This window comes from Frigoribacterium sp. CFBP 8754, from assembly GCF_014841815.1.
Classification (GTDB): domain Bacteria; phylum Actinomycetota; class Actinomycetes; order Actinomycetales; family Microbacteriaceae; genus Frigoribacterium; species Frigoribacterium endophyticum.
On record NZ_JACYUO010000001.1, the window covers coordinates 989,692 to 1,105,034 of the forward strand.

General features: G+C 72.7%; 103 protein-coding genes, 5 tRNA genes and 2 pseudogenes (2 of these 110 only partly in view). 87 read left to right on the plus strand and 23 right to left on the minus strand.

Annotated elements, in window-relative coordinates:
• Nucleotides 1–1,525, plus strand: the 3' portion of a protein-coding gene (locus tag IFT72_RS04510; RefSeq protein ID WP_167259114.1) for a type IIA DNA topoisomerase subunit B. It extends 572 nt beyond the left edge of the window; the window shows 1,525 of its 2,097 coding nt (coding positions 573–2,097); its start codon lies off the left edge, out of view; its stop codon occupies nucleotides 1,523–1,525.
• Nucleotides 1,526–1,606: 81 nt separating this feature from the next.
• On the opposite strand, the gene IFT72_RS04515 is transcribed toward IFT72_RS04510, so the two are convergent.
• Nucleotides 1,607–4,120, minus strand: a complete 2,514-nt coding sequence (locus IFT72_RS04515) for a DNA topoisomerase (ATP-hydrolyzing) subunit A (protein ID WP_244634145.1) — start codon at nucleotides 4,118–4,120, stop codon at nucleotides 1,607–1,609.
• 101 nt (nucleotides 4,121–4,221) lie between these two features.
• On the opposite strand from IFT72_RS04515, the gene IFT72_RS04520 reads away from it, so the two are divergent.
• A complete protein-coding gene (locus tag IFT72_RS04520) occupies nucleotides 4,222–5,358 on the plus strand; it encodes an alkaline phosphatase family protein (RefSeq protein WP_192045664.1) in 1,137 nt (378 codons plus the stop codon).
• 1 nt (nucleotide 5,359) lies between these two features.
• On the opposite strand, the gene sepH is transcribed toward IFT72_RS04520, so the two are convergent.
• On the minus strand, nucleotides 5,360–6,532 hold the full coding sequence (gene sepH, locus IFT72_RS04525) for a septation protein SepH (protein WP_192045665.1): 1,173 nt from the start codon (nucleotides 6,530–6,532) through the stop codon (nucleotides 5,360–5,362).
• Between the two features lie 197 nt (nucleotides 6,533–6,729).
• Between sepH and IFT72_RS04530 the strand changes: the two genes are divergently transcribed.
• Nucleotides 6,730–7,020, plus strand: a complete 291-nt coding sequence (locus IFT72_RS04530) for a DUF4193 domain-containing protein (protein ID WP_056055877.1) — start codon at nucleotides 6,730–6,732, stop codon at nucleotides 7,018–7,020.
• Here IFT72_RS04530 and IFT72_RS04535 read toward each other — a convergent pair.
• A complete protein-coding gene (locus tag IFT72_RS04535; protein WP_056054551.1) occupies nucleotides 6,995–7,450 on the minus strand; it encodes a DUF3093 domain-containing protein in 456 nt (151 codons plus the stop codon). The genes IFT72_RS04530 and IFT72_RS04535 overlap by 26 nt on opposite strands.
• A gap of 38 nt (nucleotides 7,451–7,488) precedes the next feature.
• Here IFT72_RS04535 and dut point away from each other — a divergent pair, with 38 nt between their 5' ends.
• The 5 genes from dut to dxs all read left to right on the plus strand — a co-directional run bounded on the left by dut (nucleotide 7,489) and on the right by dxs (nucleotide 14,575).
• Entirely contained in the window at nucleotides 7,489–7,989 is a 501-nt protein-coding gene (gene dut, locus IFT72_RS04540; RefSeq protein ID WP_056054554.1) for a dUTP diphosphatase, read from the plus strand.
• Nucleotides 7,986–8,705, plus strand: coding sequence for a DUF3710 domain-containing protein (locus tag IFT72_RS04545; protein WP_192045666.1), 720 nt, complete (start codon nucleotides 7,986–7,988; stop codon nucleotides 8,703–8,705). Before dut ends, IFT72_RS04545 begins: the two co-directional genes overlap by 4 nt.
• Before the next feature lie 13 nt (nucleotides 8,706–8,718).
• Nucleotides 8,719–9,528: a DUF3159 domain-containing protein gene (locus tag IFT72_RS04550; RefSeq protein ID WP_056054557.1), complete on the plus strand. Its 810-nt coding sequence runs from the start codon at nucleotides 8,719–8,721 to the stop codon at nucleotides 9,526–9,528.
• Between the two features lie 156 nt (nucleotides 9,529–9,684).
• Nucleotides 9,685–12,516 (plus strand): aconitate hydratase AcnA, encoded by a 2,832-nt coding sequence (gene acnA / locus IFT72_RS04555; RefSeq protein ID WP_192045667.1) that lies wholly within the window; start codon nucleotides 9,685–9,687, stop codon nucleotides 12,514–12,516.
• Between the two features lie 118 nt (nucleotides 12,517–12,634).
• Nucleotides 12,635–14,575 (plus strand): 1-deoxy-D-xylulose-5-phosphate synthase, encoded by a 1,941-nt coding sequence (gene dxs / locus IFT72_RS04560; protein ID WP_192045668.1) that lies wholly within the window; start codon nucleotides 12,635–12,637, stop codon nucleotides 14,573–14,575.
• 132 nt (nucleotides 14,576–14,707) lie between these two features.
• Here the strand turns inward: dxs and IFT72_RS04565 are convergent, their stop codons facing one another.
• From IFT72_RS04565 to IFT72_RS04580, 4 genes are all read right to left on the minus strand, one after another.
• Nucleotides 14,708–16,855, minus strand: coding sequence for a 3-hydroxyacyl-CoA dehydrogenase NAD-binding domain-containing protein (locus tag IFT72_RS04565; protein WP_192045669.1), 2,148 nt, complete (start codon nucleotides 16,853–16,855; stop codon nucleotides 14,708–14,710).
• Complete coding sequence (locus IFT72_RS04570; RefSeq protein ID WP_192045670.1) at nucleotides 16,852–18,057, minus strand: thiolase family protein; 1,206 nt, start codon at nucleotides 18,055–18,057, stop codon at nucleotides 16,852–16,854. Before IFT72_RS04570 ends, IFT72_RS04565 begins: the two co-directional genes overlap by 4 nt.
• A 72-nt stretch (nucleotides 18,058–18,129) precedes the next feature.
• Nucleotides 18,130–19,431 (minus strand): HRDC domain-containing protein, encoded by a 1,302-nt coding sequence (locus IFT72_RS04575; protein WP_185232581.1) that lies wholly within the window; start codon nucleotides 19,429–19,431, stop codon nucleotides 18,130–18,132.
• A 49-nt stretch (nucleotides 19,432–19,480) separates the two neighbouring features.
• The gene (locus IFT72_RS04580) at nucleotides 19,481–20,077 is read right to left on the minus strand and encodes a DUF3000 domain-containing protein (RefSeq protein WP_167259123.1); all 597 of its coding nucleotides are present in this window, start codon (nucleotides 20,075–20,077) and stop codon (nucleotides 19,481–19,483) included.
• Nucleotides 20,078–20,157: 80 nt separating this feature from the next.
• Here IFT72_RS04580 and IFT72_RS04585 point away from each other — a divergent pair, with 80 nt between their 5' ends.
• Entirely contained in the window at nucleotides 20,158–21,405 is a 1,248-nt protein-coding gene (locus tag IFT72_RS04585) for an alpha/beta hydrolase family protein (RefSeq protein WP_371741166.1), read from the plus strand.
• Here the strand turns inward: IFT72_RS04585 and IFT72_RS04590 are convergent.
• The 3 genes from IFT72_RS04590 to IFT72_RS04600 are packed head-to-tail and all read right to left on the minus strand — an operon-like array spanning nucleotide 21,326 to nucleotide 23,489.
• Nucleotides 21,326–22,096, minus strand: a complete 771-nt coding sequence (locus IFT72_RS04590; RefSeq protein ID WP_192045671.1) for a dihydrofolate reductase family protein — start codon at nucleotides 22,094–22,096, stop codon at nucleotides 21,326–21,328. The genes IFT72_RS04585 and IFT72_RS04590 overlap by 80 nt on opposite strands.
• On the minus strand, nucleotides 22,093–22,584 hold the full coding sequence (locus tag IFT72_RS04595; RefSeq protein WP_255465402.1) for a SufE family protein: 492 nt from the start codon (nucleotides 22,582–22,584) through the stop codon (nucleotides 22,093–22,095). Before IFT72_RS04595 ends, IFT72_RS04590 begins: the two co-directional genes overlap by 4 nt.
• A 5-nt stretch (nucleotides 22,585–22,589) precedes the next feature.
• Entirely contained in the window at nucleotides 22,590–23,489 is a 900-nt protein-coding gene (locus tag IFT72_RS04600) for a sulfurtransferase (RefSeq protein ID WP_056054586.1), read from the minus strand.
• 265 nt (nucleotides 23,490–23,754) lie between these two features.
• On the opposite strand from IFT72_RS04600, the gene zapE reads away from it, so the two are divergent.
• Both zapE and IFT72_RS04610 read left to right on the plus strand, forming a co-directional pair.
• Nucleotides 23,755–24,774, plus strand: coding sequence for a cell division protein ZapE (gene zapE / locus IFT72_RS04605; RefSeq protein ID WP_192045672.1), 1,020 nt, complete (start codon nucleotides 23,755–23,757; stop codon nucleotides 24,772–24,774).
• Between the two features lie 256 nt (nucleotides 24,775–25,030).
• Nucleotides 25,031–26,314 (plus strand): ammonium transporter, encoded by a 1,284-nt coding sequence (locus tag IFT72_RS04610; RefSeq protein ID WP_056054591.1) that lies wholly within the window; start codon nucleotides 25,031–25,033, stop codon nucleotides 26,312–26,314.
• 325 nt (nucleotides 26,315–26,639) lie between these two features.
• Here the strand turns inward: IFT72_RS04610 and IFT72_RS04615 are convergent.
• The 3 genes from IFT72_RS04615 to IFT72_RS04625 all read right to left on the minus strand — a co-directional run bounded on the left by IFT72_RS04615 (nucleotide 26,640) and on the right by IFT72_RS04625 (nucleotide 26,987).
• Nucleotides 26,640–26,711: transfer RNA gene (locus IFT72_RS04615), tRNA-Val, on the minus strand.
• Between the two features lie 64 nt (nucleotides 26,712–26,775).
• Nucleotides 26,776–26,849 (minus strand) — tRNA-Cys (locus IFT72_RS04620).
• A gap of 66 nt (nucleotides 26,850–26,915) precedes the next feature.
• Nucleotides 26,916–26,987, minus strand: a tRNA-Gly gene (locus IFT72_RS04625).
• 173 nt (nucleotides 26,988–27,160) lie between these two features.
• Between IFT72_RS04625 and IFT72_RS04630 the strand changes: the two genes are divergently transcribed.
• Nucleotides 27,161–27,233: transfer RNA gene (locus tag IFT72_RS04630), tRNA-Val, on the plus strand.
• Nucleotides 27,234–27,324: 91 nt separating this feature from the next.
• Here IFT72_RS04630 and IFT72_RS04635 read toward each other — a convergent pair.
• Both IFT72_RS04635 and IFT72_RS04640 read right to left on the minus strand, forming a co-directional pair.
• Entirely contained in the window at nucleotides 27,325–28,353 is a 1,029-nt protein-coding gene (locus tag IFT72_RS04635) for a carboxypeptidase-like regulatory domain-containing protein (protein WP_192045673.1), read from the minus strand.
• 154 nt (nucleotides 28,354–28,507) lie between these two features.
• Nucleotides 28,508–28,717, minus strand: a complete 210-nt coding sequence (locus IFT72_RS04640; RefSeq protein ID WP_192045674.1) for a hypothetical protein — start codon at nucleotides 28,715–28,717, stop codon at nucleotides 28,508–28,510.
• A 45-nt stretch (nucleotides 28,718–28,762) separates the two neighbouring features.
• Between IFT72_RS04640 and IFT72_RS04645 the strand changes: the two genes are divergently transcribed.
• From IFT72_RS04645 to IFT72_RS04665, 5 genes are all read left to right on the plus strand, one after another.
• The gene (locus tag IFT72_RS04645; protein WP_192045675.1) at nucleotides 28,763–29,473 is read left to right on the plus strand and encodes a YqjF family protein; all 711 of its coding nucleotides are present in this window, start codon (nucleotides 28,763–28,765) and stop codon (nucleotides 29,471–29,473) included.
• Nucleotides 29,474–29,627: 154 nt separating this feature from the next.
• Complete coding sequence (locus tag IFT72_RS04650; protein WP_056054604.1) at nucleotides 29,628–30,755, plus strand: ABC transporter substrate-binding protein; 1,128 nt, start codon at nucleotides 29,628–29,630, stop codon at nucleotides 30,753–30,755.
• A 2-nt stretch (nucleotides 30,756–30,757) separates the two neighbouring features.
• On the plus strand, nucleotides 30,758–31,681 hold the full coding sequence (locus tag IFT72_RS04655; protein WP_370543610.1) for an ABC transporter permease: 924 nt from the start codon (nucleotides 30,758–30,760) through the stop codon (nucleotides 31,679–31,681).
• Nucleotides 31,678–32,538, plus strand: coding sequence for an ABC transporter permease subunit (locus tag IFT72_RS04660; RefSeq protein WP_371741167.1), 861 nt, complete (start codon nucleotides 31,678–31,680; stop codon nucleotides 32,536–32,538). Before IFT72_RS04655 ends, IFT72_RS04660 begins: the two co-directional genes overlap by 4 nt.
• Nucleotides 32,535–33,659 (plus strand): ABC transporter ATP-binding protein, encoded by a 1,125-nt coding sequence (locus IFT72_RS04665; RefSeq protein ID WP_185232588.1) that lies wholly within the window; start codon nucleotides 32,535–32,537, stop codon nucleotides 33,657–33,659. The genes IFT72_RS04660 and IFT72_RS04665 overlap by 4 nt, the downstream gene beginning before the upstream one ends.
• A 21-nt stretch (nucleotides 33,660–33,680) precedes the next feature.
• On the opposite strand, the gene IFT72_RS04670 is transcribed toward IFT72_RS04665, so the two are convergent.
• On the minus strand, nucleotides 33,681–33,968 hold the full coding sequence (locus IFT72_RS04670) for a hypothetical protein (RefSeq protein WP_056054607.1): 288 nt from the start codon (nucleotides 33,966–33,968) through the stop codon (nucleotides 33,681–33,683).
• A gap of 127 nt (nucleotides 33,969–34,095) precedes the next feature.
• On the opposite strand from IFT72_RS04670, the pseudogene IFT72_RS15905 reads away from it, so the two are divergent.
• Nucleotides 34,096–34,875, plus strand: a pseudogene (locus tag IFT72_RS15905) (DUF817 domain-containing protein); the annotation flags it as partial.
• Nucleotides 34,876–34,947: 72 nt separating this feature from the next.
• Here the strand turns inward: IFT72_RS15905 and coaBC are convergent.
• Nucleotides 34,948–36,198, minus strand: a complete 1,251-nt coding sequence (coaBC, locus tag IFT72_RS04680; protein WP_371741199.1) for a bifunctional phosphopantothenoylcysteine decarboxylase/phosphopantothenate--cysteine ligase CoaBC — start codon at nucleotides 36,196–36,198, stop codon at nucleotides 34,948–34,950.
• Nucleotides 36,199–36,386: 188 nt separating this feature from the next.
• Between coaBC and IFT72_RS15910 the strand changes: the two genes are divergently transcribed.
• The 19 genes from IFT72_RS15910 to IFT72_RS04775 all read left to right on the plus strand — a co-directional run bounded on the left by IFT72_RS15910 (nucleotide 36,387) and on the right by IFT72_RS04775 (nucleotide 54,991).
• Complete coding sequence (locus tag IFT72_RS15910) at nucleotides 36,387–37,178, plus strand: NRDE family protein (RefSeq protein WP_192045677.1); 792 nt, start codon at nucleotides 36,387–36,389, stop codon at nucleotides 37,176–37,178.
• A 56-nt stretch (nucleotides 37,179–37,234) separates the two neighbouring features.
• On the plus strand, nucleotides 37,235–38,113 hold the full coding sequence (locus IFT72_RS04690) for an amino acid ABC transporter substrate-binding protein (protein ID WP_235491171.1): 879 nt from the start codon (nucleotides 37,235–37,237) through the stop codon (nucleotides 38,111–38,113).
• Between the two features lie 3 nt (nucleotides 38,114–38,116).
• Nucleotides 38,117–38,779 (plus strand): amino acid ABC transporter permease, encoded by a 663-nt coding sequence (locus IFT72_RS04695; RefSeq protein ID WP_056054613.1) that lies wholly within the window; start codon nucleotides 38,117–38,119, stop codon nucleotides 38,777–38,779.
• Nucleotides 38,766–39,578, plus strand: coding sequence for an amino acid ABC transporter ATP-binding protein (locus IFT72_RS04700; protein WP_167259136.1), 813 nt, complete (start codon nucleotides 38,766–38,768; stop codon nucleotides 39,576–39,578). Before IFT72_RS04695 ends, IFT72_RS04700 begins: the two co-directional genes overlap by 14 nt.
• 114 nt (nucleotides 39,579–39,692) lie before the next feature.
• Nucleotides 39,693–41,060, plus strand: a complete 1,368-nt coding sequence (locus IFT72_RS04705) for a SufS family cysteine desulfurase (protein WP_192045678.1) — start codon at nucleotides 39,693–39,695, stop codon at nucleotides 41,058–41,060.
• Nucleotides 41,057–41,503: a Fe-S cluster assembly sulfur transfer protein SufU gene (gene sufU, locus IFT72_RS04710; RefSeq protein ID WP_167259138.1), complete on the plus strand. Its 447-nt coding sequence runs from the start codon at nucleotides 41,057–41,059 to the stop codon at nucleotides 41,501–41,503. The genes IFT72_RS04705 and sufU overlap by 4 nt, the downstream gene beginning before the upstream one ends.
• 140 nt (nucleotides 41,504–41,643) lie before the next feature.
• Nucleotides 41,644–43,605 (plus strand): threonine--tRNA ligase, encoded by a 1,962-nt coding sequence (gene thrS / locus IFT72_RS04715; protein WP_056055891.1) that lies wholly within the window; start codon nucleotides 41,644–41,646, stop codon nucleotides 43,603–43,605.
• A gap of 2 nt (nucleotides 43,606–43,607) precedes the next feature.
• Nucleotides 43,608–44,234, plus strand: a complete 627-nt coding sequence (locus IFT72_RS04720) for an HIT domain-containing protein (protein WP_192045679.1) — start codon at nucleotides 43,608–43,610, stop codon at nucleotides 44,232–44,234.
• 25 nt (nucleotides 44,235–44,259) lie between these two features.
• Nucleotides 44,260–45,198, plus strand: coding sequence for a pyridoxal 5'-phosphate synthase lyase subunit PdxS (gene pdxS, locus IFT72_RS04725; RefSeq protein ID WP_056054631.1), 939 nt, complete (start codon nucleotides 44,260–44,262; stop codon nucleotides 45,196–45,198).
• A complete protein-coding gene (pdxT, locus tag IFT72_RS04730) occupies nucleotides 45,188–45,811 on the plus strand; it encodes a pyridoxal 5'-phosphate synthase glutaminase subunit PdxT (protein WP_056054635.1) in 624 nt (207 codons plus the stop codon). The genes pdxS and pdxT overlap by 11 nt, the downstream gene beginning before the upstream one ends.
• Nucleotides 45,812–45,872: 61 nt before the next feature.
• On the plus strand, nucleotides 45,873–46,640 hold the full coding sequence (locus tag IFT72_RS04735; protein WP_185232602.1) for a YebC/PmpR family DNA-binding transcriptional regulator: 768 nt from the start codon (nucleotides 45,873–45,875) through the stop codon (nucleotides 46,638–46,640).
• A 13-nt stretch (nucleotides 46,641–46,653) separates the two neighbouring features.
• Entirely contained in the window at nucleotides 46,654–47,259 is a 606-nt protein-coding gene (gene ruvC / locus IFT72_RS04740) for a crossover junction endodeoxyribonuclease RuvC (RefSeq protein ID WP_192045901.1), read from the plus strand.
• Complete coding sequence (ruvA, locus tag IFT72_RS04745) at nucleotides 47,256–47,870, plus strand: Holliday junction branch migration protein RuvA (RefSeq protein ID WP_056054645.1); 615 nt, start codon at nucleotides 47,256–47,258, stop codon at nucleotides 47,868–47,870. Before ruvC ends, ruvA begins: the two co-directional genes overlap by 4 nt.
• Entirely contained in the window at nucleotides 47,867–48,892 is a 1,026-nt protein-coding gene (gene ruvB / locus IFT72_RS04750; RefSeq protein ID WP_056054648.1) for a Holliday junction branch migration DNA helicase RuvB, read from the plus strand. The genes ruvA and ruvB overlap by 4 nt, the downstream gene beginning before the upstream one ends.
• Before the next feature lie 80 nt (nucleotides 48,893–48,972).
• Entirely contained in the window at nucleotides 48,973–49,395 is a 423-nt protein-coding gene (gene yajC, locus IFT72_RS04755) for a preprotein translocase subunit YajC (RefSeq protein ID WP_185232604.1), read from the plus strand.
• 93 nt (nucleotides 49,396–49,488) lie between these two features.
• Nucleotides 49,489–51,249: a protein translocase subunit SecD gene (secD, locus tag IFT72_RS04760; RefSeq protein WP_192045680.1), complete on the plus strand. Its 1,761-nt coding sequence runs from the start codon at nucleotides 49,489–49,491 to the stop codon at nucleotides 51,247–51,249.
• Nucleotides 51,249–52,259 (plus strand): protein translocase subunit SecF, encoded by a 1,011-nt coding sequence (gene secF / locus IFT72_RS04765; protein ID WP_185232608.1) that lies wholly within the window; start codon nucleotides 51,249–51,251, stop codon nucleotides 52,257–52,259. The genes secD and secF overlap by 1 nt, the downstream gene beginning before the upstream one ends.
• Nucleotides 52,256–52,612: a rhodanese-like domain-containing protein gene (locus IFT72_RS04770; protein WP_082514349.1), complete on the plus strand. Its 357-nt coding sequence runs from the start codon at nucleotides 52,256–52,258 to the stop codon at nucleotides 52,610–52,612. The genes secF and IFT72_RS04770 overlap by 4 nt, the downstream gene beginning before the upstream one ends.
• A gap of 96 nt (nucleotides 52,613–52,708) precedes the next feature.
• Nucleotides 52,709–54,991, plus strand: coding sequence for a bifunctional (p)ppGpp synthetase/guanosine-3',5'-bis(diphosphate) 3'-pyrophosphohydrolase (locus IFT72_RS04775; protein WP_082514350.1), 2,283 nt, complete (start codon nucleotides 52,709–52,711; stop codon nucleotides 54,989–54,991).
• Between the two features lie 28 nt (nucleotides 54,992–55,019).
• On the opposite strand, the gene IFT72_RS04780 is transcribed toward IFT72_RS04775, so the two are convergent.
• The 3 genes from IFT72_RS04780 to IFT72_RS04790 all read right to left on the minus strand — a co-directional run bounded on the left by IFT72_RS04780 (nucleotide 55,020) and on the right by IFT72_RS04790 (nucleotide 57,780).
• Nucleotides 55,020–55,574 (minus strand): hypothetical protein, encoded by a 555-nt coding sequence (locus tag IFT72_RS04780; RefSeq protein WP_192045681.1) that lies wholly within the window; start codon nucleotides 55,572–55,574, stop codon nucleotides 55,020–55,022.
• Between the two features lie 103 nt (nucleotides 55,575–55,677).
• On the minus strand, nucleotides 55,678–56,916 hold the full coding sequence (locus IFT72_RS04785; RefSeq protein WP_197981074.1) for a DUF349 domain-containing protein: 1,239 nt from the start codon (nucleotides 56,914–56,916) through the stop codon (nucleotides 55,678–55,680).
• Nucleotides 56,917–57,000: 84 nt separating this feature from the next.
• Nucleotides 57,001–57,780 (minus strand): peptidylprolyl isomerase, encoded by a 780-nt coding sequence (locus IFT72_RS04790; RefSeq protein WP_056054662.1) that lies wholly within the window; start codon nucleotides 57,778–57,780, stop codon nucleotides 57,001–57,003.
• A 132-nt stretch (nucleotides 57,781–57,912) separates the two neighbouring features.
• Between IFT72_RS04790 and IFT72_RS04795 the strand changes: the two genes are divergently transcribed.
• The 40 genes from IFT72_RS04795 to IFT72_RS04990 all read left to right on the plus strand — a co-directional run bounded on the left by IFT72_RS04795 (nucleotide 57,913) and on the right by IFT72_RS04990 (nucleotide 103,407).
• Nucleotides 57,913–59,325 (plus strand): replication-associated recombination protein A, encoded by a 1,413-nt coding sequence (locus IFT72_RS04795; RefSeq protein WP_192045682.1) that lies wholly within the window; start codon nucleotides 57,913–57,915, stop codon nucleotides 59,323–59,325.
• A gap of 232 nt (nucleotides 59,326–59,557) precedes the next feature.
• On the plus strand, nucleotides 59,558–60,187 hold the full coding sequence (gene rpsD / locus IFT72_RS04800; RefSeq protein ID WP_082514352.1) for a 30S ribosomal protein S4: 630 nt from the start codon (nucleotides 59,558–59,560) through the stop codon (nucleotides 60,185–60,187).
• A gap of 190 nt (nucleotides 60,188–60,377) precedes the next feature.
• Nucleotides 60,378–60,578 carry a hypothetical protein gene (locus IFT72_RS04805; RefSeq protein ID WP_192045683.1) on the plus strand — a complete coding sequence of 67 codons (201 nt, stop codon included), beginning with the start codon at nucleotides 60,378–60,380 and terminating at the stop codon, nucleotides 60,576–60,578.
• Between the two features lie 65 nt (nucleotides 60,579–60,643).
• Nucleotides 60,644–63,316 carry an alanine--tRNA ligase gene (gene alaS / locus IFT72_RS04810; protein WP_056054673.1) on the plus strand — a complete coding sequence of 891 codons (2,673 nt, stop codon included), beginning with the start codon at nucleotides 60,644–60,646 and terminating at the stop codon, nucleotides 63,314–63,316.
• A 2-nt stretch (nucleotides 63,317–63,318) separates the two neighbouring features.
• A complete protein-coding gene (gene ruvX / locus IFT72_RS04815; RefSeq protein ID WP_192045684.1) occupies nucleotides 63,319–63,828 on the plus strand; it encodes a Holliday junction resolvase RuvX in 510 nt (169 codons plus the stop codon).
• A 2-nt stretch (nucleotides 63,829–63,830) separates the two neighbouring features.
• Complete coding sequence (gene mltG / locus IFT72_RS04820) at nucleotides 63,831–65,102, plus strand: endolytic transglycosylase MltG (RefSeq protein ID WP_371741168.1); 1,272 nt, start codon at nucleotides 63,831–63,833, stop codon at nucleotides 65,100–65,102.
• A gap of 93 nt (nucleotides 65,103–65,195) precedes the next feature.
• Nucleotides 65,196–66,401 (plus strand): chorismate synthase, encoded by a 1,206-nt coding sequence (gene aroC / locus IFT72_RS04825; protein ID WP_192045686.1) that lies wholly within the window; start codon nucleotides 65,196–65,198, stop codon nucleotides 66,399–66,401.
• Nucleotides 66,402–66,472: 71 nt separating this feature from the next.
• Nucleotides 66,473–66,967, plus strand: coding sequence for a shikimate kinase (locus IFT72_RS04830; protein WP_192045902.1), 495 nt, complete (start codon nucleotides 66,473–66,475; stop codon nucleotides 66,965–66,967).
• Nucleotides 66,964–68,112, plus strand: a complete 1,149-nt coding sequence (aroB, locus tag IFT72_RS04835) for a 3-dehydroquinate synthase (RefSeq protein ID WP_192045687.1) — start codon at nucleotides 66,964–66,966, stop codon at nucleotides 68,110–68,112. Before IFT72_RS04830 ends, aroB begins: the two co-directional genes overlap by 4 nt.
• Nucleotides 68,113–68,222: 110 nt before the next feature.
• A complete protein-coding gene (efp, locus tag IFT72_RS04840) occupies nucleotides 68,223–68,786 on the plus strand; it encodes an elongation factor P (protein WP_056054683.1) in 564 nt (187 codons plus the stop codon).
• Between the two features lie 18 nt (nucleotides 68,787–68,804).
• Complete coding sequence (gene nusB / locus IFT72_RS04845) at nucleotides 68,805–69,215, plus strand: transcription antitermination factor NusB (protein ID WP_056054687.1); 411 nt, start codon at nucleotides 68,805–68,807, stop codon at nucleotides 69,213–69,215.
• Nucleotides 69,216–69,311: 96 nt separating this feature from the next.
• Nucleotides 69,312–69,899 carry a bifunctional pyr operon transcriptional regulator/uracil phosphoribosyltransferase PyrR gene (pyrR, locus tag IFT72_RS04850; RefSeq protein ID WP_192045688.1) on the plus strand — a complete coding sequence of 196 codons (588 nt, stop codon included), beginning with the start codon at nucleotides 69,312–69,314 and terminating at the stop codon, nucleotides 69,897–69,899.
• Complete coding sequence (locus IFT72_RS04855; protein WP_192045689.1) at nucleotides 69,896–70,852, plus strand: aspartate carbamoyltransferase catalytic subunit; 957 nt, start codon at nucleotides 69,896–69,898, stop codon at nucleotides 70,850–70,852. Before pyrR ends, IFT72_RS04855 begins: the two co-directional genes overlap by 4 nt.
• On the plus strand, nucleotides 70,849–72,219 hold the full coding sequence (locus tag IFT72_RS04860) for a dihydroorotase (protein WP_192045690.1): 1,371 nt from the start codon (nucleotides 70,849–70,851) through the stop codon (nucleotides 72,217–72,219). Before IFT72_RS04855 ends, IFT72_RS04860 begins: the two co-directional genes overlap by 4 nt.
• Nucleotides 72,216–72,740 carry a hypothetical protein gene (locus tag IFT72_RS04865; RefSeq protein WP_185232627.1) on the plus strand — a complete coding sequence of 175 codons (525 nt, stop codon included), beginning with the start codon at nucleotides 72,216–72,218 and terminating at the stop codon, nucleotides 72,738–72,740. Before IFT72_RS04860 ends, IFT72_RS04865 begins: the two co-directional genes overlap by 4 nt.
• Nucleotides 72,733–73,917 (plus strand): glutamine-hydrolyzing carbamoyl-phosphate synthase small subunit, encoded by a 1,185-nt coding sequence (gene carA / locus IFT72_RS04870; protein ID WP_192045691.1) that lies wholly within the window; start codon nucleotides 72,733–72,735, stop codon nucleotides 73,915–73,917. The genes IFT72_RS04865 and carA overlap by 8 nt, the downstream gene beginning before the upstream one ends.
• Nucleotides 73,917–77,192 carry a carbamoyl-phosphate synthase large subunit gene (gene carB / locus IFT72_RS04875; RefSeq protein WP_192045692.1) on the plus strand — a complete coding sequence of 1,092 codons (3,276 nt, stop codon included), beginning with the start codon at nucleotides 73,917–73,919 and terminating at the stop codon, nucleotides 77,190–77,192. Before carA ends, carB begins: the two co-directional genes overlap by 1 nt.
• A complete protein-coding gene (gene pyrF / locus IFT72_RS04880; protein ID WP_056054706.1) occupies nucleotides 77,189–78,064 on the plus strand; it encodes an orotidine-5'-phosphate decarboxylase in 876 nt (291 codons plus the stop codon). The genes carB and pyrF overlap by 4 nt, the downstream gene beginning before the upstream one ends.
• Complete coding sequence (gene gmk, locus IFT72_RS04885) at nucleotides 78,061–78,945, plus strand: guanylate kinase (protein ID WP_056054710.1); 885 nt, start codon at nucleotides 78,061–78,063, stop codon at nucleotides 78,943–78,945. Before pyrF ends, gmk begins: the two co-directional genes overlap by 4 nt.
• A gap of 118 nt (nucleotides 78,946–79,063) precedes the next feature.
• Nucleotides 79,064–79,330, plus strand: coding sequence for a DNA-directed RNA polymerase subunit omega (gene rpoZ, locus IFT72_RS04890; RefSeq protein WP_056054714.1), 267 nt, complete (start codon nucleotides 79,064–79,066; stop codon nucleotides 79,328–79,330).
• 141 nt (nucleotides 79,331–79,471) lie between these two features.
• A complete protein-coding gene (gene metK, locus IFT72_RS04895; protein ID WP_371741200.1) occupies nucleotides 79,472–80,701 on the plus strand; it encodes a methionine adenosyltransferase in 1,230 nt (409 codons plus the stop codon).
• 29 nt (nucleotides 80,702–80,730) lie between these two features.
• Entirely contained in the window at nucleotides 80,731–82,764 is a 2,034-nt protein-coding gene (locus IFT72_RS04900) for a primosomal protein N' (RefSeq protein ID WP_371741169.1), read from the plus strand.
• Nucleotides 82,765–82,892: 128 nt separating this feature from the next.
• A complete protein-coding gene (locus IFT72_RS04905; protein WP_192045693.1) occupies nucleotides 82,893–83,909 on the plus strand; it encodes a formyltransferase family protein in 1,017 nt (338 codons plus the stop codon).
• Complete coding sequence (locus tag IFT72_RS04910) at nucleotides 83,906–85,267, plus strand: RsmB/NOP family class I SAM-dependent RNA methyltransferase (RefSeq protein WP_056054720.1); 1,362 nt, start codon at nucleotides 83,906–83,908, stop codon at nucleotides 85,265–85,267. Before IFT72_RS04905 ends, IFT72_RS04910 begins: the two co-directional genes overlap by 4 nt.
• Nucleotides 85,268–85,317: 50 nt before the next feature.
• The gene (gene rpe / locus IFT72_RS04915; RefSeq protein WP_192045694.1) at nucleotides 85,318–85,983 is read left to right on the plus strand and encodes a ribulose-phosphate 3-epimerase; all 666 of its coding nucleotides are present in this window, start codon (nucleotides 85,318–85,320) and stop codon (nucleotides 85,981–85,983) included.
• Nucleotides 85,980–86,243, plus strand: coding sequence for a phosphoribosyl-ATP diphosphatase (locus tag IFT72_RS04920; protein WP_056054725.1), 264 nt, complete (start codon nucleotides 85,980–85,982; stop codon nucleotides 86,241–86,243). The genes rpe and IFT72_RS04920 overlap by 4 nt, the downstream gene beginning before the upstream one ends.
• A 97-nt stretch (nucleotides 86,244–86,340) precedes the next feature.
• Complete coding sequence (hisG, locus tag IFT72_RS04925; protein WP_056054728.1) at nucleotides 86,341–87,180, plus strand: ATP phosphoribosyltransferase; 840 nt, start codon at nucleotides 86,341–86,343, stop codon at nucleotides 87,178–87,180.
• Between the two features lie 2 nt (nucleotides 87,181–87,182).
• Entirely contained in the window at nucleotides 87,183–87,959 is a 777-nt protein-coding gene (gene hisF / locus IFT72_RS04930) for an imidazole glycerol phosphate synthase subunit HisF (protein WP_056054731.1), read from the plus strand.
• A 14-nt stretch (nucleotides 87,960–87,973) separates the two neighbouring features.
• Nucleotides 87,974–88,429 (plus strand): phosphoribosyl-AMP cyclohydrolase, encoded by a 456-nt coding sequence (gene hisI / locus IFT72_RS04935; RefSeq protein ID WP_082514356.1) that lies wholly within the window; start codon nucleotides 87,974–87,976, stop codon nucleotides 88,427–88,429.
• The gene (locus IFT72_RS04940; protein WP_185232645.1) at nucleotides 88,426–89,949 is read left to right on the plus strand and encodes an anthranilate synthase component I; all 1,524 of its coding nucleotides are present in this window, start codon (nucleotides 88,426–88,428) and stop codon (nucleotides 89,947–89,949) included. The genes hisI and IFT72_RS04940 overlap by 4 nt, the downstream gene beginning before the upstream one ends.
• The gene (locus IFT72_RS04945; protein ID WP_192045695.1) at nucleotides 89,949–90,608 is read left to right on the plus strand and encodes a Trp biosynthesis-associated membrane protein; all 660 of its coding nucleotides are present in this window, start codon (nucleotides 89,949–89,951) and stop codon (nucleotides 90,606–90,608) included. The genes IFT72_RS04940 and IFT72_RS04945 overlap by 1 nt, the downstream gene beginning before the upstream one ends.
• A 34-nt stretch (nucleotides 90,609–90,642) precedes the next feature.
• Nucleotides 90,643–90,900: a DUF6704 family protein gene (locus IFT72_RS04950; protein WP_056054745.1), complete on the plus strand. Its 258-nt coding sequence runs from the start codon at nucleotides 90,643–90,645 to the stop codon at nucleotides 90,898–90,900.
• A complete protein-coding gene (gene trpC / locus IFT72_RS04955) occupies nucleotides 90,901–91,674 on the plus strand; it encodes an indole-3-glycerol phosphate synthase TrpC (RefSeq protein ID WP_056054748.1) in 774 nt (257 codons plus the stop codon).
• Nucleotides 91,675–92,883, plus strand: a complete 1,209-nt coding sequence (trpB, locus tag IFT72_RS04960) for a tryptophan synthase subunit beta (RefSeq protein ID WP_192045696.1) — start codon at nucleotides 91,675–91,677, stop codon at nucleotides 92,881–92,883.
• Nucleotides 92,880–93,698, plus strand: a complete 819-nt coding sequence (trpA, locus tag IFT72_RS04965) for a tryptophan synthase subunit alpha (RefSeq protein ID WP_056054751.1) — start codon at nucleotides 92,880–92,882, stop codon at nucleotides 93,696–93,698. The genes trpB and trpA overlap by 4 nt, the downstream gene beginning before the upstream one ends.
• A gap of 75 nt (nucleotides 93,699–93,773) precedes the next feature.
• The gene (gene lgt / locus IFT72_RS04970) at nucleotides 93,774–94,772 is read left to right on the plus strand and encodes a prolipoprotein diacylglyceryl transferase (protein ID WP_192045697.1); all 999 of its coding nucleotides are present in this window, start codon (nucleotides 93,774–93,776) and stop codon (nucleotides 94,770–94,772) included.
• Between the two features lie 241 nt (nucleotides 94,773–95,013).
• Nucleotides 95,014–99,594 (plus strand): glutamate synthase large subunit, encoded by a 4,581-nt coding sequence (gene gltB, locus IFT72_RS04975; RefSeq protein ID WP_192045698.1) that lies wholly within the window; start codon nucleotides 95,014–95,016, stop codon nucleotides 99,592–99,594.
• Nucleotides 99,587–101,044, plus strand: coding sequence for a glutamate synthase subunit beta (locus IFT72_RS04980; RefSeq protein ID WP_056054757.1), 1,458 nt, complete (start codon nucleotides 99,587–99,589; stop codon nucleotides 101,042–101,044). Before gltB ends, IFT72_RS04980 begins: the two co-directional genes overlap by 8 nt.
• Before the next feature lie 77 nt (nucleotides 101,045–101,121).
• A complete protein-coding gene (gene pyk / locus IFT72_RS04985; RefSeq protein ID WP_056054760.1) occupies nucleotides 101,122–102,585 on the plus strand; it encodes a pyruvate kinase in 1,464 nt (487 codons plus the stop codon).
• 141 nt (nucleotides 102,586–102,726) lie between these two features.
• Nucleotides 102,727–103,407 (plus strand): hypothetical protein, encoded by a 681-nt coding sequence (locus IFT72_RS04990; protein WP_192045699.1) that lies wholly within the window; start codon nucleotides 102,727–102,729, stop codon nucleotides 103,405–103,407.
• Between the two features lie 129 nt (nucleotides 103,408–103,536).
• On the opposite strand, the gene IFT72_RS04995 is transcribed toward IFT72_RS04990, so the two are convergent.
• Together IFT72_RS04995 and IFT72_RS05000 are read right to left on the minus strand one after the other, a co-directional pair.
• Complete coding sequence (locus tag IFT72_RS04995) at nucleotides 103,537–103,740, minus strand: cold-shock protein (RefSeq protein ID WP_056054766.1); 204 nt, start codon at nucleotides 103,738–103,740, stop codon at nucleotides 103,537–103,539.
• Nucleotides 103,741–104,104: 364 nt separating this feature from the next.
• Nucleotides 104,105–104,187: transfer RNA gene (locus IFT72_RS05000), tRNA-Leu, on the minus strand.
• Nucleotides 104,188–104,226: 39 nt separating this feature from the next.
• Between IFT72_RS05000 and IFT72_RS05005 the strand changes: the two genes are divergently transcribed.
• On the plus strand, nucleotides 104,227–104,832 hold the full coding sequence (locus IFT72_RS05005; RefSeq protein WP_055797432.1) for an ANTAR domain-containing response regulator: 606 nt from the start codon (nucleotides 104,227–104,229) through the stop codon (nucleotides 104,830–104,832).
• Nucleotides 104,833–104,904: 72 nt separating this feature from the next.
• Here IFT72_RS05005 and IFT72_RS05010 read toward each other — a convergent pair whose 3' ends face one another.
• Entirely contained in the window at nucleotides 104,905–105,255 is a 351-nt protein-coding gene (locus IFT72_RS05010; protein WP_082514462.1) for a PaaI family thioesterase, read from the minus strand.
• Between the two features lie 291 nt (nucleotides 105,256–105,546).
• Here IFT72_RS05010 and polA point away from each other — a divergent pair, with 291 nt between their 5' ends.
• The 9 genes and pseudogenes from polA to coaE form a co-directional block, all read left to right on the plus strand.
• A complete protein-coding gene (gene polA / locus IFT72_RS05015; protein WP_192045700.1) occupies nucleotides 105,547–108,222 on the plus strand; it encodes a DNA polymerase I in 2,676 nt (891 codons plus the stop codon).
• A 262-nt stretch (nucleotides 108,223–108,484) separates the two neighbouring features.
• Nucleotides 108,485–109,246, plus strand: a complete 762-nt coding sequence (locus IFT72_RS05020) for a DeoR/GlpR family DNA-binding transcription regulator (RefSeq protein WP_185232659.1) — start codon at nucleotides 108,485–108,487, stop codon at nucleotides 109,244–109,246.
• Between the two features lie 133 nt (nucleotides 109,247–109,379).
• Nucleotides 109,380–110,579, plus strand: a complete 1,200-nt coding sequence (locus IFT72_RS05025; protein ID WP_167259181.1) for a PTS mannitol transporter subunit IICB — start codon at nucleotides 109,380–109,382, stop codon at nucleotides 110,577–110,579.
• A gap of 60 nt (nucleotides 110,580–110,639) precedes the next feature.
• Nucleotides 110,640–110,948 carry a PTS lactose transporter subunit IIB gene (locus IFT72_RS05030; RefSeq protein WP_167259182.1) on the plus strand — a complete coding sequence of 103 codons (309 nt, stop codon included), beginning with the start codon at nucleotides 110,640–110,642 and terminating at the stop codon, nucleotides 110,946–110,948.
• A 2-nt stretch (nucleotides 110,949–110,950) separates the two neighbouring features.
• Nucleotides 110,951–111,418, plus strand: a complete 468-nt coding sequence (locus IFT72_RS05035; protein WP_371741170.1) for a PTS sugar transporter subunit IIA — start codon at nucleotides 110,951–110,953, stop codon at nucleotides 111,416–111,418.
• Between the two features lie 82 nt (nucleotides 111,419–111,500).
• Complete coding sequence (locus tag IFT72_RS05040) at nucleotides 111,501–111,770, plus strand: HPr family phosphocarrier protein (protein WP_185232661.1); 270 nt, start codon at nucleotides 111,501–111,503, stop codon at nucleotides 111,768–111,770.
• 21 nt (nucleotides 111,771–111,791) lie between these two features.
• Nucleotides 111,792–113,468 (plus strand): annotated as a pseudogene (locus IFT72_RS05045) (DUF885 domain-containing protein); the annotation flags it as partial.
• Between the two features lie 190 nt (nucleotides 113,469–113,658).
• Complete coding sequence (gene rpsA, locus IFT72_RS05050; RefSeq protein ID WP_056054793.1) at nucleotides 113,659–115,104, plus strand: 30S ribosomal protein S1; 1,446 nt, start codon at nucleotides 113,659–113,661, stop codon at nucleotides 115,102–115,104.
• 110 nt (nucleotides 115,105–115,214) lie between these two features.
• Nucleotides 115,215–115,343, plus strand: partial view of a dephospho-CoA kinase gene (gene coaE / locus IFT72_RS05055; protein WP_185232665.1) — the 5' portion only. The gene runs 522 nt beyond the window's last position; 129 of the gene's 651 nt are visible here — the first part of the coding sequence; the start codon lies at nucleotides 115,215–115,217; its stop codon lies off the right edge, out of view.

Genomic DNA, 115,343 nt, shown 5'->3' on the forward strand with positions numbered 1-115,343 from the left:
CTGGGCCGACCGCCAGATCTTCACCCGCGGCGCGAGCTTCCAGCCCGACGAGCTGTTCGGGCGGGCCCGCCAGACGGCCTTCCTCATCCCCGGCCTGTCGCTGCGCATCCGTGACGAGCGGCCCGGCTCGCTGACCGACGGCGGCTTCCCCTCCGAGAGCACCTTCCGCTTCGACGGCGGCATCAGCGAGTTCGTCGAGTTCCTGGCTCCCGACACGGCCGTGACCGACACCTGGCGCATGACGGGCCGGGGGAGCTACACCGAGACCGTCCCCGTGCTGACCGAGGGCGGTGCCATGGTCGCCACCGAGCTCGAGCGCGAGTGCGAGGTCGACATCGCGCTGCGCTGGGGCAGCGGCTACGAGACGGTCTTCCGCAGCTACGTCAACATCATCGCGACGCCCAAGGGCGGCTCGCACCAGGCCGGCTTCGAGGCGGGACTGCTGAAGTTCCTCCGGCAGCAGGTCGAGGCGAACGCCCGTCGGCTCAAGGTCGGCACCGACAAGGTCGAGAAGGACGACGTGTTGGCGGGGCTGACCGCGGTGCTCACGGTGCGCCTCCCCGAGCCGCAGTTCGAGGGCCAGACGAAGGAGATCCTCGGCACCCCCGCCGTGCGGGCGATCGTCGCCGGCGTCGTGGCCGACCAGTTCGGCGAGCTCTTCGGCTCGTCGCGCCGGGAGGACAAGGCGCAGACCGCGCTCGTGCTCGACAAGGTCGTCGCCGAGATGAAGTCCCGCATCGCCGCTCGGGCCCACAAGGAGACACAGCGGCGCAAGAACGCGCTCGAGAACAGCTCGCTGCCCGCCAAGCTGGTCGACTGCCGGTCCAACGACGTCGCGAACAGCGAGCTCTTCATCGTCGAGGGCGACTCGGCCCTCGGCACGGCCAAGCTGGCCCGCGACAGCGAGTTCCAGGCGCTGCTGCCCATCCGCGGCAAGATCCTCAACGTGCAGAAGGCCTCGGTCAGCGACATGCTCTCCAACGTCGAGTGCGCGTCGATCATCCAGGTGCTCGGGGCGGGGTCGGGGCGGTCGTTCGACCTCGACGCGGCGCGCTACGGCAAGGTCATCATCATGAGCGACGCCGACGTCGACGGGGCCCACATCCGGACGCTGCTGCTCACGCTCTTCTTCCGGTACATGCGCCCGATGATCGAGCAGGGGCGCGTCTTCGCGGCCGTGCCTCCCCTACACCGGGTCGTGGCCATCAACGCCGGCAGCAAGCCGAACCAGACCATCTACACGTACTCCGAGCAGGAGCTGAAGGGGGTGCTGGCGGGTCTCCGCCGGAGCGGCAAGCGCTACCAGGACCCGATCCAGCGCTACAAGGGCCTCGGCGAGATGGACGCCGAGCAGCTGGCGACCACCACGATGGACCGCAAGGGGCGCATGCTGCGCCGGGTCAGGGTCGACGACGCGGAGAACGCGGCGCGGGTCTTCGAGCTGCTGATGGGCAACGACGTGGCCCCCCGCAAGGAGTTCATCATCGACGGGGCCGGCCTCAGCCGCGACCGCATCGACGTCTGACGCCGCCGCCGGGGTCGGCCCGACCGCTCGCCGCGGGGGAGCCCCGCCGGCCTGGCCGGGCCGGTGGCTGCCCGTCGTCGGTCAGTCGACCGGCTCGGCCCCGGCCTCGGCCCCCGTGGCCGAGTCGGTGACGTGCGCGACCGAGGCCCCCACCGACGCGACGACGGCCGGGAGCGGTGCCCCCGAGGCGTCGCGCCGCACGAGCTCCTCGGGCAGCGAGCGCACGGCGCCGTCCGCCGCGACCGCCCGGGCGGGTCCCGGCCCCACCCAGGCGAGCGAGAGGCCGCCTTCCCCCTTGAGGAGGGCGTGGGCGCGGACGCCGCCGGTCGAGCGGCCCTTGGCCGGGAACTCGTCGAAGGCGCTGAGCTTCGCGCGGCCGGGGTCGACGCCGTCGATCGAGGCCGCACTGGTCGACACCGTCGCGACCACCGCCTCCTGCCCCTCCGGCACGGCCCCGAAGAAGAGGACGCGGGCGCTGTCGGGCAGGCTGACCCCGGCCACGCCGCCGCCGGCCGGTCCCTGGGGCCGGACGGACGCTGCGGGGAACCGGAGCAGCTGGGCGGCCGACGTGACGAAGACGAACTCGTCGTCGTCGGTGCCCTGCGCCACGCCGACCACCGAGTCGCCCGGCTTGAGCGTGACGACCGGGAACTCGGGCTTGGCCGGCCACTGGCCGGGGGCGACCCGCTTGACGACGCCGCGTGCCGTGCCGAGGGCGACCGGGCGGTCGGCGGTGAGGGAGACGAGCGCCAGCACCTTCTCGGTGGCGTCCGGCAGCCCGAGGTACTCGCGCACCGGAACGCCGGCCCCGAGCTGGACCGAGGTGGGCGGGACGGAGGGCAGGTCCACCGGCGTGAACCGGATGAGGCGACCGGTCGACGTCACGGCGCCGACCTCGCTCCGCGTGGAGGTGTCGATCGACGAGAGCACCGCGTCGTGACTCGTGCGTCGGGCCGGGGGAGTCGGGGCCGCGGAGCCCGGCTCGGGGTGGTCGACCCTGAGGAGGCGCCCGGTCGTCGAGAGGAACACCCGCGTGGGCGTGTCCGCGATCTCCAGCACCGGAGCCTTGCGTCCACGCCCGGCCGTCGCGACGCTCGGGGCGGCCTCGGTGAGCAGGGTGCGTCGCGGGGTGCCGAACTGCTCCGCGATCTCCGCGAGCTCGGACGACACCAGCGCGCGCAGCCGGGCCGGGTCGGCCAGGAGGGCGCGGAGCTCCTCGATGGCGGCGACGAGCTCGTCGCGCTCCGACTCGAGCTCGATGCGGCTGAACTTCGTGAGCCGGCCGAGGCGCAGGTCGAGGATGTACTCGGCCTGGATCTCGCTGAGGTCGAAGACCTCCCGGAGCCGGGCCCGTGCGGCGGCCGAGTCATCGCTCGAGCGGATGACCTGGATCACCTCGTCGATGTCGAGGATGGCGACGAGGAGCCCCTCGACCAGGTGGAGGCGGTCCTCCTTCTTGCCCAGACGGTGGCGGCTGCGGCGCGTGACGACCTCGAGGCGGTGGCCCACGTAGACCTGCAGCATCTCCTTGAGGCCCAGCGTCCTGGGCTGGCCCTCGACCAGGGCGACGGCGTTGATGCTGAAGCCGTCCTCCAGGGGCGTGTAGCGGTAGAGCTGCTCGAGCACCGCCTCCGGGCTGAACCCGGTCTTGATGCCGACGACGAGCCGGAGCCCGTGCGTGCGGTCGGTGAGGTCGGTGACGTCGGTGATGCCCGTCAGCTTCTTCGCCTGGACGCCGTCCTTGATCTTCTCGATGACCTTCTCCGGGCCGACGAGGTAGGGGAGCTCCGTGACGACGAGACCGGACTTGCGGGCGGTGATGCTCTCGACCTGGACCTTGGCCCGCGTCTTGAACGAGCCCCGCCCGGTCGCGTACGCGTCGCGCACCCCGGCGAGCCCGGAGATCGTGCCGCCGGTGGGGAGGTCGGGGCCCGGCACGAAGGCCATCAGGTCGTCGAGGCTCGCCCCGGGGTGGTCGATGAGGTGCCGGGCGGCACCGACGACCTCGACGAGGTTGTGGGGCGCCATGTTGGTCGCCATGCCGACGGCGATGCCGCTCGCGCCGTTGACGAGCAGGTTGGGGAAGGCCGCGGGCAGCACCTCGGGCTGCATGAGCTGGTTGTCGTAGTTCGGGACGAAGTCGACGACGTCCTCGTCGAGGCCCCGGGTCATGGCCAGGGAGGCCTCCGCCAGCCGGGCTTCGGTGTAGCGCGGGGCGGCGGGGCCGTCGTCGAGGGAGCCGAAGTTGCCGTGGCCGTCGATCAGCGGCACGCGCATGGTGAACGACTGGGCCTGGCGCACCATGGCGTCGTAGATCGCCGTGTCGCCGTGGGGGTGCAGCTTGCCCATCACCTCGCCGACGACGCGGGCGCTCTTGACGTGCCCGCGGTCGGGGCGGAGCCCCATCTCCGACATCTGGTAGAGGATGCGACGCTGGACCGGCTTGAGGCCGTCGCGGGCGTCGGGCAGGGCCCGCGAGTAGATCACGGAGTACGCGTACTCGAGGAACGACCCCTGCATCTCGAGGGAGACGTCGATGTCCTCGATCCGCTCACCGTCGCTGGCGCTGCTCATGTCGTTCGTCGTCGTGGTCATGCACTTCTCGGGGGAAGGAGGCGCGGGGCGCCTCGGCGGGGCCGGCACCCGGCTGCGGGGCGGCGGGACCGGCCAGACGGCGCTGTGCCAGACTGGTGCCGATGACGACCATCGTACCGGCGCGCCCGACCGGAGCCGTGAGCCTGGCCGACGTCCTGGAGTCGTCCGTCGCCGCCCTCACGGGCCAGGTCGGCGCCCTCCCCCTTCCCCCCGCCCGCTCGGCGGTCGTCCTCCTCGTCGACGGCCTCGGCTCGGCCTCCCTGGGGGCCCGCGCGGGCCACGCGCGCACCCTCACGGGCCGGAAGGGCAGCATCTGGTCGGGCTTCCCGACCACGACGGCCGCCGCCCTCGCGACGCTCACGACGGGTGCGCTCCCCGGCGAGCACGGGCTCGTCGGCTGGTCCGTCCTCGACCCGGAGAACGACCGGGTCGTCAAGCAGCTCTCCGGCTGGGACGACCGGATGCGCCCGAGCACCTGGCAGCGCCGGTCGACCGTCTTCGAGCGCGGCTCCGCGGTCGGGGTCCGCAGCTTCGCGGTCGGGCCTCGTCGCTACGCCACCTCCGGGCTCACCGAGGCGATCCTCTCCGGCGCCGACTACGTCACCGCCGAGACCGTGGCCGAGCGCTTCGCCACCGCGCGCTCCCTCGTGGCCGCGCCCGGCGCCTCCCTCGTGTACCTCTACGTGCCCGAGCTCGACATGATCGCCCACCGGGCCGGGTGGGAGTCGGACGAGTGGACGGCGGCCCTGGAGGAGCTCGACGGAGAGGTGCGGCGCCTGGACGAGGCGCTCGGCGCCGACGAGGGGCTGCTCGTCACGGCCGACCACGGTGTGCTCGATGTGGCCGAGAAGGGCCGCGTCGTCTTCGGCGGCCAGGCCGCGCTCGTCGACGGGGTGCGCCACGTGGCGGGGGAGCCGCGCTGCCTCCAGCTGCACTTCGAGCCCGACGCGAGCGACGCCCTGCGGGCCGCGACCGTCGCGGCCTGGCGCGAGGCGGAGTCGCACCGTTCCTGGGTCGTCACCCGCGAGGAGGCGGTGGAGGCCGGCTGGTTCGGCCCGGTCGACGAGGCGGTGCTGCCTCGCATCGGCGACCTGCTCGTCGCCGCCCGCAAGGGGGTCGTCTACTACGACGGCCGCTCCACCGGCGGTGCCGCGGGCAGCATGATCGGCCAGCACGGGTCCTGGTCGAGCGAGGAGACGCAGGTGCCCCTGCGCCGGTTCGGGGCCTTCGCCCGCTGAGTCAGGCGGGGCCCTCGTCGTCCGTCCGGGCACCGAACACGATCTCGTCCCAGCTCGGCATCGACGCGCGCCCCCTGCCCTTCTTCGGCGGGGTGGTCGTAGCGGAGGTCGGGATCGGGTCGCGACCGCGGCCTCGACGGGCCGAGCCGATGGACCGGGGCTCGGCCGGGGCGGGGGCCGGCGGGTCGACCTGCTCGGTCTCGTCGTCCCGAGGGGCGGCAGGCGCGCCCTCGGGCAGGCCGAAGTCGGTCAGGGGGACGTCGATGACCCGCATCGACCCCGTGGACGGGTGCGCCGAGCGCTCGTCGTCCGTGAAGCGGGCGGCCTCGCGCTCGCCCCGACGGCGGCGCAGGGCCTCGAGCAGGTCGGCCGTCTGGGCCTGCGACGACGGGGAGGTCGGGGCGGAGTCGCGGTTCGTGGCGGCCAGGGAGGCGGCGGACCGCGGGTCGACGCGGGGGCGCTCGGCGGCCGGGGACTCGACGACGGTGTCGTCGACGACGTCGGAGCGGTCGGGGGCGATCTCGAAGGCGCCGGTGTCGAAGCGGCCGCCGGCGTCCGACTCGGCGTCGGAGGAGTGGCCCACCGCGCGGAGGCGCGGGACGAGGGGGCCCGGGTCGGCGGAGTGGCGGGACAGCACGTGGGCGTCGCCTGAGTGGGGCGCCAGGGCGGTGCGCTTGGGGTCGAAGCGCCAGACGGCGTCGCGGGCGACCTCCTGGGTGACGTAGGAGACCCGCACGACCCAGCCGTGCTCGCCGTCCTTGTAGCTCGTCCACTCGCGGTCGGTCGCGTCGGCGGCGTCGAGGCGGGACTCGATGACCGCGCCGAAGGTGCCGGAGCCCGTGGAGGGAGCCACCTCGGTGGCGACGGAGACGGCCACGCGGAGGGCCGTCTCGAGGACGAAGGCGCGCTCCGCGAGGACGGGGCCCTCGAAGCGGTGGACGAACTCGACGTCGGCGCCGGTGAGCGCGGCGACCTCGGCCGACGAGAGCCCGGAGCGCACGAGCGACTGGATCTCACGCGGCGGGGCCTTGCGCGTCGTGGCGGGCGTCTCGCCGCTCGCCGTGCGCAGCTGCGCGCGCAGCGAGTGCGTGACGGGGAGGCGGTACTCGACACCGGCGTCGGTGGTCAGGAGGAGCGCTCCGTCCTCGACTCCGTTGACCCTCAGATCCTGCATGTGGCACGCCTTTCGCCGTCGTGTTCCCGGGAGAAGAATCGCACGTCAGAGGCCGTCTGCCGGGAATGCGACGGGCGTGCCGCGGGTTCCACCGAGGCGGCCGAGAGGCCCCCCGCGGCGGGTTTGCTATTCGACAACGAGTGATGCAAACTGTGCCCGCCGAATCGGGCAACGATCAACACGAAGACTGGATGGGCATGGCCACCGACTACGACGCACCTCGCAAGAACGACGACGACTCGGAGTCGATCGAGGGCCTCAAGGAGCGCACCCCTGACAAGACGACCGGCGTCATCGACGACGACGCCGACAACCCCGGCTCGTTCGAGCTGGCCGGGCAGGACCTCTCCGACCTCGACCTCGACGTCGTCGTCCTCCCTCCCCAGGTCGACGAGTTCACCTGCGTGGAGTGCTTCCTCGTGAAGCACCGCTCGCAGCTCGACCACGAGACCAAGCTGGGCGCTATCTGCCGGGAGTGCGCCGCCTGAGCTCCTCCACCCGGCGCACGACCTCGTCAGGTCGTCGCGTCGACACCAACCAGTAAGGAGCGGGGTCGGACTCGTCGGTCAGCGTGATCTTCACGACCGGCCCCACCCAGCCCCGGAAGAGGGTCCAGGCTCGCGCGTCGAGCCCGGGCCCTCTCTGCGTGGTGGCGGCGGAGCCCGTGAACCCCGTCACCTCGCCGATCTCGTCGGGGTGCAGCCGGGCCCGGCCGGCGTGGAACCCCTCGTCGTCCACACGGACGACCGGCGAGCTGACCACGAGCGCCACGACCGCGGCCGCGTAGAACAGCACGGCCACCACGACGCCCACGACGGGGTCGATGGGCAGGAAGACCAGCAGGGTCGCGGGCACCAGGAGCGCCGAGGCGAGGAAGACGGTGAGCGGCGGCAGCAGCCGTTCGCGGTAGGGGTTCATGGGTCCATTCGACCAGACTTCTGCACTACCCTCGACACGTGACCCAGAGCCTCGACGTCCCCCTCACGGCCCGGAGGTCGCCCGCCGACCCGTCCACGGGCACGGCCGCCGTCGACCACACGCCGCGGTACGCCCACCCGGGCGACGCCGGCGCAGACCTCCTCGCGAGCGAGTCCGTCGTGCTCCTGCCCGGCCGTCGTGCCCTGGTCGGCACGGGGGTCTCGATCGCGCTGCCCGAGGGCCACGCGGCCTTCGTCATGCCCCGCAGCGGGCTCGCGGCCAAGCACGGCGTGACCGTCGTCAACAGCCCGGGCACCGTCGACGCGGGCTACCGTGGTGAGATCAAGGTCGCGTTGTTGAACACCGACCTCGAGGCCGAGCACCACGTCGCCGTCGGCGACAAGATCGCCCAGCTCGTCGTCATGCCCGTCGTCCGGGCCGAGTTCCTCCCCGTCGACGCCCTCCCCGAGAGCGTCCGCGGCGAGGGGGGCTTCGGCTCCACGGGCTACGCACACACCACCGGAGGCACCGCATCATGAGGAAGTCGAAGCGCGAAGCGCAGCAGCTGGCCACGACCGAGGTCGAGGCCGAGACCGCTGACCTCGACGACGTCGAGGTCAGCATCGAGTCCCTGGAGGACGCGGAGGTGGAGGTCTTCGACGACTCCAAGTCCGCTCCTGCCGACCGTGCCGACACGGGCCCGCTCGACGAGACCGAGGCCAGCCCCGTCCGCCCGTACGTCGACCTGGGCGGCGTGAAGATCCTGCCGCGCGACGGCCTGCACCTTCGCCTCGAGGTCGAGGAGGGCAGCAAGCGCGTCGTCGCCGTCGGGCTCGACTTCGCGAAGTCCACGCTCCAGGTGCAGCCGTTCGCCGCCCCCCGCAGCACGGGCCTGTGGAACGAGATCCGCGAGCAGATCACCGAGCAGATCCAGCGACAGGGCGGCACCACGGCCGAGGTCGACGGCCCGTTCGGCCCCGAGGTCAGGGCCGAGATCCCCGTGATGGGCGGCGACGCCAGCACGACCCGCCGAGCCCGCTTCATCGGCGTCGACGGCCCCCGCTGGTTCCTCCGCGGCGTCATCGCCGGCGAGGCGGCGGTCGACCCGGAGGCCGCGGAGAAGATCGAGGAGCTCTTCCGGAGCGTCGTCGTCGTCCGCGGCAGCACCCCGATGGCCCCGCGTGACCTCATCCCGCTGACCATGCCGAAGGCCGGCCCGACCGACGCCCCCAGCACGACGCCCTCGCGCGTCTGACGCGACCGAGCCCGTGAGCACGCCCGGCCTCGGCGACGCCGACGACCTCCGCGCGACCGGCACGCCCGTCGGCGACGGCGAGGCGTCGCCTCTCGACGACCCTCGCGTCTCGCTCTCGGCCCAGCTCCGCTCGGCGGCGCAGCGTGCCGGCATCGGGCAGGTCGCGCCCGGCGAGGTGCCCACGGCGTCGGCGCTCCTCTCGGCGATCGGCGGCGTCCGCGGCCTCGTCGAGTCGATCGTCCCCGGCCTGGGCTTCGTCGTCGTCTACGCCGTGACGCGCGACGTGCTCCCGTCGGTGCTGATCCCGGTCGTCGTGGCCCTGGCCTTCGTCGTCGCCCGCGCCGTGCAGCGGGGCCCCGTGGCCCAGGCCCTGGCCGGCGTCCTGGGCATCGCGATCTCCGCCGCGATCGCCCTGCTCAGCGGTCGCGCCGAGGGAAACTTCGTCCCCGGGCTCGTCATCAACGCCGTGTCGCTGCTCGCCCTCCTCGCGAGCGTCGTGGTCCGCTGGCCGCTGATCGGCGTCGTCGTCGGCCTCCTGACCAACGAGGGCTCCGCCTGGCGCGGCGACCGCGCCAAGCGTCGCGTCCTCACCCTCGCGACCGTCCTGTGGGCGGGGCTCTTCGCCGCCCGGCTGGCGGTCCAGCTCCCGCTCTTCTTCGCGGGCCAGATCACCGCCCTCGCGACCCTGAAGCTGATCATGGGCGTGCCCCTCTACGCGGGCCTGCTCTGGGTCACGTGGCTGCTCGTGCGGACGGTCTACCGGGGCCGAGCCGAGGCCGAGGTCGGCGACGCGGCCGCCGAGGGCGATCCGCAGCGCTCCTGACCGCTGTTCCGCGACTCCTGGTGGTACCGTTGTCTCGACATCGAGATACATCGACGGCCACGGCCGCTCGCGGTCGATCGACTTAGGCTGGCCTCGCTGGTGCGGCTCCGGGTCGGGCGACCATGATGAGGGCGTAGTCAGCAAGGGAGACGGCACGTGTCTGCAATCAACAGCTTCAGCTCGAAGGACAGCCTGACGGTCGGCGCGACCGAGTACGAGGTCTACCGCATCGACGCGGTCGACGGCTCGGCCAGGCTCCCGTTCAGCCTCAAGGTCCTCCTCGAGAACCTCCTCCGCACGGAGGACGGCGCCAACGTCACGCGCGACCAGATCACGGCGCTGGGGGAGTGGCAGCCCACGGCCGACCCCGACACCGAGATCCAGTTCACCCCGGCGCGCGTCGTCATGCAGGACTTCACGGGCGTGCCGTGCATCGTCGACCTCGCAACCATGCGCGAGGCGGTGTCGGCCCTCGGCGGCGACCCGACGAAGATCAACCCGCTCGCCCCCGCCGAGCTGGTCATCGACCACTCGGTCATCGCCGACCTCTTCGGAAGCGAGAACGCACTCGAGCGCAACGTCGAGATCGAGTACGAGCGCAACGGCGAGCGGTACCAGTTCCTCCGCTGGGGCCAGACGGCCTTCCAGGACTTCAAGGTGGTGCCGCCCGGCACGGGCATCGTCCACCAGGTCAACATCGAGTACCTGGCCAGGGTCACGTACAGCCGCGACGTCGCGGTCGAGGGCGGCGGCACGGTCCTGCAGGCCTACCCCGACACCCTCGTCGGCACCGACTCGCACACCACCATGGTCAACGGCCTCGGCGTGCTGGGCTGGGGCGTCGGCGGCATCGAGGCGGAGGCCGCGATGCTCGGCCAGCCCGTGTCGATGCTCATCCCCAAGGTCGTCGGCTTCAAGCTCCGCGGCTCGATCCCCACCGGGGTCACCGCCACCGACGTCGTCCTGACGATCACGCAGCAGCTCAGGGCCCACGGCGTCGTCGGCAAGTTCGTCGAGTTCTACGGCGAGGGCGTCGCCGAGGTCCCCCTCGCGAACCGCGCCACGATCGGCAACATGAGCCCCGAGTTCGGCTCGACCGCCGCGATCTTCCCGATCGACGACGTGACCCTCGACTACCTCCGCCTCACCGGGCGCTCCGACGAGCAGATCGAGCTCGTCGAGAAGTACTCCAAGCTCCAGGGCCTCTGGCACGACCCGTCGGTCGAGCCGGTCTTCAGCGAGTACCTCGAGCTCGACCTGGCCACCGTCGTGCCCTCGATCGCCGGGCCGAAGCGCCCGCAGGACCGCATCGAGCTCACCGCGGCCAAGAGCCAGTTCGAGGTCGACCTCGAGAACTACGCGACGACCGACCACTCGCACGTCGACGCCGCGGTCGAGGGCACCTTCCCGGCCTCCGACCCCATCGGCTTCACCGCCGAGGACGACGACGAGGCGCAGCCGCACAGCATCTCGCACACGTCGCACGCCCCGGCGAAGGTCTCGAAGCCGACGTCGGTCGAGCTGGGCGACGGCTCCACCTTCACCCTCGACCACGGCGCCGTCGCGATCGCGGCGATCACCTCGTGCACCAACACCTCGAACCCGTCGGTGATGCTCGCCGCGGGCCTGCTGGCCCGCAACGCCAGCCAGAAGGGCCTCAAGGCCAAGCCGTGGGTCAAGACCACCCTCGCGCCCGGCTCGAAGGTCGTCACCGACTACTACGAGAAGGCCGGCCTCACGACCTACCTCGAAGACCTCGGCTTCTACACCGTGGGCTACGGCTGCACGACCTGCATCGGCAACTCGGGCCCGCTCCTCGACGAGATCTCGTCGGCCGTGCAGGAGAACGACCTCGCCGTCACGGCGGTCCTCTCGGGCAACCGGAACTTCGAGGGCCGCATCAACCCCGACGTCAAGATGAACTACCTGGCGAGCCCCCCGCTCGTCATCGCCTACGCGCTGGCCGGCTCGATGAACTTCGACTTCGAGTCCGACCCCCTGGGCACGACGCCGGAGGGCGACGACGTCTACCTCCGCGACATCTGGCCCGACGCGGCCGAGGTCCAGTCGACCATCGACTCGTCGATCGACACGGGCATGTTCACCCACGAGTACGCGGGCGTCTTCGACGGCGACGAGCGCTGGAGGTCGCTGCCGACGCCCACCGGCGCCACCTTCGAGTGGGACTCCGAGTCGACGTACGTGCGGAAGCCCCCGTACTTCGAGGGCATGACCCTCGAGACGACGCCGGTCAGCGACATCAGCGGGGCACGGGTGCTCGCGAAGCTCGGCGACTCGGTCACCACCGACCACATCAGCCCGGCGGGCTCGATCAAGGTCGACAGCCCCGCGGGCCGGTACCTCGACGAGCACGGCGTCGACCGCAAGGACTTCAACTCCTACGGGTCGCGACGCGGCAACCACGAGGTCATGATCCGCGGCACGTTCGCGAACATCCGCCTGCGCAACCAGCTCCTCGACGGGGTCGAGGGCGGCTACACCCGCGACTTCACGCAGCCCGACGCGCCGCAGTCGTTCATCTACGACGCGAGCGCGCGCTACCAGGAGCAGGGCACGCCCCTGGTCATCCTGGGCGGCAAGGAGTACGGCTCCGGCTCGTCCCGCGACTGGGCGGCCAAGGGCACGAGCCTGCTCGGCGTCGCGGCGGTCATCACGGAGAGCTTCGAGCGGATCCACCGCTCGAACCTGATCGGCATGGGCGTCGTGCCGCTGCAGTTCCCCACGGGCGAGAGCTGGGAGTCGCTCGGGCTCGACGGCACCGAGTCGATCAGCATCTCCGGCCTCGAGCAGCTGAACGAGGGCGTGACGCCGAAGACGGTCCGTGTCGTCGCCGAGCCGACCGAGCACTCCGCCGCCGGCGCTCAGACGATCGAGTTCGACGCCGTCGTTCGGATCGACACCCCCGGTGAGGCCGACTACTACCGCAACGGCGGCATCCTGCAGTACGTGCTGCGCAGCCTGGTCTAGCCCGCACGAGGAGCCCCCACCCGCGTCGCCGACGCCCGGTGGGGGCTTCCGGCGTTCTCGCCGGGTCGACGCATAAACTGAGCCCGGCTGCCTCCGGGTAGGCGGAAAGGAAGCCGGCATGAGCATTCTCGAGACGATCAGCGGTCCGCGTGACCTCCTCGCGTTGACCGACCAGCAGATGGTCGACCTCGCGACGGAGATCCGGGCGTTCCTCGTGGCGGAGGTCAGCAAGACCGGCGGCCACCTCGGGCCGAACCTCGGGGTCGTCGAGCTGACGTTGGCCATGCACCGCGTGTTCCGCTCGCCGCACGACGCGTTCGTCTTCGACACGGGCCACCAGTCGTACGTGCACAAGCTCGTGACGGGCCGACAGGACTTCAGCGGTCTCCGCCTCCGGGGCGGACTCGCGGGCTACCCGCAGCGCAGCGAGTCGGAGCACGACATCGTCGAGAGCTCGCACGCCTCCAGCAGCCTCTCGTGGGCCGACGGCATCTCGCGCGGCTTCGGCCTCACCGGCCAGTCCGACCGCCACGTCGTCGCCGTCGTCGGCGACGGCGCGCTGACCGGCGGCATGACGTGGGAGGCGCTGAACAACATCAGCGACGACAACGACCGCCGCCTGATCATCGTCGTGAACGACAACGGTCGGTCGTACGCCCCCACCATCGGCGGCATGGCGCGCTTCCTCAACACGGTGCGCACGCGGAGCACCTACCGCGAGATGCACATGGGCAGCGAGGCCGTGTTCGACCGGCTCGGCCACCCGGGTCGCGCGTTCTACCGCGGCGTGCGGGGCGGGCTGCACGGCTTCCTCAGCCGCTTCACCAACAACGAGGCGCTCTACTCGAACCTCGACATCAAGTACATCGGCCCCGTCGACGGCCACGACCAGGTCGCGATGGAGGAGGCCCTCCACCAGGCCAAGAACTACGGGGCGCCGGTCATCGTCCACGCCATCACGGAGAAGGGGCGCGGCTACGACCCCGCCCGCGCCGACGTGGCCGACCAGTTCCACGCGGTCGGCCAGATCGACCCCGAGACCGGCGAGCCGCTCGAGACGACCGCCGCGCCCTCGTACACGAGCGTCTTCGCGGACGAGATGGTCGCCGTCGCCGCCGAGGACGAGACCGTCGTCGGCATCACCGCCGCGATGCTGCGGCCGGTCGGGCTGCACAAGATGGCCGAGCGGTTCCCCGAGCGGGTGCTCGACGTCGGCATCGCCGAGCAGCACGCGGTCACCTCCGCCGCGGGGCTGGCCTACGCCGGGCTCCACCCGGTCGTCGCCCTGTACGCCACCTTCGTCAACCGCGCCTTCGACCAGGTCCTGATGGACGTCGGCCTGCACCGGGCGGGCGTGACCTTCGTGCTCGACCGGGCGGGCGTCACCGGGCCGGACGGCCCGAGCCACCACGGCATCTGGGACTTGGCGCTGCTCCAGATCGTCCCGCACATCCGGCTCGCCGCGCCCCGCGACGCCACGCGCCTCCGGGAGGAGCTCCGCGAGGCCGTCGCCGTCACCGACGCCCCGACGGTCGTGCGCTTCTCGAAGGGCACGGTCGGCACCGAGCACGAGGCCGAGCGCCGGCTCGACGACGGCGTCGACGTCCTCTCGAGCGACGAGCGCCGCGACGTGCTGCTCGTCTGCGTGGGGCCGATGGCCTCCGTGGGGCTCGAGGTGGCCGAGCGCCTCGCCGCACAGGGCATCGGCGCCACCGTGGTCGACCCGCGCTGGGTCGTGCCCGTGGCCCGGTCGATCGTCGACCTCGCCGCCGACCACCGCCTCGTCGTCACGATCGAGGACGGCGTCCGGGTGGGGGGCATCGGCACCCGGGTCCGACAAGACCTCCGACAGGCGGGCGTCGACACGGCCGTGACCGAGCTGGGCCTGCCCGACGAGTTCCTCGAGCACGGCTCACGGGCCCAGATCCTCGAGGAGGCGGGCCTCACCCCCCAGCACATCGCGCGGGACGTCGTGGCGCAGGTCCTCGGGAGCAAGATCCCCGTGGCCCGCCCGCTCGACGACGCCGACGAGCGTCGGGTGGACGCCCAGCACGACTGACCGACACCGGCGTCCGCGCCGGCTCGGCTCTCCTTGGCGCCCGTCCGGCCTCGGCGGGCCGCGCCGACAGCGTCGGAGGGCCCGCCACGACCGTCGTCGTGGCGGGCCCTCCGATCGCCGTGCCCCGTGGCGTCAGGCGTCGACGTACTCCGGCCCGACGATCATCGGGTCGTGGAATGTCGTGCCACGCACGCGGCGGGTCGCCCCCACACGGTCGAGGTACGGCGTCACCCCGCCCATCTGGAACGGGTACCCGGCGCCCAGGATGAGGCAGAGGTCGATGTCCTCCGCCGCCGACACCACGCCGTCGTCGAGCATCCGGCCCACCTCGTCGGCGAGGCCGTCCTCGATCCGGCGACGCAGCTCCTCGTCCGTCATCGCGGTGCCGGGCCCGGCGGCGAGGGCGACCGCCTTCTTGTCGAAGCCCTTGCGGCGGCCCTTGGAGTCCCGCTCGAAGATCGTTCCGTGCTCGGCGAGGCGGTGCAGGCCGTCGCTGGCGAAGAAGCGGTCGGGGAAGGCCGCGTGGTGCGTGTCGAGCACGTGGGCGCCGACCGTGAGGCCGACGAGCTCCAGGAGCTCGAACGGGGTCATCGGGAGGCCGAACGGGGCCGTCGCGCGGTCGACGACCTCGAACGGGGTGCCCGTCTCCACCGCGTGCATGGCCTCACCGAGCAGCTTCGCCAGGATCCGGTTCACCACGAACCCGGGGGTGTCGGCCGTGATGACCGCGTTCTTCCGGAGGGCGGCCGCCGTCATCATGGCGGTGCTGAGGGTGGCCTCGTCGGTGGCGGGCGTGCGCACCACCTCGACCAGGGGCATCACGGCCACCGGGTTGAAGAAGTGGAAGCCGACCAGCCGCTCGGGGTGGCGGAGGCGGGCCCCGATCGCCTCCACGCTGAGCGACGAGGTGTTCGTGGCGAGCACGGCGCCCTCCGCGACCACCGCCTCCACCCGCTCGAAGACGTCCTGCTTCACGCCGAGCTCCTCGAAGACGGCCTCGATCACCCAGTCGCAGTCGGCGAAGTCGGAGAGGTCGGTCGTGCCGGTCACGAGCGCGGAGAGCCGGTTCGACTCGTCGCCCGAGATGCGGCCCTTCGTCGCGAGCTCGACGATCTCGCCGCGGATCCGCTCGACGCCGGCGTCGACCCGGGCCTGGTCGAGGTCGGTGATGACGACGGGCACCTGGAGACGACGGACGAAGAGCAGGGCGAACTGGCTGGCCATCAGGCCCGCGCCGACGACGCCGACCTTGGTCACGGGCTTCGCCAGGTCGCGCGGGGGAGCGCCGGCCGGCTTCTTGGCCCGCTTCTGGACGAGGTCGAACGAGTACATGCTCGCGGCGAACTGGTCGCCCGCGACGAGCCCGGCGAGGGCCTCGTCCTCCGCGGCGAAGCCCGTGGCCCGGTCGGTCGACCGGGCGGCCTTCAGCAGCTCCAAGGCCGCGTAGGGCGAGCGCGCCACCGTGCCGATCTTGCCCTCGAGCGACTTCCGGGCGATCGAGACGGCGGCGTCCCACTTCACCGCACGCTCCAGGCGTCCGGGCACGTGGGGGCGGGCGACCTTCGTCGTACCGGCCACCACGCCGTCCGCCCAGCGGATCGAGTCCTCGAGGAAGGCCGCCGGGCCGAACGCCACGTCGACGATGCCGAGCTCCAGGGCCTGCGCCGGCTTCAGCGTCCGGTTGTTCTTGAGCGGGTTCTCGATGACCACCCGGAGGGCGGCCTCGATGCCGATGAGGTTCGGCAGCAGCCACGCCCCTCCCCAGCCGGGGACGATGCCGAGGAAGACCTCGGGCAGCGCGAGGGCGGCGGCGGACGTGTCGACGGTGCGGTAGTCGGCGTGCAGGGCGATCTCGAGGCCGCCCCCGAGCGCGAGCCCGTTCACGAAGACGAAGGTCGGCACGCCGGCGTCATGCAGCTTGCCGAGGGTGGAGTGGCCGAGTCGAGCGAGCTCGCGGGCGACCTCGCGGCTGGGGATCTGGCTGACCTTGCTGAGGTCGGCCCCGGCGGCGAGGAAGTAGGGCTTGCCCGTGACGGCGATCGCGGCGACCTCGCCGCGCGACGCACGCGCCCGGAGCTCGTCGAGCGTCGCGCCGAACTCGAGCAGCGTCGCCGGCCCGAGGGTGCTCGGCCGGGTGTGGTCCCGGCCGTTGTCGAGGGTCACGAGCGCGAGGACCCCGCCGGAGGGGAGGGGCACGTCGCGGACGTGGCTGTGGGTCACGACCTCGTCGTGGCTGAGCTCGGTGAGGGCCTCGAGGGGGGCGTTCGTGGTCGTGCTCATGCTCGTGCGGCCTTCCGGTCGAAGTGCGGGTTCTCCCAGATGACGCTGCCGCCCTGGCCGAGGCCGACGCACATCGCGGTGAGGCCGTAGCGGACCTCCGGGTGCTGCTCGAACTGGCGGGCGAGCTGGATCATCAGCCGCACGCCGGACGAGGCGAGCGGGTGGCCGACGGCGATGGCGCCTCCCCACGGGTTGACCCGCGGGTCGTCGTCGTCGACGCCGAAGTGGTCGAGCAGCGACAGCACCTGTACGGCGAACGCCTCGTTCAGCTCGAAGAGCCCGATGTCGTCGATCGTGAGCCCCGCCTTGCGGAGCGCCTTCTCGGTGGAGGGCACGGGGCCGATGCCCATGATCTCCGGCTCGACCCCGGCGTAGGCGAAGCTGACGAGACGCATCTTCGGGGCGAGGCCGTACTCGCGCGCGGCGTCCGCCGAGGCGAGCAGGCTGACGGTCGCGCCGTCGTTCAGCCCCGACGAGTTGCCCGCGGTGACCCGCCCGTGGGGTCGGAACGGCGTCCGCAGGCCGGCCAGCGCCTCCATCGTGGTCTCCGGGCGCGGTGCCTCGTCGCGGGTCACGAGGCCCCAGCCCTCGGCCGACGGCACGGCGACCGGCACGAGGTCGGGCTGGATGTGCCCGGCGTCGTAGGCAGCCGCGAGCTTCTGCTGCGACCGCATCGCGAAGCGGTCGGAGCGCTCCTTCGTCAGCTGCGGGAAGCGGTCGTGGATGCGCTCCGCCGTCGACCCCATGTTGAGGGCGTCGCCGCTGACGAGCTTCTCGGTGAGGAACCTGGGGTTGGGGTCGGCGGCGAAGCCCATCGGGTGGCGGCCCATGTGCTCGACGCCCCCGGCGACGGCGACGTCGTAGGCGCCGAAGGCGATGCCGCCCGCGAGGGTGGTGACGCTCGTCATCGCCCCGGCGCACATGCGGTCGATCGCGAATCCGGGCACCGACCGGGGGAGGCCCGCGAGGAGCGCCGTCGTGCGCCCCAGGGTCAGCCCCTGGTCGCCCTGCTGCGTGGTCGCCGCGACGGCGACGTCGTCGACGCGGTCGAGGGGGAGGGAGGGGTTCCGCTCCAGCAGCCCCTTCATGGCCTTGACCACGAGGTCGTCCGCCCGGGTGCCCCAGTAGACGCCCTTCTCCCCTGCCCGGCCGAACGGGGTGCGGACCCCGTCGACGAAGACGACTTCTGTTCTCTCGGCCACGTTGCCTCCAGTGCTCGGAACTGGTCCGATCCTAGGGAGGCGGCGGGGGCGGGCAGAATCCTTCGCGGATTGCTACGAAGGCTCGGCGGGCTGCGTCTCGGGCTCTTGGTGGGCGTCGACAAAGGCGTCGGCGAGGGGCCCGGCGACGGCCTCGACCTGCCAGGCGCGCGCCCCGAGCTCGGTGAGGGCCGCGGCGAGGGCCTCGGGCTCGAAGGGGATCGGCGGCTCCCAGCAGACCCGGCGGAGGAGCTCCGGCGTGAGGAGGTTCTCGACCGGCAGGTCGAGGCGCTCCGCGATCGCCGCCACGACGGGGCGGGCGTGCCGGTACCGGGCGTCGGCCATCGGTGACTTGTCGGCCCAGCTGCGGGGCGGGGGGAGGGTGTCGCCAGCCGGCCCGCGGTGCGAGGGCAGGTCGGCGGTCGCCTGGCCGCGCTCGACGGCGGCCCACCACCGGTCGAGCTCGCTCCGGCTCGCGCGGCCGACGAACTCGCGGAGGCCGGCCAGGGCGCGCTTGTCGGCCGGCAGCGCCTTCGCGGCGGCGACCAGGGAGGAGTCCGGCACGAGCCGGCCCGCGGCGGTGTCGACCTGCCGGGCGTAGTCGTCGCGCGCGGTCCAGAGCTCACGGGCGACAGCGAGGCCCCGCGACCCGCGCACGGTGTGCAGCCCGGTGAGGCGACGCCAGGGCTCGGCCTTGGCCGGCTTGACCTCGCGGGCGACCGTCGCCGCGAACTCCTGCCGGGCGATGTCGAGCTTGCCGTCACGCTCGAGCAGCTCGGCCATCGCGTCCCGGAGGTCGACGAGCAGCTCGACGTCGAGGGCCGCGTAGACCAGCCAGCTCTGGGGGAGGGGCCGGGTCGACCAGTCGGCCGCGGAGTGCTCCTTGGCGAGGTGGACGCCGAGGAGCTGCTCGACGACGGCCCCGAGGCCCACCTTCGGCAGCCCGGCGAGGCGGGCGCCGAGCTCGGTGTCGAACACGAGGTCGGGGTCGAGGCCGACCTCGCGCAGGCACGCCAGGTCTTGGCTGGCGGCGTGCAGCACCCACTCCTCGTGGCCGATGACGGCCTGGAGCTCGTCGAAGCGGCCGATGGCCGGCGGGTCGAAGAGGAAGACGCCCGAGCCGCGGCGGAACACCTGGATGAGGTACGCGCGCTGCGAGTAGCGGTAGCCGGAGGCGCGCTCCGCGTCGATCGAGATCGGCCCCGTCCCGGCGGCGATCGCCTCGACCGCGGCCAGGTAGCCGTCGCGGTCGTCGATGACGTCCACGTGCCCGTGGGCGGAGTCCGCCGTGGCGACGACGGGGGCCACGGTCACTCGGGGAGCGGCGGCGGCCTCGGGTGAGGGCGTCTCGCTCGGGTCGGGGGTGACGGTGTCCATGTCTCGGCGGTCCTGTTCTCGGCTCGGAGGTGTCGCGGTGGGCGACGGGTCAGTCGCGCCCGACGCGGCGCGACGCGAGGAGGGTGACGCCCTCGACGGTCGGCGGCAGGCCCGCGAGGGTGCAGATCAGTTCGCTCCAGGCCTCGAGGTGCGGTGCGAGGTCGGTGCTCGTCGGCGTCCAGGAGGCGCGCAGCTCGAGCTGCGCCCCCTCGCCCTGGTCGGCGAGGTCGCCGTAGCCGGTCGAGAGCACCTTCGTGGCGGTGCCGGAGGCGGAGTGGTGGGAGGCCCCGCCGGCGGCGAGGGAGTCGACGAGCCACGACCAGGCGACGTCGGCGACGAAGGGGTCGAGCGCGAGGTCGGCCTCGAGCGGCGCCTGGGCGAAGCAGACGACGCGGAAGACGCCGCCCCAGGCCTCCGGGGCCGACTCGTCGTACAGCAGGACGAAGCGGCCCGTGCCGAGGTCGGGGTCGGCGCGGCCCGAGGCGCCCACGACGTCGCCGGCGAGGGCGAGGGCGTGCGGCGCGAGGCCGCCCGGAGCGGGGATCTCGCTCACGGCGAGGTCGTCGCGGGCGACGGCTCGGCGCACGGACTCGACCGCTGCGGCGAACGCGGACGGGGTCGTCGGCGTCGAGGGGGTGTCGGACACCCCAGCAGACTAGGCTCCCAGCTGATCCCGAGGTGGGCGGCACGCCGCGTCCGCCCGCCGCCCCGTCGATCGGAGCTCCCGTGACCCGCCCCTCGACTCCGTCCCCCGACCTCGGCGCGCGTCGCGCCCGGGGCATCGGCCTCGTGCTCTCGGCCTCCGTCGTCGCCACGGCCGTCGTCTCGGCGGCGGCCGTCGTCTCGGGCGCCCTGGTCATGGCCGACAAGGTCGTGACGCCGGCCCGGCGTCGCGCCGACGGCGTCCGGGTGCTCGGGCACGACCCGGCCGTCCCCTCGGTCACGCTCAGCTCCGACCCCGACACCCGCCTGCCCGGCCGCTACAGCTTCTGGTTCGACCACGGCCGGGGCCACGCCCGCGTCGGAGAGGTGCTGAGCGACGACGGCCACCGGGTGGTCCGGTCGGTCGAGGCCGTCGACGCGGGCGACCTCGCGTCGGCCCGGCGGGGGCGACTGGGGGGCTGGCTGTGGCGCACGCCGGCCGACGCCGGCCTCCCCGTCGTCGACGTCGAGGTCAGCACCCCGGTCGGGCCCGCCCCCGCCTGGCTCGTCCCCGCTCCCGGCGGCACCGACGGGCCGTGGCTGATCAGCGTGCACGGCCGGGGCGTCACGCGGGCCGAGACCATCCGCGCCGCGCCGGCCGCGCACCACGCGGGCTGGACGTCGCTCCTCGTCTCGTACCGCAACGACGGGGAGGCGCCCCCCTCTCCCGACGGCCGCTACGCCCTCGGCGACCAGGAGTGGCGCGACGTGGAGGCCGCGATGGAGCACGCGGTCTCCTCCGGCGCGACCGCCCTCGTGCTCATGGGCTGGTCGATGGGCGGAGCGACCGTCCTGCAGGCCGTCACGCGCGCGAGGCACGGCGAGCGCGTCGTGGGCGTGGCCCTCGAGTCGCCCGTCGTCGACTGGCGGACGACGCTGCGCTTCCAGGGGCGGGCCATGCACGTCCCGCGCCTCGTGCAGGAACTCGCGCTGCGCCTCCTGCAGTCGCCCGCGGCGGCGCGGCTCGGCCGCCGCGACGGGCCGATCGACCTCGACCGTCTCGACCTCGTGGCACGGGCCGACCAGCTCGACGTGCCGGTGCTCCTGCTGCACAGCGACGACGACGGGTTCGTCCCGTCGACCGCGTCGCACGCGCTGGCCGAGGCGCGGCCCGACCTCGTGCAGCTGGAGGTCTTCGCCGTGGCGCGCCACACGAAGATCTGGAACTACGACCCGGAGCGTTTCGAGCGGGTCATCGACGAGTGGCTGGGCCGTCTGCCACGAGCCAGCGCGCGTACAGCGCGTCGTGGTCGTCCTTCAGCAGCTGGCTGAGCGAGAGGCGCGCGGGGTCGAACCTCTCGCGGCCGAAGACGGGCAGGCCGCTGCCGATCGCGACGGGGGAGGTGCTGAGGCAGAGCTCGTCGACGAGGCCGTCGCGGAGGAACTGCCCGGCCAGCGACGGCCCGCCCTCGCAGACGAGCGACAGGAGGCGGTGGTCACGCAGCCGTCGGAGCACCGTCGAGGGGTCGAGACGCCCGTCCACGTCGTCGACCACCAGGACGGTCGCCGCCTCCGCGACCGCCTGCCCGAGGCTCGCGGCCACGGCGTCGGTCGCGCCGGCGGGGCACACGACGACGACGCGCTCGGCCTCCGCGGGGTCCATCCGGTGGCCCGACAGGTCGCCGGACGACGTGACGACGACGAGCCGGGAGGTCTTGGGCACGCGGTAGCCCTCGGCGCGGACGCTGGCGGCGCCGACCACCACGCCGTCCGCGAGGTCGCGGACGACCGCGAGGACCGCCCGGTCGACCGCGTTGCTGAGGGTGTCGGAGGTGCCGTCCTCGCCGGCGGCGTCGCCGCTCACCGCCGCGATGAGGTTGAGGCGCAGCCAGGTCTCGGCCGGGGGAGCGTAGAGGCCCCGGAGGGTCTCGCGCCCCCCGTCGCCGTCGCCCTCCACCGGGACGAGGTCGCCCGCCGACGCGAGGGAGGCCGGGGCGGCGGTGTGCAGGACCCGGAGGCTCACGCTCCCGAGGCCCCCGGAGCGCCGGCGGTGTCGGCCTGCGCCGTCTTCTCGGCGATCTGGCGCTTGGCCCGCCCGAGGAGGGCGGTCATGCCCCGGACCCGCAGCGGGCTGACGGCCTCGACCAGGCCGATCGTCTGGGGGTAGTCGTCCGGCACGTCCCGGAGGACCTGCTGGGCGGTCAGGCCCGTGAGGCCCTGCGCCAGGATCGACGCGAAGCCGCGCGTCGTCGGCGCCTCACGGGGGGCCGTGGCGTGCATCGCGACGACGCCGTCGACGACCTCGACGAAGATGAAGACCGGCGACTGGCACTCCTCGACGCGCTCGAGCAGGTCGGGGTGGCCCTCGTACTCGGCGGGCAGCGCCGGCAGCTCGTTCGAGAACTCGAGCAGCAGCTGGAGGCGGTCCCGCACCTCGAGGGCGAGGAACTCGTCACGGATCTCGGCGAGCGAGGCAGGCAGGTCGCCCGCGCCGGCCGCGGTGTCGGCCACGGCCGTCATCGAGCCGGGACGGCGCCGGGCTCGGTGCCCTGCACGATCGGGACGCGCACGGCGCTGCCCCACTCGGTCCACGAGCCGTCGTAGTTCCGGACGTCCTCGAAGCCCATCAGGTGGTGCAGCACGAACCAGGTGTGGCTCGACCGCTCGCCGATGCGGCAGTAGGCGACGACGGAGTCCCCGTCGGCGAGGCCGGCGCCGTCGCGGTAGATCGCGTCGAGCTCCGCGCGCCCGCGGAAGCGGCCGTCGTCGGCCGCGGCCTTGCCCCACGGCACGTTCTGGGCGCTGGGGATGTGGCCGGCGCGCAGGGCGCCCTCTTCCGGGTAGGCGGGGGCGGTGGTGCGCTGGCCCGAGTACTCCTCGGGGGAGCGCACGTCGATGAGGGGCCGGCCGAGGTGGGCGAGCACGTCGTCCTTGTAGGCACGGATCACGGTGTCGTCGCGCTCGACCACGGGGTAGTCGGTCGGCTCCGGGCTCGGGGCCTGGGTGGTGTACTCACGGCCCTCCGCCTCCCACGCGGCGCGGCCGCCGTCCAGCAGGCGCACGTCCTCGTGGCCGAAGAGCGAGAACACCCAGAGGGCGTAGGCCGCCCACCAGTTGTTCTTGTCGCCGTAGACGACGATCGTCGAGTCGCGCGTGACGCCGCTGCGCGACATGAGCGCCGCGAAGGCCTCGCCGTCGACGTAGTCGCGCTGCACGGGGTCGTTGAGGTCGAGGTGCCAGTCGATCTTGACGGCGCCGGCGATGTGCCCGGTCTCGTAGAGCAGCACGTCCTCGTCGGACTCGACGACGACGAGCCCCGGCGTGCCGAGGTGCTCCTGCAGCCAGTCGGTGCTGACGAGGCGCTCGGGGTGCGCGAACTCCTGGAACTTCGGTGCTGCGTCGTGCTCGACGACCATGGGTGCCTCCTGCTGTGTCTCTCCGTCGCGGGGACGGAGCGCCGCCGGCGACGGCGGACGATCTCGGGTGCAGCGCGGCGGGCGCTGCGGTCGGGCGCCGGTGCCCGGTGGCTAGACTCGGGCCCGGGTCACCGTCGAGGCTACGCACACGGCGTGAGCGTCGTCCGGGCGCCCCTCAGACTCTGACACAGATCGCCCCGACGCACACCGCGGCCAGGCCCCCGACGTGCGTCGCCCCCTGGTCCCCTGCCTGCGAGGTCGCCCGATGTCACCAGATCCCCTCACCGCCCGCGTCGCGCTGACCGAGCGCGCCCCCACGATCACGGGCGCCGAGATCGTCGCCGAGCTCGTCCCGCCCCGGCAGTTCGGCGGGGCGTCGCTCGAGAACTACGTGCCCGACGCGGCCTTCCCGTCGCAGGCGGAGGCGGTGGAGGCGGTGGCCGGCTTCGGCGGCGCCGCCGAGCGTCCCGCACGACGCGGCCTGTTCCGCCGACGCGCGGACTCTCCCGACGTGCTCCCCGGCCTCTACCTCGACGGCGGCTTCGGCGTCGGCAAGACCCACCTGCTCGCCGCCCTCTTCAACCGGACCACGGGGCGCCGCTACTTCGGGACGTTCATCGAATACACGGCCCTGGTCGGCGCCGTCGGGTACGCGGGCGCCGCTCGCCAGCTGGAGGGCGCCTCCCTGGTCTGCATCGACGAGTTCGAGCTCGACGACCCGGGCGACACGATGATGATGACGCGGCTGCTCGGCGACCTCGCCGAGGGCGGGACGCGGATCGCCGCGACCTCGAACACGCCGCCGGCGGCCCTCGGCGAGGGCCGGTTCGCGGCGGCGGACTTCCTCCGCGAGATCCAGGGGCTCTCCGACCGCTTCCGCACCCTCCGCATCGACGGTGACGACTACCGCCGTCGGGAGGTCGAGGCGAAGACCCACACGGTCGACGACCTGGACGCCGCGGTGGCCTCCCTGCCGGGCACGGTGTCGGTGGACGACTTCGCGGCCGTCGTCGCGCACCTCTCGTCGGTGCACCCGAGCCGGTACGTCAAGCTCATCGACGGCCTCGACGGGGTCGCCCTGCGAGACGTCCGGCCGTTCACGAGCCAGACGGACGCGCTCCGCTTCGTGGCCTTCGTCGACCGGCTGTACGACGCGCAGGTGCGCGTCGTGGCGTCCGGCGCACCGCTCGACACGGTGTTCAGCGACGAGATGCTGGCCGGCGGCTACCGGAAGAAGTACCTACGGGCCACCTCGAGGCTCGTGGCGCTCACGTCGGCGCACTGACTGACGTCCGGGGCGCGCGGCGACGTCGCCCCTTGGGCCCCGACCTCGGAGGCCTTCCCGAGGCGGGCGAAACACGTTGTTCACAGTCGCGCGATACGTGTTACATCCCCGAAACACGACGGCACACGACCCGAAACACCTCGTCGAGACACTGAGGGCGGCACCACCCGCATCGTCCCGCACAGCCCGTGGCACCCCCACGGTCGGGGCGGCCGGTGCCTCCCTGGCTTGTCAGAACTCGAGAGGTGACACACACATGGATCAAGGCAACACCGCCTTCATGCTGATCTGCGCGGCACTCGTGCTGCTCATGACGCCCGGCCTGGCGTTCTTCTACGGCGGCCTCGTCAAGGCCAAGAGCGTGATCAGCATGATGATGCTGAGCTTCGGGGCCATGGGCCTGATCGGCGTCCTCTGGGTGCTCTTCGGCTACTCCATCGCGTTCTCGAACGGCCCCCAGGGCCCCGCGGGCACCGACACCTACATCGGGTGGGACGGCGTCTTCGGCTTCGACCCGTCGATGTTCAGCCTCGACTCGCTCTTCCAGGAGAGCGCGGCGCCGGTCGGCGACTACCCGACCATCGCTTTCGCCGCCTTCCAGGCGACGTTCGCGATCATCACCGTCGCCCTCATCTCGGGCGCCATCGCCGACCGCGCCAAGTTCGGCGCGTGGATGATCTTCGCCGGCGTCTGGGCCACGGTCGTGTACTTCCCCGTCGCGAGCTGGGTTTTCAACTTCACCCTCGGCGAGGACGGCTCGGTCGTCGACGGCGGCTGGATCGCCAGCATGGGCGTCATCGACTTCGCCGGCGGCACGGCCGTCCACATCAACGCGGGCGCCGCCGCCCTGGCCCTCGCCCTGGTGCTCGGCAAGCGCGTCGGCTTCGCCAAGGGCGCCGACAAGCCCCACAACCCGCCCTTCGTGCTGCTGGGCGCCGGCCTCCTCTGGTTCGGCTGGTTCGGGTTCAACGCCGGCTCCGAGCTCGCCGCCGACGGCGTCGCCGCCCTCGCCTTCCTCAACACGATCGCCGCCCCCGCGGCCGCCATCCTCGGCTGGCTCGTCGTCGAGAAGGTCAAGGACGGCAAGGCCACCTCGGTCGGAGCCGCCTCGGGCGCCGTCGCCGGCCTCGTCGCGATCACGCCGGCCTGTGCCGCCCTGTCGCCGTTCTGGGCCATCGTGCTCGGCGTCGTCGCCGGCGCCGTCTGCGCCCTGGCGATCGACCTCAAGTTCAAGCTCGGCTTCGACGACTCCCTCGACGTCGTGGGCATCCACCTCGTCGGCGGCCTCCTCGGCACGCTGTACCTCGGCTTCTTCGCCAACGGCTCGGGCCTGATCTTCTCCGGCTCGTTCCGCCAGCTGGGCATCCAGGCGCTCTCGGCCCTCGCCGTCATGGCCTACTCGTTCGTGCTCGCCTTCCTGATCGGCCTGGCCATCGAGAAGACGATCGGCTTCCGCGTCAAGAACGAGGACGAGGTCGCGGGCATCGACCTCGCGCTGCACGGCGAAGAAGGCTACGTGCTCGAGAACTCGCGCGCCTAGCTCGTCACCGCTGCTCCACCAGGACGGCCCCGGTCACCACGACCGGGGCCGTCCTTCGTCTGTGGGTGGGGAAGCTCCCGAGCCGCGCAGGCGGGCTGCTGCGCCCCGCAGGAACGCCGGGAGGCGCGCGAGGCCACCCGAGGACGTTCGATACGACGAGACATGCGGCGGACACGGCTGAGGCGGCTGAGGCGGACGGTGCCCTCGGGGGAGGACGGAACGCTCCTCGGAGGCCGACAGCCCATGAGATCGAGGAAAGCCCTCGGGAACGAACTAACCCCTGGGAACGACGAAAGCCCCCGGCGAACCGGGGGCTTTCTCTGTGTGAGCGATACTGGGATCGAACCAGCGACCTCTTCCGTGTCAGGGAAGCGCGCTACCGCTGCGCCAATCGCTCATGCATGTCGCCGAGGCGACGTATTCAGTTGATCACGACATCATAGACCGGAGTCTTGACGTCATGGAGGTGGAGACGGGATTTGAACCCGCGTGAACGGCTTTGCAGGCCGGTGCCTCGCCTCTCGGCCACTCCACCATACGAGCAGCTCCCAGAGGGGGAGCCACCAGTCGGTGGACCACCCTCTGGTGAGCATTACACTCGAGCGGATGACGAGATTCGAACTCGCGACCCTCACCTTGGCAAGGTGATGCGCTACCACTGCGCCACATCCGCATTTCGCTTTGCATTTCTGCGTGCAAAAGAACAATACCCAGACCCGGGGCAGAAAACAAATTGAGGCATGTTCGTGTCTTGCGGGCCCTGATCAGCAGGGTCGGACCTGCCCGCCCCGGGGCCTCGAATGGCGCCGGGCCGCCCCGATGCACTAGCATCGACGAGTCCCACAGGGGCGATTGGCGCAGTTGGTAGCGCGCTTCCTTCACACGGAAGAGGTCATCGGTTCGAGCCCGGTATCGCCCACACAGAACACCTCTCGACAGAGCATGTCGACAGAACCCCGGTCCGCCGGGGTTTTTTCATGCCCTCGCCCGTCCTCACGGCCGACCGCCCGTCACGGCCTGGACGACTGCGGTGCCAGGAACACGTCGGTCGACTGTTCGGCCCCGTACGTGACCGAGATCGGCACCGCCTCCGCCGCGCTCCGCACGAGCGGGACGGGCACGTACTGCCCCGCCCACCACCAGCGCTGGTGCGACGCCGTCTCGACGCCCACCGTGTAGCGACCGCTCGGCACGATGAACTGAGCCACCTTGCGGGGCGAGCTCGTGGCGTCGAGGGCCTGCGTCATGACGGCCCCGGTCGCCGTGTCGGTGATGGTCATGACGGCGCCGTCGAGGTCCGGGCCCGGGGCGTTCACCGGGTCGGGCTCGTCGACGACGACCTGGAGGTCGTACGTCGTGTGGACGTACCGGGGAGCCGCGGCGACGTGGCTCGCCGGCGTCGTGGCGGTCTCGGCCTCGACGTCCTGTCGCCACACGGTGGGCACCCCACCCGGGGCGGCGACGACCGTGGCCGTGTAGAGGTCCGTGGGCATGCCGGAGAAGAAGTAGCGCCCCTCGGCGTCGGTGACGGAGGTGAGGGAGGTGCCGGTCCGGTTGCCGTAGACCTCGACCGTGAGCCCCGCCGGCGGCGTGGGCCACGGGCCGACCAGCCGGCCCCCCAGGGTGCCCCCGACGGGGAGCGTCACGTCGACCGCCGTCGGTGCGTCGGCCCGGACGGTGAGGTCGGTCGTCATCACCGGCGTCCGACGACCGTGACCGGCGGTCGGCGGCGGGGTCACGGAGACCCAGTAGCGCGAGCCCACCGGCACGTCGGCGAAGGTCAGGGCCCCGGTGGAGTCGGTGGTCGCGTCCCGCTCGAAGGGCCAGGCTCCCACGAGGCGGACCGTGGCCCCCGGGAGGCCGAGGGCCGTGCCCGACGACCGCAGCAGCCTCACGGAGACCGTGCCCGTCGCAGTCGTGGCCGGCACCACGGCGGTCGACGACACGAGAGGCGGAGGCGCGGCCTGGGCCGAGGCCGGGGCGAGAGCTCCGAGGCCGACCGCGGCCACGAGCGAGAGCGAGACGACGAACCTGTCCACGGGGACCCCCTGTGCGTGCAGCGACCCGGCACGGTGCCGAGCCCGCCGGGGTCCGGGCCTCCGGTGGCAGGAGCCTAGGCCCGCGGCGCCTCCGCCGCACCCGTCGTGGTCACCACGGCTCGACAGCGTCCACCGGGCGGGCCGACGTCGGCGCTCAGCCCTCCTTGGCGGCCCGCCGTCGCCGGATCGCCAGCGCGGTCCGCACGCCGTAGACCACGGCGATGACCGCCCCGACGACGATGGTCACCCACGAGCCGTCGGGGGAGAGCAGCGCCTCCGCCGCGAAGACGAGGCCGAGGAAGGCGATGCCGGCGGTGATGGCCAACGACGCGGTGGTGGGGGCGGGAGGGGGCGTGTCGCTCATCCCGTGACCGTACCGTCACCCGCTCCGGGGGAGCAGCATCGGAGCATGCCCGCCGCCCCGCCGCTGCCGCACCGCCCCGTCACCCAGCACGACTGGCGCGACGTCGTCGGCCTGCACTGGGCGGTCGACCCCGCCCTCGCGGCGCCGCTGGTGCCCCGGGGCACGAGGCCCGACCTGCACGACGGGGCGGCCTGGGCGAGCCTCGTCGCCTACCGCTTCGTCGACAGCACCGTGCCGCCGCTGCCGCGCCTGGGGCGGCTCGGCACCATGACCGAGATCGTCGTCCAGCTCGCGACCGTCGACGACGAGGGCCGTCGAGGCATCGCGTACCGCTCGATCGACACCCAGCACGCGCCCGCCGTGGTCGCGGCTCGGCTGATCGGCCTGCCCTACGTCTGGGCCCGGGCCGGCAGCCGGGTGCGCGACGACGACGTCGCCCACCGCACGCAGCGCCGGGCGGGAGGCGCGGGCTCGGTCGTCCGGGTCGCCCTCGTCCCCGAGACGGTCGCCCCGCGCACGGCCGACGCCGACGAGACGACGAGGTTCCTCTCCGACCGCTGGGGGGTCCACACCGCACGCCGCGGAGTCACCGGCTGGTGGCGTCGCGCGCACGAGCCGTGGACCTTCCGCACGGGCACGGTCACGCGCCTCGACGACGGGCTCCTGGCCGCGGCGGGCCTGCCCGGCCTCGCCGAGCGCGAGCCCGACCACGTGACGGTGTCACCGGGCGTCGTCGTCCGCTACTCGCGGGGCTGAGGGCGGCCCGCTCGGACGGCCACCCGGCGTCCACCGTCCCGTCACCGGGGCGCCGCCTCCTCGTCGTCCTCGCTCCCTACGGTGCTCGCGGGCCGGTCAGCACGACCGGCCGCACGACCGGCGGCCGCCCGCGGCCCCGCACCTGGAGGACACCGTGACCCCGACCCGCCCCCTCGCCGCCGCCGCGGCGCTCACCGTCCTCGCCCTCGGCCTCGCGGGCTGCACCGCCGCCGACGCCGCGGGCGACGACGCCGCCTCCGGCACCGCCGCGACCGCCACCAGCGCGGAGGACCTCGGGGGCATGGACGCCCTCGTCGCGGCCGCCGAGGCCGAGGGCGAGCTCAACGTGATCGCCCTGCCCGACACCTGGGCCAACTACGGGAAGATCATCGACGCCTTCGAGGCCGAGTACGACATCACGGTCAACAGCGACAGCCCCGACGTCTCGAGCGCGGAGGAGATCACGGCGGCGAAGAACCTCGCCGGGCAGGACACCGCGCCCGACGTCTTCGACCTCGGCTCGGCCGTGACGCTCGCGAACCTCGACCAGTTCGCGAAGTACAAGGTCGCGACGTGGGACGACATCGCCGACGACCACAAGGACGCGGACGGCGCCTGGGTCTACGACTACACCGGCCTGATGTCCGTCGGCTACGACGCGGACGCCGTGCCCGAGCCGGAGACCCTCGACGACCTGCTGGGCTCCGAGTACAGGGGGAAGGTCGCGATCAACGGCGACCCGACCCAGGCCGGCGCGGCCGCGGCGGCCGTCCAGTGGGCGGCGCTCCAGGACGGCGGCAGCGCCGACGACGTCAGCGCCGGGGTCAGCTGGTTCGGCGAGCTCGCCGACGCGGGCAACTTCCTGCCCACCGACCCGACCCCCGCCACGATCGCCTCGGGCGAGACGCCGGTCGTCTTCGACTGGAGCTACAACAACCTCGCGGCCGCGGCCGACGCGGGAGGGCGCGACTGGAGGACGGCCGTGCTGCCCGGGACGGCGCTCGGCAGCTACTACAACCAGGCCGTCAACGTCGACGCGCCCCACCCCGCCGCCGCGCGCCTGTGGCAGGAGTTCATCATGAGCGACGAGGCCCAGAACCTGTACCTCGCCGCCGGAGCGTATCCCGTGCGCCTGGCGGCGATGACCGAGGCCGGCACCGTCGACCAGGACGCCCTCGACGCCGTCGGCGAGCAGCCGGCCGACACCGTGCAGCTGACGACCGAGCAGACCGAGGCCGCCTCCGCGCTGCTCGCCGGCACCTGGGCGCAGGCGATCGGCTGATCGTGGTCGCGCTCGTCGAGGGGAGGCCCCCCGCGGCCGACCGCGACCGCGTCGACGGCGCCCGGCCCCCTCGGGCCCGGCGCCGTCCGGCGGCGTGGTGGGCCCTGACCCCGTTCGCGGTCTACGTCCTGCTCTTCCTCGCCGTGCCCTGCGTCGTCGCGCTGGGCACCGGCTTCGTGACGGGCGACGGCCGACCCAGCCTCTCGGCGCTCACCGCCCTCGGCGAGCCCCTCGTGCTCCGCGCCTTCGGGAGCTCCGCGCTCGTGTCGGGGATCACCGCCGTCGTCGGCGCGGTCGTCGGCGCCGTCGTCTGCTGGGGACTCACCGCCCTCCGCCCGGACGGCCTCGTCCGCAGCCTCGTCGACTCGGCCGCGAGCGTCCTCGCGCAGTTCGGCGGCGTCATGCTCGCCTTCGCCTTCACGGCCACCATCGGGATACAGGGCGTCGTCACCCAGCTGCTGCTCACCCGGCTGGGCGTCGACGTCTTCGCCGGCGGCGTCTGGTTCTACCAGGTGCCCGGGCTGCTGCTGCCCTACGTCTACTTCCAGGTGCCGCTCATGGTCATCACCTTCATGCCGGCCGTCACGGGGCTCAAGCCCCAGTGGCAGGAGGCGGTGGCCACCCTGGGCGGGACGCGGCGCGAGCACCTGCTCCGCGTCGTCGTGCCCGTGCTCGCACCGGCCTTCGTCGGCAGCGTGCTGCTGCTCTTCGCGAACGCCTTCTCCTCGTACGCGACCGCCGCGGCGCTGATCAGCCAGGGCGCCCAGATCGTGCCCCTGCAGATCCGCGCGGCGCTGGTCAGCGAGACGGTGCTGGGCCGCGAGAACGTCGCCGGCGTGCTCGCGCTCGGCATGGTCGTCGTCATGGTCGTGCTCATGACGCTCTACTCGCTGCTCCAGCGCCGCACGGAGCGGTGGCAGCGGTGACCCGCCGACGCGGCGAACCCGGGACGGCGCTGCGGAAGGCCGTCCTCGCCGTGGTCGGCGCCGTCTTCGCCGTCCCGATCGCGGCCATGGTCGCGTTCTCCCTCCGCTCGGCGGACGGGACGGGCCACGACCTGGGGCACTGGGCCGCCCTCGCCGCCCCCGAGAACGAGAGGGCGTACCGCTCCCTCGTCGAGGGCGTCACGAACAGCCTCCTCCTCGCGGCGGTGACGGCCGTGCTCGTGCTCGTGCTGCTCGTGCCGACGATGGTCGTCGTGCACCTGCGGTACCCGGCGCTGGTGCGGCCCCTCGAGTTCGTCTGCCTCGTGCCCGTCACGGTGCCGGCGATCGTGCTCGTCGTCGGGCTGGCCCCGGTCTACTCGGTCGTCTCGCGGGTCGCCGGCTCGGGGGCCTGGACCCTCGCGCTGGCCTACGGGGTCACCGTCCTGCCCTACGCGCACCGCGCCGTCCAGGCCGACCTGGCCGCCACCGACCTCCGCACCCTCGCCGAGGCGGCCAGGACCCTCGGCTCCGGCGGCGTCGCGACCCTCCTCCGCGTGGTGGTGCCGTCGCTCCGTCGCGGGCTCCTGGCCGCGGCGTTCATCACGGTGGCCGTCGTCCTGGGCGAGTACACGATCGCCAGCCTGCTGAACCGGGTGACGCTGCAGACGTCGCTCGTCCAGGTCTCGCGCAGCGACCCCTTCGCGGCCGTCATCCTCGCCCTGCTCGCCCTCCTGCTCGCGTTCCTGCTGCTCGCCGTCGTCGGCAGGGTCGGCTCCGCCGGCGCGGGCCGCCCCGTCCTCCCCGGCCGCGACGTCGCGGCCCCCGCCCCTGCTCCCGCCCGGAAGGCCCTCCCGTGACCGCCACCGCCCCCGTCGACCCGACCACCGCCTCCTCGGCCCCGTCACCGACCGGTCGAGGCTCCGCCGCCGCGGGCGCCCGGACGACGTCGACCGCGGGCGCCGCGGTCGCCCTCCGCGGCGTGGTCAAGGAGTACGCGGGCCACGTCGCGCTCCGCGGCGTCGACCTCGACCTCGCGCCGGGGGAGCTCGTCGCCCTCCTCGGCCCCTCGGGCTGCGGCAAGACGACGGCACTGCGCACCCTCGCGGGGCTCGAGACGGTCACCGAGGGCCGCATCACGGTGGACGGGCGCGACGTCGTCGACGTGCCGACGCACCGCCGGGACGTCGGCATGGTCTTCCAGGCGTACTCGCTCTTCCCGCACCTGACGGTGCAGCAGAACGTCGAGTTCGGGCTCCGCACGCGGCGCGTGGCGCGGGCCGAGCGGGCGACCCGCGCCGCCGAGATGCTCGACCTGGTGGGCCTCGGGGAGCTGGGCGGCCGGTTCTCTCACCAGCTCTCGGGCGGCCAGCAGCAGCGCGTCGCCCTCGCCCGGGCGCTCGTCACGCGGCCCCGCGTGCTGCTGCTCGACGAGCCGCTCAGCGCGCTCGACGCGCAGGTGCGGGTGCAGCTGCGCGAGGAGATCCGTCGTCTGCAGCGCGAGCTCGCCATCACGACCCTCTTCGTGACGCACGACCAGGAGGAGGCCCTGGCCGTCGCCGACCGGGTCGCCGTGATGCGGGCCGGCGCGATCGAGCAGATCGGCACGCCCGAGCAGCTGTACTCGGCGCCGGCGACGCGGTTCGTCGCGGAGTTCGTCGGGTCGAGCAACCGGCTGCGGGCCGAGGTCGTCGACGGGCGGGTGCGGCTGCCCGGGCAGGAGGTCGCCGCCGTCGGCTCCCCGGACGACGGGGAGGCGTGGGCCTACGTGCGCCCGGAGGACGTCACGTTCGCCGACCGCGGGGTCGCGGGCGTCGTCGAGTCGGTGTCGTTCCTCGGCGCGGTCTGCCGCACGAAGGTCCGGACGTCGCCCGACGACGTCGTCGTGCTCGACCACCGCGCGCACGAGCGGCGCGAGGTCGGCGAGTCCGTCCACGTGGCGTTCACGCCGCGGGCCGTCGCCGTCGTGCCGTTCGGCTGACGGCGCCGGCGGCCCCCGGGGTCAGGAGGAGGACGAGGGCTCGGTCGAGCCCGTGCCCTTCTTCGCCGCGATGGCGTCGCGCTCGCCCCGCAGCGAGCGCACGGTCTCGGGGTCGAGGAAGTCGACGAACGGGTTCGGCTGACCGGTCTTGTCGGCCACGACCAGCGTGTACTCGGCGGCCGCCTGGCGCACGCGCTCGGTGGCGCGCCCCGCCTTCTTCGCCGAGAGCGGCCGGTCTCCCATCACCTCGCCGTGGTGCTCGAGGGCCTTGACCAGGGTCTTGAGGGCTGCATCGATCTTCTTGCTCACGGGGGCATGGTGGCACACCGAGGTGAACGGGCGAGCCCGGGGCGCAGGAGCGGTCGTCCGCCGGGAGGACCACGGTGGTCCTCCGGGCCGATCCGGGGCGGGCGTCGCCGCCCGTAGCGTCGCCGACATGCCCGCCACGCCCGCCTCCGGCCCCCTGCCCGCCGGCTCCCCGACCGCGGGTCGCCGAGCGCCGTCCCGCGACCGGGCCGTCGAGGCCCTCCGCGACCTCGTCGCCTTCGCGGTGCAGCAGGCCCTCTCCTGCGCCTTCGCCGTCGCCGTGCTCGTCGGCCTCGCCGTCACCTCGGTCGTTGACGTGGGGATCCCGCGGTACGACGCGATGCTCGTCTGGTGCGTCGCCGTGCAGGCGGCCTTCGTCGTCGGGCGGCTCGAGAGCCGCCGCGAACTGCTCGTGATCTGCGCCTTCCACCTCCTGGGCCTCGGCCTCGAGGTGGTCAAGGTCGCCGTCGGCTCGTGGTCCTACCCCGACGAGGGGGTCCTCCGCGTGGCCGACGTGCCGCTCTACAGCGGCTTCATGTACGCGGCCGTCGGGAGCTACGTCTGCCAGGCCTGGCGGCGCCTCGACCTCCGGGTCGACCGCGTGCGGACGGGCCCGGCGCTGGCCCTCGCGGCCGCCTTCTACCTGAACTTCCTCACGAACCACTGGCTGCCCGACGTCCGGTGGCCGCTGATGGCGGTGGCCGTCCTCCTCCTCGGCCGGCATCGGGTCGCCTTCACCGTCCGGGGGAGGGTCCGTCGCATGCCGCTCCTCGTCTCGTTCGCGCTCATCGCCGTCTTCATCTGGCTCGCGGAGAACGCGGCGACCCTCGTCGGGGCCTGGGCCTACGCCTCCCAGGCCGACGGCTGGTCGATCGTGCACCCGTCGAAGATCGGCTCGTGGACGGTGCTCGTCGTCTTCAGCGTGGTGCTCGTCATCTGGCTGCACCAGCGCGCCGACGACGCCGCGGCACGGGCGGCCGCCTCAGGCGACGCCGCCACCGGCGAGGCCGAGGCGCCCCGTCGCGAGGACGGCGTCGAGCACGAGGTGCGCCACCTCGTCCTTCGTCCCGGCCAGGCGGCCGGCCTCCTCGCCCCCGGCGCCCAGCACGACGACGTCGGAGTCGTCGGTGCCGAACCCGGTCGACCAGCCGACCGGGTTGAGCACCAGCAGGTCGCAGCCCTTGCGGGCGAGCTTCCGCCGCCCGAGGTCGAGCAGCTCCTCGGGCGACGTGGCCGTCTCGGCCGCGAAGCCGACGACGACCTGGTCGGCCGGGCGTGAGGCGCTGAGGGCCGCGAGCACGTCGGTCGTCCTGACCAGGCGGAGCGTCAGCTCGTCGCCCCGGTCGTCCTTGCGGATCTTCGACGCGGCCACCTCGACGGGGCGGTAGTCGGCGACCGCCGCCGCCATGACGACGACGTCGGCCCCGATCGAGGAGGCGGTGGTCGCGTCGAGCAGCTCGCTCGCGGTGCCCGCCGCCACGACCTCGACGCCGGGGAGGAGCGCCGCCGCCCGGGCGACGTCGTCGTCCAGGTGCGCGGCCACGAGGGTCACGGCCGCCCCGCGGGACGCAGCGGCCCGGGCCAGGGCGAGCCCCTGTCGACCGCTCGAGCGGTTGCCGAGGAACCTCACGGGGTCGAGGGGCTCGCGGGTGCCGCCGGCCGTCACGACGACGCGGCGACCGGACAGGTCGCGGGGGCGCGCCTCCGCGACGACGGCCTCGGCGACGGCCGCGAGCGCGGCCTCGACGATCACGTCCGGCTCGCTGAGACGACCCGGCCCGCTGTCGCCGCCGGTGAGCGGCCCGTCGTCGGGGCCGACCACGACCACGCCCCGCGAGCGCAGCAGCTCGACGTTCGCGACGGTGGCGGCGTTCCGCCACATCTCGGTGTGCATGGCCGGGGCGACGACCAGGGGAGCCGTGCTCGCGAGGATCGTCGTGCCGAGGAGGTCGTCGGCGAGCCCGTGCGCGATCGCCGCGAGGGTGTGGGCCGTCGCCGGCGCGACGACGACGAGGTCCGCCGCCTGGCCGAGCGCGACGTGGCGCACCTGGGCGACGTCGTCGAAGACGGAGGTGTGCACCGGGTTGCGGCTGATGGCCTCGAAGGTGGGCAGGCCCACGAACCGCAGGGCCGCCTCCGTCGGGACGACGTGGACGTCGTGGCCCCGGACGACGAGGCCGCGGACGACGCTGACCGCCTTGTACGCGGCGATCCCGCCCGAGACGCCGACCACGACCGTGAGGCGCCGGGCGCCCTCGCCGTCGTCGTCTCGTCGGTGCTGGCCACGGTCGGTCTGTCCGGTCACGGTTCCCCTGACGTCGGGGGCCGTCGGGGAAGCGCCGGCGGCCCGGTAGCGTTGCTGCCTCCACGATGCCCCATCCCGGGGTGGTCGCGCCCCCGACCCGGCCGAGGAGCCTCCCCGTGTGCACAGTCGTCGTCTCCGTCGCCCCGTCCGGCCCCTGGCCCGTGGTGTTCCTCGGCCTCCGCGACGAGGCCGCCGACCGCCCGTGGGATCCTCCGGCCGCCTGGTGGCCCGAGCTCGGCGAGCGGGTGCAGGGCGTCCACGACCGGGAGGCCGGCGGGGCCTGGCTGGCCACGGCGACGGGCCCGGCCCGCGCCTCCGTCGTCCTCAACCGGCACGAGCGGCCGCCGGAGCCGGAGGGCGGGTGGGAGACCCGAGGGGTGCTGCCGCTCCGCGCGGCGGCCGACGGCGACCTGCCCGCCGGGCGTCCGCGCCAGCGTCCCTTCACGCTCCTCACGGCGGACCTGGAGGGGGCGTCGGTGACCTCGTGGGACGGCTCCGCCCTCAGGGCCGAGCGGCTCGCCCCGGGAGTGCACGTGCTCACGCACGGAGCGGTCGACGACGCGGCGGTGCCGCGCGTGGCTCGCTGGGCCCCGTCGTTCCGCGCGGCGGAGGCGCCCACGGGGCCGCCGCCCGCCGAGGGCCGGGCGGACGGGCTCGGCGGTCTCGACGCCCTCGCCGACGCGGGCTCCTCGTGGGGGCCGTGGCTCGACGTGCTCCGCGAGAGCACGGCGCTCGACGAGCGCGACCCGGAGGCCCTGGTGCGCTCCGACCTGCTCGACGGCCGCTGGCTCGGGTCGCTGTCGCTCTCCCTCGTCGCGGTCGCCGCCGACGACGTCCGGCACGTGCACGTGAGGCTCGACGACGAGACGCGGCGTCATCGGGAATCAGCGGGGGCGACGCGCGGTTAGTGTCGGGAGCCACGCCCGACCCGGGCGCAGGAGCACCCCCGACCAGGAAGTCCGACGTGAAGATCACCGCGCCCCGCACCCGCCTCGCCCGCACCGCCCGCACCGTCGCCCTCACCGGCGTCGTCGCCGCCTCCGTGCTCGGCCTCAGCGCCTGCGCCCCCGCGTCGACCGACGGCGTGGTCAGCGCGCCGACCGGCAGCAGCACCGCCGCGGCGGGGGAGGGCACGACCCTCGCCGACGTGCAGGACGCCGGGAAGCTCGTCGTCGGCACCGAGGGCACCTACAAGCCGTTCACCTTCCACGAGGACGGCTCCGGCGAGCTCACCGGCTACGACGTCGAGGTCGTCACCGCCGTCGCCGAGAAGCTGGGAGTCACGCCCGAGTTCCAGGAGACCCAGTGGGACGCGATCTTCGCGGGCCTCGACGCGGGCCGCTTCGACCTCATCGCCAACCAGGTCTCGATCACCGACGAGCGCGAGGCCAAGTACGACTTCTCGGCCCCGTACACGGTGAGCCGCGGCGTGGTCATCGTGCCGGCCGACGACACCTCGATCACGTCGCTCGCCGACCTCGACGGCAAGACCACCGCGCAGTCGCAGTCGAGCAACTGGTACACCACCGCCAAGGACGCCGGCGCCGACGTCGAGGTCGTCGAGGGCTGGGCGCAGTCGATCGCCCTCCTCGAGCAGGGGCGCATCGACGCCACGGTCAACGACGAGCTGACCTTCCTCGACTACCAGCAGACCGACCCGACGGCCGCGGCCGCGGTCAAGGTCGGCGCCACCACCGACGACGTCTCCGAGAGCGCCTTCGTGGTCGCGAAGGGGTCCGACGACCTCGTCGCCGCGATCGACGACGCCCTCGACGAGCTGCGCGCCGACGGCACGCTCGCCTCGATCTCCGAGAAGTACTTCGGCAGCGACGTCAGCGAGTAGCCCGTGCCGTCGTCCGACCTCTTCTGGCGGTCGCTCTGGCCGATCGTGTCGGGCGCCCTCGTGGCCTCGATCCCGCTGGCCCTCGCCTCCATGGCCATCGGGCTCGTCATCGCCCTGGTGGTCGCCCTCATGCGGCTGTCGCCGACGCGCTGGCTGCGGTGGCCGGCCCGCGTCTTCGTCTCGGTCATCCGGGGCACGCCCCTCCTCGTGCAGCTGTTCGTGGTCTTCTACGGGCTGCCGTCGATCGGCGTGCGCCTCGACCCCTGGCCGAGCGCGATCATCGCGTTCTCGCTCAACGTGGGCGGCTACGGCGCCGAGGTGATCCGGGCGGCGATCCAGTCCGTTCCGCGCGGCCAGTGGGAGGCGGCGCACACGATCGGCATGTCGCGCTCGCTCGCGCTGCGGCGCGTCGTGCTGCCGCAGGCGGCGCGCGTCTCCGTGCCCCCGCTCTCGAACACGTTCATCTCGCTCGTCAAGGACACCTCGCTCGCCTCGCTGATCCTCGTCACCGAGCTCTTCCGGCAGGCACAGCAGATCGCGACGGTCTCGAACGAGTTCATGCTGCTGTACCTCGAGGCCGCCCTGGTCTACTGGGTCATCTGCCTCGCCCTGTCGACCGGCCAGGGCGCCCTCGAGAAGAAGCTGGACCGCCATGTCGCCCGCTGACGCCTCCGCCGCCGGCCCCGCCCGCGCCTCCTCGTCCGCCCCCGCCGTGCTGACCGTGACCGGGCTCACGAAGTCGTTCGGGGGCACGGCCGTGCTGAAGGGCATCGACCTCTCCGTCCGCCGTGGCCAGGTGGTCGCGATCATCGGGCCCTCCGGCTCGGGCAAGACCACGGTGCTGCGGTCGCTCAACAGCCTCGAGGTGCCCGACGGCGGCACCGTCGCCCTCTCGACCGGGCAGGTGCTCGACTTCGGGGCGGGGGCGTCGAAGCGCGAGCTGCTCGCCCTCCGCGACCGGTCGTCGATGGTGTTCCAGCACTTCAACCTCTTCCCGCACATGACCGTGCTGCAGAACGTCGTCGAGGGGCCGATCCGCGTCCAGGGGCGCGACCCGGAGGAGGCGCGGAGCGAGGCCCGGGGGCTGCTCGCGCGCGTGGGCCTCGGCGGCCGCGAGGACGCCTACCCCGTCGAGCTCTCCGGCGGGCAGCAGCAGCGCGTGGGCATCGTGCGCGCGCTGGCGCTCCGGCCCGAGCTGCTGCTCTTCGACGAGCCGACCTCCGCCCTCGACCCCGAGCTCGTCGGCGACGTGCTCACCGTCGTGAAGGAGCTGGCGGAGGAGGGCTGGACGATGATCGTCGTCACGCACGAGCTCGAGTTCGCCCGGCGGGTGGCCGACGAGGTCGTCTTCATGGACGACGGCGTCGTGGTCGAGCGCGGCACGCCGGCCGACGTCCTCAACCGCCCGCGCGAGGCGCGCACGCAGCAGTTCCTGCGACGGGTGCTGCGGCCGCTCGACGACTGACGCCGACCGCGGCGTGCGCGGGCCGGGGCGGCCTCCGGGAACACACGGCGCCCCCGCGTCGTTGCACGACGGTGCCGTGGTCGACCCTCGGTACGATCGGCGAGAAGGGACACCGTGACCACCACCTCTACGACCGCCGGCCCTCGGGCCGCCGCGACGACCGCCTCCCCGGGGCCGCTCTCCGACGACGAGGCCGCCCGCCTCCGCGCCGACTTCCCGCTCCTCGCGCAGGAGGTCTCGGGCGAGCCGCTGGCGTACCTCGACTCCGGCGCGACCGCGCAGCGGCCCCGTGCCGTGCTCGACGCGGAGCGCGCCTTCCTCGAGACGACCAACTCGGCCGTGCACCGCGGCGCGCACACGCTCGCCGCCCTGGCGACCGAGGCCTTCGAGGAGGCGCGGGAGACCGTGGCCGGCCTGCTCGGCGCCTCCGCGGACGAGGTCGTCTGGACGGCGAACGCCACGGACGCCCTGAACCTCGTGGCCTACGGCATGGCGAACGCGACCCACGGCCGCGGCGGCGAGCCCGCCCGGAGGTTCGCCCTCCGGCCCGGCGACGAGATCGTCGTCACCGAGGCGGAGCACCACGCCAACCTCGTCCCCTGGCAAGAGCTAGCGGCCGTGACGGGATCGGTGCTCCGCGCCGTCGCGGTCGACGACGACGGCGTGTGGACGGCCGCCGACGCCGCGGCCCTGATCGGGCCCCGGACGCGCGTCGTGGCCGTCGCCCACGTCTCGAACGTCACCGGGCTGGTCGCCCCCGTCGACGAGGTCGTCGCGCTCGCACACGCGGTCGGGGCCCTCGTCGTGCTCGACGCCTGCCAGTCGGTGCCCCACCGCCCCGTCGACGTCCGCGCCCTCGACGTCGACTTCCTCGCGTTCTCGGGCCACAAGATGCTCGGGCCGACCGGCATCGGGGTGCTCTGGGGGAGGGCGGAGCTGCTGGGCGCGCTGCCGCCCTTCCGCACGGGCGGGTCGATGATCACCACCGTCACGCTCGACTCGGCCGAGTACCTGCCCGCCCCGCAGCGCTTCGAGGCCGGCACGCAGCCCGTCTCGCAGGCCGTCGCCCTCGCCGAGGCCGTCCGGTACCTCCAGGCCGTCGGGCTCGACCGCGTGCAGCAGCACGAGGAGGCGCTGGCCGAGTCGCTCGTCACGGGCCTCTCCGCGATCCCCGGCGTCCGAGTCGTGGGGCCGCCCGCGGGCGTCGCCCGCTCGGGCCTCGCCAGCTTCGTCGTGGACGGCGTCCACGCCCACGACGTCGGGCAGTACCTCGACGCCCAGGGCGTCGCGGTGCGCGTCGGGCACCACTGCGCCCAGCCGCTGCACCGCCGGCTCGGCGTCACCGCCACCACGAGGGCGAGCACGTACCTGTACACGACCACGGAGGACGTGGCGCGGCTGCTGACCGGGGTCGCCGGGGTCCGCGCCTACTTCGGCGTGGACGACGGCGTGGCGGCCCCGGCCGGGGAGGGCGACCGATGAGCGGCGCCCTCGACTCCCTGTACCAGCAGGTGATCCTCGACCACGCCAAGGCGCGGCACGGCGACGGCGACCTGCCCGGGGCCGGCGCCGAGCACTACGAGCGGAACCCCACCTGCGGCGACGAGATCACCGTGCGCGTCGCGCTCGTCCCCGGGACGGACCGCGTCGAGTCGCTGCGCTGGCAGGGCGCGGGCTGCAGCATCTCGATGGCGTCCGCGTCCGTCCTCGCCGACGTCGCCCCCGGCCTGACGCTCGACGAGCTCCGGGTCCGGGTCGGGGCGTTCCGCGAGATGATGCGGTCGCGCGGTGCGGGCGAGCCCGACGACGAGCTGCTCGGCGACGCCGTCGCCTTCCACGGCGTCTCGAAGTTCGTCATGCGCGTCAAGTGCGGCATGCTCGCCTGGGTGGCGGCGGAGGCCTGCGCCGTCGAGCTGGCCGCGTAGCGGGGAGGGGCGTCGCCCGCCGCTAAACTGGCCGCCGTCCCCCGAACGCCAAGGAGCACACGACCGTGTCTGACCAGCCTGCCCCCGACGCCAGCGTCACCCCCGACAGCGGCGCCACCGCCCGCCCGGAGACGGTCGAGGTGACGCAGACGACGACCGGCCTCGAGCTGTTCACCGACAAGGCCGTCGTGGCGATCCGCGTGGCGGGCGAGCTCCGCGACCTCGCGTCCGAGGTGCACGCCGGCGACGTCGTCGAGCCGGTCCTGATCGACTCGCCCGACGGGCTCTCGATCCTGCGGCACTCGGCGGCCCACGTCATGGCCCAGGCGGTGCAGGCGATCAACCCCGAGGCCAAGCTCGGCATCGGGCCGCCCGTCACCGACGGCTTCTACTACGACTTCGACGTCGCCGAGCCGTTCACGCCCGACGACCTCAAGGCGATCGAGAAGGGCATGGAGCGGATCATCCGCCAGGGCCAGCGCTTCCGCCGTCGCGTCGTGACCGAGGCGGAGGCCCGGGAGCTCCTGGCCGACGAGCCCTACAAGCTCGAGCTCGTGGGGCTGAAGGGCGGCACCGACGGCGTCGGCGACGACGGCGAGTCCGTCGAGGTCGGAGGGGCGGAGCTCACCGTCTACGACAACGTCGACCCGAAGACCGGCGACGTGGTCTGGTACGACCTCTGCCGCGGTCCGCACCTGCCGAGCACGCGACTCCTCGGCAACGCCACGAAGCTGATGCGCGTGGCCGCCGCCTACTGGCGCGGCTCGGAGAAGAACCCCCAGCTGCAGCGCATCTACGGGACGGCCTGGCCCACGAAGGACGAGCTGCGGGCCTACCAGGCCCGCCTCGAGGAGGCCGCGAAGCGCGACCACCGCAAGCTCGGCGTCGAGCTCGACCTGTTCTCGTTCCCGGACGAGATCGGCTCCGGGCTCGCGATCTTCCACCCGAAGGGCGGCATCATCCGTCGCGAGATGGAGGACTACTCGCGCCGGCGGCACGAGGCGGCCGGCTACGACTTCGTCTACACGCCGCACATCACCAAGGCCAGCCTGTTCGAGACCTCCGGCCACCTCGGCTGGTACAAGGACGGCATGTTCCCGGCGATGAAGCTCGACGAGGCACGCAACGACGAGGGCGAGGTCACGCGCCAGGGCGCCGACTACTACCTCAAGCCCATGAACTGCCCGATGCACATCCTCGCCTACCGGTCGCAGCCGCGCTCGTACCGCGACCTGCCGCTCCGGCTCTTCGAGTTCGGCACGGTCTACCGCAACGAGAAGTCCGGCGTCATCCACGGCCTGACGCGCGTCCGCGGCATGACCCAGGACGACGCCCACATCTTCACGACCCGCGAGAAGATGAAGGAAGAGCTGACCGGCACGCTCGCCTTCGTGCTGTCGCTGCTCCGCGACTACGGCCTCACCGACTTCTACCTCGAGCTCAGCACGAAGGACCCGGAGAAGTACGTCGGCGACGACGACATCTGGGAGACCGCGACGTCGACCCTTCGCGAGGTCGCGGAGGAGTCCGGCCTCGAGCTGGTGCCCGACCCGGGCGGGGCCGCGTTCTACGGCCCGAAGATCTCCGTCCAGGCTCGGGACGCCATCGGCCGCACCTGGCAGATGTCGACGGTGCAGCTCGACTTCAACCTGCCCGAGCGGTTCGAGCTCGAGTACGCGGCCGCCGACGGCACGCGCCAGCGCCCGGTCATGATCCACCGGGCCCTCTTCGGCACCATCGAGCGGTTCTTCGGCGTGCTCACGGAGCACTACGCCGGGGCCTTCCCGGTCTGGCTCTCGCCCGTGCAGGTCGTCGCGATCCCGGTGGCCGACGAGTACGGCGACTACCTCGACGGCGTCGTTGCGCAGCTGAAGGAGAAGGGCGTGCGCGCCCAGGTCGACCACGGCGACGACAGGTTCCCGAAGAAGATCCGCACGCACACGAAGTCCAAGGTGCCGTTCCAGCTCATCGCCGGCGAGGAGGACCGCGCCGCGGGGGCCGTCAGCTTCCGCTACCGCGACGGCTCCCAGGAGAACGGCGTGCCGGTCGCCGACGCCGTCGCGAAGATCCTCGAGGCCATCGAGACGAAGGCCCAGGTCTGACGGTGACGGCGAGCACGCCCACCGGCTCCGGGGGAGAGGGCGCGACGCCCGCCCCCGGGGAGTCGGCGGGCGACTTCGCGGGCGTGCCCGACGCCTTCCAGCGACTCTGGACTCCGCACCGCGCCGTGTACGTCGCCGGCGGGCAGGGCTCGCACGACGACGACTCGTGCCCGTTCTGCCGTGCGCCGTCGCAGGCCGACGAGGAGGCGCTGGTCGTCGCCCGCGGCCGCCACGCCTACGTCCTCCTGAACCTGTTCCCGTACAACCCGGGTCACCTGCTGGTCTGCCCGTACCGGCACGTCTCCACCTACGACCTCGCGACTCCCGAGGAGGTCGCGGAGATCGGGGCGCTGACGCAGACGGCCATGCGCGTGCTCACCGAGGTGTCCCACGCGCAGGGGTTCAACCTGGGCATGAACCAGGGAGCCGTGGGCGGCGCGGGGATCGCGGCGCACCTCCACCAGCACGTCGTGCCGCGCTACGCGGGCGACTCGAACTTCTTCCCCATCGTGGCGGGCACGAAGGCGATCACGCAGCTGCTCGGCGACGTCCGCACCGCGGTCGCCGAGGCGTGGCCGCACGACGAGGCCACTTCGGCACCGGCGGCGTCACCGGGGCCCGCAGCCTGACGAGTGCGCCTAAACTAGGCGCATCATGAGCGACAGCACCCCGACCTCCGTCCCCACCTCCGCCTCCTCGTCGACCGCCGCCGGCACGACCGGCTCCGACCGGGTCAAGCGCGGCCTCGCAGAGATGCTGAAGGGCGGCGTGATCATGGACGTCGTCGACGTCGAGCAGGCGAAGATCGCGGAGGAGGCCGGCGCCGTCGCCGTCATGGCCCTCGAGCGCGTGCCCGCCGACATCCGCTCGCAGGGCGGCGTCGCCCGCATGAGCGACCCCGACATGATCGACGAGATCATCGCCGCCGTCTCCATCCCCGTCATGGCCAAGGCCCGAATCGGCCACTTCGTCGAGGCGCAGGTCCTGCAGACCCTCGGCGTCGACTACATCGACGAGTCCGAGGTCCTCAGCCCGGCCGACTACGTCAACCACATCGACAAGTGGAACTTCACCGTCCCCTTCGTCTGCGGCGCGACGAACCTCGGCGAGGCCCTCCGCCGCATCACCGAGGGCGCGGCCATGATCCGCTCGAAGGGCGAGGCCGGCACCGGCGACGTCTCCGAGGCGACCAAGCACATCCGCACCATCTCGAAGGAGATCGCGCAGCTCAAGGGCCTCGCGAAGGACGAGCTCTACGTCGCCGCGAAGGAGCTCCAGGCTCCGTACGAGCTCGTCGCCGAGATCGCCGCGACGGGCAAGCTGCCCGTCGTCCTCTTCACCGCCGGCGGCGTCGCGACCCCGGCCGACGCCGCGCTCATGATGCAGCTCGGCGCCGACGGCGTCTTCGTCGGCTCCGGCATCTTCAAGTCCGGCAACCCGCGTGAGCGGGCGGCCGCCATCGTCAAGGCGACCACGTTCTTCGACGACCCGCAGGTCGTGGCCGACGCGTCCCGTGGCCTGGGCGAGGCCATGGTCGGCATCAACGTGCCCGACCTGCCGGCGCCCCACCGCCTCGCCGAGCGTGGCTGGTAGCCCCTCGACGGAGGCGCGGGGCCCCCGGGTGGGGGTCCTCGCCCTCCAGGGCGACTTCCGTGAGCACCTCGCGGTGCTCACGGCCCTCGGCGCCGAGGCCGTGCCCGTCCGTCGCCCCGACGAGCTGGCCTCGGTCTCCGGCCTCGTCATCCCCGGCGGGGAGTCCACCGTGATGGACAAGCTCTCCCGGACCTTCGGCATGGCCGAGCCCCTCCGTGCCGCGGTGGACGGCGGCCTGCCCGTCTACGGCACCTGCGCGGGCCTCATCATGCTGGCCGACCACGTCGTCGACGGCACCCCCGGGCAGCGCACGATCGGCGGGCTCGACGTCTCCGTCCGCCGCAACGCGTTCGGCGGCCAGACCGATTCCTTCGAGACCGACCTCGACGTGCCCGTGATCGGCGGCCCTCCCGTGCACGCGGTCTTCATCCGCGCCCCCGTCGTCGACAGGGTCGGGTCGCTGGCCACCGCGGTGGGCGTGCTCGACGACGGCCGCGTGGTCGCGGTCGAGCAGGGCTCCCTGCTCGGCACCGCGTTCCACCCCGAGGTCACGGCCGACTACCGGTTCCACGCCCGGTTCCTCGACAAGGCCCGCGCCTTCGCCTCCCGCTGACCTCTCCGGCGGCGACGGCCGGTACACTGATCCGGATCATCTGCCGTAGGTAAGGAGCACCGTGTCCGGGCATTCCAAGTGGGCCACGACCAAGCACAAGAAGGCCGTCATCGACAGCCGTCGCGCGAAGTCGTTCGCCAAGCTCATCAAGAACATCGAGGTCGCCGCCAAGCAGGGCGGTGCCGACATGTCGGGCAACCCGACCCTGGTCGACGCGGTGCAGAAGGCCAAGAAGACCTCGGTGCCGAACGACAACATCGACCGCGCGATCAAGCGCGGCGCCGGCCTCAGCGGCGAGGTCGTCGACTACCAGACCATCATGTACGAGGGCTACGGCCCGAACGGCGTCGCCCTGTTGATCGAGTGCCTCACCGACAACAAGAACCGGGCCGCCGCCAACGTCCGCACGGTCATGTCGCGGAACGGCGGCACCATGGCCGACCCCGGCAGCGTGGCGTACAACTTCAGCCGCAAGGGCGTCATCGCGGTCATGAAGACCGACGAGCTGACGGAGGACGACGTCCTCGCTGCCGTCCTCGACGCCGGCGCCGAGGAGGTCACCGACCGCGGTGAGGGCTTCGAGATCGTGACGGAGCCGTCCGACCTCGTCCCCACCCGCACCGCGCTCCAGGACGCCGGCATCGACTACGACTCCGCCGACGTGGAGTTCGTGCCCGGCCTCAAGATCGAGGTCGACCTCGAGACGGCCCGCAAGGTGTTCCGGCTCGTCGACGCGCTCGACGACGACGACGACGTCCAGAACGTCTACGCCAACTTCGACGTTCCCGCCGACGTGCAGGCCGCGCTCGACGACGACGACGAAGACTGACGAGGCCGTGCCGCTGCGGGTGCTCGGCATCGACCCCGGCCTGACGCGCTGCGGCGTCGGCGTGGTCGAGGTCGACGCCCAGCGGCGCGCCACCCTCGTCGCCGTGACGGTCGTCCGGTCGGGCGTCGACGAGCCTCTCGAGCAGCGGCTCATGACGATCGGCCGGGGCATCGAGGCCCTCGTCGACGAGCACCGGCCCGACGCGATGGCGATCGAGCGCGTCTTCGCGCAGGACAACCTGCGCACCGTCATGGGCACCGCGCAGGTCAGCGGGCTCGCGCTGCGTGCCGCCGCCGAGCGGTCGATCCCCGTGGCGCTGCACACCCCCTCCGAGGTGAAGGCCGCCGTCACCGGCTACGGGTCCGCCGACAAGGCCCAGGTCGCCGCCATGGTGGCCCGGCTGCTCGGCCTCGCCGAGCCGCCCCGTCCGGCGGACGCCGCCGACGCCCTCGCCATCGCGATCTGCCACGCCTGGCGTCGCGACGGTCGCACGACCACCGTGCCGTCCGCCTCGTCCTCGGCGTCGGGCGGTGCCGGCACGGCCGCCGGGCTGACGCCCGCCCAGCGGGCGTGGCGCGACGCGGAGAAGCGTCAGCGGGCTCCTAGGCTGGGGGCATGATCTCGTCCGTCCGGGGAACCGTGCTGTCCGCCTCCGGGACGACTGTCGTCGTCGAGGTCGGGGGAGTGGGCCTCCGCGTCGGCGTCACGGCCCAGCTCGCCCTGACCCTGCGGCCCGGCGAGACGGCGATGCTCCACACCGCCCTCGTCGTCCGGGAAGACGACCTCTCCCTCTTCGGCTTCGCCGACCGCGAGGAGCTCGAGGTCTTCGACCTGCTCCGCAGCGTGACGGGCGTCGGCCCGAAGAGCGCCCAGGGAGTGCTCGGGCACCTCAGCCCGTCGCAGGTCGCCCACGCCGTCGCCGACGACGACGACGCGGCGTTCCGTCGCGTCTCGGGCATCGGCCCGAAGACGGCGAAGCTGATCGTCCTGTCGCTGGCCGGCAAGCTCGACGTCGCGGCGTCCGCACCCAGCGTCACCGCCGCCTCCAGCACGGCCGCCGACGTCCTCGTCGCGCTCGTCGGCCTCGGCTGGTCGGAGCGCGAGGCCCAGGCGGCGATCGACTCCGTCGTGGCCGCCCGGGGCGACGACGTCGCCGCGGCCGTGCCGCAGCTGCTCCGGGCGGCGCTCGGCCACCTCGGGCCGCAGAAGTCGCTCGGCGCCCGCTCGTGACCGACGCCGACCTGACCCGGCCCACCGTCGAGTCGGAGGCGGAGCTCGCCTTCGAGGGCGCGCTCCGGCCGACCTCGCTCGGCGAGTTCGTCGGGCAGGCGAAGGTCCGTGGGCAGCTGGAGCTGCTCCTCAAGGCCGCCGCGATGCAGGGGCGGTCGCCCGACCACATCCTGCTGGCCGGTCCGCCCGGGCTGGGCAAGACGACCCTGGCGATGATCGTGGCCCACGAGAGCGGCCGCCCCCTGCGCATGTCGTCCGGGCCGGCCATCCAGCACGCCGGCGACCTCGCCGCCGTGCTCTCGGCCCTGGTGCCGGGCGAGGTCCTCTTCATCGACGAGATCCACCGCATGGCGCGCTCCGCGGAGGAGATGCTCTACCTCGCCATGGAGGACTACCGGATCGACATCATGGTCGGCAAGGGCGCGGGGGCGACGAGCATCCCCCTCGAGCTCTCGCCCTTCACCCTGGTGGGGGCGACGACCCGCAGCGGGATGCTGCCGAACCCGCTCCGCGACCGCTTCGGCTTCACGGCCCACCTCGAGTTCTACGACGAGGCGGAGCTCGCCGAGGTGCTGCGACGCGCCGCCTCGCTCCTCGGCATCGCCGTCGACGGAGAGGCCCTGGCCGAGATCGCGGGCCGGTGCCGCGGCACGCCGCGCATCGCCAACCGCCTGCTGCGCCGGGTGCGCGACTACGCCCTCGTCCACGGCCGTGACGCCGACCTCGCGACGGTGCGCGCGGCGCTCGAGCTCTACGACGTCGACGACCTGGGGCTCGACCGCCTCGACCGGGAGGTCGTGAAGACCATCCTCACCCGGTTCGACGGGGGGCCCGTCGGACTCGGCACGCTCGCGGTCTCCGTGGGGGAGGAGGCCGACACCATCGAGTCGGTCGTCGAGCCCTTCCTCGTCCGGGTGGGCCTCCTGGTCCGGACCCCGCGCGGGCGGGTGGCCACCGCGACGGCGTGGCGGCACTTCGGCCTGTCGCGCGGCTCAGGGGCGCTGTTCGGCGATGAACTATGATCTCCGGAGGTCGGTGAGGCCAGGGGCCCCCGCAGCACCGCCGCCGACGACAACCTCCTAGCTCCGAAAGGCAGTTCCTCATGGACGCCACATCGCTCATCATGGTCCTCCTCTTGGTGGTCCTCGTCTTCTTCATGTTCCGCAACAAGAAGAAGCGCGACCGCCAGCAGGCCGAGCTGCAGACCGCGCTCGTCCCCGGGGTCGAGGTCATGCTGACCTTCGGCGTCTACGGCACCATCGTCTCGATCGACGACGAGACCACCACGGCCGAGGTCGAGGTCGCCCCGGGCACCGTCCTGAAGGTGCACCGCCAGACCCTCGGCCGGGTCGTGACGCCCCCGGTCGCCGCCGACGACGAGACCGTCGTCGACGAGGCCGACGACGTCGACGGCCGTCCCGCCGCCGCACCGGTCGACCTCACCAAGCCCGCCTTCGGCGAGCGTGCCCCGGGCGACCGGGTCGACACCTCGGCCTCCGACGACGAGAACCCCCGCACCGTCTAGACCGCCGTCGCGGGGCCACGACGTGGCCCCGCTCGACCACCGGCGCGCGCTCCTCACCAGGGCGCGCGCTCCCATGAGAAAGCAGACTCCTCCGTGGCACGCTCGACGCCGGTCAAGAAGGCCCTTCGTTCCCTGACCTGGTTGTTGGTCATCATCGCGGGGCTGACCGCCCTCAACGGCACCGCCACCCTGCTGAACGGCAAGGCCGACTGGGCCGCCGGAGCCAGCTGGGTGCCCGAGCTCGCGCTCGACCTGCAGGGCGGCACGCAGATCACCCTCGCGGCACAGCTCGCGAGCGGCGAGTCCGTCTCGAGCCAGCAGCTCGACCAGGCCGTGACGATCATCCGCCAGCGCATCGACTCGGCCGGGGTCTCCGAGTCGGAGATCACCCGCCAGGGCTCGCAGAACATCGTCGTCTCCATCCCCGGCCGGCCCGACAACGCGACCCTCGAGCGCATCGAGGCCTCGGCGCGCCTGACCTTCCGCCCCGTCCTGTACACGGAGGCCGTGAGCACGGCCGCCGTCGGGGGCGACGACACCGACGGCGCGTCGGCGAGCCCGTCCGCCACGCCCTACACGCCGAACCCCGAGCTCAACTCGACCCCCACCGCCTCGCCGACCAACGCCTCCGACCTGGCGTGGATCACCGAGCAGCTGGCCGACGAGTACACGAACTACCAGTGCGCCGCCGACAACGACCTCGCCACCGCGCCGGACGACGAGCCGCTCGTCACCTGCTCGACCGACGGCACGTCGAAGTTCATCCTCGGCCCGGTCGAGGTGCAGGGCAGCGACATCAGCGACGCCACCAACGGCCTCGCCACCGACTCGCAGGGCAACTCGACGAACACCTGGGCCGTGAACCTCGAGTTCAACGGCCAGGGCTCGCGCAAGTTCAGCGACGTCACCTCCCGCCTCGTGACCCTGCAGGCGCCGCAGAACCAGTTCGCGGTCACGCTCGACAACCAGGTGATCACCGCCCCGTCCGCCAACGCCGCGATCACCGACGGCAAGGCGCAGATCACCGGCTCGTTCACGCAGGACACCTCGAAGACCCTCGCCGACCAGCTCAAGTTCGGCGCGCTGCCGATCAGCTTCACGGTGCAGAGCAACGAGAACATCACGGCGACGCTCGGCCAGACCCAGCTCGTCAGCGGCCTCATCGCCGGCCTGATCGGCCTCATCCTCGTCGTCATCTACTCGCTCGTGCAGTACCGGGCGCTGGCCTTCGTCACGATCCTGTCGCTGGTGATCGCGGCGACCCTGACCTACCTCGTCATCGCGATCCTCTCGTGGCGGGAGGGCTACCGGCTCTCGCTCGCCGGCGTGACGGGGTTGATCGTGGCCATCGGCATCACCGCCGACTCGTTCATCGTGTACTTCGAGCGCATCCGCGACGAGCTCCGTGACGGGCGCATCCTCGAGTCCGCCGTCGAGTCGGGCTGGCGTCGGGCCATCCGGACGATCATCGCGTCGGACACGGTCAACTTCCTCGCCGCCATCACGCTCTTCATCCTCGCGGTGGGCAACGTGAAGGGCTTCGCGCTCACGCTCGGCATCACGACGGTCATCGACCTGATCGTCGTGGCACTGTTCACGCACCCGATGCTCCAGCTGATCGCCCGCACGCGCTTCTTCGGCGAGGGCAACCCCCTCAGCGGGCTCGACCCCAAGGCCCTCGGCGCGGTCTACCGCGGCCGGGCACAGTTCCGCACCCCGGCACCCGTCGGGGCTCGCAAGGGCGCCGGTGGCCGCGAGGCCGCCAAGCGCCAGACCATCGCGGAGCGCAAGGCCGCCGAGAAGAACGGCGACCGTGTCGACGACACGACGCGCACTGACGGGAAGGACTCCTGATGGCCAGTTTCTCGAAGTTCGGGAACGACCTCTACACGGGGGCTCGCTCCTACGACATCGTCGGCCGACGCCGTACCTGGTACATCGTCGCCGTCGTCGTCCTCATCCTGTCGGCCACGGTGCCCTTCCTCCGCGGCGGCTTCCACTTCGGCATCGAGTTCACCGGCGGGTCCGAGTTCCAGGTGGCCCAGCCCGCCTCCCTCGACCAGGACGTCGCGACCGAGACCGTCGAGGCGGCGGCGCCCGGCTCGACCCCCCGCGTGACGCAGGTCGGCTCCGACACCATCCGCGTGCAGACCTCGCAGCTGGAGCCGGCGCAGACGAACGACGTCGCCGACGCCCTGGCCGAGGCCTACGACGTCCCCGCCGACCGGGTCACGTCGTCGTTCATCGGGGCCTCGTGGGGCGCCGACATCACGGGCCAGGCCATCAAGGGCCTCGTGATCTTCCTCATCCTCGCCGCGATCGGCATGACGCTCTACTTCCGGACGTGGAAGATGTCGCTGGCCGCCATGGCGGCCCTGCTGCACGACCTCGTCCTGACGGCCGGCATCTACGGCATCGTCGGCTTCGAGGTCACCCCCGCGGCCGTCATCGGCTTCCTCACCATCCTGGGCTACTCGCTCTACGACACGGTGGTGGTCTTCGACAAGATCCGCGAGAACACCACGGAGGACGGCGAGAGCTCGAGGCGGACCTTCGCGCAGTCGGTCAACCTCGCCGTCAACCAGACGCTCGTGCGGTCGATCAACACGTCCGTGGTGGCCCTGCTGCCCGTCGCGGCGATCCTGTTCATCGGCGCGTTCGTCCTCGGGGCCGGCACGCTGCGCGACATCTCGCTCGCCCTGTTCATCGGCATCCTCGTGGGCACCTACTCGACGATCTTCATCGCGTCGCCGCTCTACGCGACGCTGCGGATGCGCGAACCGGCCCTGGCCGACCGCGACGCGAAGAAGTCGGCGGCCTCCGCCCCCGTCACCGCCGACGAGCGCGCCGAGGTCGGCTCGTGACCGCCGCGGCCGGCTCGTCCGACTTCCCCGACGTCACCGCCGCGGAGGCCGTCGCCCTCGTCGCCGACGGCGGCTACCTGCTCGACGTCCGCGAGCGCTCCGAGTGGGACGCCGGCCACGCGCCGCAGGCCGTGCTCGTGCCGCTCTCCGAGCTGGGGGAGCGCCTCGACGAGGTGCCGACCGACCGAGACGTGCTCGTCGTCTGCCACTCGGGGATGCGCTCGATGCGTGCCTCGGCGGCGTTGCGTCGGTCAGGTCGCCGTGCCGTCAACGTCGAGGGCGGCATGCTCGCCTGGCGCGACGCCGACGGCGAGCTGACCCGCGACGGCGGGGGCCCGGCGTCGGTCGACTGACCGCGAGAGGGTAGCGTTGTCGGAGCGGGCCACCGCCACGGCCACCACCCACCCGACGGGGCCGAGGAGGCCCCAGGACGAGAGCGAGGCGCGGTCGTGACCGAGATCACCACGAGGAACGACGCGCCGCCCGAGCCGCAGGGCACGGCGTCGCTCCGCACCCTGTTGCCCCGGCTCTTCTCCCGCAGCCAGCCGGCCGGTGCCGTCGACCGCCTGGTCAAGACCGTCCGCATGCACCACCCGAAGGCCGACCTCGTGGTCATCGAGAGGGCCTACAGCGTCGCCGAGCGCGCCCACCAGGGGCAGCTGCGGAAGAGCGGCGAGCCGTACATCACGCACCCCGTGGCCGTCGCCCAGATCCTCGCCGACCTCGGCATCGGCTCCAAGACCGTCGCCGCCGCCCTCCTGCACGACACCGTGGAGGACACCGACTACACGCTCGACATGCTGCAGCGGGACTTCGGCGACGAGATCGCGATGCTGGTCGACGGCGTCACCAAGCTCGACAAGCTGAAGTACGGCGACAGCGCCCAGGCCGAGACGGTCCGCAAGATGGTGGTCGCGATGTCGAAGGACATCCGCGTGCTCGTCATCAAGCTGGCCGACCGCCTCCACAACGCGCGCACCTGGGGCTTCGTCGAGTCGGAGTCGGCGACGCGGAAGGCGACCGAGACCCTCGAGATCTACGCGCCGCTCGCGCACCGGCTCGGCATCCAGGCCATCAAGTGGGAGCTCGAGGACCTCTCCTTCGCCGTCCTCCACCCGAAGCTCTACGTCGAGATCGACAACCTCGTCAAGCAGCGCACCCCGCAGCGTGAGCAGTTCGTGCAGAACGTCATCGACGCGGTGAAGTCAGACCTCAAGTCGACGAAGATCCGGGGCGACGTCGTCGGCAGGCCGAAGCAGTACTACTCGATCTACCAGAAGATGATCGTGCGCGGCCGCGAGTTCGACGAGATCTACGACCTCGTCGGCATCCGGGTCCTGGTGAACTCGCTGCGCGACTGCTACGCCGTGCTGGGGTCCATCCACGCCCGCTGGAACCCCCTGCCGGGTCGCTTCAAGGACTACATCGCGACGCCGAAGTTCAACCTCTACCAGTCGCTGCACACGACGGTGATCGGGCCGAAGGGCCGACCGGTCGAGATCCAGATCCGGACGCACGAGATGCACCAGCGCGCGGAGTTCGGCGTCGCCGCGCACTGGAAGTACAAGCAGCGGATGAACGGCGGGCGTGACGACTCCAGCACGGGCGCGCGCACCGAGACCGACATGGCCTGGCTGGCCCACATCTCCGACTGGCAGGCCGAGACGGCCGACCCCGGCGAGTTCCTCGACAGCCTGCGCTTCGAGATCGGCGCCAAGGAGGTCTACGTCTTCACGCCGCAGGGCAAGGTCATCGGCCTGCCCTCCGGCGCCACGCCCGTCGACTTCGCGTACGCCGTGCACACCGAGGTGGGCCACCGGACGATGGGCGCCAAGGTCAACGGCCGCCTCGTGCCGCTCGAGAGCGTGCTCAACAGCGGTGACGTCGTCGAGGTGTTCACCTCGAAGAACCCGGACTCGGGCCCCAGCCAGGACTGGCTGAGCTTCGTCAAGAGCCCCCGGGCCCGGAACAAGATCCGTCAGTGGTTCACCAAGGAGCGCCGCGACGAGGCGATCGAGCAGGGCAAGGACGCCATCGCGCGGGCGATGCGCAAGCAGAACCTGCCGCTGCAGAAGCTGATGAACCAGGACTCGATCGCCGAGGTCGCCTCGCAGCTTCGACACGACGACGTCTCGAGCCTGTACGCCGCCGTGGGCGAGGGCCACATCTCGACGCAGTCGGTCATCGAGAAGGTGCTCGCCGCGGTGCAGCAGCAGAACGAGGTCGACGAGGGCGAGTTCGAGTTCCCGAGCAAGGGCGTCACGCGTCCGCTCCGCAACAGCGACTCGGGCGTGCTCGTCCGCGGGGCCCCCGACATCCTCGTCAAGCTCGCCAAGTGCTGCACGCCGGTGCCGGGCGACCAGATCGTCGGGTTCGTCACGCGGGGCCAGGGCGTCAGCGTGCACCAGGCCAACTGCCACAACGTGCAGGGACTGATGAAGGAGCCCGAGCGGATGATCGACGTCGAGTGGGCGCCGTCCTCGAAGAGCGTCTTCCTCGTCCAGATCCAGATCGAGGCCCTCGACCGCAGCGGCCTGCTCTCCGACGTGACCCGGGTGCTCTCCGAGCACCACGTCAACATCCTCTCCGCGAGCGTGTCGACGTCCGACGAGCGTCTGGCCCTCAGCCGCTTCGTCTTCGAGATGGGCGACACCACGCACCTCGACCGTGTCCTCAACGCCGTGAGGCGCATCGACGCGGTCTACGACGTCTACCGGGTGAGCGCCGGCTGACGGGCCTGCCCTCCGTCGACCCGGTGCCTCAGCCGAGCACCGGGTCGACGAGGGCTCGCAGGAGCGCCTGCGCCCGGGCGCGACCGGCCGCCGACGAGTGGCGCCGCGAGAGCGACAGGACGGTACGCGGCTCCACCTCGTGCTCTGAGAGCACGCGGAGGGCGAGCTGCTCCGACCTTCCGCTGACGTCGTCCAGCCGGAGCAGGTCGAGCACCGTCCGCGCCGGCGACGTCACGAGGGCTCCGCCGAGGTGGACGACCTCGTCGTCGTCGATCCGCACCTCCGACACACGGCTGCCCGACGGGGCCCCGCGGCTCCGGGCCGACGACGACACGAGGCACTGGAGGTCGTGGGGAGGCGCGGCGCAGGCACCCCAGATCCAGGCAGCGGTGCGGCGGGCCGCGATCGTCCTCGACGACGACTCCGACAGGACCGACCGGGCCCGCGCCTCCGCGTCGTCGGGGTCGGCCACGGACGACCAGCGGTCACCGAGCGCGTAGAGCTCCCCGTCGAGCACGGCCGCCCGCAGCTCGGCCTCGGGGAGGTCCCGAGGGCTGAGGAGGCGGGGGAGCGGTCGGCGCACGGGCCCAGCCTGGCGCACCGGGGCCGCGACGACGGACCGCCCGCGCTCTCCTGTGGAGAGGGCGGGCGGTCGTGGTCGATCGGGGCGACGCGTCGCGGGCCGGTCAGGAGCCGAGTGCGTCCAGCCAGACCCGGCGGGCGTCGAGGGCCTCGCGGGCCTCCTTGACGCGACGCGCGTCGCCGGACGCCTCGGCCGCCGTCAGCTCCTCCTGGAGCTTCGTGATGGCGTCCTGCAGCTGGCTCGCGAGGCCCTCCGAGCGGGCCTTGCGCTCGGGGTTGTTCTTCTCCCAGAACTGCTCGTCGAGCTCGCGCACGTGCGACTCGACCTTGCGCAGGCGGTCCTCCACCGAGCGGAGCTGCTCGCGGGGCACGCGGCCGATCTCGTCCCAGCGCAGCTGGACGGAGGTGAGCTGCTCGCGGGCCGGCACGCGGTCGGTCACCGTGAGGATCCTCTCGGCCTCGTCGAGCAGGGCCAGCTTGGCCGCGAGGTTGCCCTCGTACTCGACGTCGTCCTGCGCGGCGATCTCGCCCTTGGCGGCGTAGAGGACGTCGCCGGCGCGCTTGAAGCGCGCCCACAGGGCGTCGTCGTACTTCTTGCCGGCGCGGCCCGCGCGCTTCCAGTCGTCGAGCAGGTGGCGGTACTCGGGGATGCCGTCCGCACCGCGGGCCGCCAGGGCGTCCGCGGCCTCGACGAGGGCCTGCTTGCGCTGACGGGCCTCGCGGTGGGTGGAGTCGAGCTCGGCGTAGAACGCCTTGCGGTGCTGGTCGATGGTCGACCGGGCCGCGCGGAAGCGCTTCCAGAGGTCGTTGCCCTCGCCCTTGGGGATGCGAGGTCCGTCCTGCTGGTGCTTCTGCCAGCGGGCGAAGATGTCGTCGACGGAGGCGGTGACCTGCTTCCACTGCACGCGCGCGGGATCCTGCGCGGCGAGCGTCTCGGCCTCGACGACCAGCGACGTGCGGTAGGCGACGGCCTCGGTCAGCGCCTCCTGCGCCTCGGCGCTCTGCTTCTCGGTCATCTCGCCGACGGTCGAGTCGAGGGCGGCCACGCGCGTGCGCAGGGCCTCGATGTCGCCGACGGCGCTCGGCTCGACGAGCTGCTGGTGCAGGGCCTTCACCGTCTTCGCCACGTCGGAGGCGGAGGCGCCGCGCTTCACCCGCTGCTCGAGCAGGGTGACCTGCCCGTTCAGCTCGGTGTACTTGCGCTCGTAGTAGGCGAGGGCCTCGGCGGGCGTCGCGTCGGGGTACTGCCCCACGGCGCGCTCGCCCTCGCCCTCGCGCACGTACACGGTGCCGTCGTCGTCGACTCGGCCCCAGGGTGCCCGATCGTCAGTAGCCACTGTCATCCCTTGCTGGAGGTGCTCGTCGCGGCGCTCAGGACGAGCCCCCGCGATGGGTGCCCAGCCTATTGCACGAGGAGGCGCGGAGGACTACTCCAGGGAGGCGGACGTGATGGTGGTCGGCACGACCGGCGCGCCGTCCGTCTCGCTGGTGCCCGGCGTGAGGCCGGCGTCGGTGACGTTCGCGGTCAGCTGGTCGAGGCCGCTCGTCACCCGGCCCACGACCGTGTACCCGCCGGTCGAGGCGTCGAGGTAGGTGTCGCCGTAGGTGACGAAGAACTGGGTCGACTGCGAGTCGGGGCTCTCGCCCCTGGCCATCGCGATCGTGCCCGCCGGGTACAGGCCGTCGGACGGCACGTTCTCGAGCGGCCCGAAGGTGAAGCCGGCGTCGCCCGTGCCGTCGCCGTTCGCCGAGCCGCACTGGAGGAACTCGGCGGAGTCGGCGTCGCTCATGCGGTGGCAGCTCGTGCCGGTGTAGAAGCCCTTCCGCACCAGGTCGACCAGCACGGAGGTCGCCTGCGGCGCCGCGGCGCCGTCGAGCTCGACGCCCAGCTGCACGTCGTCGTTGAGGTCGAACTGCCCCGTCCAGGTGCGCCCCTCGGCGATCTCGGCGCTCGGGACGTCGCCGGTGCCGGTCGCCTCGGCCGTCGACGAGGCGCTCGGCGAGGGGGTCGACGCCGCCGTGCCGGGGTCGTCCTGGCCCCACACCACCTGCGTGAGCACGGCGAGGCCGACGACGACCACCACGGCCACGACGGCGAGGACGTCGTCGCGGCGGCGCCGGGCGACCTGGGCGGCGTGCACCTGCTGCCGGGCGGTGTACCGCCGCAGCCTGTCGCGGGACTCCCGGTCGTTCTTCGTCGCAGCCACGCGTGTCCTCCGTGCTCGGTCGTCGCTCGGCCCCGTGCGGACGAGCTCGTGCGGTGGGAACGACTGTATCGGGGCGGACGGCGGCGCCGACGACCGTTCCCGTGTCGGGGGCCCGGTCTAGCATGGGTGCCCATGAGCCCGCTCCCGCAGAGCTCGACCCCACTCGCGGTCCGCATGCGCCCCACCAGCCTCGACGAGGTCGCCGGCCAGCGACACCTGCTGCGGCCCGGCTCGCCACTCGTCACCCTCGCCTCCGACACCACGGGGGAGCAGGGCGCGGTCTCGGTCATCCTCTGGGGCCCGCCCGGCACGGGCAAGACGACCCTCGCGCAGGCCATCGCGCACAGCTCCGGCAGGCAGTTCATCGAGCTGTCCGCCGTCACCGCGGGCGTCAAGGACGTCCGTCAGGTGATGGAGAAGGCGCTGACGAACCGGGACCTGTACGGCACGACGACGGTCCTCTTCCTCGACGAGATCCACCGCTTCACGAAGGCGCAGCAGGACGCCCTGCTGCCCGGGGTCGAGAACGGCTGGGTCATCCTCATCGCCGCGACCACCGAGAACCCCTCGTTCTCGGTCATCACGCCCCTGCTGTCGCGGTCGCTCCTCCTCACGCTCGAGCAGCTGAGCGACGACGACCTCGGCGACCTCGTCCGTCGCGCGGTCCACGACCCCCGGGGCCTCGACGACCGGGTCGTCCTCGACGACGAGGCGCTGTCGACGATCGTCCGGCTCGCGTCCGGCGACGCCCGTCGGGCGCTGACCGCGCTCGAGGCGTCCGCCCACGCCGCGACCGCGACGACGGCCGAGCTCACCGCCGCGGGCGCCGCGACCGAGGAGGTCGACGCCGACGCCGACTACGACCCCGACGCCGAGTACGCCGAGTACGGCGACGGGGGCGACGGCCGACCGGTCATCACCGCCGAGACCGTCGCCCAGTCGGTCGACCGCGCCCTGCTCCGCTACGACCGCAACGGCGACGAGCACTACGACGTCATCAGCGCGTTCATCAAGTCCGTCCGTGGCTCCGACGTCGACGCCGCGCTGCACTACCTCGCCCGGATGATCGAGGCGGGGGAGGACCCTCGCTTCATCTGCCGGCGCATCATCGTCTCCGCCTCGGAGGACATCGGGATGGCCGACCCGAACGCGCTGACGGTGGCCGTCTCGGCGGCGACGGCCGTGCAGATGATCGGCATGCCGGAGGGGCGCATCCCGATGGCCGAGGCCGTCGTGTACCTCGCCACGGCGCCGAAGTCGAACCGCTCGTACAGCGCCCTGGACGCCGCCATCGCCGACGTCAGGGCGGGAGGCGCCGGCCCCGTCCCGAAGCACCTCCGAGACGCGCACTACCCCGGGGCCCGCCGCCTCGGTCACGGCAAGGGCTACAAGTACGCGCACGACTCCGAGTTCGGCGTGGTCGAGCAGCAGTACCTCCCCGACGAGATCGTCGACCGCACCTACTACGACCCCACCTCGAACGGCAACGAGCGCGACGTCGCCGCCCGGCTCGAGAAGCTGCGCCGCATCACCCGCGGCCGCTGACTCCCGAGCGCGACTCGCCGCCTCGGTCCTGTCGCGCAGCCGCAGCCGCTCCTGTATGCTCGTGGGGTTGCCTAGAACTCGGGCGTCGATGCGCGGCTGCTGAAGACGTCCCCGAGAGAGGTGCGACGACCTGTAGCCGGTCGCCACCGCGGCACTCACCCCTCTTGTTACGCCTGCCGGCGCTCGCGCGCTGGGCCGGCCCTCCATGATCCACGACAAGAACAGGACGACCGTGTCGACCAAGTCACGTACCCGCAGCAAGACCCGTCTCTCGCGTGCCCTCGGCATCGCGCTGACCCCCAAGGCCGCCCGCTACCTCGAGAAGCGTCCCTACGCTCCCGGCGAGCACGGCCGCACCAAGCGCAAGACCGACAGCGACTACGCCGTCCGTCTCCGTGAGAAGCAGCGCCTGCGTGCCCAGTACGGCATCCGCGAGGCCCAGCTCCGCATCGTCTTCAACGAGGCCCGCAAGGCCTCGGGCCTGACCGGTGAGAACCTGGTCGAGCTGCTCGAGACGCGTCTCGACGCCCTGGTCGTCCGTGCCGGCATCGCCCGCACCACGGCCCAGGCCCGTCAGATGATCGTGCACCGTCACATCCTCGTCGACGGCAAGCTCGTCGACCGCCCCTCCTTCCGTCTGAAGGAGGGCCAGATGATCCACGTCAAGCCCAAGAGCGAGAAGATGGAGATCTTCCAGGTCTCCGCCGCCGGTGGCCACGTCGACCTCCTCCCCAAGGTGCCCGCGTACCTCGAGGTCGAGATCGACAAGCTGCAGGCCCGCCTCGTGCGTCGCCCGAAGCGCGCCGAGGTCCCCGTGACCTGCGAGGTCCAGCTGGTCGTCGAGTACTACGCCGCCCGCTAGCACCTGCTCCACAGCGACTCCGGAGGGAGCGCGCCGCTCACGTGGCGCGCTCCCTTCGTCGTCCCCGGCGGCCCGGGGCCCGCGGCGGCGGGACCGCCCGCCGCAGGCCCCGTGCCCGACCGCCCGACCGTTCGAAGTAAGCTGACGTGTCGACCCGCGCCGTCCCGGCGCAGACCCGTGAGGAGCACCCGTGAAGAGCCTGATCCTGCTGTCCGTCGGCGTCGCCCTCGGGCTCGGCATCGCTCACCTCGCCGTCCGCACGGCCGGGGGGCAGCGCCTCCTCGACGGCATCGACGGCAGCGTCACCTCGTTCCGCGCCGCGGTCGTCGACGGCTACAAGACCCGTGAGGCCGAGCTGCGCTCGGCGACCGACCCCACGACCGAGGGCTGACCCGGCCGGGGCCCCGCGCCTCCTCGTCCGCCCCCGCACATCACCGCAGCACCCCTGGGAGAACCATGCAGACCGCAGAGATCCGCCGCCGTTGGCTCGAGTACTTCGGTGAGCGAGGCCACACCGTGGTCCCGTCCGCCTCCCTGGTCAGCGACGACCCGTCGCTGCTCTTCACGGTCGCCGGCATGGTGCCGTTCATCCCTTACCTCACCGGCCTCGTGCCGACGCCCTGGCCCCGGGCCACCAGCGTCCAGAAGTGCATCCGCACCAACGACATCGAGGAGGTCGGCAAGACGCCGCGGCACGGCACCTTCTTCCAGATGAACGGCAACTTCTCGTTCGGCGACTACTTCAAGGACCGCGCGATCGAGTACGCGTGGGGGCTGCTGACCTCGAGCGAGGCCGACGGCGGGCTGGCCTTCTCGCCGGACGACCTCTGGGTGACCGTCTACGAGGAGGACGACGAGGCGATCGAGCTCTGGAAGCGCATCGCGGGGCTGCCCGACGAGCGGATCCAGCGCCTCGGGAAGGACACGAACTACTGGCACACCGGCCAGCCCGGCCCCGCAGGCCCGTGCTCCGAGATCTTCTTCGACCGGGGCCCGGCCTACGGCGTCGACGGCGGCCCCGCCACCGACGACGACCGCTACGTCGAGATCTGGAACCTCGTGTTCATGCAGTACCAGATCGAGAACGTGCGCTCGAAGGTCGACTTCGACATCGTGCGCGAGCTGCCCGCGAAGAACATCGACACCGGCATGGGCCTCGAGCGCGTCGCGTTCCTCAAGCAGGGCGTCGACAACATGTACGAGATCGACCAGGTCCGCCCCGTGCTCGACGCCGCCGCGGAGCTGTCCGGCCGCCGCTACGGGGCCGTGCACGACGACGACGTCCGCATGCGGGTCATCGCCGACCACGTGCGGAGCGCGCTCATGCTGCTCTCCGACGGCGTCCGTCCGTCGAACGAGGGCCGCGGCTACATCCTGCGTCGCCTGCTCCGCCGCGCCGTGCGGTCCATGCGCCTGCTGGGCGTGGAGGGGGCCACCTTCCCGGTGCTCTTCGCCGCCTCGCGGGACGCCATGAAGGCGGCCTACCCCGAGGTCGAGACCGACTACGACCGCATCTCACAGCTCGCCGTCGGCGAGGAGGAGACCTTCCTCCGCACCCTGTCGGCCGGCACCGACATCCTCGACATCGCCGTCGCCGACACGAAGCGCCGCGACGAGGGCTCCGGCTCCCCGCGACTCGCGGGCGACACGGCCTTCCTCCTCCACGACACCTTCGGCTTCCCGATCGACCTGACGCTCGAGATCGCGGAGGAGAACGGCCTGACGGTCGACCGCGAGGCCTTCGACCGCCTCATGAGCGAGCAGCGGGCCCGCGCCAAGGCCGACGCGAAGTCGCGGAAGACCGCCCTCGCCGACCTCAGCGTCTACAGCGCGTTCCGTGCCCACGGCGAGACCGTCTTCACGGGGTACGACGTGCTCGACACCGAGTCGACCGTCCTCGGCATCATCGTCGACGGTGCCTCCGTCGACCGTGCCGTCGCGGGCGACATCGCCGAGGTGATCCTCGCGGAGACCTCGCTCTACGCGGAGTCCGGCGGGCAGGAGGCCGACGCCGGCAGCATCGTCGGCACGGGCTTCGACCTCGAGGTGCTCGACGTGCAGAAGCCGGTCAAGGGCCTCATCAGCCACCGCGTGCAGGTGCGCTCCGGCGAGGTCGGCGTCGGGGACGCCGCCACGAGCGTCGTCGACCCCGTGTGGCGCCGCGGCGCGACGCAGGCGCACTCCGCGACCCACCTCGTGCACGCGGCGCTCCGCGAGGTGCTCGGGCCGGAGGCGCACCAGGCCGGCTCGTACAACAAGGCCGGCTACCTGCGCCTCGACTTCAACTGGAACCAGGCCCTCAGCCCCGCCACGCGGTCCGAGATCGAGGAGATCGCGAACCGTGCCATCCGCGACGACCTCCAGGTCGTCACCCGCGAGATGCCCCTCGACGAGGCCCGGGCGATGGGCGCCATGGCCCTCTTCGGCGAGAAGTACGGCGAGACCGTGCGGATGGTCGACATCGGGGGCCCGTGGTCGCGGGAGCTCTGCGCCGGCACCCACGTCTCGACGAGCTCGCAGGTCGGGCTCGTGAACCTCGTGAGCGAGACCTCCGTGGGCTCGACCAACCGCCGGGTGGAGTCGCTGGTCGGCCTGGACGCGTTCCGCGAGTTCGCGTCGGAGCGCGCGATCGTGGCCCAGCTCACGTCGTCCCTCAAGGCGCCGCGCGAGCAGCTGCCCGAGCGCGTGGGCGACCTGGTGGCGAGCCTCAAGGCCGCCGAGAAGCGGATCGCGGAGTTCGAGTCCGCCCAGCTCGCGACCCGGGTGCCCTCGCTCGCGGCGACGGCCGCTCCGGTCGGCGAGCTGACCGTCGTGGCCGAGGACGTCGGCGCGCTGCGCACCACCGACGAGCTGCGGTCGCTCGTGACGTCCGTGCGCGAGCGTCTCGGCTCCTCGTCCTCGTCCGTCGTCGCCCTGGCGGCCGACGTGCAGGGGAAGCCCGCCGTCATCGTCGCCACGACCGACGGGGCTCGTCGGGCCGGCGTGAAGGCGGGCGCCCTGGCTCGCGCGGCCGCGGGTGTGCTCGGCGGCGGGGGAGGCGGCAAGGACGACCTCGCGCAGGGCGGCGGCTCCGACGTCGCCGCCGTGCCGGCGGCGCTGGCCGGCATCGTCGCGGCCCTCCGGGGCTGAGGGTGCGTCGCGGGGTGCGGCTCGGCGTCGACGTGGGCCGTGCCCGCATCGGCGTCGCCCGCACCGACCCGGACGGCATGATCGCGACCCCGGTCGAGACCGTGCCGAGGGCGGCGGACGGCACCGCCGACGTCGACGCCATCCTCGCCCACGCCGCTGAGGCGTCGGCCTTCGAGATCATCGTGGGCCTGCCGTTGTCGCTGTCGGGCGGTGACACTCCCTCGACCACCGACGCGCGCGACTTCGCCGCCGTCCTCGCCGGCCGGAGCGACGTGCCGGTCCGGCTCGTCGACGAGCGGCTGTCCACCGTCAGTGCACAAGGAGCACTGCGGGCCTCCGGGCGCAAGGGCCGTCGACAACGATCCGTCATCGATCAGGTCGCCGCTGTTATCATCGTCCAGCACGCGCTCGACCTCGAGCGGTCGAGCGGTCGCCCGCCCGGTCACCTCGTGGGCGCACCCGGCCCCGACGACGGCGCCGGGGCCCTCCCCGCACCCGACGAAGGACGATGACCGTGGCCGACGATCCCCAGTGGGACGACCTCATCGCGTCGCCCCCGCAGTCCGACCCTCCCCGCGGCGCCGACGGCAGCCGGGCCTCCGCCGGTGCCCTCCGAGCCGGGGTCGCCACCGCCGAGCCCGCCGAGGAGGTGCCGGCCGCCTCCCGTCGTGAGCAGCGCGACCGGGAGCGCTCGCCCCGGGGTCGTGAGAAGCGCCCTCGCGGCAGCAGGAAGGGCGGCATCGTGCTGCTCGTGGTCCTGCTCGTCGTCGTGGGCGGCGGCGCCGCGGGCGTCGCCGCGGCGTTGGGCGCCGTGTCGCCCCTGATCGAGAAGCTCCAGGGCGAGCCCGCCCCCGAGGACTTCTCCGGCACCGGCAACGGCACGGAGGTGCAGTTCGCCGTGACCAGCGGGGAGAACGGCTCCGACATCGCGACGAACCTCAACGACGCCGGCGTCACGAAGAGCTACCAGGCCGCCTACTCGCTCATGCTCGCCGACCCCACCATCACGTTCCAGCCCGGCAGCTACACGCTGCAGCAGGAGATGAGCGCCGCCTCGGCCCTCGCAGCCCTGCAGGACTCCTCCAACCGGGTCACGGACCGCGTCGTCATCCCCGAGGGGACGGCCGCCGTCGACGTGTACACGCTGCTCGCCGACGCCACGGGCATCCCGCTCGACCAGGTCCAGGCCGCGGCCGCCGACCCCGCGTCGTTCGGCCTCCCCGCCGAGGCGACCAGCCTCGAGGGCTGGCTCTTCCCGGCGACCTACGAGCTCGACCCCGGCCTCGACGCGCGGGGCTACCTGCAGCAGATGGTCGACACGATGAAGGAGCGCCTCGCGGCCGCCGGCGTGCAGCCCGCCGACCAGCAGCGCATCGTCGTCTTCGCCTCGCTCATCCAGCGCGAGGCGGGCCTCGCGGCCGACTACCCGAAGGTGGCCCGGGTCTTCCAGAACCGCCTCGACCAGGGGATGCTGCTGCAGTCCGACGCGACCGTCGCCTACGGCACCGGCAACACGCACCGCGTGACGACGACGGACGCGGAGCGCGGCGACGCCGACAACCCCTACAACACGTACCAGCACGAGGGCCTCCCCGTCGGCCCCATCTCCAACCCGGGCGACCTCGCGATCGACGCGGCCGTCGCCCCGGCCGACGGCTCCTGGCTCTACTTCGTCACGACGAACCTCGACACCGGCGAGACGGCGTTCTCGACGACGTTCGCCGAGCACGAGGAGGCCGTCGCCGTCTGGCAGGCCTGGATGCGCGAGCACCCCGAGTACCAGTAGGCCCACGGCCGCGCCGTGCCCGCCGCCCGTCCTCCCCGCCCGGGGCGGCGGGCGGCGGACGGCCACGTCCTCGGCCTGTGCGAGGATTGCCGCATGCTTCGTTGGTTGACCGCAGGGGAATCTCACGGCCCCGAGCTCATCGCCGTCCTCGAGGGGCTGCCCGCGGGCGTGCCCGTCTCGATGGACGCCGTCCGCACCGACCTCGCCCGGCGGAAGCTCGGCTACGGCCGTGGCTCGCGGATGAAGTTCGAGCAGGACGAGCTGGCCATCTCCGGCGGCGTCCGCCACGGCCTCACCATGGGCAGCCCGGTCGCCCTCCGCATCGGCAACACGGAGTGGCCGAAGTGGGAGGAGGTCATGAGCCCGGAGCCCGTCGAGGTCAGCGACGCCTCCCGGGGGCGCAGCGCCCCCCTCACGCGCCCCCGCCCCGGCCACGCCGACCTCGTCGGCATGCAGAAGTACGGCTTCGACGAGGCCCGCCCCGTCCTGGAGCGCGCGAGCGCCCGCGAGACGGCCGCGCGCGTGGCCCTCGGCGCCGTGGCGCGCTCCTTCCTCGCCGAGCTCGGCGTCGAGCTCGTCAGCCACACGCTCTCCGTCGGCCCCGTCCGCGTGCCCGAGGGCGCCGACCTGCCGCGCCCCGGCGACGTCGACCGCCTCGACGACGACCCCCTCCGCTGCTTCGACCCGGCCACCTCGGCACTGATGGTCGAGGAGGTGGAGTCGGCGAAGAAGGACGGCGACACCCTCGGCGGCGTGGTCGAGGTGCTCGCCTACGGCGTGCCGCCCGGCCTCGGCTCGCACGTGCACTGGGACCGCCGGCTCGACTCCCGCCTCGCGGCCGCCCTGATGGGGATCCAGGCGATCAAGGGCGTCGAGGTCGGCGACGGCTTCGAGACGACCCGGCGTCGCGGCAGCGTCGCGCACGACGAGCTGCACCGCCAGGGCGGCGTCATCTCCCGCGACACCGACCGTGCCGGGGGCACCGAGGGCGGCATGAGCACCGGCACGGTCCTCCGCGTCCGCGCCGGCATGAAGCCCATCGCCACCGTCCCCCACGCCCTCGCGACGATCGACGTCGCGACGGGCGACGAGAGCAAGGCGCACCACCAGCGCTCCGACGTCTGTGCCGTCCCCGCCGCCGGCGTCGTCGCGGAGTCGATGGTCGCGCTCGTCCTGGCCGACGCGGTGCTCGAGAAGTTCGGCGGCGACTCCCTCGCCGAGACCTCGCGCAACCTCCGGGCCTACCTCGAGTCGATCCCCGACACCCTCCGCACCGAGGCGGCGGCCTCCGGATCGTGACAGGGGCCCCGGAGGGCACGCCGACGCGGCCTCTCGCCGCCGAGGCCGCGCCCGTCGTGCTCATCGGCCCCATGGGCGCCGGCAAGAGCAGCATCGGGAAGAAGCTGTCCCGGCGGCTCCACCTCCCCTTCGTCGACACCGACCGCGTCGTCGTCCGTCGGCACGGGCCCGTCGCGGAGATCTTCGCCGTGCACGGGGAGCCCCGGTTCCGGGAGCTCGAGCACGACGTCGTCGCCGAGGCGCTGACCAGCCCCGGCGTGGTCTCGCTCGGCGGGGGAGCGGTGCTCCACCCCGACACGCGCGAGCGGCTCGCCGCGACGACCGTGGTGCTGCTGACGGTCACGCCCGAGGCGGTGGAGGCGCGGATCGCCGGGTCCGCCCGCCCGCTCCTGCAGACCGGCGGCATGGCCGCCTGGCGCGCGATCGCCGACGAGCGGGCGCCCCTGTACCGATCCCTGGCCGACGTCGAGCTCGACACGTCCGACCGGCCCGTCTCGACCGTGGTCGACGACATCGTCGTCTTCCTGGCCGGGCGCACCGACCACCAGACCGAGAGGCCCGCATGAGCGACACCCGCCCCCACGACAGCGCCCCCCAGGACAGCGCCCTCCAGGGCGACTCCGCCCGCCACGACGACGACTCGACGACGATCCGCGTGGGCGGCGACGCCCCCTACGACGTGGTGCTCGGTCGGGGCGTCGCCTCGCGCATCCCCGCGCTGTTGCCGAGCGGCACCGCCAAGGTGCTGATCGTCCACGCGCCCACGCTCGGCCGGAAGGCCGGCGAGCTGCGCGAGAGCCTCGTGGCCGCGGGCTACGAGGCCCTCATCGCCGAGGTCCCCGACGCCGAGGACGCCAAGCGCGTCGAGGTGGCGGCCTTCTGCTGGCAGGTGCTCGGCCAGGCGGACTTCACGCGCACCGACGCCGTGATCGGCCTCGGCGGCGGCGCCGTCACCGACCTCGCGGGCTTCGTCGCCGCGACCTGGCTCCGGGGCGTCGCGCTCGTCCAGGTGCCCACGACCGTCCTCGGCATGGTCGATGCCAGCCTGGGCGGCAAGACCGGCATCAACACGGCCGAGGGCAAGAACCTCGTCGGCGCCTTCCACGCGCCCGTCGCCGTCGTGGCCGACCTCGACATGCTCGACACCCTCGGGCGAACCGAGATCCTGGCCGGGTTCGCCGAGGTCGTGAAGGCGGGCTTCATCGCCGAGCCCGAGATCCTCGACGTGATCGAGGCCGACGTCGACCGGGCGGTCGACCCGACGACCCCGGAGTTCCGGCGGGTCCTCGAGCTGGCCATCGGCGTCAAGGCGCGCGTGGTCGCGGCGGACTTCACCGAGCAGGGGCTCCGCGAGATCCTGAACTACGGGCACACCCTCGGCCACGCCGTCGAGCACGCCGAGCGCTACCAGTGGCGGCACGGCGCGGCCGTCTCGGTCGGCATGGTGTTCGCCGCCGAGCTGGCCCGCCTGAGCGGACGGCTCAGCGACGAGGTCGTCGACCGTCACCGCCGCATCCTCGAGTCCCTGACCCTGCCGACGAGCTACCCGCTCGGCCGCTGGAACACGCTGCTCGCGACGATGCAGCGCGACAAGAAGTCCCGGGCGGGCATGCTCCGCTTCATCGTCCTCGACGACGTCGCGAAGCCCACCGTCCTGACCGGTCCCGACGCGAGCCTGCTCTTCATGGCGTACCAGGAGATCGGCTCCTAGGCAGGCGCGTCCGCCCGTCGCCCTCCCCGCCGGGACGAGCGCGTCCGGTAGACTCGCTCGTCGGCCGGACTCGGCCGCCTCACCAAGAACTCGGAACGGACCCCGCACGCATGGCGACCACCAACGACATCAAGAACGGCGCCGTCCTCAACCTGGACGGCCAGCTCTGGAACGTGATCGAGTTCCAGCACGTCAAGCCGGGCAAGGGCGGGGCCTTCGTCCGCACCAAGATGAAGAACGTCATGTCGGGCAAGGTCGTCGACAAGACGTTCAACGCCGGCACCAAGATCGACTTCGCGAACGTCGACCGCCGCGAGTACACGTACCTCTACGCCGAGGCCGACGGCTACGTGTTCATGGACACCAGCGACTACGACCAGATCAACGTCCCGGCGACGATCGTCGGCGACGCGAAGAACTTCATGCTCGAGAACCAGAACGTGCAGATGGCGCTCCACGACGGCACGCCCCTCTACATCGAGCTGCCCGCCAGCGTCGTCCTCGAGGTCACGTACACCGAGCCCGGTCTGCAGGGCGACCGCTCGACCGGCGGCACCAAGGCCGCGACGGTCGAGACCGGCTACGAGATCCAGGTCCCGCTCTTCCTCGAGACCGGCACCAAGGTCAAGGTCGACACGCGCGACGGCGGCTACCTCGGCCGCGTCGCCGACTAGTCGGCGCCGACAGCCTCCGTGAGCGCACGCACCAAGGCGCGCAAGCGCGCCCTCGACGTCCTCTACGTCGCCGACGTCCGACAGATCAGCATCAGCGACGCCCTGGTCGCCGAGACCACGCGGGCGATGGCCCAGCCCGAGCGCAGCTCCAGCTGGGGCTACGCCCGCGACCTCGTCCAGGGCGTCGTCGAGAACGGCTCGGAGATCGACGAGCTCATCGAGACGTACTCGCAGGGCTGGCCCCTGAAGCGCATGCCCATCCTCGACCGGGGCATCCTCCGCATCGCCATCTTCGAGCTGCTCCACGCCGACGACGTGCCCGACCACGTCGCGATCAGCGAGGCGGTCGAGCTCGCCGAGTCGCTGAGCACCGACGACTCCGCCACCTTCGTCAACGGCCTGCTCAGCAGCGTCGCCGCCAGCCGCTAGGCTGGCGGCACCGCGACGCGGCCTGCGGGCCGGGTCGCGACGCACCACCCCGACGTCCTTTAAATTCCGTCCCGAGAGGCGGGGAAGGAGGTCCGATTGAGCACCCGTACCGTGCTGAGTCAGGCTGACATCACGCGCGCCCTGACGCGCATCTCCCACGAGATCCTCGAGTCGAACCGGGGCCCCGACGGGCTCGTGGTCCTCGGGGTCCCGACGCGGGGCGTCGCCCTCGCCGAGCGTCTCGGAGCGACCCTCTCGTCGATCGCCGGCGTCGTCGTCCCGGTCGGTGCCGTGGACGTCACGATGTACCGCGACGACCTGCGGCGAAACCCGACGCGGGCGAGCCACCCCACGAGCCTCCCGCCCGGCGGGATCGACGGCGCGGTCGTCGTGCTCGTCGACGACGTGCTCTACTCGGGCCGCACCGTCCGGGCCGCCCTCGACGCGCTCAGCGCGCTCGGGCGACCGCGGGCCGTCCGCCTCGCCGTCCTCGTCGACCGGGGCCACCGCGAGCTGCCGATCCGGGCCGACTTCGTGGGCAAGAACCTGCCGACCTCCTCGTCGGAGCGCATCTACGTGCACCTGTCGGAGGTCGACGGCGACGACGGCGTCGCCATCGAGGGAGGCGCGGGCGACGAGCCCGACGCCGCCTCCGCCGGGCAGACCGGAGGGCCCACCTCGTGAGGCACCTCCTCAGCACGGCCGACCTGAGCCGCGACGACGCCCTCCGGGTGCTCGACGTGGCCGAGGACATGGCCGACGTCGCCACCCGGCAGGTGAAGAAGCTCCCCACGCTCCGCGGCACCACCGTGGTCAACCTCTTCTACGAGGACTCCACCCGCACCCGCATCTCGTTCGAGGCCGCGGCCAAGCGCCTGAGCGCCGACGTCATCAACTTCGCGGCGAAGGGCTCCAGCGTGTCGAAGGGCGAGTCCCTGAAGGACACCGCCCAGACGCTCGCCGCGATGGGAGCCGACGGCATCGTCCTCCGGCACCCCGCCTCCGGCGCCCCTCGCGTGCTCGCCGACAGCGGCTGGGTCGACGCCGGGATCGTCAACGCCGGCGACGGCACGCACGAGCACCCGACGCAGGCGCTGCTCGACGCCTTCACGATGCGTCGTCGCCTCCACGGCGCCGCCAGCCGTGGCCGCAACCTCGACGGGGTGGAGGTGCTCATCGTCGGCGACGTGCTGCACTCCCGCGTGGCCCGGTCGAACGCCTGGCTGCTGCGGACGCTCGGCGCCCACGTCACCGTGGTCGCTCCGCCGACGCTGCTGCCCGTCGACGTCAGCCGCTTCGGGGTCGACGTCCACTACGACCTCGACGAGGCCATCGCGGCCGTGCGGCCCGACGTCGTGATGATGCTGCGCATCCAGCAGGAGCGCATGCACGAGGCGTTCTTCCCCAACGCCCGCGAGTACGCCCGCTCCTGGGGTCTCGGCGCCGCGCGGTTCCGCACGCTGCCGGAGACGACGATCGTCATGCACCCCGGGCCGATGAACCGCGGCCTCGAGATCAGCGACGAGGCGGCCGACTCGCCCCGCTCCACCGTGCGCGACCAGGTGACGAACGGCGTCGCCGTGCGCATGGCCGTGCTCTACCTGACCCTCGCCGGCGACCGGGAAGGGACCCCGTGACCACCACCTCCTACCTGATCCGCTCCGTCGAGGCCCCTGACGGCGGCCGCACCGACGTCCTCGTCCGCGACGGCATCGTGGCCGAGCTCGGCTCCGGGCTGAGCCACCTCGGCGCCCGGGTCGTCGACGGTGACGGGCTGCTCGTGCTCCCCGGTCTCGTCGACCTGCACACGCACCTCCGCGAGCCCGGCGGCGAGGGCAGCGAGACGGTGCTCACGGGCTCCCGCGCGGCGGCGGCCGGGGGCTACACGGCGGTCAACGCCATGGCCAACTCGTCGCCCGTGGCCGACACCGCCGGCGTCGTCGAGCAGGTCCAGGCCCTCGGCGACCGAGCGGGCTACGTGACCGTCCGGCCGATCGGCGCGGTGTCGCAGGGCCTCGCCGGCACGCACCTCTCCGAGATCGGCGCGATGGCCCGGTCGCGCGCCGCCGTCCGGGTCTTCTCCGACGACGGCCACTGCGTCTCCGACCCGCTGCTGATGCGCCGCGCCCTGGAGTACATCAAGGGCTTCGGGGGGGTGCTCGCGCAGCACGCGCAGGAGCCGCGGCTGACCCAGGGCGCGCAGATGAACGAGGGCGCCCTCTCCGCCGAGCTCGGCCTGGGCGGCTGGCCGGCCGTCGCCGAGGAGGCGATCATCGCGCGCGACGTGCTGCTCGCCGACCACGTCGGGGCCCGCCTGCACGTCTGCCACGTCTCGACGGCCGGCAGCGTCGAGGTGGTCCGCTGGGCGAAGTCCCGGGGCATCGCCGTGACCGCCGAGGTCACGCCGCACCACCTGCTGCTCACGGAGGAGCTCGTCTCGAGCTACGACTCGCGCTACAAGGTGAACCCGCCGCTCCGGCGGCAGGAGGACGTCGAGGCCCTCCGCGCGGCCCTCGCCGACGGCACCGTCGACATCGTCGCCACCGACCACGCACCGCACACCTCGGAGGCGAAGTGCTGCGAGTGGGACGCCGCGGCCAACGGGATGGTCGGCCTCGAGTCGGCCCTCTCGGTCGTGCACCGCACCATGGTCGAGACGGGCATGATCGGCTGGGCCGACGTCGCCCGCGTCATGTCCACGGCCCCGGCCGTGATCGGGCAGGTCGCCGGCCAGGGCCGCCCGCTCGCGGTGGGGGAGCCCGCCGAGCTCACGCTCTACGATCGAGGGGTGACCCGCACCTTCGGCCTCGAGCACCTCGCGGGCAAGAGCACGAACTCGCCGTACCTGGGCGAACGGCTCCCCGGGCGGGTCGAGGCGACCTTCCACCAGGGCTACGCGACCGTCCTCGACGGGTCCGTGATCGACGCCGAGGCCGTCGCCCGGTCCGCCGCCGAGGTCTCGGCTCGCGCCGTGCTGGCCGCGGGGGAGGCGACCGACCGGTGACCTACTGGCTCATCGGCGCCGCCGTCCTCGTGCTCCTCGGCCTCCTCATGGCCGCGATGGTCCGCGCCTGGCGCGCCCGCGGGCGACGACAGTCGGAGGTGCCCGCCCCCGAGCGCGCCCCCGACGATCTCGGGCCCGCGAGCGTCGAGCGCGACGGGTTCTACGTCGCCACCACCCGGGCCGGCGACCCCCTCGACCGGATCGTCGTCCACGGCCTCGGCTTCCGCGGTCGCGCAGTCGTCTCCGTGCACCCCGAGGGCGTCCGGCTGGCCATCGCGGGCGAGCCCCCGGTGCTGATCCGCGCCTCCTCGGTCCGCGCCGTCGAGCGCGCCACCTGGGCGATCGACCGCGTCGTCGAGACCGACGGCCTCGTGGCGGTCACCTGGAGCCTCGGCGACACCGTCGTCGACACCTACCTGCGCTTCGCCGACGACCCCCGACCGGTCGTCGACGCCCTGCGCCCCCTCGTCCCCCCGGCCCCCGCGGCCGGCACCCCCACAGGAGAGAAGACCATTGACTGACGCGTCGAACACCCCCCGGGCCGTCCTCGTGCTCGAAGACGGGTCGCGCCACGTCGGCCGCGCCTACGGCGCCGTCGGGCGCACCCTCGGCGAGACCGTCTTCGCGACCGGCATGACCGGCTACCAGGAGACCCTCACCGACCCGTCGTACGCGGGCCAGATCGTCGTGATGACGGCGCCCCACGTCGGCAACACCGGCGTCAACGACGAAGACCCCGAGTCCCGCCGCATCTGGGTCTCCGGCTACGCCGTCCGCGACGCCAGCCGCGTCGTGTCGAACCACCGCGCCCAGGGCAGCCTCGACGACCAGCTCGTCGCCGACGGCGTCGTGGGCATCCGGGGCATCGACACCCGGGCCGTGACCCGTCGCCTCCGCGACGTCGGCTCGATGCGGGGCGGCATCTTCAGCGGGGCCGACTTCGACCTCGCCGACGACGAGCAGCTCGCCCTCGTGCGCGACTCGGCCGACATGCGCGGCCTGAGCCTGTCGAGCGCGGTCTCGACGACGGAGCGCTACGTGCTCCCGGCCGAGGGCGAGGCCGTCGGCACGGTCGCCGTGCTCGACCTCGGGGTCAAGACCTCGACCCTGCGCTACCTCGCCCAGCGCGGCTTCGAGGTGCACGTGCTCCCGCAGGACACGACACCCGAGCAGCTCCGCGAGCTCGCCCCCGACGCCCTGTTCTTCTCGAACGGCCCCGGCGACCCCGCGGCCAGCGACGCCCAGGTCGAGCTGCTCCGCGGCGCGCTGCGCGACGGGGTGCCCTACTTCGGCATCTGCTTCGGCAACCAGCTCTTCGGTCGGGCCCTCGGGTTCGACACCTACAAGCTGCCCTTCGGCCACCGCGGCATCAACCAGCCCGTCCTCGACAAGACCACCGGCCGGGTCGAGATCACCAGCCAGAACCACGGCTTCGCGGTCGACGCCCCGATCGAGGGCGTGCTCGACTCGCCCGCCGGCTTCGGCCGCGTCGAGGTCAGCCACTTCAGCCTGAACGACGAGGTCGTGGAGGGGCTCCGCGCCCTCGACATCCCGGCGTTCTCGGTGCAGTACCACCCCGAGGCCGCCGCGGGCCCGCACGACAGCAACCACCTCTTCGACCGCTTCCGCGAGGCGGTCGTCGCCCGGAAGTCCGGCCAGCCCGTCGACTTCGGCTCCGACCTGGAAAGCAGCAACTGATGCCCAAGCGCGCAGACATCAACTCCGTCCTCGTGATCGGCTCCGGGCCGATCGTCATCGGCCAGGCGGCCGAGTTCGACTACTCGGGCACGCAGGCCTGCCGCGTGCTCCGCGAGGAGGGCGTCCGGGTCATCCTCGTCAACCCGAACCCGGCGACGATCATGACCGACCCCGACTTCGCCGACGCGACGTACATCGAGCCGATCACGTCCGAGGTGCTCGAGGCGATCATCGTCAAGGAGCGCCCCGACGCGATCCTGCCCACGCTCGGCGGGCAGACGGCCCTCAACGCCGCCATCGCCCTCGACGCCGAGGGGATCCTCGCGAAGCACGGCGTCGAGCTGATCGGCGCCAAGGTCGAGGCGATCCAGAAGGGCGAGGACCGCCAGCTCTTCAAGGAGCTCGTGCTCGAGTCCGGCGCCGACGTCGCGAAGTCGTACATCGCGCACACGGTCGACGAGGCGATCGAGTACGCCGAGGACCTCGGCTACCCGCTCGTCATCCGCCCGTCGTTCACGATGGGAGGCCTCGGCTCGGGCTTCGCCTACACGCGCGACGAGCTCGTGCGCATGGTCACCGACGGCCTGCACCAGAGCCCCACCACCGAGGTCCTCCTGGAGGAGAGCATCCTCGGCTGGAAGGAGTACGAGCTCGAGATGATGCGCGACACGGCCGACAACACGGTCGTCGTCTGCTCGATCGAGAACGTCGACCCGGTCGGCGTGCACACCGGCGACTCGATCACCGTCGCCCCGGCGCTGACCCTCACCGACCGCGAGTACCAGAACCTCCGCGACATCTCGATCGACATCATCCGGCGCGTGGGCGTCGACACGGGCGGCTGCAACATCCAGTTCGCGGTCGATCCGACGAACGGCCGCGTCATCGTCATCGAGATGAACCCCCGCGTCTCCCGCTCCAGCGCCCTCGCGTCGAAGGCGACGGGCTTCCCGATCGCCAAGATCGCCGCGAAGCTCGCCCTCGGGTACCGGCTCGACGAGATCCCGAACGACATCACGAAGGTGACCCCCGCCTCCTTCGAGCCCACCCTCGACTACGTCGTCGTCAAGGTGCCGCGCTTCGCCTTCGAGAAGTTCCCGGCGGCCGACACCACGCTGAGCACGACGATGAAGAGCGTCGGCGAGGCCATGGCCATCGGCCGCAACTACGCCCAGGCGCTGCAGAAGGCCCTGCGCTCGCTCGAGAAGCGCGGGTCGAGCTTCCACTGGGAGGGCGAGCCGGGCGACGCGGAGGCGCTCCTCGCGCTGGCGCACACCCCCACCGACGGGCGCATCGTGACCGTGCAGCAGGCCCTGCGTGCCGGTGCGACGGCCGAGCAGGTGTTCGAGTCCACCGCCATCGACCCCTGGTTCATCGACCAGGTGGTCCTGATCAACGAGGTCGCCGACGAGGTCGCCGCGGCCACGGAGCTGGACGCCGATCTCTTCGCCCACGCGAAGGACCACGGCTTCAGCGACGCCCAGATCGCGCAGCTGCGCGGCCTCGGCGAGCAGGAGGTCCGCGAGGAGCGCTGGGCGCTCGGCGTGCGCCCGGTCTACAAGACCGTCGACACCTGCGCCGGCGAGTTCCCGGCCCTCACGCCGTACCACTACTCGAGCTACGACGTCGAGACCGAGGTCGCCCCGAGCGACCGCCGCAAGGTGATCATCCTCGGCTCGGGCCCGAACCGCATCGGCCAGGGCGTGGAGTTCGACTACTCGTGCGTGCACGCCAGCTTCGCGCTGAGCGACGCGGGCTACGAGACGATCATGGTCAACTGCAACCCGGAGACGGTCTCGACCGACTACGACACCAGCGACCGGCTCTACTTCGAGCCGCTGACCCTCGAGGACGTCCTCGAGGTCGTGCACGCGGAGTCGCAGAGCGGCGAGCTCGTCGGCGTCGTCGTGCAGCTCGGCGGCCAGACGGCGCTCGGCCTGTCGAAGGGCCTCGAGGCGGCCGGGGTGCCCATCCTCGGCACGACCCCCGACGCGATCGACTCCGCCGAGGAGCGCGGCCTGTTCTCGGCCATCCTCGACCGGGCGGGCCTCCTCGCGCCGAAGAACGGCACGGCCACCGACTACGAGAGCGCCGTCGCCGTCGCGGAGGAGATCGGCTACCCCGTGCTCGTCCGCCCGTCGTACGTCCTCGGCGGCCGCGGCATGGAGATCGTCTACGACAGCCCGTCGCTGGCCGACTACTTCGTCCGCGTGCAGGACGCGGCGATCATCGGGCCCGACGCGCCGCTGCTCGTCGACAGGTTCCTCGACGACGCGGTGGAGATCGACGTCGACGCGCTCTACGACGGCACCGAGCTCTACGTCGGCGGCGTGATGGAGCACATCGAGGAGGCCGGCATCCACTCCGGCGACTCGAGCTGCACGCTGCCCCCGGTCACGCTGGGCAAGGGCGAGATCGACCGCGTCCGCGAGGCGACCCTCGCGATCGCGCAGGGCATCGGGGTCTCCGGCCTGCTGAACGTCCAGTTCGCGATCGCCGCGGGCGTGCTCTACGTCATCGAGGCGAACCCCCGGGCCAGCCGCACGGTGCCCTTCGTCTCGAAGGCCCTCGGCATCCCCCTCGCGAAGGCGGCCTCGCTCGTGATGGTCGGCACGTCGATCCGCGAGCTCGTCGAGAGCGGCCTGCTGCCCGAGCAGGACGGCTCCGACGTGCCGCTCGACTCGCCGATCTCCGTCAAGGAGGCCGTCCTGCCCTTCAAGCGGTTCCGCACGAAGGAGGGGCAGATCGTCGACAGCGTGCTGAGCCCCGAGATGCGGTCCACCGGCGAGGTCATGGGCATCGACCGCGACTTCCCGCGCGCCTTCGCGAAGAGCCAGACCGCCGCCTACGGCGGGCTGCCCACGTCGGGCACGGTGTTCGTGTCGGTGGCCGACCGTGACAAGCGGGCCATCGTGCTGCCCGTGCTGCGCCTGCAGCAGCTCGGCTTCCGGATCCTCGCGACCGAGGGCACCGCGACCGTCCTCGTGCGCAACGGGATCGCGGCCGACACCGTGGCGAAGTTCAGCGCCGGCGGCGAGAGCGTCGTCGACCTGATCAACCGCGACGAGGTCGACATCGTGATCAACACGCCGAGCGGGTCCAGCGCGCGGGCGGACGGCTACGAGATCCGCGCCGCCACCGTCGCGGCCGACAAGGCGCTCTTCACGACGATCGCGCAGCTCGGCGCCGCCGTGGCGTCGATCGAGGCCGTGCACACCGACCTCGAGGTGACCAGCCTGCAGGACTACGGCATCGCCCGGGCCGCTCGCCGATGACCCCGACCGCGCCAGCGGCGCCCGCCCCCTTCGGCGACCGGCTCGCCGACGTCATGGCGAGCGTCGGTCCGCTCTGCGTGGGCATCGATCCGCACCCCTGGCTGCTCGACGAGTGGTCGCTGCCCGTGAGCGCCGCAGGCGCGCGGGAGATGGGCCTCCGCGTGGTCGAGGCGACCCGGGGAGGCGCGGGCATCGTCAAGCCGCAGGTCGCGTTCTACGAGCGGTGGGGCTCCGCGGGCTTCGCCGCCCTCGAGGCGGTGCTCGCGGCGGCCCGCGACGCCGGCCTGCTCGTCGTGGGCGACGCGAAGCGCGGCGACATCGGCAGCACCATGGACGCGTACGCCGAGGCCTGGTTCTCGCCCGACTCGCCCCTGCGCGTCGACGCGCTGACGGTGTCGCCCTACCTGGGCTTCGGGGCCGCGGCCGGCACGATCGCCCTGGCCCGCGCCTCCGGTGCCGGGGTCTTCGTGCTCGGCGCGACCTCGAACCCCGAGGCGCAGGGCGTGCAGCGCGCCGGCTCCGCCGGGGCGGACGGGCGCGTCGTCACCGTCGCGGGCGGTATCGTCGACCACGTGCTCGACGACAACCAGACCGCGGGGGAGACCCGCCTCGGCTCGGTCGGACTGGTGCTCGGCGCCACCGTCGACCTCGCCGCCACCGGCATCGACGTCGCGCGGCTGACCACGACGCCCGTGCTCGCCCCGGGCTTCGGCCACCAGGGCGCCCGGTACGACCAGCTGCGCAGCCTGTACGGCCCCGCGGCCGACGCCGTCGTCGTCTCGACGTCGCGGGGCGTGCTGTCGGCCGGCCCCTCGGGCGTGGCCGCCGCCGTGCGCCGCGACCAGGAGGAGGTCCGCTCGTGCCTCGCATGACCCCGCCCCCGGTCGACCGGGCCGCCGCCGCCCGTGCCGCCGTCGCCGCCCGTCGGGCCCGCGCCGCCGTCAAGGCGTCGATCGCGGAGCGTCGTCGATCGGCGCTCGACGTGGCCGAGTCGGCCTGGGCCGGCGAGGCCACCGAGCCCGAGGCGACGCTCCGCGTCCGCGAGCTCCTCACGAGCATCCCTGGCATAGGGCCGACCCGGGTCGCGCGCATCATGGCCGACCTCGGCATCGCCGAGTCCAAGCGCGTCGGCGGCCTGGGCGTGCGGCAGCGCCGCATCCTCGGCGACTGGCTCGCGCACCGCGAGGCGAAGGGCCGGCAGCGGTCGCGCCTCGTCGTCCTCGCGGGCCCGACCGCGGTGGGCAAGGGCACGGTGTCGTCGTACATCCGCGACAACTACCCCGACGTGCACCTCTCGATCTCCGCGACGACGCGCTCGCCCCGCCCCGGCGAGGTCGACGGCGTGCACTACTACTTCGTCGACGACGCCGAGTTCGACCGCATGATCCGCGAGCGGGAGCTGCTCGAGCACGCCGTCGTCCACAATTCGTACCGCTACGGCACGCCGCGGCCGCCGATCGACGCCGCGCTCCAGGAGGGCCGGAGCGTCCTGCTCGAGATCGACCTCCAGGGGGCGCGCCTCGTCCGGACGGCGATGCCGGAGGCGGTGCTCGTCTTCCTGCTGCCGCCCACCTGGGACGAACTGGTCCGCCGTCTCATCGGCCGCGGCACGGAGGACGCCGCGGAGCAGCAGCGTCGCCTCGAGACCGCCAAGGTCGAGCTGGCCGCCCAGGATGAGTTCGACGTCAAGGTCGTGAACCACGACGTGGCAGAAGCGGCTCGTGAGGTCGTAGACTTGATGACTGCGTCCTGACCAGGCCGCCCCGCGCCTGACCGGCGCCACGATCTCCCGCCCCGGCCCCGGCCGCGGCGGCACCGCCACACGCAGCACCGCCACACGCAGCACTGCGACATGACAAGAGGAGCACCACATGGCCGACAAGAACCAGGGCATCATCGATCCGCCCATCGACGAGCTGCTCTCGAAGGTCGAGTCGAAGTACGCGCTCGTCATCTTCGCGTCCAAGCGCGCCCGCCAGATCAACGACTACTACGCCGACCTGCACGAGGGCAGCCTGTTCGACAACGTCGGACCGCTCGTCGACAGCACCATCGACGACAAGCCCCTCTCGGTCGCCATGCACGAGATCAACGAGGACAAGCTCGAGGTCAAGCCGCTCGCGGCGCCCGCCGAGTAGCGCCCCTCCCGCCGACCGCCGTCATCGACGGTGGTCGGTCGTACCATCAGACGAGGCCCCGCAGGAGTCGATCCCGCGGGGCCTCGCCCCGTCCCCGGGCACCCCCGGGGGCCCGTCCCGACACCCGGAGGACCCGTGACCCTGACCGACCAGACCACCAGCAGCCCGACACCGGCCGCGAGCAGCCTGCGGCTGTTCACGTCCGAGTCGGTCACCGAGGGCCACCCCGACAAGATCTGCGACCAGATCTCCGACGGCATCCTCGACGCCCTGCTGGCGGTCGACCCGGCGAGCCGGGTCGCGGTCGAGACCATGGTCACCACCGGGCTCGTGCACGTGGCCGGCGAGGTGACGACGAAGGGGTACGTCGACATCCCCACGATCGTGCGCGACCTGATCGTCGGCATCGGCTACGACTCGAGCGCCGTCAGCTTCGACGGGCGCACCTGCGGCGTCGAGGTCTCGATCGGCGCGCAGTCGCCCGACATCGCCCAGGGCGTCGACACCGCCCTCGAGGCGCGGGCCGGCACCTCCGACGACGTCCTCGACCGTCAGGGCGCCGGCGACCAGGGCATCATGTTCGGCTACGCGACGAACGAGACGCCCCAGTACATGCCGCTGCCCGTCTGGCTCGCCCACCGTCTCGCCGAGCGCCTCGCGCACGTCCGCAAGTCGGGCGAGCTCGACTACCTGCGCCCCGACGGCAAGACCCAGGTGACGGTCGGCTACGACGGCGTCGTGCCGAAGACGGTCGACACCGTGGTGGTCTCGACGCAGCACTCCCCGCGCGTGTCGATGGAGCAGCTCGAGGCCGACGTCATCGCGCACGTCGTGCGGCCCGTCCTCGACGAGGCGGGCCTCGACTCCCGCGAGACGCGGTTCATCATCAACCCCACGGGCCGCTTCGAGATCGGCGGCCCCCAGGGCGACGCCGGCCTCACGGGCCGCAAGATCATCGTCGACACCTATGGCGGCGCCAGCCGGCACGGCGGCGGCGCGTTCTCCGGCAAGGACCCGTCGAAGGTCGACCGCAGCGCGGCCTACGCCATGCGGTGGGTGGCGAAGAACGCCGTGGCCGCCGGCCTCGCCGACCGCATCGAGCTCCAGGTCGCCTACGCCATCGGCCGCGCCGCACCGGTCGGGCTCTACGTCGAGACCTTCGGCACGGGCCACGTCCCCGACGAGACCATCATCGAGGCCGTCACGGCGGTCTTCGACCTCCGCCCCGCGGCGATCATCCGCGACCTCGACCTGCTCCGCCCGATCTACGCCGCGACGTCGACCTACGGCCACTTCGGCCGCGAGCTGCCCGAGTTCACGTGGGAGGCCCTCGACCGGGTCGAAGCCCTGCGGGCCGCCGCCGGGCTCTGACGGGTCCGACGGGCGTGGCGACGGCAGCGGTGTCCCCGCCAGCGGAGGAGCCCGCGTCGGGCCGGTCCGTCGACGGCGCCGCGCCCCGGGCGGTGGCGCGCGTCCTGGTCGAGTCGCCCCTGCCGCAGCTCGACCGGCTCTTCGACTACGCCGTGCCCGCACACCTCCGAGCCGACATCGCGCCGGGCGTGCGCGTCCGGGTGCCGCTCCGCTCGGCGGGGCGCATCGCCGACGCGTTCGTCGTCGAGCTCGACACGACGAGCGACCACCGGGGCGAGCTCAGCGACCTGGAGGACGTCGTGTCGACGGTCCCCGTGCTCGCCCCGGAGGTCTACCGCCTCGCCCGGGCCGTGGCCGACCGCGCCGGCGGCTCCGCGAGCGACGTGCTGAGGCTCGCGGTCCCGCCCCGGCAGGTGCGGGTCGAGAAGGCCCACCTCGCCGCCCTCGAGGAGGCCGCGGGCGTCGAGCCGGTCGCCGACGAGGCCGTCGAGGCGCACGCCGTGACGGGGTACTCCGCCGACGCCCTGGCGGGCCTCGTGCCGGCCAGGGGCCGCGCCGCCGTCGACGCCGTGCCGCTGCTCGCCGAGCTCCCCGACGGCACGTGGGTCGGCCGCTGGGCGGTCACGGCCGCCGAGCTGGCGACGGTGGCCCTCGCCGCCGGCGACGACGCGATCGTCGCCGTGCCCGACCACCGCGACGAAGACCAGGTGCTGCGCGCGCTGGCGGCCGTGCTCCCGCCCGACCGGGTCGTCCGGCTCGACTCTCGCCAGTCGAACGCCGATCGCTACCGGGCCGTCCTGCGGGCCCGGGGCGCGACTCCTCTCGTCCTGGTCGGCAACCGGTCGGTGCTCCTGGCGCCGTCCGAGCGCCTCGGGCTCATCGTGGTCTTCGACGACGGCGACCCGCTCTTCTCCGAGCCGCTCAGCCCCTACGTGCACGCCCGCGACACGGCGCTGCTGCGGCAGGCCCAGCAGGGCACCGCGCTGGTCTTCCTCGGGCACACGCGCAGCACCGACGTGCAGCGCCTCGTCGAGATCGGCTTCCTCGCCGAGGTGCGCCCTGACCCGCGCTACCAGCCGCACGTCGTCCCGACCTCGCAGCAGGCGGCCCGCGACGGCTTCGCCGCGCAGGCCCGGATCCCCTCCACGGCCTGGACGGAGGCACGGGCCGCGGTCGAGCACGGGCCCGTGCTGATCCAGGTCGCCCACCCGGGGTACTCGCCACGACTCGCCTGCACGGAGTGCGGCGACACCGCCCGGTGCCTGCGCTGCAACGGGCCCCTCGTGCAGCGGTCGCAGGGCGCCCAGCCGGCCTGCTCGTGGTGCGGCGCCCTGGCCGTCGGCTGGCGCTGCCAGACCTGCGAGGGCACCGTGATGAAGAGCGTGGGCACGGGCGCCTCGCGGACGGCCGACGAGCTGGGCAAGGCCTTCCCCGGCGTCCGCGTCATCGTCTCCGACGGCTCCCGCGAGATCGTCCGGGTCGACGACGAGCCGGCCATCGTCGTGGCCACCCGCGGGGCGGAGCCGATCGCCCCGGGCGGCTACCGCGCCGTCCTCCTCCTCGACGGCGAGCGGATGCTCGCGCGGGAGAGCCTGCGCGTCGCGGAGGACTGCCTCCGCTGGTGGGCCAACGCGACGGCCCTCGCCGCCCGCCGCGCGCCCGTGGTGCTCGTCGGCGTCGGGGGGGCGCTGGCCTCGGCGCTCGCCACGTGGCAGCTCGCCCGCTACGTGTCGGGCGAGCTCGCCGACCGGCGCGAGCTGCGGTTCCCTCCCGCCGTCCGCGTGGCCACGGTCACCGGCACCGTCGACACCGTCGCCCAGGCCCTCGAGGCGCTCCCGCCCGAGGTCGGCCGGGAGGTCCTCGGCCCGGTCGAGGTGCCCGACGCCGGCGTCCGGGCCATCGTCCGGTTCGACTTCGCCCGGGGCGCCGAGGTGGCCCAGGTGCTGCGCTCCCAGGTCATCCGCGCCGCGACCGGTCGACGCAAGGCGGTCGCGGGCCGTCGCGGCCGACCGCTCCCTACACTCAGGGTGCGCTTCGACGACGTCGAGCCGTTCACCGACTGACCCGGCCGCCGGCTGACCGGGCCGCCGTCCGGGTCGGCCCCGCGCCTCCCCGGTGCCCCGTCCGTCAGCAGCCCGTCACCTTCCGCCCACCGCCCACCGCCCACCACCACCGACCCCCAGGACCCCTCGTGCGCCTCGTCTTCGCCGGCAGCCCCGCTGCCGCAGTCCCGTCCCTCACCGCCCTCGCGGCGAGCGAGCACGACGTCGTCGCCGTGCTCACCCGCGACGACACGCCCCAGGGGCGACGTCGCGTGCTGACCGCCACCCCGGTCGCCGTCGAGGCGGAGCGGCTCGGCCTGCCGGTGCTCAAGGCGCGCCGGGTCACCGACGAGGTGACGGCCGCGATCACCGCGCTCGACGCCGACCTCGGCGTCATCGTCGCCTTCGGGGCCCTGCTCCGGGAGCCCCTGCTCTCCGCCCCGCGTCTCGGCTGGGTCAACCTGCACTTCTCGCTGCTGCCCCGCTGGCGCGGAGCCGCCCCGGTGCAGCGCGCCCTCATGGCCGGCGATCCCGTCACGGGAGCCGCCGTCTTCCAGCTCGTGCCCGAGCTCGACGCCGGCGAGGTCTTCGGCACGATCGAGCGCCCCCTCAGCGGCGACGAGACCGCGGGCGAGCTCCTCGCCGAGCTGGCCTCCAGCGGTGCCGACCTGCTCACCGGCGTCGTCGACGCCCTCGCCGCCGGGAACGCCGTCGGCACGCCGCAGGTCGGCGAGGTCACGACCGCCCCCAAGCTCACGCTCGACGACGGCGCGCTCGACCTCGCGGCGCCCGCGCCCGCGGTGCTCGACCGGTGGCGCGGCACCACGCCCGAGCCGGGGGCCCACCTGCCCCTCGGCGAGGGCCGCCTCAAGGTGTTGGAGGCGCGGGTCGACGACACGGACGCGCCCGCCCCCGCGCCGGGCCGGCTCGAGCTCCGTGGTCGACGTCTCGTCGTCGGCACCGCGAGCTCGCCGCTGGAGCTCGTCCGCGTGCAGCCTCCCGGGAAGAAGCCGATGCCGGGCGCCGACTGGTGGCGCGGCCTGGCCTCCGACCCGGGGCCCCTGCTCCGCGCCGCGGCCCCCTCCGCCTCCGCGTCCGCCTCCGCCGCTGCCCCTTCCGCGTCCGCCCCCGCCGATGCCTCGACCCCCACAGGAGGACCCGCGTGAGCCGCGTCCAGCCCGCCCGCCAGATCGCCCTCGACGTGCTGCGGGCGGTGGAGGAGGACGACGCCTACGCGAACCTCCTCCTGCCGCAGCGGATCGCCCGGGCCCGGCTGCAGCCCGCCGACGCCGGCCTCGCGACCGAGCTCACGTACGGCACGCTCCGGCTCCGGGGGTACTACGACCGCGTGATCGCGCTGGCCGCCCGGCGGCCCGCCGACGCCGTCGACCCCGCGCTCCTCGACGTGCTCCGCCTCGGGGTGCACCAGCTGCTCTCGACCCGGGTCGCGGTGCACGCCGCCGTCGACGAGTCCGTCGAGCTGGCGCGACAGGTCGGCAGCCGGTCGGGCACCGGGTTCGTCAACGGGGTCCTCCGGGCGGTCTCGCGCAGCACGCCCGAGGAGTGGCGGCAGCGGGTGCTCGACGCCGCCACCAGCGACGACGACCGCCTGTCGGCGGAGTGGTCGCACCCGACCTGGGTGATCCGGGCCTTCCGGCGGGCCCTCGCCGCGGAGGGCCGCGTCGACGAGCTCGCCGACCTGCTCGCGGCCGACAACGACGCCCCCCGGGTCAGCCTGGTCGCCCTGCCCGGCCTCGCCGAGGTCGACGAGCTCGGCCCGCCGAGCGGGAAGCTGTCGCCGCTGGCGGCCACGAGCGCCGGGGGAGACCCCTCGCAGCACCCGGCCGTCCGCGCCGGGCGCGCCCGCGTGCAGGACGAGGGCTCCCAGATGGCCGCGCTCCTCCTGAGCCGGCACCACCCGGCCGCGCCGGGCGAGCGCTGGCTCGACCTCTGCGCCGGCCCCGGGGGGAAGGCGGCCCTGCTGGGGGCCGAGGCCGCCCGCGCCGGAGCGACGCTCGTCGCCAACGAACTCGTGCCCGCGCGCGTCGGGCTCGTGCGGCAGGCCCTCGAGGTCGTGCCCGGGGGCGTCGAGGTGCGGGAGGGCGACGCGAGGCGCTTCGGCACGGAGGAGCCCGGCTCGTACGACCGCATCCTGCTCGACGCGCCCTGCACCGGGCTCGGCGCCCTGCGGCGGCGGCCGGAGGCGCGCTGGCGGAAGCAGCCGAGCGACGTGGGCGACCTCACCTCCCTCCAGGCCGAGCTCTTCGCGAGCGCGCTCGACGCCCTGGCCCCCGGCGGGCTCCTGGCGTACGTGACGTGCTCGCCGCACCTCGCCGAGACCCGGGCGATCGTCGAGACGGGCACGGCCCGCCGCGACGACGTCGAGGTCCTCGACGCCACCGCGACGCTCGCCGAGGTGGCCGGCCGGCCCGTCGACCTCGCCAGCGCGCCGTACGTGCAGCTCTGGCCGCACCGCCACGGCACCGACGCGATGTTCACGGCCCTGGTCCGCAAGCTCGGCTGAGGGGCGGCGGGGTCGGGGCCCTGCCGGGAGCGGGCCGGTAGGCTCCTCCCGTGCCCGTTCGCATCAGCCCCAGCATCCTCTCGGCCGACTTCGCCAACCTCGAGCGCGACCTCGGCCGCATCGCGACCGCCGACCTCGTCCACGTCGACGTCATGGACGGCCACTTCGTGCCGAACCTCACGATCGGGCTGCCCGTCGTCGAGCGGCTGCGGCAGGTCAGCCCCGTGCCGCTCGACGTCCACCTCATGATCGACGACGCCGACCGCTGGGCGCCCCGGTACGCCGAGCTCGGCGCCTTCTCCGTCACGTTCTCCGCGGAGGCCGCGGCCGACCCCGTGGCGACCGCCCGGGCGATCCGCAGCTCGGGCGCGCGTGCGAGCATCGCCGTGAAGCCCGGCACGCCGGTCGAGCCGTACCTCGAGACCCTCGACGAGTTCGACATGATCCTGGTGATGACCGTCGAGCCCGGCTTCGGCGGCCAGTCCTTCCAGGCCGACACGATGCCCAAGCTGGCCCGCGCCCGGGAGGCCGTGCGCGCCTCCGGCCTCGACGTCTGGCTCGAGGTCGACGGCGGCATCGACACCGAGACGATCGTGACGGCCGTCGCGGCCGGGGCCGACACCGTCGTCGCCGGCTCGGCCGTCTACGGGGGCGACCCCGCCGAGCGCATCGCGGCACTGCGGGCCGCCGCCGCGACGGTAGCCTTGTCGTCGTGAAGTCCTTCGACCAACTGTTCGCCGAGCTCAGCGACAAGGCCCGTGACCGGCCCGCGGGCTCCGGCACCGTCGCCGAGCTCGACGCCGGCGTCCACCAGATCGGCAAGAAGATCGTCGAGGAGGCCGCCGAGGTGTGGATGGCCGCCGAGTACGAGGGCGACGTCGCCACTGCGGAAGAGATCTCCCAGCTGATCTACCACGTGCAGGTGCTGATGATCGCCAAGGGCCTGACGCCCGACGACGTGTGGCGACATCTCTGAGCTCGTCCCCACCACCCGAGTCGCGCCGCCGGGCACGCCCCCGGCCGACCAGCAGCTCGCCGCCGACCCGCGGCGTCAGATCGGAAAGACCCAGACCATGCTCCGCGTAGCAGTGCCCAACAAGGGCTCCCTCAGCGAGACCGCCTCCGCCATGCTCAGCGAGGCCGGCTACACCGGCCGTCGTGACACCCGCACCCTCCACGTGGAGGACCCGCGCAACGGCGTCGAGTTCTTCTACCTGCGCCCCCGCGACATCGCGACCTACGTCGGCTCCGGCGCCCTCGACGTCGGCGTCACGGGCCGTGACCTGCTGCTCGACAGCCACTCGCCGGCGCACGAGGTCGCCGCGCTCGACTTCGGCGGCTCCACCTTCCGCTTCGCGGGCCCTCCCGGCCGCTTCGGCGACGTCCGCGACCTCGAGGGCACCCGCGTCGCCACGAGCTACGCCGGTCTCGTCGGGAGCTTCCTCGAGCAGCACGGCGTCTCCGCGACGCTCGTGAGCCTCGACGGCGCGGTGGAGAGCGCCGTGCAGCTCGGCGTGGCCGACGCGGTCGCCGACGTGGTCTCGACCGGGGGCACCCTCCGCGCCGCCGGGCTCGAGATCTTCGGCCCGGTCATCCTCGAGTCGACGGCGGTGCTGATCGCCAGCGACCCGGCCGTCGAGGGCCTGAGCGTGCTGCACCGCCGCCTCCAGGGCGTGCTCGTCGCCCGCCAGTACGTCCTGATGGACTACGACGTGCCGCTCACGCAGCTCGAGGCGGCGACCGCGGTCGCGCCGGGCATGGAGTCCCCGACGGTCTCCCCGCTGCACGACCGCGACTGGGCGGCCGTCCGGGTGATGGTGCCGCGCGGCGACACCAACCAGGTCATGGACGCCCTCTACGACCTGGGCGCCCGGGCCATCCTGGTCAGCCCGATCCACGCCGCGAGGCTCTGACCGTGACGGCCTCCGATCCGTCGCTCGCCGTCCGGGTCATCCCGTGCCTCGACGTGGCCGCGGGCCGTGTCGTCAAGGGCGTCAACTTCCTCGACCTGCGCGACGCGGGCGACCCCGTCGAGCTGGCGCGCACCTACTACGAGCAGGGCGCCGACGAGATCACCTTCCTCGACGTGACCGCCACGGTCGACGAGCGCTCGACGACCTACGACGTCGTGCGCGCCACCGCCGAGCAGGTCTTCATCCCGCTGACGGTGGGCGGGGGAGTCCGCTCCGCCGACGACGTCGCCCGGCTGCAGGCCGCCGGCGCCGACAAGATCGGCGTCAACAGCGCCGCGATCGCGCGCCCGGACCTCGTGGGCGAGATCGCCGACCGCTTCGGCGCCCAGGCGGTCGTCCTCTCCCTCGACGTCAAGCGCTCGTCACGGACGGCGTCCGGCTTCGTCGTGACGACGCACGGCGGGCGGACCGAGACCGACCTCGACGCCGTCGCCTGGGCGCGAGAAGCGGTCGAGCGGGGCGCGGGCGAGCTGCTCGTCAACTCGATCGACGCCGACGGCACGAAGCAGGGCTTCGACCTCGAGCTCATCCGCCTCATGCGCGAGAACAGCCGGGTGCCCGTCGTGGCGTCCGGAGGCGCGGGTGCGGTCGAGCACTTCGCCCCGGCCATCGCGGCCGGTGCGGACGCCGTCCTCGCCGCCTCCGTCTTCCACGCCCGCGAGCTGACCGTCGGCGACGTCAAGCGCGAGCTGGCGGCGTCCGGCGCCGTCGTCCGATGACCCCGGGAGCCCCCATGACCGACCAGCCCACGCCTCCCGCGGACGGCGACGACGACCGCGCCGGCACGACGCTCACCCGAGAGACCGTCGAGCCCGTGGTCGCCCGCGCGCGCTTCGACGACGCCGGCCTGCTGCCCGCGATCATCCAGGACGCCGTGTCGCGCGACGTCCTCATGATGGGCTGGATGGACGCGGAGGCGCTCCGCAGGACCCTGACGGAGGGGAGGGTGACCTTCTGGTCGCGCTCCCGACAGGAGTACTGGCGGAAGGGCGACACCTCGGGCCACGCCCAGTTCGTCCGTGCCGCCGCTCTCGACTGCGACGACGACGCCCTGCTCGTCACCGTCGAGCAGGTCGGGGCGGCCTGCCACACGGGCGCCCGGTCGTGCTTCGACGTCGACCCGCTCGACCCCGTCACCGCCTCCGCCCCGGCCGCCGCGACCGGGCCGTTCGACGGAGCCGCCGCGTGAGCGGGCGCACCTCGACCACCCGGCCGGCGTTCGACGCCTTGCTGCCCGACCACCGGGTGGTGCCGGTCGTCCGTGACCTCTTCGGCGACGGCGAGACCCCGGTCGGCATCTACCGCAAGCTCGCCGCGGGCCGCCCCGGCACCTTCCTCCTCGAGTCCGCCGGGCAGGGCGGCATCTGGTCGCGCTGGTCGTTCGTCGGGGTCTCCTCGTTCGGCGTCCTCACGACCGAGGCCGGGCGCCCGCGGTGGCTCGACCACGGCCTCTCGGAGGAGCGAGCCCTGGGCGGCGCTACCGGGGCGCCCCTCGAGGTGCTGAGCGCGCTCCACGACCGGTGGGCGACCCCGCGCATCGACGGGCTGCCGCCGCTGACCGGCGGGCTCGTCGGCTTCGTCGGCTGGGAGGCCGTCCGTGAGCTCGAGCACCTGCCCGACGCTCCGCCCGCGGAGTTCGAGGTGCCCTCTCAGGCCCTGAGCTTCGTCTCGGAGCTCGTGGCGCTCGACCACCGCACCGGGGCCGTGCTCCTCATCGCCACCGTCCTGGCCGACGGCACCGACGACGCCGACACGCTCTGGGCCGACGCCCAGGCGCGGCTGGACCGCCTGCAGGCGGAGCTCGCGGTGCCCACCGAGGCGCACCTCTCCGACGTCGACCTCACCGTCGAGCCGACGCCGGTCCGCCGCTCGACCGACGAGGAGTACGCGGCCGCGATCGAGCGGTCCAAGCAGTTCATCCGCGACGGCGACGTCTTCCAGGTCGTGGTGTCGCAGCGCTTCGACCACGAGCTGACCGCCGAGCCGCTCGACGTGTACCGGGTGCTGCGCACGCTGAACCCGAGCCCGTACATGTACCTGGTCAGCCTCGCCGACGCGGCGGGGGAGCCCTACTGGATCGTCGGCTCGTCGCCCGAGGCCCTGGTCAAGGTGGAGGGCCGCCGCGTGTTCACGCACCCCATCGCGGGCTCCGCGCCCCGCGGCGACACGCCCGAGGCCGACCTCGCCTTCGCCGACCGCCTCGAGCACGACGAGAAGGAGCGCGCCGAGCACCTCATGCTCGTCGACCTCGCCCGCAACGACCTGCTCAAGGTCTGCACGCCGGGCACCGTCGAGGTCACCGAGTTCATGCAGGTGGAGAGGTTCAGCCACATCATGCACCTCGTGTCGAGCGTGGAGGGCGACCTGGCCCCCGGCCACGACGCCATCGACGCGTTCCGGGCGACCTTCCCGGCCGGCACGCTCTCGGGGGCGCCCAAGCCCCGTGCCCTCGAGATCATCGACGAGCTGGAGCCCGCCCAGCGCGGCGTCTACGGCGGCGTCGTCGGCTACTTCGACTTCGCCGGCTCGGCCGACGTCGCGATCGCCATCCGCACGGTCCTCATCCAGGGCGGCGTCGCCCGGGTCCAGGCCGGGGCGGGGCTGGTGGCCGACAGCGACCCGGTCGCCGAGAACCAGGAGGCGCGCAACAAGGCCGCGGCGCCCCTCCGGGCGGTCGCCGTGGCCAACGCCATGACGAGGCTCCGCTGATGCGGGGCGGGCGCCTGAAGCTCGTCTCGATCCTCGCCGGAGTGCTGTTCGCGGGCCTGGCGCTGCTCGCCTGGACCCAGCCGTGGTTCGACCTGGTGGTCCAGTCGCCGCAGGGCGGGGAGCTCCGGCTCACCGCGGCGGGCGACGTCGCCGCCGCTCCGCTCTCGGCCCTCGCGCTGGCCGTGCTCGCCTCGGCCGGGGCCCTGACGATCGCCGGTCGTGTCTTCCGCGTGGTCCTCGGCGCCCTGCAGGTGCTCCTCGGGGTGAGCATCGCGACCACCGCCTCCGTCGCCCTCGGCGATCCCGTCCGCGCCGCCGGCAGCGCCGTGACCGACGCCACGGGCGTCGACGGCGACGAGTCGCTGCACCAGCTCGTCTCGAACGCGGTGGCGACGCCGTGGCCGGCGGTGGCGCTGGTCGCGGGGGTCCTCGTCGCCGTGCTGGGCGCCTCCGTCGTCCTGCTCTCCGGGGCCTGGCCCCGGGCCGGGCGCAAGTACAGCGCCACTCGGCTCGTCGCCGCCGACCCCGCTGACGACCCGGCCGCCGCCTGGGACTCGCTGTCCGGGGGCGACGACCCCACGGGCGGGAGCGCCGACGAGGGCGTGGACGGCGACGACGACCCCCTGCGGCGTCCTGACCTCCCGGGGCACGACCGGTAGAGTGGGCCCGTCCCGTCTTGATCCAAGGAGCACCGTGAGCACGCAGACGAAGAACGACAGCACCGAGACCGCCGACGACCTCGGCCACGGCAACTCGCCCGCGGCCTGGACGGCCGTCGTGATCATGCTCGTCGCGTTCTCCATCGGCACCGTGGCCTTCTTCTTCGCCGTCGAGTGGGTCGTCTGGGCCGCCGCCGGCCTCGTCGTCGTCGGCCTGGTCGTCGGCCTCGTGCTCAAGCGCGCCGGCTACGGCGTGGGCGGTCACCGCTACGTGCCGAAGGCGCACAACTAGGTGCTCGACGACCTCTTCGCGGGCGCCCTGGCCGACGCCCAGGCCCGCCGCGCCACGCTGCCCCTCGAGCGGGTCGAGGCCGCTGCCCTCGCCCGCCCGCCCGCCCTCGACGCCCGGGCCGCACTGGCCCCGGCCGAGCGCGTCAAGGTGATCGCCGAGGTCAAGCGCGCCAGCCCGTCGCGCGGCGACCTGTCGGCCATCGCCGACCCCGCCTCCCTCGCCGCCGCCTACGCCCGCGGGGGCGCCAGCGCCATCAGCGTCCTCACCGAGGGGCGACGCTTCAAGGGCACGCTCGCCGACCTGGAGGCCGTCCGGGCCGCCGTCGACGTCCCCGTCCTCCGCAAGGACTTCATCGCCGAGCCCTACCAGGTGCTCGAGGCCCGAGCGGCGGGCGCCGACATCGTCCTGCTCATCGTGGCCGGCCTCGAGCAGGCCCGGCTCGTCGAGCTGCACGACCTCGTCCGCCAGCTCGGCATGACGGCCCTGATCGAGACCCACTCGGCCGACGAGGTCGCCCGCGGCCTCGACGCCGGGGCCGAGGTCCTGGGCGTCAACGCCCGCGACCTGGCCACGTTCGAGCTCGACCGCGACCTCTTCGGCCGCCTGTCCGGGCTCGTCCCCGACGGCGTCACCCGCGTCGCCGAGAGCGCCGTGGCGTCCCCGGCCGACGTGGCCCACTACCGCCGGTCCGGTGCCGACGTCGTGCTCGTGGGCGAGGCCCTCGTCACGCACGGCGACCCCGCGGCCGCACTCACCAGCTTCCTGGAGGTCTAGATGGCACTGCGCGACGAGACGGGGCCCTACTTCGGCTCCTTCGGGGGCCGCTTCGTCCCCGAGTCCCTGGTGGCGGCGCTCGACGAGCTCGACGCCGCCTACAAGGCGGCGGCGGTCGACCCCGAGTTCCAGGCGGAGCTCCGGGCCCTGCACGCCACCTACACCGGCCGCCCCTCGATCATCACCGAGGTGCCCCGGTTCGCCGAGCACGCGGGCGGCGCCCGCGTCATCCTCAAGCGCGAAGACCTGAACCACACGGGCTCGCACAAGATCAACAACGTGCTCGGCCAGGCCCTCCTGGCCCGCAAGCTGGGCAAGACCCGGCTGATCGCCGAGACCGGGGCCGGCCAGCACGGCGTCGCCACGGCGACGGCCGCGGCCCTCTTCGGCATGTCGTGCGTCGTCTACATGGGCCAGGTCGACACCGAGCGCCAGGCCCTGAACGTCGCCCGCATGCGCCTGCTCGGCGCCGAGGTGGTCTCGGTCGCCACGGGCTCGCGCACCCTGAAGGACGCCATCAACGACGCGATGCGCGACTGGGTCGCCAGCGTCGACACGACGCACTACGTCCTCGGCACGGTCGCGGGTCCGCACCCCTTCCCGGCGATGGTGCGCGACTTCCACAAGATCATCGGCGAGGAGGCGCGCGAGCAGGTGCTCGCCCTCACCGGCGCCCTGCCCGACGCCGTCACGGCGTGCGTCGGCGGGGGCTCGAACGCCATGGGCATCTTCCACGCGTTCCTCGACGACCCGTCGGTCGAGCTCTGGGGCTACGAGGCCGGCGGCGACGGCGTCGAGACCGGCCGCCACGCCGCCTCGATCACGCTGGGCCGGATCGGCAACCTCCAGGGCACGAAGTCGTACCTCATGCAGGACGAAGACGGCCAGACACTCGAGAGCCACTCCATCTCCGCGGGGCTCGACTACCCGAGCGTCGGGCCCGAGCACGCCTGGCTCGCCGAGAGCGGCCGGGCGCACTACGAGCCCGTGACCGACGCCGAGGCCATGGCCGCCTTCAAGCTGCTCACGCAGACCGAGGGCATCCTCCCCGCCATCGAGACGGCCCACGCCCTGGCCGGCACGATCAAGCTCGGCCAGCGCCACCCTGACTGGACGATCCTGGTGTCGATGAGCGGCCGCGGCGACAAGGACGTCGCGACCGCCAGCCGGTACTTCGGGGTCCTCGACGAGGAGGCGCAGCAGCTGTGAGCGACGTCGCCTCCGCCCCCGAGACGGCCAGCAAGGTCTCCGCCGCCATCCGTGCCCGTCGCGACGCCGGCACCGGCGCCGTCATCGGCTACCTCCCGGTCGGCTTCCCCGACCTGCAGACCAGCATCGACGCCGCCGTCGTCCTCGCCGAGAACGGCGTCGACGTCATCGAGCTGGGTCTCCCGTACTCCGACCCCGTCATGGACGGCCCGGTGATCCAGGCGGCGACGCAGCGTGCCCTCGCCGAGGGCTTCCGCGTGCGCGACGTCTTCACCGCGGTGCGCGAGATCACCGCCCGCACCGCGGCTCCGGTCGTGGTCATGACGTACTGGAACCCCGTCGAGCAGTACGGCGTCCAGCGCTTCGCCGACGACCTCGCCGCCGCCGGCGGGGCCGGACTCATCACGCCCGACCTCATCCCCGACGAGGCGGGCGCCTGGCTCGAGGCCTCCGAGGCCGCGGGGCTCGACCGGGTGTTCCTGGCGGCTCCGTCGTCGAGCGACGCGCGCCTCCGGCAGTCCGTCGAGCGCAGCCGTGGGTTCGTCTACACGGTCTCGACCATGGGCATCACGGGTGCCCGCACCGACGTCGACTCGGCGGCGCACACCCTGGTCGACCGACTGCGGGCCGCCGGGGTCGAGAACGCCTGCGTGGGGCTCGGCATCTCCACGGCGCAGCAGGTGCGTGAGGTCCTCGAGTACGCCGACGGGGCCATCATCGGCTCGGCGTTCGTCCGGGCCCTCGCCGAGGGCGGCCTCGACCGCCTCGCGACCGTCGCCGCCGACCTCTCCTCCGGCGCCGCCGTCCGTCCCTGACGGACGGCCGCGCTAGAGTCGTTCCGCGTCGGCCTGCCGACGTCCTGTCGTTCCCCCTGAAAGGCGCCCCCGCCCGTGTTCGTCCCCCTGAGCATCCCGAGCCCGTCCGCCGACTGGCAGTACTTCGACTTCACGAACTGGATCAACTCGACCTTCGGCGCCTCCGTGCCCGGGTCGCTGCGCATCCACGCCTACGCCATCTGCATCCTCGTGGGCATCGTCGTCGCGGGCCTCATCACGAACCAGCGCCTGCGCGCCCGCGGGGCCGAGAACGGCGTCGTCATCGACGTCATGCTGTTCTGCGTGCCCCTCGGCATCGTCGGGGGCCGCTTCTTCCACGTCGTCACCCACCCCGCCGACTACTTCGCGGGTCAGCCGCTGTGGCACGTGGTCGCGGTGTGGGAGGGCGGGCTCGCCATCTACGGAGCGCTCCTCTTCGGGGCCGTCGGGGTCTGGCTGGGCTGCCGGGCGACGGGTCTGCGGTTCTCGGTCTTCGCCGACTCGCTGGCGCCGGGCCTCCTCGTCGCCCAGGCCTTCGGGCGGCTCGGCAACTGGTTCAACCACGAGCTGTTCGGCACGCCGACCGACCTTCCCTGGGGCCTCGAGATCGAGCAGAGCAACGCCGCGTGGCCCACCGGGCTGCCCGAGGGCACGCTGTTCCACCCCACGTTCCTCTACGAGATCATCTGGATGCTCGCCGGCGTCGCCGTCCTGCTGCTGATAGAGCGTCGCACGCCGCTGCAGTGGGGCCGCGGGCTCGCCTTCTACCTGGTCTGGTACGGCATCGGCCGATCCGTCTTCGAGTCCATCCGCACCGATCCGAGCCTCCTGTTCCTGGGCATCCGCACCAACGTGTGGATGTCGTTCGCGGCGATCGTCCTCGGCGTCGTCATCTGGGTGGTCGCCTCACGCCGTCACACCGGCCGGGTGCCCGGCGCGTACCTCCCCGGGCGGTCGCCGGCCGAGCGTCAGTCTGAGGTAGACTCCTCCGACACGTACACGGAGGACGACGAACCCGAGCTGGTCTCCGCGGGGTCCTCGGCCGACAAGACCGAGACCACGCCACGTTCCTGAGCTCCACGGGGCCGGTGCCGCCACAGGCACCTCCCGCTGACTGCTCACGAGCATCCTCCGCGTCGCACACCGCCTCACGACCGCCACAAGCGGTCCCGGGAAGCCTCTGCTGCGCCGCACGCCAGACGACCACACCTCGTCCGGCCAGCACCGCCGGCGTCTCGCGCTCTCGCGACGACGCCGCCCGCCCGGGCCGACGACGTCCCGACTCGTACAGGATCTCTTCGTGAGGACGGATCACATGGCGCTCACGCCAGCCCACCAGCAGTTCAGCACGGTCCCTGCGGCGCAGGGTCTCTACGACCCCCGCAACGAGAAGGACGCCTGCGGCCTCGCCATGGTCGCCACGCTCCGCGGCACCCCGGGCCACGACATCATCGACGCCGCCCTCGGCGCGCTGCGCAACCTCGAGCACCGCGGAGCCATCGGCTCCGACGCCGGCACGGGCGACGGCGCCGGCATCCTCTGCCAGGTGCCCGACGCGTTCCTCCGCGAGGTCGTCGACTTCTCCCTGCCCTCCGTCGGCGAGTACGCCGTCGGCATCGTCTACCTGCCGCTCGACGACCAGGAGCGCGCCGAGATGAAGACCGGCATCGAGCGCATCGCGGACCTCGAGCAGCTCGACGTCCTCGGCTGGCGTGAGGTGCCCGTGCGCCCCGAGCAGCTCGGCACCCTGGCCCGCAACGCCATGCCCGCGTTCGAGCAGGTCTTCGTCAGCAGCCGCCGTCGCGACGCCGACGGGGCTCCGCTCGCGGGCGTCGCCCTCGACCGTCAGGCGTACCGGCTGCGCAAGCGCGCCGAGGCGAAGCTGTCCGCGTACTTCACGTCGCTCGGAAGCCGCACCATGGTCTACAAGGGCATGGTCACGACGCTGCAGCTCGAGCCGTTCTACCCCGACCTCAGCGACGAGCGCTTCGCGTCGAAGCTCGCCATCGTCCACTCGCGGTACTCGACGAACACGTTCCCGTCCTGGCCGCTCGCTCAGCCCTTCCGCATGATCGCCCACAACGGCGAGATCAACACCGTCCGGGGCAACCGCAACTGGATGCGCGCTCGTCAGTCGCAGCTCGAGTCAGAGCTGATCGGCGACCTCAAGCCTCTGCTCCCGATCGTCAGCCCGGGCGCGAGCGACTCCGCGTCGTTCGACGAGGTGGTCGAGCTGCTCAGCCTCACCGGCCGCTCGCTGCCCCACTCGGTGATGATGATGGTGCCCGAGGCCTGGGAGAACCAGGTCGACATCGACCCCTCCCTCCGCGACTTCTACGAGTACCACTCGATGCTCATGGAGGCGTGGGACGGCCCCGCGGCCATCACGTTCACCGACGGCTCCGTCGTGGGCGCGACGCTCGACCGCAACGGCCTGCGCCCGGGTCGGTACCTCGTGACCGACGACGGGCTCGTCGTGCTCGCCAGCGAGATCGGCGTCCTGCCCGAGCTCGACCCCGCGAAGGTCGTCCGCAAGGGCCGTCTGCGCCCCGGAAAGATGTTCCTCGTCGACACCGAGGCCGGCCGCCTGATCGAGGACGACGAGATCAAGGCGGAGCTCGCCGCGTCCGCTCCCTTCGGCGAGTGGCTGGCCGAGGGCCGGATCCACCTCTCCGACCTGCCCGAGCGAGAGCACATCGTGCACACCCCCGCCTCGGTCACCCGGCGCCAGCGCACCTTCGGCTACACCGAGGAGGAGGTCCGCATCCTCCTCACCCCGATGGCGAAGACGGGCGCCGAGCCCCTCGGGGCCATGGGCAGCGACACCCCGATCGCCGTCCTCTCCGAGCGGCCCCGCCTCCTCTTCGACTACTTCACGCAGCAGTTCGCGCAGGTGACGAACCCGCCGCTCGACTCCATCCGCGAGCAGGTCGTCACGTCGTTGGCGCTCGGGCTCGGTCCGGAGAGGAACCTCCTCTCGGCGACCCCCGAGCACGCTCGCCAGGTGATCCTCGACTTCCCGGTCATCGACAACGACGAGCTCGCGAAGATCCAGCACATCGACCCCAGCCCCGGCTCGCGGGTCACGACGACGATCCGCGGTCTGTACCGGGCCGACAAGGGGCCGCGCGCCCTCGAGAAGCGCATCGCCGCGATGTGCAACGAGGTCGACGACGCGATCGAGGCGGGCGCGCAGTTCATCGTCCTCTCCGACCGCGACTCCAACCAGGACTTCGCTCCCGTCCCGTCCCTGCTGATGATCGCCGCGGTCCACCACCACCTCATCCGGACCGAGAACCGCATGAAGGTCGGCCTGATCGTCGAGGCCGGCGACGTCCGCGAGGTGCACCACGTCGCGACCCTGATCGGCTACGGCGCCTCCGCGATCAACCCCTACCTCGCCATGGAGACCTGCGAGAACCTCGTGCGGGCGGGCATGATCACCGGCATCACGCCGGAGGACGCCGTCCACAACCTGATCAAGGCGCTCGGCAAGGGCGTGCTCAAGATCATGTCCAAGATGGGCATCTCCACGGTCTCCAGCTACGCCGCCGCCCAGGCCTTCGAGGCCGTCGGCCTCAGCCAGGAGTTCGTCGACACGTACTTCACCGGCACGTCGACGATGCTCGGCGGGGTCGGCATCGACGTGATCGCGGCCGAGAACAAGGACCGCCACACGAGCGCCTACCCGACCGACGGCTCGGTCATCGCCCACGAGCGCCTCGCGACCGGCGGCGAGTACCAGTGGCGCCGCGAGGGCCCGCGCCACCTCTTCAACCCCGACACCGTCTTCCGACTGCAGCACGCGACCCGGACGCGTCGCTACGACATCTTCCGCGAGTACACCAAGCTCGTCGACGACCAGGCGGAGGAGCTCATGACGCTCCGCGGGCTCTTCACCTTCAAGCACGGCGTCCGCACCCCGGTGCCGCTCGACGAGGTCGAGCCGATCGAGTCGATCGTCAAGCGGTTCTCCACCGGGGCGATGAGCTACGGCTCCATCTCGAAGGAGGCGCACGAGACCCTCGCCATCGCGATGAACCGCCTCGGCGGCAAGTCGAACACCGGCGAGGGCGGCGAGGACGTCGAGCGGCTGCTCGACCCCGAGCGGCGCAGCGCGGTGAAGCAGGTCGCCTCGGGCCGCTTCGGCGTCACGAGCATGTACCTGACGCACGCGACCGACATCCAGCTCAAGATGGCCCAGGGCGCGAAGCCCGGCGAGGGCGGCCAGCTCCCGCCGACGAAGGTCTACCCGTGGGTCGCCCGTACCCGCCACGCGACCCCCGGCGTCGGCCTCATCTCGCCGCCGCCGCACCACGACATCTACTCCATCGAAGACCTCAAGCAGCTGATCTTCGACGTCAAGCGGGCCAACCCGGCCGCGCGCGTCCACGTCAAGCTGGTGAGCCAGTCCGGCATCGGAGCCGTCGCGGCGGGCGTCACGAAGGCCCTGGCCGACGTCGTGCTCGTCTCGGGCCACGACGGCGGGACGGGCGCCAGCCCCCTCAACTCGCTCAAGCACGCGGGCACCCCGTGGGAGATCGGCCTCGCCGAGACCCAGCAGACGCTCATGCTGAACGGCATGCGCGACCGCGTGGTCGTGCAGGTCGACGGCCAGATGAAGACCGGCCGCGACGTGGTCATCGCCGCGCTCCTCGGGGGGGAGGAGTTCGGGTTCGCGACGGCGCCGCTGATCGTCGAGGGCTGCATCATGATGCGCGTGTGCCACCTCGACACCTGCCCGGTCGGCGTCGCGACCCAGAACCCCGAGCTCCGGGCCCGCTTCTCCGGCAAGCCGGAGTTCGTCGTGAACTTCTTCGAGTTCCTGGCGCAGGAGGTCCGCGAGATCCTCGCGTCGCTCGGGTTCCGGAGCCTCGACGAGGCCATCGGCCGCAACGACGTCCTCGACGTCGACCGCGCCGTCGACCACTGGAAGGCGTCGGGCCTCGACCTCGCCCCGGTCCTCGTCGGCCCGACCTTCGACGAAGACGAGCCCCGCCGCAACCTGCGGGGCCAGGAGCACGAACTGGACCAGCACTTCGACGTGGCCCTCATCGCGAGGAGCGCCGACGTGCTCGAGAACGGCGGCCACGTCGAGATCGACCTCCCCATCCGCAACACGGAGCGTGCCGTCGGCACGATGCTCGGCCACGAGGTCACCGTCCGGCACGGCGAGAACGGGCTGCCCGAGGGGAGCATCGAGGTGACGCTGACCGGCTCGGCCGGCCAGTCCCTCGGCGCGTTCCTCCCCTCCGGCATCACCCTCCGTCTCGAGGGCGACAGCAACGACTACGTCGGCAAGGGCCTGTCCGGCGGGTCGATCGTCGTCCGGCCAGACCGCGCGAGCACGTTCGTCGCGGAGGAGAACGTGATCGCCGGCAACGTGATCGGCTACGGAGCGACCCGGGGCAGCATGTTCATCCGTGGGATCGTGGGTGAGCGCTTCCTGGTCCGCAACTCCGGCGCCAGCGCCGTGGTCGAGGGCGTGGGGGACCACGCGCTCGAGTACATGACCGGCGGCCTCGCCGTCATCCTCGGCGACACGGGCCGGAACCTCGGGGCGGGGATGTCGGGCGGCACGGCCTACGTGCACCGGCTCCGCCCGGAGAGGGTCAACACGGAGTCGCTCGCCTCGGGCGAGCTCCAGCTCCACGACCTCGGCAGCGCCGACGTCGAGATCCTCTCCGACCTGCTCGCCCGGCACCTCGCCGAGACGGGCTCCCCGGTCGCGGAGCGCATGCTCGCGGACCTCGAGACGACCGTCTCCGAGTTCGTCAAGGTGCTGCCCCGCGACTACGCCGCCGTCCTCGCCACCCGGCAGACGGCCGTCGACGAGGGTCTCGACCCCGATGGCGACGAGACCTGGAAGAGAATCCTGGAGGTGACCGGTGGCTGATCCGAAGGGGTTCCTCAAGACCCAGAAGCGCGAGCTCCCGAAGCGTCGTCCCGTGTCCGTGCGGCTGATGGACTGGAAAGAGGTCTACGAACAGCAGGAGAGCGGCGAGCTCCGTCGCCAGGCCGGCCGCTGCATGGACTGCGGCGTGCCGTTCTGCCACCAGGGCTGCCCGCTCGGCAACCTGATCCCGGAGTGGAACGACCTGATGTGGCGCGGCGAGGGCCGCCAGGCCGTCGAGCGCCTGCACGCCACGAACAACTTCCCCGAGTTCACCGGCCGGCTCTGCCCGGCGCCCTGCGAGTCGTCGTGCGTGCTCGGCATCAACCAGCCGCCCGTGACCATCAAGCAGGTCGAGGTCAGCATCATCGACCAGGCGTTCCAGTCGGGCTGGGTGACTCCGCACCCCCCGGAGCGCCTCACCGGCAAGACCGTCGCCGTGGTCGGCTCCGGGCCCGCGGGCCTCGCCGCCGCCCAGCAGCTGACCCGCGCGGGGCACACCGTGGCCGTCTACGAGCGCGAGGACCGGATCGGCGGCCTGCTCCGCTACGGCATCCCCGACTTCAAGATGGAGAAGAAGCAGATCGAGCAGCGGCTCGCTCAGATGACCGCCGAGGGCACCCGCTTCCGCGCCGGCGTCGAGATCGGTCGCGACATCACCTGGGACGACCTGCGCGCGCGCTACGACGCCGTCGTGGTCGCCACCGGGGCGACGGTCCCGCGCGACCTGCCCATCCCGGGTCGCGACCTCTCGGGCATCCACTTCGCCATGGAGTACCTGGTCCAGCAGAACAAGGCCGGGGCCGGCGACACGGTGAGCGACCAGATCACGGCCGAGGGCAAGCACGTCGTCGTCCTCGGCGGCGGCGACACGGGCGCCGACTGCATCGGCACGGCGCACCGCCAGGGCGCCCTCTCCGTGACGAACCTCGCGATCGGCCAGCAGCCCCCGGAGGAGCGCCCCGAAGCCCAGCCGTGGCCCATGTTCCCGACCCTGTTCGAGGTGGCCAGCGCGCACGAGGAGGGCGGTGAGCGCATGTACCTCGCCTCCACGGTGGAGTTCCTGCGCAACGAGGTCGGCGAGGTCCGCGCCATCCGCGTCGCGGAGACCGAGTACGTGGACGGTCGTCGCGTGCCCCGCGCGGGCACGGAGCGGGAGATCCCGGCCGACCTGGTGCTGCTCGCACTCGGCTTCACGGGCCCGGAGCGCGACGAGCTCGAGGCGCAGCTGCGGCTGCCCTTCGACGGCCGCGGCGTCCTCGAGCGCGACGCCCGCTACCAGACGACCCAGCCGGGCGTCTTCGTGACGGGCGACGCCGGTCGTGGCCAGTCGCTGATCGTCTGGGCCATCGCCGAGGGCCGGGCCACCGCCTCCGCCGTCGACGCCTACCTGGAGGGCACGACCGTCCTGCCGTTCCCCGTGAAGCCGACGGATCGCTCCCTCTCGGTCTGAGTCCGTCCACCAGCGGGAATAGGGTGGTGGCACGGGCCGGATCGTCCCACCACCCTCACCCCACCAGTAAGGAACCCATGAGACGCGCAAAGATCGTCGCCACCCTCGGGCCGGCGACGTCGAGCTACGAGAACATCCGAGCGATCATCGACGCAGGTGTCGACGTCGCGCGGATGAACCTCAGCCACGGCAGCTACGACGTCCACGAGGCCGTGTACGGCAACGTCCGCCAGGCCGCCGACGACGCGGGGCGGCCCGTCGCCGTCCTGGTCGACCTCCAGGGCCCCAAGATCCGCCTCGGCAAGTTCGCCGACGGCCCCCACGACCTCGCCGTCGGCGACGTCTTCAAGATCACCGTGGAGGACGTCCTCGGCACGAAGGAGCTCTGCGGCACGACCTTCAAGGGCCTCCCGCAGGACGTCGCCCCCGGCGATCCGCTGCTCATCGACGACGGCCGCGTCAAGCTGCGCGTCCTCGAGACCGACGGCACGGTCGTGACGACCGAGGTCGTCGTGGCCGGCACCGTGTCGAACAACAAGGGCATCAACCTGCCCGGCGTCGCGGTGAACGTGCCGGCCCTCTCCGAGAAGGACGAGGCCGACCTCCGCTGGGGCCTCCGCCTCGGCGCCGACTACATCGCGCTCTCGTTCGTCCGCGACGCCGACGACGTCACCCGTGTGCACGAGATCATGGCAGAGGAGGAGCGACGCGTCCCCGTCATCGCCAAGATCGAGAAGCCCCAGGCGGTCGACAACCTCGAGGCCATCATCGAGGCCTTCGACGGCATCATGGTCGCCCGCGGCGACCTCGGCGTCGAGCTGCCCCTCGAGGCCGTCCCGATCGTGCAGAAGCACGCAGTCGAGCTGTCACGCCGCATGGCCAAGCCCGTCATCGTCGCCACGCAGATGCTCGAGTCGATGATCTCCAGCCCGATCCCGACGCGGGCAGAGACGTCCGACGTCGCGAACGCCGTGCTCGACGGCGCCGACGCCGTCATGCTGAGCGGCGAGACGAGCGTGGGGGAGTACCCCGTCATCACGGTGCAGACCATGGCCCGGATCGTCGCCTCGACGGAGGAGCACGGTCTCGAGCGCATCCAGCCGCTCGGCACCCGCCCGCGGACCCAGGGCGGGGCCATCACCCTGGCCGCCGCCGACGTCGCCGAGTTCGTCGAGGCGAAGTTCCTCTGCGTCTTCACCGAGTCGGGCGACTCCGTGCGACGCATGTCGCGCCTCCGCCACCCCATCCCGATCCTGGCCTTCTCGCCCAACGAGGCGACGCGCCGTCGCATGGCCCTCAGCTGGGGCGTGCGCTCGTTCCTCGTCGAGAACGTCACCCACACCGACGCGATGTTCGACCAGGTGGACGACATCCTGCTGGGCAACGACCTCTGCGCCGCCGGCGACAAGGTCATCGTGATCGCCGGGTCCCCTCCCGGGATCGCCGGCTCCACGAACGACCTCCGGGTGCACCGAGTGGGCGACGCCCACGGCGAGGCGGCTCCGGCCTACGCGGCCAAGACACCGCCGCCCGTCTCCTAGGCGGCACCGCACCGACCGTGAGGCCGGGCCCGAGAGGGCCCGGCCTCACGGTCGTCAGGGGGCCGGTCGACGAGGTCGATCGCCGAGGAGGTCTTCCTCTCGTCCGCCGGGCCCCGCAGTCGACGGGCGTAGTCTGCGCCCATGCCCGTCCCTCCCGGTCACCCCCGGTGCTTTCGCCTCGACGGGCGGCTGTTCGTCGTGCCCACCTGGAGCGACGTCTCCGTGGCCGAGGCCCGGGACGCCTTGTCGAGGTCGCTCTCGGTGACGCGCCGTCCTCCACGGGGCCCACGCCGACGTGAGCGCTGGGGCCCGACCGGGGCCGTGGTCGGAGCGGGGGCGATCCTCGTGGTCGCGGTGGCGGCGTGGGAGGTGACCTCCTTGGTCGGGCTCGCGGCGACGAGCGCCTCGGGGGCCCTGGTCGGGGGAGTCCTCGCCGTCGGCGTTCGACGGCTCTTCGTCGACGCGGGTGCTGGCGCCGCACTGTCGTCAGCGAGCACGGGGGAGGCGATGAGCGAGTCGACGCGCTCCGGAGGGGAGCGGGACACCAGGGTCGCGGCGGTGGAGGTCCCCGACGACGTCGCGGCGGCCGCCCCCGACGACGCGACCGGCGACGAGCTCGCCCTCTGGTCGGCTCTGGTCATGAGGTACCGCGACGCCCGCGAGGCACTGCTCAGCGGTGCACGTCCCGGCTCCGCGGCGGACGACGCCGACACTGATCCCGCGGACGCCACGGCACGCATCCGCCGGGCCGAGGCCGACCTCCGATCAGCGGAGGCGGACTACGAGCCGGTCGCGCGCCTCCTCGGGCTCCCTGCCCCCTGAGGCCGCGGCCCGTCTGGCCCCGAGCGGCCGAGGGCATGCAAGAAGCCCCGACCTGCCGGAGCAGATCGGGGCTTCGTGTCGCTGACGACCAGGTCGTCGGCTGTCGGCGTCTCAGTGGACGCCGCCGAGTCAGATGACGCGGATGTTCTCGGCCTGGAGGCCCTTGTTGCCCTGAGCGGTCTCGAACTCGACCTTCTGGTTCTCCTCCAGGTTGCGGTAGCCGTCGCCGGCGATCGCGGAGAAGTGCGCGAAGACGTCAGTGGATCCGTCGTCGGGGGTGATGAAGCCGAAGCCCTTTTCGGAGTTGAACCACTTAACGGTACCTGTAGCCATTTTTCTTGTTCCTTCAATCAGAGTTGTCGATCCCGACTTCGGGATCGCTCGTCGCGGTGCCTTTTTGTCCGCTCCCTCTGAGAACGCCGCAGCCAGACCGTGCCCCTCGAGAGGAGCTCGCCCCGGCACGTCGCGAGATACAAATGCGTAACACAACAACCAGTCACTCCAGCGTAGTGCACGAGACCCCCGAGAACACCAACTCGGCCGACAAAGTCGTGGACGGGACCGACTCGGACAGTGCGCGTCGCTCACCGGACAGTGAACGAACCACGGCCAGGAGCGCAGGACACGCCCGACCCAGAGGGGCGGAGGCGGGCCGCCGAGGTCACGAGGACGACTCGGTGCGGCCTGGTCGCGACGGTGCCGGATGCGGGGGTCGAACCCGCACGCCCTCTCGGACAGAGCATTTTGAGTGCCCCGCGTCTGCCATTCCGCCAATCCGGCTCACGACGACCGGGTCGAGAATACCGTAGGCTCTGCTTCGTGAGTGACCAGGAAGCAACCTCAGCAGCACCCCGTCGCGTCGTCGTGGCCGAAGATGAGTCCCTCATCCGGCTCGACATCGTCGAGATCCTCCGCGACAACGGATTCGAGGTGGTCGGCGAGGCCGGAGACGGCGAGACGGCCGTCGCCCTCGCCACGGAGCTCCGCCCGGACCTCGTCATCATGGACGTCAAGATGCCCAAGCTCGACGGCATCTCCGCCGCCGAGACGCTCAGCAAGAACCACATCGCCCCCGTGGTCCTCCTGACGGCCTTCAGCCAGAAGGAGCTCGTCGAGCGGGCGAGCGAGGCCGGAGCGCTGGCCTACGTCGTCAAGCCCTTCACCCCCAACGACCTGCTGCCCGCGATCGAGATCGCCCTCTCGCGCTACACGCAGATCATCACCCTCGAGGCCGAGGTCGCCGACCTGGTCGAGCGCTTCGAGACCCGCAAGCTCGTCGACCGGGCCAAGGGCCTCCTCAACGAGAAGATGGGCCTCACCGAGCCGGAGGCCTTCCGCTGGATCCAGAAGGCCTCGATGGACCGCCGTCTGACCATGCACGACGTGGCGCAGGCCATCATCGAGCAGCTCAGCGCGAAGAAGTAGCTCCACCCGGCTTCCCTCGACGAAGGGCCCGCCCCCACGGGGCGGGCCCTTCGTCGTCGCGGGGCGTCGAGCTCAGCCGCGGGAGTCGGTGAGGTAGTTCGTGATGCGGACGGTCGAGAGCAGCCGCCCGTCGTCGTCGGTCATGACCACCTGGTGCGTCGTCAGCGTGCGCCCGAGGTGGACCGCCGTGCACGTGCCGGTCACCCAGCCCGTCGCGGCCGATCGGCTGTGGCTGGCGTTGAGCTCGATCCCCATCGCGAGGCGCCCCGCGCCCGCGTGCACGTTCGCGGCCACGGAGCCGAGGGTCTCCGCCAGCACGACGTGCGCCCCGCCGTGCAGGATCCCCACCGGCTGCGTGTTTCCGGCGACCGGCATCCGCCCGACGGCCCGCTCCGCGCTCATCTCGAGGATCTCGATCCCCATCTTCTCGGCCAGGGCGCCGACGCCCCGGCGACGGAACAGCTCGACGGCCTCGTCGCTGAGCACCGCCTCGGAGGACACGGTGCGGTCGGCGTCGGAGGCGGGCGCGGCAGGACGGGGGGAGGCGGGGGTCGCGTCGGTCACGGGGCTCCGGTCGATCGGGGGTCGGCCCCGGCGGAGCACGTGCTCACGGACTCGGAGGCACGGACCCGGAGGCGCGGCCCGGAGGCGCGGCCCGGAGGCGCGGCCCGGACGACCGGGGAGCCTGTCGGACCCGGCCGCTAGGCTGACGGGGTGTCGGACGAAACGAAGCCTACCCTCCTGGTCATCGACGGTCATTCCCTGGCGTTCCGGGCGTTCTACGCCCTGCCCGTCGACAGCTTCGTGAACCGGGAGGGCCAGCACACCAACGCCATCCACGGCTTCATCTCGATGCTGCTGAGCCTGCTCAAGGCGGAGAAGCCCACCCACCTCGCGGTCGCGTTCGACATCTCCCGCTTCTCGTTCCGCACCCGCGAGTACCCCGAGTACAAGGGCACGCGGTCGGAGACCCCGGTCGAGTTCGTGGGGCAGATCCCCCTCCTGCAGGAGGCCCTCCACGCGATGGGCATCACGACCATCACGAAGGAGGACTTCGAGGCCGACGACATCCTCGCCACCCTCGCCGTGCGCGGTCGCGGCGACGGCTACCGCGTCCTCGTGGTCTCCGGTGACCGCGACGCCATCCAGATGGTCAACGACGACGTCACCCTCCTCTACCCGTCGGCGCGCGGCGTCAGCGAGCTGACCCGCTACGACCGCGACAAGGTCTTCGAGCGGTACGGCATCGAGCCCCACCAGTACCCGGAGGTCGCGGCCCTCGTCGGCGAGACCAGCGACAACCTCATCGGCGTCGACAAGGTCGGCGAGAAGACCGCCGTCAAGTGGATCACCCAGTACGGCAGCCTCGACGAGGTCATCGCGCACGCCGACGAGATCAAGGGCGTCGTCGGCGGGAAGCTCCGCGAGCAGAAGGAGCGCGCGATCCGCAACCGCCGCCTGAACCGCCTGGTCACCGACGTCGAGCTGCCCGTGGGCCCCGCGGACCTCGAACGCCGCCCGGTGGACGACGAGGCCGTCCGCGAGCTCTTCGACAAGCTCCAGTTCCGCACGCTGCTCGAGCGCGTGCTCAAGCTCAGCGAGGGCGAGGGGCCGGCCCGTCCCGACGGCTCCGCCGAGGGCACGGTCGTCGCCGCGCCGGCGGGCCTGCCCGTGGTGCGCACGCTGGTCGACGAAGAGCTGGCTCACTGGCTGCGGAAGAACGCCGCCGACCCGTCCTCGCCCGTCGGCCTCGCCGTCGAGTACGGCGCCGACGGCGTGGTCGGCCTGGGCATCTCGTCGCACGACGAATCCGCGTACGTCCCGTGGGCCACGGGCCGCGGCGACTACGTGGCCCTCGAGGCCTGGCTCGACGACGCGTCGCCGAAGGTCCTGCACGACTCGAAGCGCGCCTACAAGGCGCTCTCCCGGGCGGGCCTCCGCCTCACCGGCATCGTCGGCGACACGCGCGTCGCCGCGTGGCTGCTCCGGCCCGGCCGCACGTCCTTCGCCCTGACCGACCTCGTCTACGAGCAGCTGGGCGAGACGCTCCCCGTCGCCGACCCGAACCAGCTCGTCCCGGCCGACGAGCAGGTCAGCGTCGCGACGGAGGCCTGGTACACGCTCCGCCTCTCCGAGTCCCTCACGGAGGCGCTCGACGAGGGGTCGCGGTCCGTCCTCATCGATCTCGAGCTGCCGCTCGTGCCCGTCCTCGGCGACATGGAGCTGACGGGGGTCGCGGCCGACCGCGACGCACTGGTCGCCCTCTCCAGCCGCCTCGCCGAGAGCGCCGGCGGGTTCGCCGCGGCGGCCTTCGCGGAGATCGGGCGCGAGGTCAACCTCGGCTCGCCCAAGCAGCTGCAGGAGGTGCTCTTCGAGCAGCTCGAGATGCCCCGCACCCGGGCCACCAAGACGGGCTTCTCGACCGACGCCGCCTCGCTGGCCGACCTGCAGGAGAAGCACCCGCACCCGTTCCTCGGCCTCCTCCTGCAGCACCGCGACGTCACGAAGCTCCGGCAGATCATCGACACCCTCGAGAAGTCCATCGCCGACGACGGCCGCATCCACACGACCTACGACCAGACGGGCACGACGACGGGGCGCATCTCGTCCGTCGACCCCAACCTCCAGAACATCCCGGTCAAGGCCGCCGTGGGCCGGGAGATCCGGTCGACCTTCGTCCACGGGCCCGAGTACGAGACCCTGCTGACGGCCGACTACTCGCAGATCGAGATGCGGATCATGGCGCACCTCTCCGGCGACGAGGGACTCATCGAGGCCTTCGCGGCGGGGGAGGACCTGCACCGCTTCGTCGGGGCGCGGATCTTCCACGTCGAGCCCGCCGACGTCACGCCCCTCATGCGCACGAAGGTCAAGGCGATGTCGTACGGACTCGCCTACGGCCTCAGCGCCTTCGGCCTGTCCAAGCAGCTGCGCATCGAGAGCGGCGAGGCGAAGCAGCTGATGACCGACTACTTCGCGCGCTTCGGCGCGGTCCGCGAGTACCTGCGCAACGTCGTCGAGAAGGCCAGGGAGGACGGCTACACCGAGACGATCTTCGGCCGCCGCCGCCCGTTCGCCGACCTCAAGTCGCCCAACCGGGTGCTCCGCGAGAACGCCGAGCGCGCCGCGCTCAACGCCCCGATCCAGGGCTCGGCGGCCGACATCATGAAGCGCGCGATGCTCGGGGTCCGGGCGGAGCTCGACCAGCGGGAGATGGCGTCGCGCGTCCTGCTCCAGGTCCACGACGAGCTCATCGTCGAGGTCGCCTCCGGCGAGGTCGACGTCGTCCGCGACATCGTGGAGCGCCGGATGAGCGGCGCGGCCGAGCTCCGGGTCCCGCTCGACGTCAGCGTCGGGCTCGGCGAGAGCTGGGACGCGGCCGCGCACTGACGTCACGCCCTCCGGACCCTGATCCGCGACCCCCCTGCGTGCTGGGCGTGGGCGCAGCCACGGCCCTGGCCCTGTGGGGGACCTGATCTGTACCCCGAACCGGGCACGATCGGACACGACACGCGCGGAGAGCTTGACCTCCGGACCCGAACGGACTTGTATGACTCCGCCGGTCACGACCGGCGGGGCCGCGCCCCACCATCGCGCCCCCTTACCGAAACCCCCTCACGGGCCAGCACGTCCGACAACGGAGTCCCGATCCATGTACGCACCCGAGCGTCACCAGCAGATCCTCGACACGGCGCGTCAGCGCGGCCGCGTCGAGGTCGCCGGCCTCGCCCGGGAGCTCTCCGTCACGCCGGAGACCGTGCGTCGCGACCTCACGGCCCTCGAGCGGCGGGGCGTCCTGCGCCGCGTGCACGGGGGAGCGATCGCCGTCGAGCGGCTCGGCATCGAGCGCCCCGTCGCCGACCGCGTGGGCTCGGCGGCCGTCGAGAAGGAGCGCATCGCACGGGCCGCCCTCGACGAGCTCCCCGACGGGGGCTCCGTCATCGTCGACGCCGGCACCACCACCGTGCGGTTCGCCGAGCTCCTGCCGGACGACCGCGAGCTCACCGTCGTCACGCACTCGCTCGCGGTGGCGAACGCCCTCGTGGGCCGGTCGACGATCACGCTCCACCTCCTCGGCGGGCTCGTCCGGGCCAGGACCCTCGCCGCCGTCGGCGAGTGGACGCTGGCCCAGATCGCCGAGGTCTTCGCCGACGTGGCCTTCATGGGCACGAACGGCATCTCGGCCGAGCGGGGCCTCACCACGCCGGACATCGCGGAGGCGCGGGTCAAGAAGGCCCTGATGGCCGCCTCCCGGCGCACCGTCGTCCTCGCGGACCACTCCAAGTTCGGACGCGAGGACTTCGCGAGGGTGGCCCCCCTGAACGAGGTCGACACCGTCGTGACCGACGGTGCGGTCGACGCGGACCTCGCCGACGACGTCGAGCGCTCCGGCCCGCGCGTGGTGATCGTGTGACGCGCCCCGCGCGTCCCGTCGCCCCGTCCCCCTGACTCCCACCCCACCGCACCACCGCACCCTGCAGCACCGCACCACCCCACCCGCACCCCCATCGACACTCCGCAGTGAGCACGAAGGAGAACTGACAACCATGTCCGAATTCACCCCCACGGTCTCCGGGACCGGCGTCCGAGCGCGCGTCCAGCGCTTCGGAGGCTTCCTCGCGGGCATGATCATGCCGAACATCGGCGCGTTCATCGCCTGGGGCCTCATCACCGCCCTCTTCATCCAGACCGGCTGGACCCCGGTGCCCCAGCTCGGCGGCTTCGGCGAGATGTCCGACGGCACGCCGTGGCCCGGCCTCGTCGGTCCCATCATCAAGTACCTGCTGCCGATCCTCATCGCCTACACGGGCGGTCGCATGATCCACGGCCAGCGCGGTGCCGTCATCGGCGCCGTCGGCGTCATGGGCGTCATCGTCGCGACCGACGTGCCGCAGTTCCTCGGCGCCATGATCGTCGGCCCCCTCGCCGCCTGGCTGCTGAAGCAGTTCGACAAGCTCGTCGACGGCCGCATCAAGTCCGGCTTCGAGATGCTCGTCAACAACTTCTCGCTCGGCATCATCGGCGCCGCCGTGGCGGTCGGGGCGTTCTTCGGCCTCGCCCCCGTCACGACCTGGCTGACCGGCGTGTTCGGCTCCGGCGTCGACTTCCTCGTCGAGCGCGGGCTGCTCCCGCTCGCGTCGATCATCATCGAGCCCGCCAAGATCCTCTTCCTCAACAACGCGATCAACCAGGGCGTGCTGACCCCCCTCGGCGGCATCGAGTCGCAGGAGACCGGCAAGTCGATCCTCTTCATGCTCGAGTCGAACCCCGGCCCGGGCCTCGGCATCCTGCTCGCGTTCCTCTTCTTCGGACCGCGCGCCATCCGCCCCTCGGCCCCGGCCGCGATCGTCGTGCACTTCTTCGGCGGCATCCACGAGATCTACTTCCCGTACGTGCTGATGAAGCCCGTGCTGCTCGTCGCCGCGATCCTCGGCGGCGCCACCGGCATCACGGTCTTCTCGCTCTTCGGCGTCGGCCTGGTCGGCCCCGCCTCGCCGGGCAGCATCATCGCCTACACGCTCGTCGCCGCCCGAGGGGACATCCTCCCGATCTACCTGGGTATCCTGCTCTCGGCTGCGGTCTCGTTCGTCGTCTCCGCCTTCCTCATGGGCTTCGGCCGCAAGGAGAACCGCGAGGCGGCCGCCGAGGACGCGGCAGCGCAGGAGCAGGCCCTGGCCGACGCACAGGCGGCCACCGCCGCCAACAAGGCCACCAGCAAGGGGACGTCGGCACCGACGTCCAACTGACACCGCGGGGGGCCGGCCGATCGGCCGGCCCCCCGACCCCGATGAAACAAGGAGACTGACATGGCAACCCTCGACGGTTCCTCCATCAAGAAGCTCATCGTCGCGTGCGACGCCGGCATGGGCAGCAGCGTCATGCTCGCCTCGACGCTGAAGAAGCAGCTCAAGAAGAGCGGCGTCACCGTCGAGCACTCGCCCGTCGCCAGCATCCCGGCCGACGCCGACGTCGTCGTGACCCAGAACAACCTCGCCGAGCGCGCCCGCGGCGTCGTGCCGAACGTCCCCGTCGTCCCGTTCCAGCTCTTCATGGGCGACCCGAACGTCGCCAAGATCGTCAAGGCGATCCAGGACGGCTCGACGGTCGAGGTCTGAGCGTGAGCGACGAGCAGGCCCCGGCCCTGACGGCCCTCCTCGCGGAGTCGTCGATCCGCCTCGACGAGACCGCGGCCGACCGTGACGAGGCCATCCGGGCGACCGGTCGGGCCCTCGTCGAGGCCGGAGCCGTCGACGAGAGCTACGTCGACGCGATGTTCCAGCGTGAGCAGAGCGTCTCGACCTACGTCGGCGAGGGCGTGGCGATCCCGCACGGCACGCTCGCCGGCAAGGACAGCGTGAAGGCCGACGCCCTCGTCGTCCTGCGCTTCCCGACCCCGGTCGACTGGGACGGCAACGAGGTCAGCGTCGCGGTCGGCATCGCTGCGAAGGGCAACGGCCACATCGCCATCCTCAGCCAGCTGGCCAGCATCCTCATGGACCCGGACTCGGCCGCCGCCCTCCGCGGAGCGACGACGTCCGCCGACGTCTACGAGCTCCTCGCCGCGACCGACGACGACGACGACTGACCCACGACGCCCCACCCCTGACGGCCCCGGCCGTCCACCCGACCGACGACCCGACCGGCTCGGTCGCGACCAAGGAGAAGAAATGCCCGAACGTACCGTCACCATCGCCTCGAGCGTCGGGCTGCACGCCCGTCCCGCCTCGCTCTTCAGCCAGGCCGCCGGCAAGACCGGCGCCAAGGTCACGCTGACGACCGCGGCCGGCAAGAGCGTCAACGCCGCGAGCATCCTCGGCGTGCTCTCGCTGGGCATCGGCCACGGCGAGCAGGTCACGCTGGCGACCGAGGGCGACAACGCCGACGCCGCCCTCGAGGAGCTCGCCGCGCTGCTCGAGACGGACCTCGACGCCGAGTAGCGCCACCCGCCCCGGAGGGCNACGCCCCCCGCCCGCCGCGCGCCCACGCAGGTCGACGCCGTCGCCGAGGGCTGGGTCGACACGCTGGTCGACCTCGACCCGACCGTGGCGACCTGGATCGGGCGTGAGGGCCGGACGGGCGAGTACGGCGACTACTCGCCCCGGGGCCACGAGCGCCGCGTGGAGGCGGTCCGCGCGGCCCTCCGCGACCTCGAGGCGGCACCGGCGGTCGACGACGTCGACCTCGTGACGCGCGACGACCTCCGGAGCGAGCTGGAGCTCGACCTCGAGCAGGCCGAGCAGCGGCTCGAGCTGCGTGACCTGAACGTGATCGCGTCCCCCGCCCAGGGCATCCGTGAGGTCCTCGACCTCATGCCGACCGACAGCGCCGAGGAGTGGTCCGACGTGGCCTCGAGGCTCGCCGGGGTCGACCGTGCCGTGGCCCAGTACGTCGAGACGCTCCGGCTCGGGGTGCGGGAGGGCGTCGTCCCGGCCCGTCGCCAGGTCGAGGCCGTGGCGGAGCAGTGCGCGCGGATCGGCGATCCGGAAGGCTTCTTCACCGAGCTGACCGCGCGACCGGTCCTCGCCGACGGGAGCGGCGCCTCCGACGGGCTCGTCCGAGACCTGCAGGAGGGCGCGCGCTCGGCGGGCGCGGCCTACCTCGGCCTGCGGTCGTTCCTGCTCGACGAGCTGCTGCCCGCCGCGGGCGTCGACGACGCCGTGGGCCGGGACGCCTACGCCCTGCACTCGCGGCGCTTCCTCGGCGCGACGATCGACCTCGACGAGACCTACGAGTGGGGGCTCGACGAGCTCGCGCGGACGGCGGCCGAGCAGGAGGCGGTGGCCGGGCAGATCGAGCCGGGTGCCTCGGTGGCCCGGGCCATCGCCGTCCTCGACGAGGACCCCTCGCGGCAGCTCGAGGGCACCGACGCGCTCCAGCAGTGGATGCAGGGCCTCAGCGACCGTGCGGTGGCCGAGCTGGCGGGCACCCACTTCGACGTCCCGGAGCCCCTGCGCCGGCTGGAGTGCCGCATCGCGCCGACGAAGGACGGCGGCATCTACTACACGGGTCCGAGCGACGACTTCTCCCGGCCGGGCCGCATGTGGTGGTCGGTGCCCGAGGGCGTCACGCGGTTCAGCACCTGGCGTGAGACCACCACGGTCTTCCACGAGGGCGTCCCGGGCCACCACCTCCAGATCGGGCAGGCCGTCTGGGCCCGGGGCACGCTCAACACCTGGCGCCGTCAGCTCGCCGGCACCTCCGGCCACGCCGAGGGCTGGGCCCTCTACGCGGAGCGGCTGATGGACGAGCTCGGCCACCTCGCCGACCCGGGCGACCGCCTCGGCATGCTCGACGGGCAGCGGATGCGGGCGGCGCGCGTCGTCATCGACATCGGCGTGCACCTGGGCAAGACCGTCCCGGGCACGACGCAGCGGTGGGACCACGCCCACGCCCTGCGGTTCCTCACCGAGAACGTCTCGCTCGACGAGTCGTTCGTGAGGTTCGAGGTCGACCGGTACCTCGGCTGGCCCGGGCAGGCGCCCTCGTACAAGGTCGGGCAGCGCATCTGGGAGGAGCTGCGGGCCGAGCGGACGCGCCGCGCCGGGGGCTCCCTCGACGTCGTCGCCTTCCACCGCGAGGCGCTCCAGCTCGGGGGAGTGGGCCTCGACACGCTCCGACGCGCCCTCCTGCGCTGACAGGTGTCGGCCACCCGGGGGAGGCGCGGCGCGCGGGGCCTCGGTCGTTGCCGCGTGCCCGGGCACGGAGCTATGATGTGGAGGCGCTTCCTGCGCCGATCTGTCCGCCCGCCGTGGCCGACTCCCCCCGACGAGACACTCCTCGGGACGACCGCGGCCCGATCCATGCTTTCACTGGAGCACTAACTACATGACAACCGTAACGACCAAGGCACCCAAGCAGGTCGCCATCAACGACATCGGATCCGCTGATGACTTCCTGGCCGCGGTCGAGAAGACTCTGAAGTTCTTCAACGACGGCGACCTCATCGAGGGCACCGTCGTGAAGATCGACCGCGACGAGGTCCTCCTCGACGTCGGCTACAAGACCGAGGGCGTCATCCCCTCGCGCGAACTCTCGATCAAGCACGACGTCGACCCCACGGAGGTCGTCGAGGTCGGCGACACCGTCGAGGCCCTCGTCCTCCAGAAGGAGGACAAGGAAGGCCGTCTGATCCTGTCCAAGAAGCGCGCTCAGTACGAGCGTGCCTGGGGCGACGTCGAGAAGATCAAGGACGCCGACGGCGTCGTCACCGGAACGGTCATCGAGGTCGTCAAGGGCGGCCTCATCGTCGACATCGGACTCCGGGGCTTCCTCCCCGCGTCGCTCATCGAGCTGCGCCGCGTCCGCGACCTCACGCCCTACCTGGGCCAGGAGATCGAGGCGAAGATCCTCGAGCTCGACAAGAACCGCAACAACGTGGTCCTGTCGCGCCGTGCGCTCCTCGAGCAGACGCAGTCCGAGAGCCGCACCACCTTCCTCAACAACCTCCACAAGGGCCAGGTCCGCAAGGGCGTCGTCTCGTCGATCGTCAACTTCGGCGCCTTCGTCGACCTGGGCGGCGTGGACGGCCTCGTGCACGTCTCCGAGCTCAGCTGGAAGCACATCGAGCACGCCAGCGAGGTCGTCGAGGTCGGTCAGGAAGTCACCGTCGAGATCCTCGAGGTCGACCTCGACCGTGAGCGCGTGTCGCTCTCGCTCAAGGCGACTCAGGAGGACCCGTGGCAGGTCTTCGCCCGCACGCATGCCATCGGCCAGGTCGCGCCCGGCAAGGTCACGAAGCTCGTGCCGTTCGGTGCGTTCGTCCGCGTGGCCGACGGCATCGAGGGCCTCGTGCACATCTCCGAGCTGTCGGCGAAGCACGTCGAGCTGGCCGAGCAGGTCGTCGCCGTCGGCGACGAGGTGTTCGTCAAGGTCATCGACATCGACCTCGACCGCCGTCGCATCTCGCTGAGCCTCAAGCAGGCCAACGAGGGCGTCGACCCCGAGGGCACCGAGTTCGACCCGGCGCTCTACGGCATGCTCACCGAGTACGACGAGCAGGGCAACTACAAGTACCCCGAGGGCTTCGACCCGGAGACCAACGAGTGGCGCGAGGGCTTCGAGACCCAGCGCGAGAAGTGGGAGCAGGACTACGCTGCCGCCCAGGCTCGCTGGGAGGCCCACAAGAAGCAGGTCGCGGCGTCGCTCGCCGAGGAGACCACCTTCGACGTGCCGTCCGGTTCGACGTTCTCGAGCGAGTCGGCCGGCGCCGGCACGCTCGCCGACGACGAGTCGCTCGCCGCTCTGCGCGAGAAGCTGTCGAACAACAACTAGTCACGCCGCACCTGACGGTGCAGCAGACCTGACCACGAGGCGGTCCCCGAGAGGGGGCCGCCTCGCGGCGTTCCCGGGCTCGCCGGTGCCTCACCGGGTAGCCTCGGCGGATGTTCGTCTGTGGGCTGACCGGGGGCATCGCCGCCGGCAAGAGCGTCGTGTCCCGTCGTCTCGCGGAGCGGGGCGCGGCCGTGGTCGACGCCGACCTCCTCGCCCGCGAGGTGGTCGAGCCCGGCACC

Bases quoted from the DNA above. Each gene is read 5' to 3' on its own strand.
- IFT72_RS04530 (WP_056055877.1), top strand. From the start codon at position 6,730: ATGGCCACCGACTACGACGCACCTCGCAAGAACGACGACGACTCGGAG.
- IFT72_RS04700 (WP_167259136.1), top strand. From the start codon at position 38,766: ATGTCGCCCGCTGACGCCTCCGCCGCCGGCCCCGCCCGCGCCTCCTCG.
- IFT72_RS05040 (WP_185232661.1), top strand. From the start codon at position 111,501: ATGCCCGAACGTACCGTCACCATCGCCTCGAGCGTCGGGCTGCACGCC.
- gltB (WP_192045698.1), top strand. From the start codon at position 95,014: ATGGCGCTCACGCCAGCCCACCAGCAGTTCAGCACGGTCCCTGCGGCG.
- dxs (WP_192045668.1), top strand. From the start codon at position 12,635: ATGAGCATTCTCGAGACGATCAGCGGTCCGCGTGACCTCCTCGCGTTG.
- IFT72_RS04785 (WP_197981074.1), bottom strand. From the start codon at position 56,916: ATGACAGTGGCTACTGACGATCGGGCACCCTGGGGCCGAGTCGACGAC.
- IFT72_RS05030 (WP_167259182.1), top strand. From the start codon at position 110,640: ATGGCAACCCTCGACGGTTCCTCCATCAAGAAGCTCATCGTCGCGTGC.
- IFT72_RS04545 (WP_192045666.1), top strand. From the start codon at position 7,986: ATGAGGAAGTCGAAGCGCGAAGCGCAGCAGCTGGCCACGACCGAGGTC.
- IFT72_RS04600 (WP_056054586.1), bottom strand. From the start codon at position 23,489: ATGGTCGTCGAGCACGACGCAGCACCGAAGTTCCAGGAGTTCGCGCAC.
- IFT72_RS04645 (WP_192045675.1), top strand. From the start codon at position 28,763: ATGCCCGCCGCCCCGCCGCTGCCGCACCGCCCCGTCACCCAGCACGAC.
- IFT72_RS04830 (WP_192045902.1), top strand. From the start codon at position 66,473: ATGGGCGCCGGCAAGAGCAGCATCGGGAAGAAGCTGTCCCGGCGGCTC.
- yajC (WP_185232604.1), top strand. From the start codon at position 48,973: ATGGACGCCACATCGCTCATCATGGTCCTCCTCTTGGTGGTCCTCGTC.
- rpsA (WP_056054793.1), top strand. From the start codon at position 113,659: ATGACAACCGTAACGACCAAGGCACCCAAGCAGGTCGCCATCAACGAC.
- IFT72_RS04640 (WP_192045674.1), bottom strand. From the start codon at position 28,717: ATGAGCGACACGCCCCCTCCCGCCCCCACCACCGCGTCGTTGGCCATC.
- IFT72_RS04990 (WP_192045699.1), top strand. From the start codon at position 102,727: ATGCCCGTCCCTCCCGGTCACCCCCGGTGCTTTCGCCTCGACGGGCGG.
- IFT72_RS04520 (WP_192045664.1), top strand. From the start codon at position 4,222: ATGACGACCATCGTACCGGCGCGCCCGACCGGAGCCGTGAGCCTGGCC.
- IFT72_RS05010 (WP_082514462.1), bottom strand. From the start codon at position 105,255: ATGGGGATCGAGATCCTCGAGATGAGCGCGGAGCGGGCCGTCGGGCGG.
- hisG (WP_056054728.1), top strand. From the start codon at position 86,341: ATGCTCCGCGTAGCAGTGCCCAACAAGGGCTCCCTCAGCGAGACCGCC.
- IFT72_RS04535 (WP_056054551.1), bottom strand. From the start codon at position 7,450: ATGAACCCCTACCGCGAACGGCTGCTGCCGCCGCTCACCGTCTTCCTC.
- ruvA (WP_056054645.1), top strand. From the start codon at position 47,256: ATGATCTCGTCCGTCCGGGGAACCGTGCTGTCCGCCTCCGGGACGACT.
- IFT72_RS05020 (WP_185232659.1), top strand. From the start codon at position 108,485: ATGTACGCACCCGAGCGTCACCAGCAGATCCTCGACACGGCGCGTCAG.
- IFT72_RS04575 (WP_185232581.1), bottom strand. From the start codon at position 19,431: ATGGACACCGTCACCCCCGACCCGAGCGAGACGCCCTCACCCGAGGCC.
- efp (WP_056054683.1), top strand. From the start codon at position 68,223: ATGGCGACCACCAACGACATCAAGAACGGCGCCGTCCTCAACCTGGAC.
- IFT72_RS04995 (WP_056054766.1), bottom strand. From the start codon at position 103,740: ATGGCTACAGGTACCGTTAAGTGGTTCAACTCCGAAAAGGGCTTCGGC.
- alaS (WP_056054673.1), top strand. From the start codon at position 60,644: ATGCAGACCGCAGAGATCCGCCGCCGTTGGCTCGAGTACTTCGGTGAG.
- pyrF (WP_056054706.1), top strand. From the start codon at position 77,189: ATGACCCCGACCGCGCCAGCGGCGCCCGCCCCCTTCGGCGACCGGCTC.
- IFT72_RS04610 (WP_056054591.1), top strand. From the start codon at position 25,031: ATGGATCAAGGCAACACCGCCTTCATGCTGATCTGCGCGGCACTCGTG.
- rpoZ (WP_056054714.1), top strand. From the start codon at position 79,064: ATGGCCGACAAGAACCAGGGCATCATCGATCCGCCCATCGACGAGCTG.
- aroB (WP_192045687.1), top strand. From the start codon at position 66,964: ATGAGCGACACCCGCCCCCACGACAGCGCCCCCCAGGACAGCGCCCTC.
- carB (WP_192045692.1), top strand. From the start codon at position 73,917: ATGCCCAAGCGCGCAGACATCAACTCCGTCCTCGTGATCGGCTCCGGG.
- gmk (WP_056054710.1), top strand. From the start codon at position 78,061: ATGACCCCGCCCCCGGTCGACCGGGCCGCCGCCGCCCGTGCCGCCGTC.
- IFT72_RS04565 (WP_192045669.1), bottom strand. From the start codon at position 16,855: ATGAGCACGACCACGAACGCCCCCCTCGAGGCCCTCACCGAGCTCAGC.
- aroC (WP_192045686.1), top strand. From the start codon at position 65,196: ATGCTTCGTTGGTTGACCGCAGGGGAATCTCACGGCCCCGAGCTCATC.
- trpB (WP_192045696.1), top strand. From the start codon at position 91,675: ATGGCACTGCGCGACGAGACGGGGCCCTACTTCGGCTCCTTCGGGGGC.
- pdxS (WP_056054631.1), top strand. From the start codon at position 44,260: ATGAGCGACAGCACCCCGACCTCCGTCCCCACCTCCGCCTCCTCGTCG.
- pyk (WP_056054760.1), top strand. From the start codon at position 101,122: ATGAGACGCGCAAAGATCGTCGCCACCCTCGGGCCGGCGACGTCGAGC.
- sepH (WP_192045665.1), bottom strand. From the start codon at position 6,532: ATGCAGGATCTGAGGGTCAACGGAGTCGAGGACGGAGCGCTCCTCCTG.
- IFT72_RS05025 (WP_167259181.1), top strand. From the start codon at position 109,380: ATGTCCGAATTCACCCCCACGGTCTCCGGGACCGGCGTCCGAGCGCGC.
- zapE (WP_192045672.1), top strand. From the start codon at position 23,755: ATGTCACCAGATCCCCTCACCGCCCGCGTCGCGCTGACCGAGCGCGCC.
- IFT72_RS04795 (WP_192045682.1), top strand. From the start codon at position 57,913: ATGAGCCCGCTCCCGCAGAGCTCGACCCCACTCGCGGTCCGCATGCGC.
- IFT72_RS04945 (WP_192045695.1), top strand. From the start codon at position 89,949: ATGCGGGGCGGGCGCCTGAAGCTCGTCTCGATCCTCGCCGGAGTGCTG.
- sufU (WP_167259138.1), top strand. From the start codon at position 41,057: ATGAGCGGCGCCCTCGACTCCCTGTACCAGCAGGTGATCCTCGACCAC.
- hisI (WP_082514356.1), top strand. From the start codon at position 87,974: ATGACCGACCAGCCCACGCCTCCCGCGGACGGCGACGACGACCGCGCC.
- IFT72_RS04515 (WP_244634145.1), bottom strand. From the start codon at position 4,120: ATGACCACGACGACGAACGACATGAGCAGCGCCAGCGACGGTGAGCGG.
- secF (WP_185232608.1), top strand. From the start codon at position 51,249: ATGGCCAGTTTCTCGAAGTTCGGGAACGACCTCTACACGGGGGCTCGC.